The sequence below is a fragment of the Pseudomonas sp. ADPe genome, from assembly GCF_014843515.1.
GTDB lineage: Bacteria > Pseudomonadota > Gammaproteobacteria > Pseudomonadales > Pseudomonadaceae > Pseudomonas > Pseudomonas citronellolis.
Map to the genome: position 1 here is coordinate 339,858 of NZ_CP062122.1, position 110,468 is coordinate 450,325.

Here is a 110,468-nt window from a genome sequence, read left to right on the forward strand (position 1 = left end):
CATGCGCAGCAGGTTGCGCAGGGATTCTTCGAACGGATCGTGCATGCACAGCTCTCCTTCGTGTGCTGCCTTGACGCAGCCACACCCCCACAAGTCACATCAGAGCCAGCGCAGGCGGCGGAAGATCCACCACTGGGTCACGGCGATCACGGCCATCAGCAGGCAGGCCATGGCGAAGCCGTGCGGCGCGCTGGAGCCCGGAATCCCGCCTACGTTGATGCCCAGAAGCCCGGCCACGAAACTCATGGGCAGGAAAAAGCCGGTGATGATACCAAGAATGTACATGGTCTTGTTCATCCGCTCGGTGATCCGCCGGTGCTCGGCCTCCTGGATCAGCGAGATGCGCTCGCGCACCAGCTCCAGTTCCTCGAGGTTGCGCGTCAGGCGGTTGTACAGCTCGTTCCAGTAGTCGGCGTCGTCGCCCAGCGTCCAGGACAGCTTGATCCGCGTGAGCTGCGAGTAGATGTCGCGCTGCGGCGCCAGGTAGCGCCGCAGGCCCGCGGAGCGCCGGCGCAGGGCGCGCAGCTCGGCCTGGTCGGGCACGTTGCGCTCGTCTTCCTCGATGGCCTCCTCCATGGCGTCGAGTTCGTCGGCCAGGCCGCCGATCAGGGTGTCGATGCGGTCGGTGAGGTAGTGCGCCAGGCTCAGCACCAGCTCCGAGGCGTTCTTCGGGCCGCGCCCGGCGGCCAGGTCCTGGCGCAGGTCGGCCACCGCCTTGAGCGGGCGCAGGCGCAGGGAGATCACCCGCTGCTTCTCGGCGAACACCCGCAGCGAGACCATGTCCTCGGGCACCGCGCCGGGGTTGAGGTTGACGCCGCGCAGGAACAGCAGCAGGCGCTCGGCGCCCAGGTCCAGCAGGCGCGGGCGGGTCGCCTCCTCCAGCAGCAGGTCGCAGGTGAATTCGTTCAACCCGCTGGAGTCGCGCAGCCAGGACTGCGCCTCGGGGACGCCGCGGTCCCAGTGCACCCAGAGGCTTTCCTCGGGCTTGAGGTCCAGCAGCGGCAGTTCGCTGCGGGAAATCTGCCGGCCGCCGCCGTGGCCATCGAGGACGTAGCCGTAGATCAGCCCACGCTCGGTGCCGCTTTCGTATTGCTGCATCGCCTGTTCCATGAAGTGCCAGAGATGCCGGGCGCCGCCGGCAGGTGCGGTCATTGACCGGCGAAGGCGCCCGGCGTTCAGCTCACTCGGGCATTTTCAGGGCCTGGGGGGAGACGATGATGCCGTTGTTGTCGGCGTAGACGAACTCGCCCGGGCGGAAGGTGACGCCACCGAAGGTCACGGCCACGTTGAGGTCGCCGATGCCGCGCTTGTCGGTCTTCATCGGGTGGCTGGCCAGGGCCTGCACGCCCAGGTCGGTCTGCGCGATCACGTCGACGTCGCGGATGCAGCCGTAGACCACGATGCCTTCCCAGCCGTTCTTCGCCGCCTTCTCGGCCAGCATGTCGCCCAGCAGCGCGCGGCGCAGCGAGCCGCCGCCGTCGACCACCAGCACCTTGCCCTTGCCGTCCTTGTCTACCTGCTCCTTGACCAGCGAGTTGTCCTCGAAGCACTTGATGGTGACGATCTCGCCGCCGAAGGAGTCGCGACCGCCGAAGTTGCTGAACATGGGCTCGACGACCTGGACCAGGTCGGGATAGGCATCGCACAGATCAGGGGTGACGTATTGCATGGAGAGACTCCTTGGAGTGTCGGGATGAACCTGCGGCGGACCGGCGGAGCGGCGATGAAGCCCGGAATGACCGGACCCCGGCTTGGCGTCACAGTCTAGCGACTGTCACGTCATCCGCCTACGCCCACCGCCCTGCCCCGCGGCTTGGCGCCTTTCGCCGGGAGGCACGCGTAGGGCGCATAACGCCTACGGCGTTATCCGCCGCCTGGCCTTGATTGCCGGCGGCGCCAGGGTTGACCTGGGCGTTGGCCATGGCCTCGGTGCAGCGGCGGATAACCGCGAACGGTTATTCGCCCTACGCCGCCCCACTGCACCATTCCCCTGCGCGCGAAATCGCGGGCAGGGCCCGCTCCTACAGCTCGCCGGATGGCACGGTATTCCTCCCCCCGTAGGAGCGGACCTTGTCCGCGATAACCGGACGTCCCGCGCGAATCGCGGATAAGATCCGCTCCTACGCCGCCCCACCCGCGTCATTCCCCTGTAGGAGCGCGCCCTGCGCGCGAAATCGCGGGCAGGGCCCGCTACAGCTCGCCGGATGGCACGGTATCCTCCCCCCGTAGCGGACCTTGTCCGCGATAACCGGACGTCCCGGCGCGGATCGCGGATAAGATCCGCTACGCTGCCCCACCCGCGTCATTCCCCTGTAGGAGCGCGCCCTGCGCGCGAAATCGCGGGCAGGGCCCGCTCCTACGAAAAGCACCTCGGCGCAGCCTGTAATCCTACGGGTTGCCGGGAGGCAGGGCCTGGTGCTGCAGCCAGTGCAGGACCCGCGGCCAGACCTCGCGCTGGGCGCTCTTGCTCACCAGCATCTCGACGTGCCCGAAGTTTTCCGAAAAACCCTGCCGGCGCCCCAGGCAGAGGTACTCACGGACTTCCGAGCCGAACTGCTCGAACAGCTTGCGGCAGGCCCAGGGCGGGTCCTGGCGGTCGCCCTCGGCGCTGACCGCCAGCACCGGCGCCGTCACCTTGGCCAGGCCGCCCCACCAGTCGTTGTCGCGTTCGCCGAAGCGGCCGAACAGGCCATGCCAGCGCAAGGCCTCCAGGGCCAGGCCGATGGGCTCGTCCTCCGGGCCGCGGCGCAGGCGCGGGCCGGGGATCACGCCCATGCGCTTGAGCAGCAGGCGCCCGCTCCAGGCCACCGGCGGCAGCTTCAGCGCCCAGTAGTCGCGGCTGACCTGGCTGCCGAACAGGGCCACGCTGGCCAGCTGCTCCGGCGCCAGGTAGCCGCCGCCGAGGGTCGCCGCCAGGCTGATGCCGCCCAGGGAATGGCCGATCCAGTGCGGCGCCTGGCCGCTCTGCTCGACGACGAAGGCGGCGATGGCCGGCAGGTCGAAGCGCGCGTAGGCAGCGACGCTGTTGCGCGAATAGTCGAGGTTGCGCGGCGACAGGCCGTGGCCGCGCATCTCCGGTATCCATACATCGAAGCCGGCGCGCGCCAGGTACGGCCCCAGGCCGATGGCCTTGGGCGAGTACCAGAAGCGCCGGTTGGAGAAGCTGCCGTGCACCAGGATCACCGGCGCGCCGCGCTGCTCGCGGCCCGGCAGGCCCAGGCGGGTCAGCGCCAGTTCGACGCTGGGGTCGGGGCTGTTGTTGGGTTTCAGGCGGTAGACGTCCTCGGTGAGGTCGCCACGCAGTTCGGCGCTGACGAGCGCCACGGGAAAGAGTCGGCTACTGCTGTGCATGTCGTGGAATGGGTTGGCACGAAAAAAGGGCGGGTGCAAGCACCCGCCCTTCCTGAACCCGCAGGTTCGGTTGGCGTCAGGCCTGGCCTTCGGCCAGGAAGAACCAGGTGTCGAGCACCGAGTCGGGGTTCAGCGAGACGCTCTCGATGCCCTGCTCCATCAGCCACTTGGCCAGGTCCGGGTGGTCCGAGGGGCCCTGGCCGCAGATACCGATGTACTTGCCGGCCTTGTTGCACGCCTGGATAGCGTTGGCCAGCAGCTTCTTGACCGCTGGGTTACGCTCGTCGAACAGGTGCGCGACGATGCCCGAGTCGCGGTCCAGGCCGAGGGTCAGCTGGGTCAGGTCGTTGGAGCCGATGGAGAAGCCATCGAAGAACTCCAGGAACTCCTCGGCCAGCAGGGCGTTGGACGGCAGTTCGCACATCATGATGACTTTCAGGCCGTTCTCGCCGCGCTTCAGGCCGTTGGTGGCCAGTAGTTCGACCACCTGGGAAGCCTCGCCGAGGGTGCGCACGAAGGGCACCATCAGCTCGACGTTGGTCAGGCCCATCTCGTTGCGGACCTTCTTCATCGCCCGGCATTCCAGCTCGAAGCAGTCGCGGAAGGATTCGCTGATGTAGCGCGAGGCGCCGCGGAAGCCGAGCATCGGGTTCTCTTCTTCCGGCTCGTAGAGCTTGCCGCCGATCAGGTTGGCGTACTCGTTGGACTTGAAGTCCGACAGGCGCACGATGACCTTCTTCGGCCAGAAGGCCGCGGCCAGGGTGCTGACGCCCTCCACCAGCTTCTCGACGTAGAAGCCCACCGGGTCGTCGTAGCCGGCGATGCGCTTCTCGACGCTTTCCTTGATGTCGGCCGGCAGGCTGGCGAAGTTCAGCAGCGCCTTGGGGTGCACGCCGATCATGCGGTTGATGATGAATTCTAGGCGGGCCAGGCCCACGCCCTCGTTGGGCAGTTGGGCGAAGTCGAAGGCGCGGTCCGGGTTGCCGACGTTCATCATGATCTTGAACGGCAGCTCGGGCATGGCGTCCACCGAGTTCTGGCGCACGTCGAAGCCCAGCTGGCCTTCGTAGATCAGGCCGGTGTCGCCTTCGGCGCAGGACACGGTGACCTGCTGGCCGTCCTTCAGCACGGCGGTGGCGTTGCCGCAGCCGACCACGGCCGGGATGCCCAGCTCACGGGCGATGATCGCCGCGTGGCAGGTACGCCCGCCGCGGTTGGTGACGATGGCGCTGGCGCGCTTCATCACCGGCTCCCAGTCCGGGTCGGTCATGTCGGAGACCAGCACGTCGCCGGGCTGCACCTTGTCCATCTCGGAAACGTCGTGGATGACCTTCACCGGACCTGCGCCGATGCGCTGGCCGATGGCGCGGCCTTCCACCAGGACCTTGCCCTTCTCCTTGAGCAGGTAGCGCTCCATCACGGTGGCGCTGGAACGGCTCTTCACGGTTTCCGGGCGGGCCTGGACGATGTACAGCTTGCCGTCGTCGCCATCCTTCGCCCATTCGATGTCCATCGGGCGCTGGTAGTGCTTCTCGATGATCAGCGCCTGCTTGGCCAGTTCGGTGACCTCGGCGTCGGACAGGGCGAAGCGCGCGCGGTCGGCCTTCTCCACGTCGACCACCTTGACCGACTTGCCGGCCTTGGCTTCGTCGCCGTAGATCATCTTGATCGCCTTGCTGCCCAGGTTGCGGCGCAGGATCGCCGGGCGGCCGGCTTCCAGGGTGGGCTTGTGCACGTAGAACTCGTCGGGGTTCACCGCGCCCTGCACCACGGTCTCGCCGAGGCCGTAGGCGCCGGTGATGAACACCACGTCACGGAAGCCGGACTCGGTGTCCAGGGTGAACATCACCCCGGCGGTACCGGTTTCCGAGCGGACCATGCGCTGCACACCGGCGGACAGGGCGACCAGCTTGTGGTCGAAGCCCTGGTGCACGCGGTAGGCGATGGCACGGTCGTTGAACAGGGAGGCGAAGACTTCCTTGGCCGCGCGGATCACGTTGTCCACGCCGCGGATGTTCAGGAAGGTCTCCTGCTGGCCGGCGAAGGAGGCGTCCGGCAGGTCTTCGGCGGTGGCCGAGGAGCGCACGGCCACGGCCATGTTGTCGTTGCCGCCGGCCATCTCGGCGAAGGCCTTGCGGATGTCGGCGTCCAGCTGGGCGGGGAACTCGGCGTCCATCACCCACTGGCGAATCTGCGCGCCGGTCTTGGCCAGGGCGTTGACGTCGTCGACATCGAGGGCGTCCAGGGCGGCGTGAATGCGGTCGTTCAGGCCACTCTGCTCGAGGAAGTCACGGTAGGCCTGGGCGGTGGTGGCGAAACCACCGGGAACCGAAACCCCAGCACCGGCGAGGTTGCTGATCATTTCGCCCAGGGATGCGTTCTTGCCCCCCACACGTTCGACATCATGGACGCCGAGCTTATCGAGGGAAACTACGTACTCTACCAAGGTGATCTCTCCACTGAATGTTGGAAAAGCTCAAACGGGCCACCGCGACACCGCCCCTTTCTGGCCGCGGCCAGAAAAATAAGTGACAATGCCCCGGCAGGAGGCCTTGCAAAAGCGCGGCCTATCATACTCAGGATTCTTTCCTACATTAAGGCCCGCAGCGCAATGAAACGTACGGCTTTCTTCATTTCCGACGGAACCGGCATCACCGCCGAAACCCTCGGCCAGAGTCTTCTTGCGCAGTTCGAGAACATCCATTTCCACAAACTGACGCGACCGTACATCGACACCGAAGAAAAAGCGCGCGTCATGGTACAGCAAATCAACGCGGCTGCGCAGGCGGACGGCGCCCGCCCGATCATCTTCGACACCATCGTCAACCGTGAGATCCGGGCGGTCCTGGCCCAGTCGAACGGCTTCATGATCGACATCTTCTCGACCTTTTTGTCCCCTCTGGAGCAGGAATTATCCGCGGACTCGTCGTATTCCGTCGGAAAATCCCACAGCATCGGCCACAATCCGCACTACATGGAGCGGATCGACGCGGTCAACTTCGCCCTCGACAACGACGACGGCGCCCGCACCCACTACTACGACAAGGCCGACCTGATCCTGGTCGGCGTGTCGCGCTGCGGCAAGACGCCCACCTGCCTCTATATGGCAATGCAATATGGCATTCGTGCGGCGAACTATCCGCTGACCGAGGAGGACATGGAGCGCCTGCAGCTGCCCAACGCCCTCAAGCCCTACAAGGGCAAGCTGTTCGGCCTGACCATCGACCCCGACCGGCTCACCGCCATCCGCAACGAGCGCAAGCCCAACAGCCGCTACGCCAGCTTCGCCCAGTGCGAGTTCGAGGTGCGCGAGGTGGAGAACCTGTTCCGCCGCGAGAACATCGCCTACATCAACTCCACCCATTTCTCGGTGGAGGAGATCGCCGCCAAGATCATGGTGGAGAAAGGCGTCGAGCGCCGCCTGAAGTAGCCCCGCACGGCCCTGTGAACCGGCTCACGCTGCCGCCCGCCGGGGCCTGGCGGGTGTCGTCACACGGCACCTGCGTGCTAGAATCGCGCCCCGCATCCCTCCTGGGGGGCCCAGGCCCCGGCCAAGGATGACTCGCCCGCAGGCCGTGGCGTTTGCCGGATGTACCCGTTCACTGGCCTACGGCCCCCAGCGCTCAGGACTTATGAGACTCAAGCCCACAGCCCTGCTGCTCCTGATTTTCCTGGCGGCCTTCGGCGGCCCCGCCGGCGCCGCCGGCAAGACCGTCTACGGGCTCATCGAATACGCCCACATCGGCCAGCTCGACCAGGTACTGGCGGCCAAGCTCGACACCGGCGCCAAGACCGCCTCCCTGAGCGCCCGCGACATCAAGCGCTTCAAGCGCGACGGCGAAACCTGGGTGCGCTTCTACCTGGCCACCGACACCGCCGACAGCCAGCCGCTGGAGCGGCCGCTGGCGCGCATCAGCAAGATCAAGCGGCGCCACGGCGACTTCGACCCCGACGAGGGCAAGGCCTACACCGCGCGTCCGGTCATCGAGCTGGACGTCTGCCTGGGCAGGCTGCGCCGCACCATCGAAGTGAACCTTACCGACCGCAGCGCATTCCAATATCCCCTGCTGATCGGCTCCGACGCGCTCAAGCGCTTCGGCGCCCTGGTCGACCCCAGCCTGAAATACGCCGCCGGCCAGCCCGGCTGCCCCGTTGCGAAACCTGCCGAGTAAAGCCCATGCGCTCCATCAACCTGCACCTGAAGATCCTGATCGCCATCCTGGTGGTCCTGGGCGTTTCCATCACCGCCTACCAGATCTTCATCCTCGGCATCCCCATGACCGAGGCGGAAACCGACGACCTGTGGAACATCGACGCCAAGGTCGAGTTCCTCGCCACGCCGAAGACCCCGGTCAAGGTGCAGATGTTCGTGCCGCCGCTGACCCAGGGCTACGTCAGCCTCAACGAGAGCTTCGTCTCGAACAACTACGGGGTGAGCATCAACCGCGCCGACGGCAACCGCAAGGTGACCTGGTCCTCGCGCCGCGCCAACGGCAAGCAGACGCTCTACTACCGCCTGGTGCTGACCAAGCGCTTCAGCGGCGAGCAACCCAAGGAAAAAGGCCCGATCTTCCGTGACAGCCCGCCCCTGGAAGGCCCGGAGAAGATCGCCGCCGAAGCGCTGATCGCGCCCATCCGCCAGCACTCGGCGGACATCGAGACCTTCGTCAGCGAAACCATCAAGCGCGCCAACAACCTGGCCGACGACAACGTCAAGCTGCTGCTGGCCGGCGACACCAGCCTGGAGAAGCGCTCGTACATCGTCGAGACCCTGCTGGCCCAGGCCCACGTGCCCATGGAGCGCGTGCACACCCTGCGCCTGCTGGCCAACCAGGCGCAGAGCCCGGAACTGTGGCTGCGCAGCTACAACGGCAAGGACTGGCTGTACTTCAACCCGGAAACCGGCGAGCGCGGCCTGCCCGCCGACCGCCTGATCTGGTGGCTGGGCGACGAGCCGCTGCTGGCGGTGGAAGGCGGCAAGAAGGCGCTGATCAGCTTCAGCCTGAACAACAGCGAGATGAACGCCATCCGCCTGGCCAAGCTGACCAACGAGAACACCGACGCAAGCTTCCTCGACTACTCGCTGTACGGCCTGCCGCTGTCCACCCAGCAGACCTTCCAGATCATGATCATGATCCCCTTCGGCGTGCTGGTGATCCTGGTCCTGCGTAACCTGATCGGCATCCAGACCCTCGGCACCTTCACCCCGGTGCTGATCGCCCTCGCCTTCCGCGAGACCGGCCTGCAGTGGGGCATCGGCCTGTTCACCGTGATCACCGCCCTGGGCCTGTCGCTGCGCTCCTACCTCGAGCACCTGAAGCTGCAGATGCTGCCGCGGCTGTCGGTGGTGCTGACCTTCGTGGTGGTGATGATCGCCGCCATCAGCCTGCTCAGCCACCGCCTGGGCTTCGAGAGCGGCCTGTCGGTGGCGCTGTTCCCCATGGTGATCCTGACCATGAGCATCGAGCGCCTGTCGATCACCTGGGAAGAGCGCGGCGCCGCGCACGCCATGAAGGCGGCGGTGGGCACCCTGTTCGCCGCGGCCCTGGCGCACATCCTGATGCGCGTGCCGGAGCTGGTGTACTTCGTGTTCACCTTCCCGGCGGTGCTGCTGCTCCTGGTGGCCTTCATGCTGGCGATGGGTCGCTACCGCGGCTACCGCCTGACCGAGCTGTTCCGCTTCAAAGCCTTCCTGAAGGACTGAGCCATGTTCGGCCTGATCAAGCGGTGGAAAGCCCTGGAAGCCAAGGGCATCATGGGCATCAACCGGCGCAACGCGGACTTCGTGCTGAAGTACAACAAGCGCCACCTGTACCCGATCGTCGACGACAAGATCATCACCAAGGAACGCGCCATCGCCGCCGGCATCCACGTGCCGGAGATGTACGGGATCATCTCCACCGAGAAGGAGATCGAGAAGCTCGATTCCATCATCGGCGAGCGCAACGACTTCGTCATCAAGCCGGCGCAGGGCGCCGGCGGCGACGGCATCCTGGTGATCGCCGACCGTTTCGAGGGCAACTTCAAGACCGTCTCCGGGCGCATCATCAGCCGCGAGGAGATCGAGTACCAGCTCTCCAGCATCCTCACCGGCCTGTACTCCCTGGGCGGGCACCGCGACCGCGCGCTGATCGAGTACCGCGTCACCCCCGACCAGATCTTCCGCAGCATCAGCTACGAGGGCGTGCCGGACATCCGCATCATCGTCCTCATGGGCTACCCGGTGATGGCCATGCTGCGCCTGCCGACGCGCCAGTCCAACGGCAAGGCCAACCTGCACCAGGGCGCCATCGGCGTGGGCGTGGACCTGGCCACCGGCATCACCCTGCAAGGCACCTGGCTGAACCGCAAGATCGCCAAGCACCCGGACACCACCAACGCGGTGGACGGCGTGCAGCTGCCGCACTGGGACGGCTTCATGAAGCTGGCCGCCGGCTGCTACGAGCTGTGCGGCCTGGGCTACATCGGCGTGGACATGGTGCTGGACCAGGACAAGGGCCCGCTGATCCTCGAACTCAACGCCCGTCCCGGGCTGAACATCCAGATCGCCAACGACTGCGGCCTGACCGGCCGCGCCCAGGCGGTGGAGGCCCACCTGGTGGAGCTGCAGGCCAAGGGCGTGCAGGAGACACCGGAGGAGCGGGTGCGTTTCTCGCAGAAGCTGTTCGGGCATGTGCCGATGCGGGAGATCTGAGGCGGAGTCGGGGGCTTTTCGTAGGAGCGAGCTTGCTCGCGAACAGTGGTTACCGGTGAGCTAGCTGCTGGGTTCAAGAGCCCCTCTCCCCAACCCTCTCCCGCAAGCGGGAGAGGGGGCCGTTCGGAGTGGGCGGGGAGTTTGGAGTCATCCTGATACTCCTCACTCCCCCCGTCATTCCCGCGAACGCGGGACGCGGCTTCATCGCGAACAGCGCTTGCGCTGGCCCGAAGGGGAATAACCCAGCTGCCTTCGTGCTCGGTGTAGCGCGCCGCTCCGAGTTTGCCCGACCTTCTTGTTTCGCCCCCTCGGGCGAGTCCCTTTTGTCAAACGCCACAAAAGGAACCAAAAAGGCTTGCCCCGCATACGGGCCCGACACAGTCGGGCTACCCTCACGAACTCCCCCGCCACGGAGGCCCGCCCCGAGGGTACGTCCCTGTAGCCCGCGGGGCTCTCGCGACATCCATGTCGCATGACCTCCTGAGCGCCGGTTTCGCTCGGCCTTCTGAAGGGGCGTTTCGGTGCGCTCGGCTATTTCTCTGGAAGTTCGAATCGCGGACAAGGTCCGCTACACCACCCCACCCACACCATTCCCTGTAGGAGCGCGCCCTGCGCGCGAAATCGCGGGCACGGCCCGCTCCTACAATCCGCCGGGAGGCATGGTGTTTCCCCGTAGGAGCGGACCTTGTCCGCGATAGCCGGAACCTCCGGCGCGATTCGCGGATGAGATCCGCTCCTACACCACTCCACCCACACCATTCCCTGTAGGAGCGCGCCCTGCGCGCGATTTCGCGGGCAGGGCCCGCTCCTACAATCCGCCGGGAAGCATGGTGTTTCCCCGTAGGAGCGGACCTTGTCCGCGATAGCCGGAACCTCCGGCGCGATTCGCGGATGAGATCCGCCACGGTTCCAGGAAGCACGGCTTTTCGTAGGATGGTGTTGAGCGAAGCGATACCCATCACCACGGCAGCATGGGTATCGCAAGCTCAACCCATCCTACGGTTCAGGGAAGCACGGGCGTAGGAGCGGACTCCGTCCGCGATCGACCAACCGCCCGCAGCGGGCTATCCGGTGACGCTCAGCGCACCACCGCCAGCTCGAACCCACCCTGGTCGGCATGCTGGCGCACCTTCATGCCCTCCTCGTTCACCGCCAGGCTTTCCAGCGGGCGCTTGTAGGGTTTGTTGTCCAGCGTCTGCAGGGCGCGGTCCTCGTCGGTGGTCAGCAGCAGCACGTAGCGCTCGCCCTGGTTGGCGCGCACCGGCACCGTGCCTTCGATGAAGGCGTAGCGGTACCAGGTCTCCGGGTTGAGCTTGTAGACCGCGTCGCTGACCAGGCGCGTCGGGCGCTTGCGTTCGTCGAGGAACAGCAGCGAGGGGTAGACCACCTGGTGATTGGAGAAGCTGCGCACGCGCAGGCCGTAGACCTGCTGCGAGGCCGGCAGCTTCATGGCCACGTAGTAGCTCTTGCCCATGGGGAAGTCGAAGCTCGGCGAGAACTTGTTGAGCTCCTCGTAGCGCGGCTCGTCGGCGTTCAGCTCGGTGAACTCGCCCTCGGCGATCTGCTCGCAGCAGCGTCGCTGCAGGTCCTGGTAGAGGTCATCGAGGGTCTTGCCGCTGCCCTTGAGCAGGGCTTTCATGGCGTCGCTCTGCTCGCCGCTGCCGTCCAGCCCCGGCAGGGCCTGCGGGCGCTGCTTGAACTGCACCTCGCGGCCCTCGGTGAAGGCGATCTGGTTGCGGCGGATGCCGTCGGCGCGGTCCTGGGCGGTGATCGGCGAGTTGTGCATGCGGCCCTGCTCGTCGACCCAGGTGTAGTACGGGTTGCCGTTCTCGCTGCGGACGAAGCCCTTGTCCTCGTAGGCCTCGGCGTCGATGTACTCGGAGGAGTGGTCGCCGTTGGGCAGCACGTAGTCGCCGCGCCCGGCGGGCACCTGGTTGCCGGCGTAGAAACTGTTCTGCAGGTTGCCCTGGCCGTCCACCCAGGTGAAGTAGCGGCGCTTGCTCTCCCCCGCCGGCGCGCTGCCGGGCCAGAGGGTGCCGCCGTCGTCGCGCAGGCGGGCGCGGTCGCTCTGGTCGATGCGCCTGGCCGCCTGGCGCTGCTGCTGGCCGTAGCCGGCGTCGACGAAGGTGTTGTGCACCTGGCCGCTGTCGTCGATCCACGACAGGTAGCGCCCGGCGTCGGCCAGCACCGGCAGCGGCGCGGCCGCCGTGGCCAGCAGGCAGAGGAACAGGTGGCGGGAACGCTGCATCGGGCCGCTCCTCAGAAGGTGGTGTTGTAGGTCAGGGCGAAGATATAGGCCTTCACCGTGGTATGTACATCCATGCCGGCATAGGGGTTGTAGACCAGGTTGTCGATGCCGGTGCAGGTCAGGTTGCAGCTCTGCCCGGCCTTGATGCTCTGCTTGGAGACGAAGTAGTTGAAGCCCAGGTCGATGTTGGTGTCCTTGTCCCAGCGGTAGCCCAGGCCCAGGCCGTAGAGGTCGGCGTCGCCGATGGGCACCAGGGCGTCGGCCTTGCTCTTGGGGATCGCCGAGGGCCGGTACTCGTAGCCGGCGCGCAGCTGCAGGCGGTCGTTGACGTCGTACTGCACGCCCATGGCGTAGCTCCAGGTGTCGCGGTAGCCACGGTCGAGGATGATGCTGTGGTCGGTGGCGCCGTTGGGGGCGAAGTTCTTGGCGATGCGCAGCAGGTCCAGTTCCCTGTCGAACTCGATCTCCAGGTTGTTCCAGTCGCTGTAGCCGCTCCACTTGAGGTCGAAGTTGAACTGCCAGTCGTCGAACGGGCGCAGCTTGATGCCGGTGGAGAAGTTGTCCGGGTTGGTCATCTTCAGCGTCGCCACGCCGTGCTCCTCCTCGGCGTTGCCGTAGGGGAACAGCGGGCTGAGGAAGGCGCCGAACACCGAGTTCTGCAGGCCGGACCAGAAGCCCTGCCAGTCCTTGGTGTAGTCCACCCGGTACTTGCCCTTGAGCTTCATGCGCGACTCGCTCTGGTACACCGCGCCCCAGGCGAACCAGTCGGTGGGCTCCCAGAGCACGCCCAGGTTGTAGCTGGGCGAGAGGGTCTGCTGCATGTCCAGCTTGAGGTTGGCCAGGGTGTCGTAGGGCCCGATGCGCCCGCCGCAGACGTTGAACACCAGTTCGACGATCTCCTGCGCGCCGGGCACGCAGGTGGTGTCGTGGAGGGTCTGCAGCAGGCCGGTGAGCAGGCCGGGGTTGCGGAAGTCGGTGTCCAGGGCCATGGCCTGGTGCGAGAAGCCGATGGACAGGCCGAAGGACAGCGTGTCGTTCATCTGGTAGCCCACCGAGGGCGAGAAGTAGGTCAGCCGCTGCAGCGACACGCGGCGCCCGTCGTAGCGCCCCGGGTCGCCGTCCGAGTCGCGCGAGTAGCCCAGCGCCTGGGGCGTGTAGACGTTGGTGGCGAAGGTGAACTTGGAGCCCGGCGGGTTGATCGACAGGCCCGCCAGCGGCGCCACCAGCATGGGCACGTCGGTCATGCCGCCCAGGCCCGGCAGGTACATGGTCGGCGTCATGGTGCGGCTGTGGGAGTTGGCCACCGGGTCGTCGGACACGCCGAAGGTGCTCTCGCCGTAGTTCGGCGGCGCGTGGAAGCCGGCGCGGATGTCCATCACCCCGCTGACCAGCTTCACCGTGGTCTGCCGGCCCTTGAGCTTGGTCAGCGCCGCGGGGTTGTAGTGCACGGCGTCGATGCCGGTGGAATCGGCGGTGACCGCGTTGCCCAGGGCCATCGCCTTGGGGTTGCCGATGGTGATGTCGTTGGCCAGTTGGGCCTGGGCCGGCAGAATCCAGCCAAACCCCGCCCCTGCCATCGCCAGCAGAAGTGGCGAAATGCGCTTCGTCATGGGAACTCCGCTCGCCGTTTAGTCGGGCTTAAGGCCCTTGATATCCAGGGGCAGGGAAACCCCCAGCAAGATATCCGGTGAGTCTTCGGTCAGGCCGAAGCCGGCGTTCACGTTGACGATGTAGTCAGGCGAGGTGCGCAGGCCGAGCGAGAAGTTCATGACCGCGCTGGTCTGCTCGGGAGCCTCCACCGTGCGGGTGTCGAAGTGGTAGCGGCTCTTCATCTGGTAGGCCATCTGGTAGGAGGTGGCCAGGGACACGTCGTAGGACAGCGCGTAGGCCATGCCCATGGCGAAGTTCAGGGTGTCGCCCGGGGTGACCTTGTTCAGCTCCTCGCCGTACTGGTTCTGGTGGATGTTGTCGACCTTGAGGTTGTAGGTGTAGCCGAGCGAGCCGTAGAGCACGACCGGGTCGATCACGTAGGACATGTTCGCGCCCACGCCGAGGCTGTAGTAGCCGTTGCCGGTGGACACGTCCTTGTCCGGGTTCATGTCGAACGGGCTGTCGCCGGTGGGCAGGCCGAGGGTGGCGTAGAAGGTGGTGACCGGGCGGCCGCGCATCGCCGCCCAGGGCTGCCAGCGCAGGGTCGCGGAAATGTCGCCGAGGCTGTAGGCGTGGACGTCGCTCTCGGTGTCGTACTTGGCCACGAAGGGCAGGCGCAGGCTGAAGGTCAGGTTGTCCCAGATGCCGTAGTCGAAGGTGAAGGAGTTGGTGAAGGTGTGCTGCGCCTCGCTGGTCGCCAGCACGCTGTACACGCTGTCGCCGGTGCGCACCTGCTGGATGCGGGTGTCGCGCATCATCGAGTAGTCCAGGCCGTAGGTGAGGGTCCGCTCGCCCTTCTTCAGCAGGGTGTAACTCTTCTCCGCCGCCTGGAACACCTCTTCCAGAGCCTTGGCGCTGTCGGCGTCGTCGGCCTTCTTGGCCAGCGCGTCACGCGCCTGGTCGACCGAGCCTTCCTCGGCCGGCGCCGGGCCCGATGCCAGCAAGGCCAGTATGGCGGCGCACGCATACCCCCTGAATCTCATGATGCAATCCCCTGGTCTTGTTCTTATGGAAGGATGAAACGTCGATCACTTGCTGCGTATGAACTGCACGTCGCCTTTGGATGCGGCCTCGATCATCCGGTTGCTGGTGAACTTGCTCATCTCCGGGAACTCGCGGAAGGCCAGCAGGCTCACGGTACGGTCGTCCACCAGGCGCAGGTCCTGCTCCTTCAGGGCCAGGGCGTTCTTCGGCTCCTGGCCGCTCGGGTAGATGACGAAGAGCACGTTCTGGTCCCAGATCGCCTCGAAGCGGCTGCGGGTGAAACTGATGTTGCCCAGGGCAGGATCGGCAACGAAGACGTGGTCGTTGTAGACGTCGCGCACCACCACGAAATGCTTGAAGCCACCGTAGTGGATGGGCACCAGCGCCGGGTGCTCGAGCGAATCCAGGTCGGAGAATTCGGCGCGGAAGCCACCGCTCCTGTAGCCCAGCGCGGCCGCGTAGCGCTTCATGTCCAGCAGCGAGAAGCCGCGGCGCTGGACGATCTTGTCGGCCTCGCCGTACTTGAGCAGGCCTTCCATCACCTGGCGTTCCTGCAGGTCGCGGCCCAGGTAGTAGTCCAGCAGGGTGGTCAGCGCCGCCGAGCCGCAGCTGTAGTCGTAGGCCTGGCGGATGACGTTGCGGAACTGCACCTGGCTCATGGGTTCGAGTTGCACGGCCTCGCGGAAGGGGCCGTTGGGCGTGAGCTGCTGGGTGATGTTCACCGTGCCCCGGGGTTGCGGTTGGGTATCCACCGTCTGGGTGAAACCGAACAGGCCGAGCAGGCTTCCCAGCAGTATCTCGAACATCCCCTCTCCTCTCTCCTGGAAGAACCCTTGCCGGCACGGGCCGGCAAGGGGATACGCGTCACACGACCGATGGATCAGTGGCCCCAGATGCGAACCTGGGAACCGGCCATGTTCAGGTTGGAAACGGTCAGCGAACCGATGCTGGCGGCGCTGGTGTCGCCCACCTTGATGGCGCCCACCGAGACGTCGCCGGTCATGCCCGGCAGGCCCAGGGCCAGTTGCTGGGTGTCGGCGGTGCCGATCTTGGTGGTGACCACGTCGACGGTCAGCGGGTTGGCATCGTCGATCTTCAGGGCGGTGCCGCCCGGGCCGGTCAGGGTGATGTTCTCCAGGCGCAGGGAACCGGACTTGGTGTCGTCGATCTTGTCGGTGTAGACCACCGCCCCGATGCTCGCCTTGAAGTCACCGGCGATGCTGATGCCGTCCTGGCCGGTCACGCCGGCGAGCGCGCTGTCGTCCATGGATTTCAGATCGGCATGGGCCAGGAAGGGAGCGGCCAGAACAGCACTTGCAAGAACCAGTTGTTTGATTTTTTTCATTCTTGTTTCTCTCCAGTGTTCAGGTGGGTTGCCCCAGGGCACTGCAGGGGGCGTCCTGCCCCGCTGCAGGTTGGCCGGCCAAGCCGACCCTCCAGACCCGCGCCGTCTTCCCTAGGTGCCGCGGGCATGGATTCGTGAAGCACCAGGCTTCGCGTCCTGTTTCCCAAGCTACTGGGCAACCCCCCACCTGCCAGCCCATCCAAGGGATGGAGCCGGAAACGCCGTTCGCCTCAGGCTTCGCTGAGCAACCCCAGGCTCTTGCCCTTGAGTACCGCCTGGGTACGGCTGCGCACCCCCAGCTTGGCGAACAGGTTGTGCAGGTGCCACTTGATGGTGGCCTCCGACAGATGCACCGCCTGGGCGATGTCGCGGTTCGAAAGCCCGGCCGCCACCAGCCGCAGGATTTCCCGCTCGCGGTGGCTAACATCTTGATTTTCCTCGAAACCTGCTGGATCGACGGACAGCCTGCGGCACTGTTCGCGGAGCAGTTCCGCCACCCCCTGCCAGGCCGCCGCGCGCTTGGGTTCGGCCTCGCGCCAGGCGTCCCAGAACGGCAGCAGCCAGATGGCGTCGTCCTGGAACAGCCGGCGGTAGCCCTGGTTCCAGGCTTCCTCCAGGGTGGGCGCGAACAGGGCGAAGGCCTTTTCGCTGTTACCTTTCTGCCAATACGCCACAGAAAGTAACAAGGCCAGACGCAACCGCCGGTCGCGCTGATAGGGCGAAGCGTTCGCCGCCAGCGCCGATTCCAGACGCTGCTGGGCGCGCTCGGCGCGCCGCTCGGACAACGCCACCCGCGCCTCGGCCAGGGCCAGTGCGGCCTGGGCATCGGCATAGCGCTCGGCGGACAGGCCCGACAGGTGCCGGGCCAGTTGCAGGCAGACGCGCTCGGCCTCGTTCGGCCGGCGCAGCCACAGCAGCAGTTGCACCTTGCAGCCCATGGCCAGCGCGTAGACGCGCTCGTAGCCCGGCGACTGCAGGCCGGCCAGCCATTCGTCGAGCTGGGCCAGGCCCTGTTCGGCCTCGCCGGCGAAGAAGCGCGCCTTGGCCATCACCAGTTGGCCGCGGCTGATCAGCTCCATGGGCGTGGCCACGTCGCGCCAGGTGGTGGCCAACGGCAGTTCGGCGAGGATGGCCGCATGGCGGTCCTGCTCATAGAGGATGTCGGCGTAGGCCAGGGCCAGCGGCCCGCCCACCCGGCTGCGCCGGCCGAACACGCGCTCGACGCGGCTGCGCGCGCCCTCGGCGATGGTCCGGCCGCGCTCCAGCTCGCCGCTCTCCTTGCAGATCAGCGCCTCGATCATGCTCGCCACCACCTGCAGGTACTCGCTGTCGGCCATGCGCAGGCACTCGCGGGCCACGCCGATGGCGCCGGCGGCCTCGGCGTAGTCGCCCAGCAGCGCGTGGGCGGCGGCCAGGATGCAGGCCAGGCTGGCGCGGAACACCGGCTGGTTGGCCGGCACCAGCGCCAGCCACTGGCGCGACACCTTGAGGCTGGCCTCCAGCTTGTCCTGGTACAGCAGCACCAGGGCCTTGAGCACCTGGGCCACGGCCAGCAGCTCGGCCAGGCCGAAATTGCGCGCCTTGCCCTGGCCCATCAGCAGGCGGGCGCTGAGTTCCTCGATGAGCGCCTCGGCCTCGGCGAACTTCTGTTCGAAGGCCAACTGCCAGGCGTAGAAGATCTGGAACACCGGATGCTCGCGGATCACCTCGGCGGGAATGCCGCCGAGCATGCCGAGGATGCTGTACACCCGGTTGCCGGCGATCAGCCGCGCGCCCTGGCGCTCCAGCAGGTCGGCGGCGAAGGCGTAGTCGCGGGCGCGCAGGGCGTAGCGCACGGCGCGGTCGGCCATGTCGCGGCTTTCGCACCAGCGCGCGGCGGCGTTGAGCAGCGGCGTGGGGTCGGCGCTGCGGGCCAGGCGGCCCTGGAGGAAGTCGGCGAACAGGTGGTGGTAGCGGAACCACTCGCGCGTATCGTCCAGGGGAATGATGAACAGTTGCTCGTTCTGCAGGCGCATGAGCATGTCCAGGCCGTCGCGGCGCCCGGTCAGGGCGTTGCACAGCTCGGCGCAGAACTCGTCGAGCACCGAGGTCTGGTCGAGGAACTGCTGCAACGCCGGCGGCAGGCTGGCCAGCACGTCCTCGGCGAGGTAGTCGGCGATGTCCCGCTCGGTGCCCGACAGCCCGCGCAGGAAGCCCTCGCGGTCGCTGTGCCGGGCCAGCGCCAGGGCGGCCAGGTGCAGCGCGGTGATCCAGCCCTCGGTGCGCTTGTACAACAGGCCCAGCTCGGCGTCGTCCAGTTGCAGGCCCTTGAGCTCCAGCAGGTAGGTGTCGGCTTCCTCGCGGGTCAGGCGCAGGTCGGCGCCGTTGAGGCAGAAGGCCCAGGGCGCCAGCGCCGGCTCGTCCACCAGGAAGCGCGGGCGGTAGCGGGTGCTGGTGACCAGGCGCACGTTGTCCGGCAGGTGCTCGATGAGGTAGCGCGCCCCCGGCTGCAGGGCCGGGTGGCGGATCTGGTGGAAGTCGTCGAGGAACAGGTAGAGCGCCCCGTCGATGCGCTTGAGGTCGGCGAGGAAGGCATCCAGCAGCCCTTCCAGCGGCAGGGTCATGTCCGACTGCAGCAGGTTCGAGGTGTTGGCGCCGAAGCCGGGGGCGACGCTGCGGATGCTCTCCACCAGGTACTGCAGCAGGCGCTGCGGCTCGCTGTCGCCCTCGTCGCAGGACAGCCAGGCCACCAGCGCGCCGCTGGCCAGCAGGCGCTCGCGGAACAGGCTGAGCACGGTGCTCTTGCCGAAGCCGGCCGGCGCGCTGAGGATCAGCGCGCGCTGCTGGCGCGCCGCGAACAGGCGGTCGATGAGCGCCCGCCGCGGCAACAGCAGGGCGCCGTCGGTGCGCGGCGGGAACAGCTTGGTGCGCAGCAGCGGCAGGGGCGGCTGCTGGGAGTTGAGTGTGGTCATGTCAGAGCAGGCTCAGCTCGCGGGCGCGGCGAATCGCTTGGGTTCGATTGCGCACCTTGAGCTTCTCGTAGATGTTATGCAGGTGCCATTTGACGGTGCCCAGGGCCAGCGACAGCTGCTGGCCGATCTCCTCGTTGGAGAGTCCCTGGGCCGCCAGGCACACCACTTCCCGCTCGCGGTCGGTCAGCCCTTCCTCGAGCACGTCCTGTGCCTTGCGCGTTTCCTGGCCGGGCCACAGTCCCAGCAGGCTGCGGATGAACACCTGCAGCGCCGGCTGGCGCTCGGTGGCCTCCAGTTGCTGGAGCATCTGGCGGATGCCCTCGCCTTCCTCGATGAACAGGCTGCGCACGCCTTCGCGCTCGGCGCCCACCAGGCATTGCCCGAGCAGGCTGTTGGCGCGCTCCTGGTAGCCCAGGCGCTGGTAGCTGAGCGCCGCCAGCAGGTCCAGGCGCAGGCGCTGCAGGCCGTGCCAGTTGGCTTGCAGCAGGCCGCGCAGCTGGGTGATCTCGTGCAGCGCCTCGCTGAAATGGCCGCGCGCCTGCAACAGGCGCACGCGGCTCAGGCCGCGCACCCAGAGCACCGGGTTGAACGGGCCCTGGCGGTAGGAGGCGGCGAGCTTCTGCCAGTCGATGCCGTTGAGGCGCTGCTCGGCGCGCTTGCAGCGGTCGGCCGCCGGCTCCTGGAGGATCAGGTTGATCTCCTCGCCCACGGCCATGGCGAAGATGCGCCAGGAATGGTTGCGCGAGGCCAGGCTCTGCATCAGCCCGAGAGTCGCCAGGGCTTCCTTGCCGCGCCCCTGCAGGCGCTGCACCCGCGCCAGGCACTGCATGCCCTGGGCGTAGAGGTCGATGGGGTTGATCACGTCGACGCGCCCCAGCGCCCAGCGCAGGCGCTCTTCCAGGCCGTCGACGTCCATGCGGTAGTAGGCGGTCAGGCCCTCGGTGATGGCCGGCAGGGCCAGCGCCTGGGAACGCCGGTCGAACAGCGGCACGGCCTGCTGCTTGACGCGTTCCACCAGCAGTTGCGCCTGCTTCACCTGGCCCTGCTCCAGGGCCAGCATCACCTCGATGGTGGACAGCTGCATGTGCAGGTAGCGGCCATCGAGGAAATGGTTGCGCTGCTGCGCCAGGCCCATCAGGCGGCGCGCCTGCTCGGGCTGGCCGTGCATCACCTGGGCAAAGGCGGCGACCAGCAGGATGGCGCATTCGAGGAAGGCCGAGTTCTGCCCCAGTTGGCTCTCCACCCGGCGGGCCAGGGCGATGCACTGCTCCAGGTCGTCCTTCTGCAGCGCCAGCACGGCCTTGACCGCCAGCGCCGAGAGGTACTGGTCGCCCATCGGCGTCTGCGGCTTGCCGTCGCTCCAGCGCGCCAGCAGCTCGTCGAGCATGCGGTTGGCCTCGGCCAGGCTCAGTTCGCTGGCGCGGGTCCAGACGTCGCTGAGCACCAGAATCGGGTAGCGCGCGGCGATCTCGTCGGGCACCTGCCGGCGCCAGCGCGAGATCAGGTACAGCTGGCCGCGGTTGATCAGCTCCAGGCCGTAGCCGTCGACCAGGGCGGCGAGCATCTCCGGGTCCTCGGCCAGGCAGGCGTGCTCGATGGCCAGGGTCGGCATGTGGTGGTTGGTGAACCACAGGCTGGCGTTGAAGTGCAGTTGCTTGAAGCGTTCCGGCTCGCGTTCGCGCAGGTGCGCGCGGAGGAAGTCGGCGAACAGCTGGTGGAAGCGGTACCAGTGGCGCTCGCGGTCCAGCGGCATGAGGAACAGTTGCAGGCTGTCCAGGCGCTCCAGCAGGGCCTGGCCGTCCTGGCGGCCGGTCAGGGCGTTGGCCAGCTCGCCGTTGAAGCGGCTCGCCACGCTGAGCGTCAGCAGGCTGTCGCGGATGTCCCGGGGCAGGCACTCGAAGACGCTGCGCAGCAGGTAGTCGCCGACCTCGGCGGGGCCGCCGCCCAGCTCGGCCAGGTCGCGCTGGGCGCCGGCGGGCGGCTGGCGCAGCCACAGGCCGAACAGCTGCACGCCCATCACCCAGCCCTCGGTGCGGGCGTACACGGCCTTCAGGCAGGCCTCGTCGAGTTCCACGCCCTCGCCGCTGAGGTATTCGCGGGTCTGCTCCTGGGACAGGCGCAGCTCTTCCACTCCGACTTCCAGCAGCAGGCCCTTGGCCCGCCAGGTGGCTAGGCTCAGCGGCGGCTGCGAGCGGCTGCCGATGGCCAGGGTCAGGCCCGGCGGGGCGTACTGCACCAGGCGGTTGAGGCCGGCGAAGATGTCCGGCTGGGTGATCCGGTCCAGGTCGTCGAGCACCAGCAGCAGCGGCACGTCGACGCGCAACAGGTCGGAAAGCAGGCTCTCCATGACCGCCACGGCCGGCACCCGCAGGGTGTTGTGCAGGTAGGCCGCGGCGTCCCGGCCGACGTCCGGCAGGCTGGCGGCCAGGGCCTCGGTGAGCTTGCCGCAGAAGCGCCCCGGGTCGTCGTCGGAGCCTTCCAGGGAAAGCCACACCACCTTCTGCCCCTGCGCTTCGCGGCGCTCGGCGAGCATGGCCAGCGCGGCGCTCTTGCCGAAGCCGGCGGGGGCGCTGAAGAGCAGGACGCGATGATGGGCGGAACGCTCCAGGGCAGCCTGGAGCTGGGGGCGGTACTGGTATTCGGCAGGCACCCCGGGAGGTGTCGATCTGGTACGCAGAAGGCTGCCGGCTGCGGTTTTTAGCACTACGTCCACGGCCTCTATCCCTGTTTCATTATCGTTGTGGTACGGAGCATGGCTTCCGCGGGATAATCCAATTCTTATCAGAATGCTTACCTTGCGTAAACCGAAGAGAAGGGCTCTAGCATCGACTCTTCGGGCGTGCGCAGGAATGGCTCTCAGCCTAGCCCAGGGTTCCTGTTCCTACCTATGTCCCGCTATTGTGTACACCCGCTCCCCTACCGGGAAGATCCGACGGCGCGCTTCGCCCGCATCGCCCAGGCGCCCGGCGCCGTGCTGCTGGACGCCGGCAGGCCTGGCGCCGACCGTGGACGCTATGACCTTATGAGCGCCTGGCCATTGGCAGAACTGGCGCCAAGTGCCGACGAATCGGCCAAGGCGTTCTTCGCCCGCCTGCGCACGGCATTGCAGAGCCTCGGACAGGCCGACGCGGGGGAAATTCCGGACCTGCCATTCGTCGGCGGAATGATCGGTTATCTGAGCTACGACCTGGGACGGCGCATCGAACGCCTGCCGCAGCACAGCCGGGACGACCTCGGCCTGCCCGATGCGCGGGTCGGCCTGTACGCCTGGGCGCTGGTCACCGACCACCAGCGCGGCACCAGCCAGCTGGTGTTCCACCCGCGCCTGGAAGCCGCCGAGCGCCAGCGCCTGCTGGCGCTGTTCGAGGCCGACGCGGCGGCGCCGGCGCTGCCGCCCTTCCGCCTGCATGCCGGCTTCCGGCCGGACCTGAGCCGCGAGCAGTACCGCCAGGCCCTGGAGCGGGTGCAAGGCTACATCCTCGCCGGCGACTGCTACCAGGTGAACTACACCCAGCGTTTCCGCGCGCCCTGCAGCGGCTCGCCCTGGCTGGCCTACCTGGCCCTGCGCGAGGCCTGCCCGACGCCCTTCGCCGGCTACCTGGGCCTGGGCGACGGCGCCATCCTCAGCCTGTCGCCCGAGCGCTTCATCCGCATGCACCGGCGCCAGGTGGAGACGCGCCCGATCAAGGGCACCCGCCCGCGCGGCCGCACGCCCGCGGAGGACGCGGCCAACGCCGAGGAACTGCTGGCCAGCCCCAAGGACCGCGCCGAGAACCTGATGATCGTCGACCTGCTGCGCAACGACCTGGGGCGCAGCTGCACGCCCGGCACGGTGCGGGTGCCGGAGCTGTTCGCGCTGGAGAGCTACCCCAACGTGCACCATCTGGTCAGCAGCGTGACCGGCGAGCTGGCCGCCGACAAGGACGCCCTCGACCTGCTGCTGGGCAGCTTCCCCGGCGGCTCCATCACCGGCGCACCCAAGGTCCGCGCCATGCAGATCATCGACGAGCTGGAGCCGAGCCGCCGCGGCATCTACTGCGGCAGCCTGTTCTACCTGGACGTGCGCGGCGAGCTGGACAGCTCCATCACCATCCGCACCCTGCTGGTGAAGGACGGCCAGGCCAGTTGCTGGGGCGGCGGCGGGATAGTCGCCGATTCGGACTGGGAGGCGGAATACGCGGAGTCGCTGACCAAGGTGGACGTGCTGCTGCGCACCCTGGAACGCCTCGGCGACTGAACGGCGGGCGCAGCGCCGCGCAAGGCGCTACGCCGCAGCCCGCCTCGGCAGCATCACCCGCACCCGCAGCCCGCCCAGTTCGCTGCCCTCCAGCGCCAGGCTGCCGCCGCAGGCCGCGGCGATGTCGCGGGCGATGCCCAGGCCCAGGCCGTGGCCGGCCACCTGCTCGTCCAGGCGGGTGCCGCGCTCGAGCACGCTGTCGCGCAACTCCTCGGCGATGCCCGGGCCGTCGTCGTCCACCAGCAGGCGGTAGCCGTCCTCGCGCTTCTCCACTTGCAGGCGCACCTCGCCGGCCGCCCACTTGCAGGCGTTGTCCAGCAGGTTGCCGAGCAGTTCCAGCAGGTCCTCGCGGTCGAACGGCAGGCGCAGGCCGGGCTCGGCCTGGCAGGTGATGCGCAGGTGCTCGCCGTGGATCAGCTGGAGCATCTCGCGCAGGCTGGGCAGCTCGGCGTCGCAGTCGAAATGCGCGCCGGGCAGCGCCTCGCCCACCAGGCGCGCACGGCCCAGTTCGCGGGCCAGGCGCTGGTCGATCTGCTCCAGCTGCTCCTGCAGCACCCGCTTCAGCTCGGGGTGCTGCCGCAGCTCCTCGCGCTCGGCCAGGCTGATCAGCACCGCCAGCGGCGTCTTCAGCGCATGGCCGAGGTTGCCCAGGGCGTTGCGCGAGCGGCGCAGGGTTTCCTCGGTGTGCTGCAGCAGGTGGTTGACCTGTTCCACCAGCGGCTCCAGCTCTTGCGGCACCCGGGTGTCCAGCTGGCTGCGCTGGCCGTCCTGCAGCTGGGCGATCTGCTGGCGCACCTGCTCCAGCGGGCGCAGCGCGCGGCGCACCGTCAGGCGCTGGAAGAACAGGATCAGCAGCAGCGCCAGCGCCCCGGCGCCCAGGCCAATGTTGCGCAGGCGGTTGAAGCTCTTGAGGATCGGCGTGTAGTCCTGCGCCACGCTGATCCGCAGGCTGCGCCCGTAACGCTTGTAGTCGCCGCGGAAGACCAGCAGGCGCTGGCCTTCCGGGCCCTTGGCCAGGCCTTCGCGCAGGCCCGTGCGCTCCGGCACCTTCAGCTCGTGGTCCCACAGCGAGCGCGAGCGCCAGTCGGTCTGTTCGAAGTGGATCTGGAAGTAGCGCCCGGAGAACAGCCGCTCGTAGGCGCCGTCGACGCGCTGCGGGTCCAGCTGCAGGCCGGCCGGGCCGCGAATGATCGCCACCAGCAGGCTTTCCGCCTCGTCCTGCAGGCCGCTGGCCAGGTAGCGGCGCAGGCCCTGGTCGAACAGCCAGAGCCCGGCCTGGGCCAGCGCCAGGCCGATCACCAGCAGCACCGCGGCGAGGCCGAAGCCCAGGCGCCGCTGGATCGAGATCAAGCCGCGCCCCCGCTGCTGCCGGCGAAGCGGTAGCCCTGGCCGCGGCGGGTCTCGATGATCTCGCGGCCGAGCTTGCGGCGCAGGTGGTTGATGTGCACCTCGATGACGTTGGAGTCGCGCTCGGTCTCGCCGTCGTAGAGGTGCTCGGCCAGGTGCGACTTGGACAGCAGTTGGCCCGGGTGGAGCATGAAGTAGCGCAGCAGGCGGAACTCGGCGGAGGTCAGGTCGACCTCGCGGCCATCCTGCTGCACGCACTGGCGCGCCTCGTCCAGGCGCAGGCCGCCGGCCTCCAACTGGGCCTGGTTGGCCACGCCGTGGGCGCGGCGCAGCAGGGCCTGGATGCGCAGGAAGAGTTCTTCGGGGTGGAAGGGTTTGGTCAGGTAGTCGTCGGCGCCGGCCTTCAGCCCGTCGATGCGCTCGGCCCAGGAACCGCGCGCGGTGAGGATCAGCACCGGGGTGGCCAGGCCCAGGCCGCGCCATTCGCGCAGCACGTCCAGGCCGGGGCGGCCCGGCAGGCCGAGATCGAGGATGATCAGGTCGTAGGGCTCGCTGGCCCCCTGCACCGCGGCGTCGCGGCCGTCGGCCAGCCAGTCCACGGCGTAGCCCTGGCGGCTCAGCCCGGCCAGCAGTTCGTCGGCGAGGGGGACGTGGTCCTCCACCAGCAGCAGACGCATCAGTCGTCTTCCTTATCCTTGAGGATGCGCCCGTCACGGGCATCCAGTTCCAGTTCGCGGACCACGCCGCCGGCGGTGAGCAGCTCTATCTCGTAGATGTAGGCGTCGTGCTCCTTCTCCAGCTCCGCCTCGAGCAGGCGCGAGCCGGGGTAGCGCTGCAGCGCGGCCGGCAGTATCGACTCGAAGGGGCGGATCACCCCTTCGCGGGTGAGGCGCAGGGCCTCGTCCTGGCTGATGTCGTGGGCCGACGCCGCCCCGGCCAGGCAGACCGCGACGAGCAGCGCGTAACGCAGAGGATAGGTCATCAGTGGTCCTGGCGGTCCTTGAGCACTTCACCGCTCACCGCGTCCAGCTCGACATCCCACTTCACCCCCTGGGCGTCCTTGATGTCGACCTTGTACAGGTAGCGGCCGTGTTCCAGTTCGAGCTCGCTATCGTACACGGTTCCGCCGGCGTGCTTGGCCAGCGCGGCCTGGTTCAGGCGCTGGAAGTCCTGGATGGTGCCGGCGTCGCGCAGGCGCAGGGCCTCGTCGGGGCCGATGTCGTGGGCCAGCGCCAGGCTGGAGGCACCGAAAAGAGCGGTGGCGGCGATCAGACGGGTGAGGGTTTGCATGGGAAGGCTCCTGCGAATTGCCAATGCTCGCAGGCTATCGAAAGGCCATTAACTCAAGCTGAATGGATGCAGGACGGATCATTCACCGGATGAAGGATGCTGCCTAGGAAAATACAGCGTTTATAATCGGCGGCTCGCCAGAGAGTGCCCCCATGACCGCCATCCACATCAAGTCCCCCGCCCTCACCCTCAAGGCCGGCGCCCGCGCCCTGCGGCGCATCCGCGAGCGCGGCCTGAGCCCCGCCGACGTCGGCATCCTGCCCGGCGCCGCCGGCGGGCCGAAGGCGCTGGGCATCCAGGGGCTGGACCTGGCGCTGTTCGGCGAATGGCTGCCGCGCGCGCCGCGCGAGCGCTCGCTGATCGGCGCCTCGATCGGCTCCTGGCGCTTCGCCAGCGCCTGCCTGGCGGACGCCGCCGCCGGCATCCGCCGCCTGGGCGAGCTGTACACGCAGCAGCGCTTCTCGCGCAATGCGGACATAGCCGAGGTCTCGGCCAGTTGCACGCGGATGCTCGACGACCTGCTCGCCGGGCAGGACGCCAGCGTGCTGGCCAACCCGCACTACCGCCTCAACGTGGTGGTGGTGAAGAGCCACGGGCGCCTGGCCGACGACGGCAAGCGCACGCTCGGCCTGGGCCTGGGCGCGGTGATCCGCGACAACCTGCTCGGCCGCCGCCACCTGCACCGCCATTTCGAACGGGTGATCCTCCACGACGCGCGCCTGGCCCCGCCGCTGGCGCCGCTGCGGGACTTCCCCTCGCGATGCCTGCCGCTGGACGTCGGCAACCTGCGCCATGCGCTGCTCGCCTCCGGCTCCATCCCCATGGTCATGCAGGGCGTGCGCGACATCCCCGGCGCCGGCCCGGGCACCTACCGCGACGGCGGCCTGCTCGACTACCACCTGGACCTGCCCTACGAAACCGACGGCGTGGTGCTCTACCCGCACTTCACCGACAAGGTCATCCCCGGCTGGTTCGACAAGGGCCTGCCCTGGCGCCGCGGCGACGCCACCCGCCTGCAGGACGTGCTGCTGCTCGCCCCCTCCCCCGAGTACCTGGCACGCCTGCCGCACAACAAGCTGCCGGACCGCAAGGACTTCAAGCGCTACCTGGGCGACGACGCCGGCCGCGAGCGCTACTGGAACAAGGCGATGGACGAAAGCCGGCGGATGGGCGACGAGTTCCTCGAACTGGTCGACGGCGGGCGCCTGGGGGAAAGGTTGGTGCCGTTGTAGGGCGCATAACGCCTACGGCGTTATCCGCCGTTTGACCTTGGCCACAATCCCGCTCGCTGCCGGGCACGGAGCCGCTGTCAAAGCCACGCCAGGTTCAACCACGGAGTTGCCGGCAAGAAAGGTGAAGCGGCGGATAACCGCGAACGGTTATTCGCCCTACGCCCATGGTGAACTTGGCGTAGGGCGCATAACGCCTACGGCGTTATCCGCCGTTTGGTCTTGGCCATAATCCCGCTCGCTGCCAAGCACGGAGCCGCCGTCAAAGCCGCGCCAGGCTCAACCATGCAGGGGTTGGCGAGGAAGGTGTAGCGGCGGATAACCGCGAACGGTTATTCGCCCTACGTCCATGCTGGGCTTGGCGTAGGGCGCATAACACCTACGGCGTTATCCGCCGCTTGACCTTGGCCATAATCCCGCTCGTTGCCGAGCACGGAGCCGCCATCAAAGCCGCGCCAGGCTCAGCCATGCAGCGGCCGGCAAGGAAGGTGTAGCGGCGGATAACCGCGAACGGTTATTCGCCCTACGTCCATGCTGGGCTTGGCGTAGGGCGCATAACGCCTACGGCGTTATCCGCCGTTTGACCTTGGCATAATCCCGCTCGTTGCCGGGCACGGAGCCGCCGTCAAAGCCGCGCCAGGTTCAGCCATGCAGCGGCCGGCGAGGAAGGTGTAGCGGCGGATAACCGCGAACGGTTATTCGCCCTACGCCCATGGTGAACTTGGCGTAGGGCGCATAACGCCTACGGCGTTATCCGCCGCTTGACCTTGGCATAATCCCGCTCGTTGCCGGGCACGGAGCCGCCGTCAAAGCCGCGCCAGGCTCAACAGGGAAGCACATACGTAGGAGCGGACTCCGTCCGCGATGGGCCGAGCCCGCACACCACGCCCCACAGATGAATCCCCTACCCCGGCTGCCCGTCGATCCGGGCCTTCCACAACATCGGCCCGTAGTACCCGGCGAAGATCAGGAACGCCAGCGACCAGCACAGCGCCGCCAGCAGCAAGCCACCCAGCGGCAGCCACCACACCACCAGCACCCGCGCCACCACGCCCAGGTTGAGCAGAGCGAAGCCCCAGGCCATCGCCTTCGGCGGCTGCAGCGCGCGGCCGGTGTGGCCGAGGCTGACGCGGGCGATCATCGCCAGGATCAGCCCGCCGACGCCGCCCACGGTCAGCGCGTGCAACGGCAGGCTGGAGGGCAGCGCCGCGCCGGCCGCGGAAGCCGCCAGGCCGAACAGCGCCAGGGTCATCCAGGCATAGGCCAGGTGCAGCGACCACAGCAGCGGCACGCTCCACAGGTCACGGTCGTACCAGCGCACCAGACGCACCAGGTGGCCCAGGCCGAGCAGGCCGAAGAGCAGCGCCAGCACAGGCCCCGGTTGCAACGCCGGGCCGGTGGCGCTGAGCACCGCGAGCAGTGCGCCACCCAGCAGCAGCGCCCAGTCCAGCCACGGCCAGGCCGGCACCTGGGCGGTACGTCCCAGGCCGCGCTGGGTGAAGAAGGGAATCACCCGCCCGCCGATCAGGCTCATCAGCGCCACCACCAGCCACAGCGCAGCCAGAACGCCGCCACGCTGCCAGGCCTCGTTGCCCAGCGCCTGTCCAGCCATGACCAGGGCGTCGGCCAGGGTCAGCAGGACCAGCACCATCAGCACCGGGTAATTGCGCGTCTGCCGCACCTGGTAGAGGCTGCGGCCGACGAACCAGGCCAGCGCCGGCGGGAAGGCCAGCTCCAGCACCGCGGCCAGCCACCAGGGCGCGCCCAGCAGCCAGGCCAGTCGCGCCGCCAGCCAGAGCAGGGCCAGGTTGCGCAGCGGCGCACCGCTAAGACCGGGACGCCCGGTCCAGGTCTGCACCGCGGTGAGCAGGAAGCCGGCGATGATCGCCAGGGCGAAGCCGAACACCATCTCGTGGCGGTGCCAGCCCAGCCAGCCGCCCAGCGGCTGCCACGCGGGCAGCCAGCCGGCCAGCGCGGCGAGCCAGAGGAATATGGCGAGCGCCGCGAACAGCGCCCCGCCGAGGAAGAAAGGACGGAAACCCAGCCGCCACAGCGGCGGAATCGCCAATAGAACCTTGCGATCAACCAACAGCACAACAGACCTCCCAGCCCGGTTGGCGCATCTGCCGCTGGGCGATCAGGCGCAGCACGTAGCCCAGCTTGATGGCGGTCGGCCCGAGGACGGTCAGGGCGTGGGCGGCCACCAGTTGCGGCAGGTTGAGAAAGGCGTCGATGAAATAGGCGCCGAAGATGCCTCCCAGCAGCATAGCGGCCCCCGCGCTGAGCAGGGCGTTGGAATGGCTGAGATTGCGTTGCGGACAGGCGAAGAAGCCTTTCATCACACACCTCCGGTAGTTCGGGGTGGCCGGCCCGCATGGGCCGGCCGGTCTAGCCTCAGGCCTCCAGCGCGCTGGCGGGGCCGAAGAACTCGTAGTGGCACTGCTTTTCCGGCACGCCCAGCTCTCGCAGGAGGCGCTTCACCTGGGCCATGAACGGCTTGGGCCCGAGGAAGTAGGCGTCCAGGTCGCGCTGCTCCGGCAGCCAGTTGCTCAGCAGCTGCTGGCTGATGAAGCCCTCGGCATCGGCCTGGTCCTGCTCGCGCGGCTCGCTGTAGCAGAAGAAGTGCAGCAGCGTCGGGTGCTTGCGCGCCTGGTTCTCGATGAACTCGCGGAAGGCGTGCACGCCGCCGTGGCGCGCGCAGTGGATGAAGTGCACCACGCGGCCGGCGTCCAGCGCCTGCTGCAGCATGGCCAGCGACGGGGTGATGCCGACGCCCGCGGTGATCAGCGCCAGCGGCTTGTCGCTGTCGCCCAGGACGAAGTCCCCGGCCGGCGGGAACAGGTCGATCTCGTCGCCTTCCCGGACCTGGTCGTGCAGATAGTTGGAAACCCTGCCCTCGGGCTCGCGCTTGACGCTGATGCGGTACTCGCGGCCGTTGGCCGGGGCCGACAGCGAATAGTTGCGGCGCACTTCCTCGCCATCCAGGTCCAGGCGCAGGCCGATGTACTGGCCCGGCTCGAAGTCCAGCAGCGCGCCGCCGTCCACCGGTTGCAGGTAGAAGGAGGTGATTTCCTCGCTCTCGGCCACCTTGCGCGCCACGCGGAAGCGCCGCGCACCGCGCCAGCCACCCTCTTCGGCGGCATTGCGGGCGTATACCGATTCCTCGGCGCCGATCAGAATGTCGGCCAGTTGCTGGTAGGCGGCGGCCCAGGCGGCGATCACCTCGTCGGTGGCGATCTCCTCGCCCAGCACTTCGCGGATGGCGCGCAGCAGGCAGGCGCCGACGATGGGATAATGTTCCGGCAGAATCTGCAGCGACACGTGCTTGTTGACGATCTGCCCCACCAGCGGGCCGAGGCGCTCCAGCTCGTCGATGTGGCGGGCGTACATCAGCACGCCGTTGGCCAGGGCCCGTTGCTGGTCGCCGGAGGCCTGGTGGGCCTGGTTGAAGAGCGGACGCACCTGCGGGTACTCGGTCAGCATCAGCTGGTAGAAGTGCCGGGTCAGGGCTTCGCCACCGGTTTCCAGCAGCGGGACGGTCGCCTTGATCAGGGTGCGTTGTTCGTTGGACAGCATGCGGATCTCCTTGGAACGCAAGACAGGGTGGGAACTGCCTGTAATCCTTCAGAAAACGTGCCAAGGCCGGCGCCCAGTATTCGCGGGACTTCCGCGGCGTCAGAAGTCATAATGACCAGCAATCATTCGAGTCATACGGACTACATAGAGGTCAGAATGACCAGCAACCCCTTGCTTGCCACCCTGCTCCCCCTGGTCGACGACCTGTCCCGCGAACTGCCCGACGAAGAACGCTACCGCCGCCTGCTGGAAGCCCTGCGCGAACTGCTGCCCTGCGACGCCAGCGCCCTGCTGCGCCTGGAAGGCGAGCAACTGGTGCCCCTGGCGGTGGACGGGCTGAGCCCGGACACCCTCGGCCGCCGTTTCAAGATCGCCGAACACCCGCGCCTGCAGGCCCTGCTGGAACGCCCCGGCCCTACCCTGTTCGACGCCAACTGCGGCCTGCCCGACCCCTACGACGGCCTGGTGGAAGGCGTGCACCTGGAAGTGCACGACTGCATGGGCTGCCCGCTGTACCTCGACGAGCAGCCCTGGGGCCTGCTGACCCTCGACGCCCTCGAGCCCGGGCGCTTCTCCAGCGGCGACCTGGACAACCTGCAGGCCTTCGCCAGCCTGGCGGCGGCCACGGTGAAGGCCAGCCAGCGCATGCTCGACCTCACCCTGCGCGCCGAACACGAACAGCAGCGCGCCGACGCCTACCAGCGCGCCGCCGGCGAGGCCCCGCGCGAACTGGTCGGGCAGAGCCCGGCGCACCGCCAACTGGTGGACGAGATCAAGCTGGTGGCCGGCAGCGACCTCAGCGTGCTGGTCACCGGCGAGACCGGCGTGGGCAAGGAACTGGTGGCCCAGGCCATCCACCAGCGCTCGCTGCGCCACGCCCAGCCGATGATCAGCCTGAACTGCGCGGCGCTGCCGGAAACCCTGGTGGAGAGCGAACTCTTCGGCCACGTGCGCGGCGCCTTCTCCGGCGCCGTGGGCGAGCGCCGCGGCAAGTTCGAGCTGGCCGACGGCGGCACCCTGTTCCTCGACGAAGTGGGCGAGCTGCCCCTGGCGATCCAGGCCAAGCTGCTGCGCGTGCTGCAGAGCGGCCAACTGCAGCGCCTGGGCTCGGACCGCGAGCACCGCGTGGATGTGCGCCTGATCGCCGCCACCAACCGCGACCTGGCCGCGGAAGTGCGCGCCGGGCGCTTCCGCGCCGACCTCTACCACCGCCTGAGCGTCTACCCGCTGCGGGTGCCGCCGCTGCGCGAGCGCGGCAACGACATCCTGCTGCTAGCCGGCTACTTCCTCGAACAGAACCGCCCGCGCCTGGGCCTGCGCAGCCTGCGCCTGAGCGCCGAGGCCCAGGCCGCCCTGCTCGGCTACCCCTGGCCGGGCAACGTGCGCGAACTGGAACACCTGATCGGCCGCGCCTCGCTCAAGGCCCTGGCCTCAAGCCCCGAACGCCCGCGCATCCTCACCCTGGAGCTCGACGACCTCGGCCTCGAACAGGGCCTGCACCTGCCGGAAGCCGGCAAGACAGCACCCGCCCGCGAACTGCCCAAACCCGGCATCGAACTGCGCACCGCGCTGGACGACTTCCAGCGCCAGCTGATCGCCGCCAGCCTGCAGCGCCACGCCGGCAACTGGGCGGCCGTGGCCCGCGAACTGGGGGTGGACCGGGCCAACCTGAACCGCCTGGCCAGGCGCCTGGACCTCAAGTGAGCCGGGCCTGGGCTATCTTTGCAGACGCATAGCCCATGCCCCGGAGAAGCCTTCATGCGCCACCTGTTCGTCGCCCTGCTCGGCCTCGCCCTGGCCGGCTGCATCTCGCCCAACCAGGGCCGGCCGCTGAACTTCGGCGAGTTCCCCAGCGCCGAGTACCAGGCGCTGGCGGTCCACGGCAACGGCAGGATCGACGGCCGCGCCTTCCTCAAGACCCGCGCCGGCACCCTGAAGCCGGCGGCCGGCAAGGACGTGGCGCTGATCCCGGCGACGCGCTACATGGCGCCGCTGTACAAGGCCTACCAGGAGCGGCGGCCGCTAGGCGAGCCCGACGCCCGGGCGAAGATCTACACCCGCACGGTGCGCGCCGACGCCGAGGGCCGTTTCAGCTTCGCCCAGGTGCCGGCGGGGCGCTATTACCTGAGCTGCGAAGTGACCTGGGAAACCACCGGCACCAACGGCCCGACCACGGTGGGCGCCACCGTCATGGCGCCGCTGACGCTGCGCGAGGGCGAGGAAGTCCAGGTCGAGCTGACGCGCTGAGCCGCCGACGGGGTGTGCCCGGGCGGCGGGCAAAGTGGGTACAATGGGCGGTTGCAATTGCCCACTGATGATCTGAAGGCCACCTCTTGGAACTGTTCAAGGGTTCCACTTTTCCTTCCCGCCAAAAACCGGCGAGCACCACGAAACCAGCAAAAGCGCTTCTTCAGCCGGATTCGCAGTGTCACCGAGTGTCACGAAGAACCTTCCCAGCCCACTCCATTTAGTACATCCTCCAGTACACCCAACTGAACCGGACTGGAGAATGTACTAGTGGCGCTCACGGACACCGCCGTGCGGCAGGCCAAGCCAAAGGAAAAGGCTTACACGCTTGCCGACTCTCTCGGGCTCACTCTCTATGTCGCCGCCAGCGGCGTGAAAAGCTGGCACTTCCGCTTCACCTGGCTAGGCAAGCAGGCTCGCATATCGCTGGGGACATACCCCGAGATCGGATTGAAGGAGGCACGAACGCGTCGGGACGAGGCCCGCGAGGAGGTCGCAAACGGAATTGATCCGCGCGAATCAAGGAAGGAAAAGAAAACGGAGAGACTTGAGGCCAGCGGCCAGACCTTCAAGAAGGTCTATGAGGAATGGTTCAAGTTCAGGGAGGGAGATATTGCGGAGGGAACAAGGAAGGGAATTCGGATTGCGATGGACAATGACGTTCTGCCGGCCTTCGGTAAGCGCCAAATCAAGTCCATCAGTCGAGCCGAGATCATCGCGCTGATCAGAAAGATCGAGGACAGGGGCGCCATCACCTCGGCAGTTAAGACACGACAGTGGATTGGCCAGGTGTTCAAGTACGCCATCGCCACCGGCGTGGCTGAATCCAACCCGACAGCAGAGATGCATACCGTCACTGAGAAGATAGACGTCTATAAGCACCGGCCATTCGTCGACTTCGACGAGATGCCGAGGATCATGAAGGCCATCCGTGAATGCGAAACTGGCCACATGTACATCACGGCCACGCTACTGATGATCTACACCGCCTGTAGGCCTGGAGAGGTGCGCTATGCCGAGTGGGCCGAGATCGACCTTGAATCGGCAACCTGGACTATCCCGGCCACCAGGATGAAGGCGCGTCGCGACCACGCCATCCCGCTGTCGCACCAGGCTATCCAACTTCTGGAATCCATGCTGCCCTTCTCCAAGGGACTCCAGTATGTCTTCCCGAACCGGAACGACATCAGCCGGCCGATGGGCGTGAACTACGCCACCGAGACCATGAATGCCTGCGGCTACCGCGGCCAGCAGTCACCGCACGGCTTCCGGCACATGTTCTCGACGGAAATGAACCACCGCGGCTACAACCGCGACTGGATCGAAAAGCAACTGGCCCACACCGATCCCAGCATCATCCGTGAGACCTACAACCACGCGACCTACCTGGAGCAGCGGCGCGGCATGATGCAGGAGTGGGCTGACAGCATCACGCCGTGGGATTGAGCCTCCGTTCCGGGCGCCCTATTCCCCCAAGATTCGCTTCACATACCCCTGACACGCCGTCAGTTGCCGGATGGCATCGTCCCCTCGGTTGGCGATGGCGACAATTCGATCAGCAGATCCCGGGTCAAGGTCGGCTCGACCGGCTGCATGATCCACGCCTCCGGTGCCGGCGGCGGTGGACACTTCGGCGGCGGGACTGCAACCACTGACCTTGACTGACAGCCGGCGCTGAGCAGTGAGCAGGTCAGCACGAAGCTGAGCGTTCTGATGCTGGGCATCGGTGTACTCCTGGTATCGGGTAGCGGAATCCTGCTGGACAGCCTTGGCAAGCGCCTGACGCTGTTCGTTTGCTTCCTGCTGGGCCTTTGCCGTGGCGAGGTTGATCGTACTCAGATCAGCCTGGAAAGCGGCCTGCTGCTGCTCGATCTGCTGGCCCAGCCTCCATCCGTTTGAAAGCCAGCCAGAAGCGAAGGCGCAGAGCAGGGCCGCTACCAGGGCGAGTGGCTTCCAGTAGCTGAGCCAGGTCATGCCGCAGCCCCCAGGAACATCACCCGCTCAGCCGCGCGGCGCTTCACGAGCCCCTGAAGAACCTGTCCACCGGCCCTGTTCCAGCGCGGGAACTGATCGGCCGCGCCCGCATAGTCCTTCTGGTTCAGCAGCCTCAGCAGCGTCGACGACTCCAGGTTCGCCGCGCCCAGGTTGTAGACGAAGCTCATGAGGGCATCCCACTGGCTCTGGTTCAGCGGCACTTTCACCAGCCTGTCGAGATCTGGCTCGAAACGCTGTACGTCGTTCACCAGCATTCGCTCAGCCTGGTCCTTGGTGATGGCCATCCCCGCCTTCACGCCGCGAGTGGTGCCATAGCCGATGGTCCAGACGCCGACGGCATCCTGATAGGCCTGCAGCCGCAGGCCCTCGAACGACTTGATGAGGCTCAGGCCCCGTTCGGATGTACGCATTGGTCAGGCTCCAGAAACGAAAACGCCGGCTCTGGGGCCGGCGCTGGGATGCTAGGGACTATTTCACGATGAAGAGTTCTCTTCTGCCGCTGTCTGAACAGCATTTTTTCTAGATTGGATGGACTTGATGATTTTACGCCCTAGGGCTTGCCCAGGTTTCTCAATCAGTGAATATCCTATCCAGGCCACGCTGTACGCCACGATCAGGCTAATCAATAGCGTTGCCGAAAATATGCCTAGTTTCGACCAATTACCTCCGAAACGCTCAATCAGAGATGCTGATACTGGGTGAATCACGAGTAGATGGACGAGATAGACGCCATAGGAAAGCTCGCCCAGCCAAAAGAATGGCTTGGCTCCGAGGATGCGTGATGATCGTCCGATCACTATGACAGACTGGAAATGGATCAATGCAAAGAAAATCAATGTCAGCACAGCCCGTGCGGATATGTGCATGGCATCAGCAATACCGCCCACGGGAACCATTGCCAGTGCAAGGGCGACTAGGAGGTGCCCGAACCTATGCAACTGTGCCTCCGAACGCGCCGCAGCGATCAACATTCCTGCGGAAAACATATGCAGCTTGAGTGGTAGGAAGGTCGGCATCGGGAAGTAAATTCCATGCGAAGTCAATATGCGTTCCACTACAAAAGCTACTGCTGCAGCGGCAATCGCAAAGACTATCCATCCGATACGGCGGGCGATCAGTATGAGAAATGGAAATGCAAGGTAGAACTGCATCTCCAAAGCAATGCTCCAATCCGGAAGTGGTGTTCGAAAGGCGTAATCGGGCAAGAAACCGAATAGATAGCTGAAGTGCAATGCAAAATTCAGTGCACTGGGATCAAGATAACGCTCCGGTCTCTGTGGTGGATTCCCCACAAACAGGTCAATGATGACGCGATCCTGATAGATCATTGCGCCAATGCTCAGTCCAACTATGAGTACGACATAGTAGAGGGGTGATAGCCGAAAGAGTCGGCGTAGCCAGAATGCCCGCCACGTTACTGGTCGACGCCAGTCCTCATGTCCACACCTCAGCTGATACTGATAGACCATCAGGAAGCCGGAGAGCAGGATGAAAAGATCCACGCCCAGGTCTGCGTTCACGATGATCGGCAACGCAAAGCCAGTCAGGATCATCGTGTGCCCTACGAGCACCCAAAGCGCTGCAATTCCTCTAATACCATCCAGGCAATAGATCCGATCCTTCATTACTCACCCTCTTGTGCCCAGCGTAGTCTAACCTTCAATCAGGATCTGCCGAACGGTTCGCATCCAGCAGCTAATTTGGCATGTATCTTACATGGGTATCTCAGGCCACTCCGGATCTTTCTTCGTTAGATCGACCAACTGCAAGGCCCGTGCATAAGCGCACCATGCCTGAGCTGATGTCTTCTCCTCTGCCGTGGCATTCCCCAACTGAAGCGAAAGCAGCAATGGGGTCATGGCAGTAGCCGCATTACTATTCAGCGCCTCCTTGATAGCCGTATTCGCCGCAATAATGTCTTCTGGAGAGAGTGGTTCTACGGGAGGCGGAGAAAATGCACCCTTTATGTAACTCCAACCGATACCGGCATCCTCCGTTTCAACAACTTCATATCCGTCCGGAACCATCCAGTCCTCCTGGCCATTCCATACGACGGTGTTTTCGACGATACCCGTCTCGACATTGATGACTGCGTAATTGGTCATTATGCGTACTCGTAGATGATGAGGACTCCTGGCTGACCAGCTGCGCCAACCTGAGCGGATGAGCTTGGATTTGCAGAGGCTCCGCTAGCGCCAATCCCGTAACCATTGGACGGCCGACCAGGCGCAGTTCCTATTCCCAAAGACGCCGCGGCGGATCCGAACGGGCTTGTCTGTGGAATGCCGTTCTGGACAACCGTGGAAGACAGCACATAACCTGAAGTAGACAAGGCGCCGAGACAACCGATGATGTTCGCACCGACAATGACCCCAGTATTTAAAGTACCGGAGGCGCTGCCGGTGGGATTGGTATTTGTTACCGCCGTTCCGGCAGCGCCGCCGGCTCCGCCGGGCAAGCTGAATATTGAACCAAGGCTAGTGGTTCCACCAGCGCCACCTGCTGCACCAGCGCCACCTGCTGCTCCCCCTGCGCCAATCGTTACCACCAGCCCACTAAAGCCATTAGTAAAGCGCCCTCTGCCATAGGCACCATTTCCACCAGATGCGCCGGCGGCAGATTGGCTAGCATTGGTCGCAGCAGTGCCACCAGATGCACCGCCGCCGCCGGTGCCTTCGACAATGATAGATTTTGTGCCAGGCGTCGGCGTGTAGGTTCCGCTGGAGATGAAGACCTTGATTCCGAGAAGACGCCCAGCCGAGAAATCTTGCCAGTCGCCTCCCCCACTATCCGGGTTTGAGCTGTTGTTATCAGCAGTGCAAAGCCAGGTTCCGGAGCCGTCAGCCTTCTGCAGAGTGGCGCCTTTCGGATATCCGCCGATGGCTGCAGCGAACCCTGCATCGAAGGTGAATTGTCCGCCCGCGGATTGCCATTTCTGGATAGCGGTTATGGCATTGAGGATACCGTTCATATCCGTGCCGAACGGCGGAACACCGCCCGCTACAATCGGGGTTCGAGTGAGTGGAGGGAATCCATCTGTATAGGAAGCCCGGCCATCCGCAACCCCGACCTGGGAGGCGACAGGGATGCTCTGCTTATCACCGTTATCGGCGAACGGCTTCTGGATCTTGCTGGGTGCATTGCTAGCTTGCATAGATGATTCCGCCTTCTCCGAGGAAAACGCCTTGATCGAATGGTTGCCCACCGGCTTCAGCGAAGCCGAAGGTGGTGGAGGGATCTAATTGAAGAATGATGCTCAGTGACACGCCGGCTGGCCGGGCAACGGCTCCGGAGCGCAGGATGATGGCGGCATCGACTGCCGAGAGATCGAACTCGAACACGAAGCGCATGCCCATGCCGCCCGTGTCCTGGACGTAGCACCGTCCTTTGCTGCCGAAGATGAAGCGGAGTGCCCGGTTCATTGAAGAAGCAGTGCAGTCTGAGATGTTCGACATGGCCTTCAGCAGGATCAACTGCCGATAGGCCTCATCTGAGAGCGCGTAGGTCTGCGTGGGTAGCGGGCCGTCATAGAACGGTGCCTGGTCAAACGGCTGAACACCGGTTGATGCCGTTGACTCGGTGGAAGCCTCATCGAAACCGAAATAGGTGACGGCCTGATCGACTTGGAGCAGACGCGAGACATTGACGATCTTCCCCCAGATGTCGAGGCCGAAACCCTGCGCTGTGGCCACGTTCCACACGACGTCGTAGAACGCATCGATATCTGCCGATGGATCGATGCTCTCGTTGAAGTATTCGAGCAGGCCAGTGATCGTCGGACTGTTCGCATACTGCGCCAGGAAGGTATCCCGATAGTTGTTCATACCAGGAGCACCTGAATGTTGGAGCTATCGAGCGTCGGGCGCTGGTCAATCCCGAAAGCCAGGGAAACGGCTGCAGCAGCAGACGTAAAGCCCATGGTGATCGATTCGATGTTGACGTTGGCATTCACCGCGGCGACGCCTGCGTAATAGCGCCCGGCATAGATGGTCGATCCGATCCGCGCCCTACTTCCGCCATCCGCACCGTTGAACGAGTTCACAACCGCAGTACGCACCAGGTCGACGATGTTGGCTGGAAGCAACGGATCGGTGGCGATCTGGATTTTGAAGAAGGCTGGAGTCGCGTCAGGTGTTTTCCATGTGACGGTGTACTGCGGATAAGGCTTCTCGTAGCCCTCTGAATCCTCGATGACGTAACTGGTATCGCCGTTGTAGTTGCATCCGAGGGACTTCTTCCTCCAGATCGCCGCAGCGACATCAGCAGCTGCTCCACCGACCACGGCGACATAGACGGAATGGGCAGCAAGCGGGTAACTCGTGGCGCCATAGTTCACAATCGAGCCCGATGGGTTATCGACCACGAAGGCATCGAGGACATCGGTCACAGCCAGTACACGGCCCAGAATCGACTGAGTGGAGTTCATGCCATTCGCGGCGACCGACAGCTTGCGGCGGTATTCGAAATCGGCGCGCGACTCGACATCAGTGCCCAGCGTGCCGGCGGCGAGATTCTCAACTCGATCCCATCCAGGAACTGCAGAGTAGATCTTCGCCAGGTTGCCGATCGGGCAAGCGATGGGGCCTGCGGCGGAGTTCTGGAAGTCGACATCCACAGAACCACTGGCCGGGATCGTGGCATCGGCCAGGCTGAAATAGATGTAGCCGTTGGTGTCCTGAGCGGCAGAGCCTGCGGGAATCACAGTACCTACAAGACCAGTGCAGGTGCCAGTCACCACAGTTCCCGAGGCAGCAATGCGCTCAAGGAAGTAGATGCGGCCGATCGCATCCTGCCAACGCCCATCAGCCTTGTCTGGGTCGACGTTGTTGACGACCTCGGCAATCTGGTCGTTCTTGTCGCCGATAATGGCGGTCGTGGTCTGAGCAATCTGCCCTTGAGGGGTGGTCAAGCCCGGGTTTACGCCGCCACCGAAGGCCTGGTTGATGTCGGCCTGAACACCGGTGAGGATGTCCGTTTCCTGCGGCAACGTGATGCCGTTGGCATCGATTACCACGCTGGGGACGTTGCTGGTCATTAGAACGAGACTCCCGCTTCCTGTCCGTCGGTATCGATGATCTGAATTTGGCCCGTCAGTCCGCGCTCAGTGAACGAAACGGCGATCGTCTTGACCTCGGCCACCTTGGGTACGGTCAGTGCGGCCATCTCGATCTTTTTCTTGATGAGGGAAACCGGTGGATACTTGCCGAGGATCTGCTGCCAGTACGGAAGACCTTGAGTGGTGTCGTACCAGCACTCCCCGAGGAATGTTCGAACAGCGCTGGCGACGTCCTGAGCGATGGCATAGGGTTCAGTGGCCAGCGCCACGTTACCTTCCCCGTCCAACACCAAATCCCACGCGCTGCGGTCGAGTAGCAGTGTGCTTGCCATGTGAGGTTCCGATTGAATCTTCCAGTTGAGATGCCCGACCTTCCCGACCTCTCCCAGCGCTATGCACTGGTCATTGCGTTCCAGTCGTCGCGCGCAGCCGATTACCCCATCGCACTGTCATTGGCGCGGCGGGCGAGCTACTTCGTGGAGACGACTAAAGGCAGCGTCGACTACCACGTGGCTGCGTTTGAGGCCACGCCAGCGGATATCTCTCGGGCGGTGTCGATCGCCGACATGCTGGCCAGAGTGAAGGGCACGTTCTTTTCAGTCAGAGGCAGGCTGTTCAAGGACGACGGAAACGTGCTGCAGGTGCTGCATTGCCTGAACGAGTCATTCCGGGTGAAGGACTACCGGTCGCATTGTCACGTGATCTTCCCCACCCAGTTCCCGCAGGGCATTCCGCAAGTGCACGTCAAAATCCCCCACCTGGGAAAGAAGGACATGCTGGTGATCCCATGCGCCTTCGCAGCCAAGTACACCGGCTGGGCGCTGACCAAGAACCATCCTGGAACACTGCAGGATCAGTTCCGCGACGTCTGTGTGACGCATGGCTGCGACTGGTGTCTGAGATGTAATCCTGACGACCTTCAACCGCCTCAGGTGCTAGGTGGTCCCGATGTACCGCTGCCGGCCGTGACACCGGTGTGACGGTGTGTCTTGTCGATCGAAACGCCATCGTTCTTCACTGTGCCGCCGTTCACTTCCAGGTTGCCGTTGATGGTGGTGTTGGCGTCGATCACCGCGGTGGGAGCCTGAATGTGCACCTGCATCGGCGATACCACTTCGATGCCGCTCTCACTGAAGCGAACATACTGCGCCGGTGCCGCGGCGATGATGCTGCCCAAGTAGACCGCATCGGCCGGATCGCTCTGCCGGCTTGAGCCTGGAGGCGCCTCGCCCTTCGAGGACTTCACGGCGCTGATGTCGCGGTCGCAAAATACGGCGATGCCGATGTCTCCCGCCTTGGGATCAAGGATCACAGCATTCGCTCCACCTTGAATGCGCATGTAGGGAGCGTTGTAGATCGTCGCATGAGGCGTTACATCGCCCTCGCCATCGATCTGCTGCACGAGCGGGAGCAGGCTCACGTAGCCGATCGGCGAAACCCCTCCTGCATTCGTAACCGTGAGTACCTTCACCGGCCTAGCTGTCCACCGCCCGCTGAAGAACGCACGAATCATGGCCTCAAGCGCGTTGACGTCGCCGTGCTTGTCGGACGTGCCCAGGAGAGGCTGATAGCTACCATTTGGAGACATTCAGCACCAATCCTTCTTTCGCGAGTCGCATCGTGGTAAACCAGGGGCCTTGCGGGTAGACCGTGCTCAGTTCATGCCGCATGGAGTGAATCACCCACTCCCCCCGTGCCTTCTCGACCGAACTGTCCAGGTGCACTCGGCGTCCTAGAGAGGCCTCCGGGTTGAACTCGGTGACGATCTGGATGCCGGTATTGGTGAATACGGGATAACCGACGAGGCCGGTGGCGGGTGATATCTGGAGAAAGTCTTCTCCAAATGCCGCGCCGTTCGGCCAGATTGAGATAATCCCGTTCTCGATCTTGCAGAGCACCCGGGCAGCGTTGCACACCGACTTCAGCTGTTGGATCAATGTTCCGGGAAGATTCGGATTGCTCAGCTGAACGGATACTCCATGGTTCTCGAACCCATACCCCATCTGCTTGGCCAGGGCCTCGATGATCGTTGCAACATCGGTGCTGCCTTCGTAGCTGTTCGCTGCCGCCGGAGCCACTTGGAACAGGTAGCCCGGCCTGGCGTTCAGGTCGAACGCTACGTCAGGAGCCCCGGAGTAGTTCACCACCCCGGCGATCATGGTGCCGTCGAAGATTTTCTTGATGCCCTTGATGGGATCGCCTGCGCTGACGCTGATGTCCGCGCCACGCACCGCCAGGGCATGCAACTGGTTGGTACTGAACTTGTTCATGTCGGTCATCTTCATGCCGAACACGCGCAGCTGCAGTTCGCCCAGCGTCAGGATCCCACCGGACTGGGCGAGGATCAGTTCTACCCTGTGCCCGCGGAGCGAAACCTTGTCCTGCCCTTGATCGTTCAGAGCTCCGTCAGGGAGGCGAAATGTCAGTTCGATTTCCCTTGTGACGAAGCTCATGGGCGTTCCTATTTGACCAGGTATTCAGTGGGTGAGCGCAGACAGAGTTCGTAGTAAGCGGCTGCGGCGTCGTGGGGCGTCGTCAGGAACGTCCTGTCATCGGCGAAGACGTGATCGGTGACGCGATCAGCCCAGACGCGATGTGGCATGTCGTAGAGACCGGCATCGGCCAACTGCCTGCCCATACCTGCCTTGGTCTGCTCCAGAGTCCAGCCTTCTTGTCGCGCCGAGACGATCCAGGCATAACCATTGGACTGCCGCACACAGCCGAGCGTGATGCGATCTGCCATTGCTGTCGGTGCCATCAGGGCGACCGCCAATATCCATGCCTTCATGTCCATCTCCACTGAATGCCTGGATCAAGCATATCTGCGTTCAGAGGGCCTATGCAGTCACCGATATGGTTTGAGCGGAGGTCGCAGTACGGCCGAGGTTGTCCTTTGCCTTCAGCGTGAACGAGACAATGGTCAGGCCTGCGGTTGGCGTTCCGCTTACCACACCGCTCCGGGAGTCCAATGAAAGACCGGCAGGAAGAGAACCAACCACGCTCCAGGAGATCGCCGAACTGTCCATCTGACCTTGCAGAGTAATTGAGGACGAATACGGAACACCTTGGACTCCGTTGTCCAATGCGCCAGTCAGCACCAGCGGATGCGCGGAAGCCCATGCGTTGGCGGCGTTGATCCTTGTCTGGAAGTCGATGGAGGTCGAGGTAGTTTTCTCTACCAGGTCTTCTGGCGATAGGTACATCAGTACCCATCGGCTACCTAGTCCAGAGTAAACCGGATCATCCGTGCCTTCGGTATCCATGAAGGCCAGGTCGCCGATGAATCCCAGATAGGCCTGACGTACACAGCGAACGCGGTCCCGGCACAGAACCCCGGCCAGGATGGTCTCGCCCTCCAGAATCACGTCCAAATACATGCCGGTCGATTGCTGGTAGACGTTCAGCACGCAATTCTGCTGGGCGAGCACAACCTTGAGCGTCTGCGAGGCGACGGCAGCGAGCGGAATGATCTGCATGGAGTTCTCTAGGCGATTGCGCTGGCGTCGAAGGACGCCTCCTGTTGGGTGTTCGGCGTGACGGGCTGGACGGCACCGATGCTGGTCACCGGTTGGCCCTGGGGCTCTGCCGTGGCTGAGTAGATGGCTACTGCCGTCTGCCGGACCTCTTCGAGCTGGGCATCAACGGTCAACAGGGTTACGCCCTGGGTCGACGTGCGCCTGCAGTCGAAGCGCACCAGGTTGACGTTCTGGTACGTGAAGTCTGGAGTTGCCAAGTCGTAGAGCTCGGTCGTTTCCTTCAGCATTTCGAGCTGCTGGAGGAACTGATCCCTGGTCATCGCCCCTTGGCCGCCGCAGGTCATCAGCAGGCGGATGTCGTAGGGCAGCGCGACCTTGTTGTAGGACGAGAACGAACCCATTTCGACCGGGTATTTGGAGATCCTTTGTTCCCCTCGGTAGTAGAAGGCGATCACCGAATCGGGCAGGATGATCTGGGCGCCGTTCTTGTCGTACAGCCCCCATTCAGGACCAAGCACCCCATCGAGGAAGCCGAAGAAATCGGCCCCCAGAACCGTTCCAAGAACTCCGGTGACCGCGCCAATCCCCACCGCGCTCCGGCGCACATCAGGCACGCCGGGCGCAATGGGAACGTCCGGGAAGTCGATCAAGGACATCAGTTCATCCCCGTGGCGGAAGAGTTGATCAGTTGGTTCTGGCGGATGGCCTCGCTCATGTCGCGTGCAATCCCCGGAGCGTCGGTGGCCTGTGTCTGGACGGTGATCTGTCCGATGCTGACCTCGTTGTTGGTGGTCGATACCTGAGACGGGGACAGGTTCGCACCGGCACCGATGCGCATCTCGCCAGGACTAACGCCCATCTGATCGCGCTGAAGGGCTAGGCGCTCTTCTGCGGTCATCTGGAACTGGTCGCCGGCGGTGTTGCCGTAGATCGACTGCGCCAGCATTCCTCTTCGGCTAGCCTCTGCATCAGCGCGCGCGGGGCGCTCATACTGACGGGAGACGATTCCCCCGGCCTCGTAGGCAGAGCGCGCCTTGCGCAGCGCATCCCCCGCGGATTTCTCCTGGCCTTGAGTGAGCTCGTAGTGGATGAACGCCAGTTGCTCGTCCAGGGTTGAGGCGCGGATGTCCTTGCCAGCAAACGCATGGAACTGGCGCTGACGGTCTGGATGCCACTGCGCAACGCCGTAGGCCTTCCCGCCGTCCCCTACTGCGGATGGGTTGAAGCCGCTCTCGACGCTCAGATTCGAAGCAATGCCCACGGCCTGCTCACGGCTCCAGCCCTTCGACTGGAAGTAGTTCGCCACGTAGTCGGCCATGGGCCGACCACCGTTGACCTTCCCATTCGCCGCATCCATGGTGTTGACCGAATCCTGGGCGCTCTCCACGCCCAGGGCAGCAGCGCCGCGGTTCAGCCATTCGCCGATGAAGTCGCCAACGGCCGTCCCGCTGATGAAGTTGTCGTTGAGATAGGTGCCGGCCTGATAGCCTGCGTATCCAGCCACCCCTATTGCGCCCAGGCGCGACGCCATGGCCAGGGCACTCCCACCCATTCCCAGGAACATGCCGAGTCCTTTGGAGGCCACGGCAAAGGCCGCGCCGAGGGCCAGAATCTTGGTAGTCGCCCCTCCAGTGTCCTGGTCAAGGTCGCGGAGCATCTGCACCAAGTCTTTCCCGCCCTCCACCAGGTCGGTGAAGAACTTCTGAATCTCAGTGCGGTGCTCGTTCACCCAGCCGCCAAAATCCCGGAGGTTCTTGGTCAGTTCGACCAACGCAGGCCCCATGGCCTCGAAGATGGCCTGCCCCACTCCATTGGCCTGGGCGGTGAACTCGCCCCATACCAGCTGCGCCTCCTGGGCGCGCTTGACGCTCTCTTCCGTGACGCCGGACGACTTGTACATCTCACCGTACAGATCCTGCACGGCCTGCCGGCCCTGGCTGAGTGGCTCGTTGAACTGGCGCGCCGCACCGTAAAGCACAGGCTCAGCGCCTGACCTACCCCACTCCATGCCATTGCGCCACTACGGCGCGAGGACGAAGTCATGCTCGACAAATCAGCCTTCCAGCGCTCAACCGAAGCGCTGGTTGTAGATCCGCACGCCCATTACATGGCCCAGGCCGAGCAGGCGCAGTTCCGCACAGAAGCGCTTGACCTGATTCGCCGGCTGAAGAAGTACGCAGACCGAGCCGCATCTCCAATCGGACACGAACTCTGCGCCGAAGCCTGCGAGTTCATCGCCAAGTACACGAGGACGAAACCATGAGCAAGGAACAAGATAAGAGCGACGCATGCGACTGGCTGGAGAACCTGGAAGGGGATGCTTGGGCAGATGCGTGCGAAGAGATTGCCGCAGCCGTGAACCAGCAGAAGACCGAGCAGGCAGAAGGCGCGCAGGGGGAGCAGACCTCCCTGCGCCGCGCGCTTGAGCAGGCCTACATGGCGCTGATCGGCTACCTGCCCGCGCACCGCAATGCGATAACTGACGCAGCCATTGAGGCCGCCCGCGCGGCCCTGGCGCAGCCCTCTCCGATGCCGGAGCTGCAGGGCGGCCTTGACGTGGCAGATGATCGCCCGGAGTTTGAGCGGCAGTTCAATATGACTGGCTGGCATATCGACGAGTCATATCGGAGCGGCAGTTCCTACAAATACCAAGAGCAGCGCATGGCGTTTGACGCATGGAAGATCGCCCGCGCCGCCCTGGCGCAACCCTCCCAGATACGCTGCCAGTGCTGCGGCTATCTCGTGACGGATAGCGAGCACCGCAGTTGCCTGCGTGCCGCACAGCAACCTTCCCCGGCGCCGGAGCTGGCCGTGCTCGAACGCTGGGGAAGCTCCTACGAAGCGTTCTCGCCTGACTTGGTTCGCCAGGATACTGGGCGCTATGTGAAGTTCGTCGACGCCGAGCGCATCGTCGGGGCGCTGCGGGAGAAGATTGACGGGGCTGAATCGCAGGCTGAATACCAAACCCGAAGGGCCGAACACTTCGCAAAAGAACGCGACGCCGTTCTGTCTCGCCTGGCCGAGCTGGAGAAGCAAGCGCCAGTGACAGCAGTCTCGGAAGAGACGTTCAGCGCTGACGGCACGAGCGACATCATCACTCGCAACCTGCCCATCGGAACGATGCTCTACGCCGCCCCGGTTGCCCAGGCTGGGCAGGTGCCGGAGGGCTACATGCTGATTACCCAGGACCAGGTAGAGCGCCATGCGACGACTGCTTGGGAATGCCCTCCGCAGAGCCGCGTTGTCCTGGTCAGCACCCTGAAGCGACTGCACGAGAAGAACAGCGCTGTGCCTCAGCCGGCAGGAGGTGCGGATCATGAGTGAGGTGAAGCGTTTGAATTTCACCGTGTCCCAGTTCGATAACGTAGTGCCGTATGCGTCCGAACACGGCCGGTACGTGCGCTATGCAGACTACGCCAAGCTTGAAGCCGAGGCCCAGGCGCTCAGGGATCAGGTCAAAGCCTTGCAGTCCGACGCCAGCAGCTACCAGTCCGGCTATGACGAAGGGCGCCGGATGGGCACCAAACACCGGCAGAGCGAGGTAGAGCAGCTGACGCGCGAGGTTGAGGCCCTGCGCGCAAGGGTGGTTGTTGTGCCGGATGTGACTGGATATTGGGATGGGCTGTACCCGGCTCAGCTGCGCGCACCACATGGCGGCCCGGTAGGCTTCTACACGATTCCGATGGTGCGCACCGACGAACTGGCGCGCATCAACGGCAAGGTGGTGAGCGAGGGGCTGTTGCGCCGGATCACGGCAGATCCAGTCGGTGGCGCCGTGTACGACGCAATCGCAGAGCTGCGTGACCTGCTCGGCGAGGGGAAGGAGCATGACTGATCCAACTCGTTACTGCTCGTTCTTCACGAGCCAACCGGAGAACTGGCAGCCATGCTCCAGAGAGCATCACGACATGGTCAAGGCTCATCCTCACGAGTGGACTGGCTATGAGGTGCGAGCGCTGACGGCCATCCCCGCCGATCAGGTGCTGGTTAAGCGCGAATCATTGTCGATTATTCTCGACTACATCAAAGGCGATTGCGGTCATTCGCAGGAAGACATCTTCCACGCCGCATTGAGCCTTCAGATTTCTCTACGCGCCAAAGCCTAACCATCCTCCACCCATTTTCCCCTTAACCGCACACCCATATGGGAGGCAGACCTGTGCCCGACATTCAAGCGACCTACATCGAAGTGAGCGCCGAAGTGCGCTATTGGGAAGACGCCAAGATCAACGGACAGGAGGACAGCGAAGGTGATCTGGTGCCGTTTCGTCGTGGCGACCTCTGGTGTCCAGTGATCCGCCTGGAAGACGGCCTGGTGATGGATTGGCCGGCTGGAATGATCGCCGACATTCACTACAAGGTCTGCGATGCCGGCGAGTACTGGCTGCTCGATGATATCCGCCAGCGCGTTGCCAAGTGGGCTGGCTACTACGTTCCAGACGACATCCTCTGCCCGACAGAGAACGGCTACGGCGACTACATCATCTTCAAGGTCAATGCCCATGGCCTGATCAACGGATGGCGCAATCCCGAGATCGAATGGGGTGGCCGCGAGGATGATCAGAAGGGCTGGAAGCGCCTTGGAGAGCAGCCATGACCGACCTCACCAAGCTGAAGGAACTGTCGGAGCGGTACATCGCCAATCCGTCCGGAACCGGCGGCGAAGACTCGGCATTCAGAGCCGCTGCCAACCCTCAAGCCATCCTAGGGCTGATTGCCCAGATCGAAGGACTGGAGCGCCTTATCAATGGAAGATGGCGCGAGATCGAGGAAGACCGTGACCGGCTCAAGGCGGAGAACGAGGCGCTGCGCAAGGCATTCGACGAAGCCAACGAGATGCTGGCCCGCATCGGCGACTTCGCCCACGACAAGAGCGCCGGGCCGGCTGTGCCGGATGCCTTGTGGGAAATCCGCAGCATGGCCTATAGCGCAGTTCGGATTGGTTTCGACATAGCCCTGGAAGGAGGCGGGAAATGAGCGAGCCACCCTGCCCTCCAGGCCGCCACGTCTGGACCTTCACGACACCCCTGCACATCCGCTGCAGCAAGTGCGGCGCCATCGGCCAGCGCTGGCCTTCTCGGGCCGAGCGCGCCGAGTTCATCCGCGGTCGCTGGTTCTACCTGCAGCCGAAGTTCTGATCACCATTTCACCATCGCCGCACCAGCGGCGCGATGAGGTATTGCCATGAGCGCAGCAGAGAAGATCGATCGCTTCATGCGCATCGAAGAAGTACTCCACACCACCGGCCTGGGTAAGAACACCCTGTATCGTCGGATTCGCGAAGGCTCGTTCCCGAAACAGGTTAGAATAGGGCCCAACTCGGTCGCCTGGCGCCAGTCTGATGTCGAAGACTGGATGCGGCGAATCAGCCCCAGCAACGACCAATCAGTACATCAATCAGTACACCAGCTGCGCGAAATCCTCTGAGGTCAGCGCACCATCTGCATCACAGGAAATTTCGTGGAACTGTTCAAGGAATTCACTTTCGAGTCCGCCCACCGCCTGCCCCACGTCCCGGAGGGCCACAAGTGCGGCCGCTTGCACGGCCACTCCTTCCGCGTGGCGCTGTACATCGAGGGCGAGGTCGACCCGCATACCGGCTGGATCCGCGACTTCTCCGAGATCAAGCAGATCTTCAAACCGATCTACGAACAGCTCGACCACAACTACCTGAACGACATCCCCGGCCTGGAAAACCCCACCAGCGAGAACCTCTCGCGCTGGATCTGGCAGCAGGTCAAGCCGCTGCTGCCGGAATTGTCGCGGGTGCGGGTGCATGAGACTTGCACCAGTGGGTGTGAGTATCGCGGGGATTGATGCTGCGTAGCGCGCAGCTCCTCGTAAGAGCGAGCTTGCTCGCGAAGGGTGCTTCCCGGTGACGCAGATGTTGGGGGTAAGAGCGCCCTCTCCCCAGCCCTCGGCTGCGCGCCCCGCCCTGAAGGGAGAGGGGGCTGTTCTGAGCGACGTGTCGGTCAGGCGCCACCCTCCCACCTTCGTCATTCCCGCGAACGCGGGACGCGGCTCCATCGCGAACAGCGCTTGCGCTGGCCCGAAGGGGAATAACCCAGTTGCCTCGGCTTGGGTGTTTCTGCGCCGCACCGAATCTGCCCGACCTTCTTGTTTCGCCCCCTCGGGCGAGTCCCTTTTGTCAATCGCCACAAAAGGAACCAAAAAGGCTTGCCCCGACATACGGGCCCGATGGAGCCGGGCTACCCTCGCGAATTCCCCCGCCACGGAGGCCCGCCCCGAGGGTACGTCCCTGTAGCCCATCGGGGCTCTCGCGACATCCATGTCGCATGACCTCCTGAGCGCCGGTTTCGCTCGGCCTTCTGAAGGGGCGTTCCGGTGCGCTCGGGTATTTCTCTGGAAGTCCAAAAGCCAGAGCCAATGCGCTTTGGCTTTTCGTAGGAGCGAGCTTGCTCGCGAACCCAGGGTTCGCGTTCTCGGGAATGACGAGAGGAGGTAGGCGTTCCGGGATGACTCCGAACTCCCCGCACGCTCCGAACAGCCCCCTCTCCCTTTGGGAGAGGGCTGGGGTGAGGGAGCGAAGCCAGGCTGGCGCACCTTCGCTGAACCACCACCTATCGCTTAAGTGAACAGCATTACGGCACTCAGGCGGGGCTTTTCATTAGCCTAAACCTCAACGCGCCGCAGTACGCCCGCCCTTCTTCTTGCCACCAAGCAGATGCGAGAACACCGCATGCAGGTCGCCCGAGGCGCTGTCGCCTTCCAGGTTCAGCTTGTCGTCGATGTGCGCCATGTGGTGCATCATCAGGGTCACGGCCTTTTCCTTCTCGCCCTTCTCGATGGCGTCGAGGATTTCGTTGTGCTCGTCGAACGAGCAGTGCGAGCGGCCGCCCGCCTCGTACTGGGCGATGATCAGCGAGGTCTGCGACACCAGGCTGCGCTGGAAGCTGACCAGCGGGGCGTTCCTGGCCATTTCCGCCAGCTTCAGATGGAACTCGCCGGACAGGCGGATGCCCGCGCCGCGGTCGCCGCGGGCGAAGCTGGCCTGTTCCTGCACCACCATCTCGCGCAGCTCGGCCAGGGCCTCGGCGCTGGCGTTGTCCACCGCCAGCTCGGTGATGGCGCGCTCGACGGTGCGCCGGGCGAAGAGGATCTGCCGGGCCTCGTCGATGCTCGGGCTGGCCACCACCGCGCCGCGGTTGGGGCGCAGCAGCACCACCTGCTCGTGAGCCAGGCGCGACAGGGCGCGGCGGATGATGGTGCGGCTGACGCCGAAGATTTCGCCCAGGGCCTCCTCGCTCAGCTTGGTGCCCGGCGCCAGGCGCTGTTCGAGGATGGCGTCGAAGATGTGCGCGTAGACGATCTCGTCCTGCGTGCCGGTACGGCTCTTGCCGTTGCGCGCCGGCTTCTTGATCTGTTGCAGCGGGTCGGTCATGGATCCTCAACCTTGTTGGGCGGACCGGCGGCCTGGGCAATCCGCTACCAGGTACGCGGGCGCGACGAAATGATGGCCACCAGTGTACACAAAATGCCCAGCACCGCGCACCCGGCGCATCCCCCCTGCCATGCGGCATTCAGCCGTCCCCTCTGTACAAATTCCGCGCAATGCCTGAACGAATCTTCCGATGAATTGTTTGGAAGAAGGCGGGAGATAGGTACGAAACATTATTTGATTTTTTTGTATACAACCTCATAATCGCCGGCGTGACTTCCTGACTCGCAAGTCAAGAACACGCCCTCAAGCCTTCCGCCGAGCCAGGGACGCAGGTGAACCAGCCGACGGCAAGGACCAACAACAAGAGCGTTGAGGAGTACCCGCTGTGGAAAGCACCAAACAAGAACAACAAACCGCTGTCGCCTCCAGCCCACCCGCCACCGGCCTGCTCGAACGCCTGTTCAAGCTCAGCCAGCACGGCACCACGGTGAAGACCGAACTGGCCGCCGGCCTGACCACCTTCATCACCATGGCCTACATCATCTTCGTCAACCCCAACATCATGGCCGACGCCGGGGTCAACCACGGGGCGGCCTTCGTCGCCACCTGCCTGGCCGCCGCCCTGGGTTGCTTCCTGATGGGCCTGTACGCCAACTGGCCGGTGGGCCTGGCGCCGGGCATGGGCCTCAACGCCTTCTTCACCTACACCGTGGTCAAGACCATGAACTACAGCTGGGAGATCGCCCTGGGCGCGGTGTTCATCTCCGGCGTGCTGTTCATGGTGCTGACCTTCTCGCGCATCCGCGAATGGCTGCTCAACAGCATCCCGCCGAGCCTGCGCTTCGCCATGGGCGCGGGGGTCGGACTGTTCCTCGGGCTGATCGGCCTGAAGACCGCCGGCATCGTGGTCGCCAGCCCCGCCACCCTGGTGCACCTGGGCGACCTGACCAAGCCCAGCCCGCTGCTGGCGGCGATCTGCTTCCTGATGATCGCCGTGCTGGAATACCGCCGGGTGTTCGGCGGCATCCTCATCAGCATCCTCACCGTCACCGCGGCCGGCATCGCCCTGGGCCTGGTGCAGTTCGGCGGAGTGTTCTCGATGCCGCCGAGCCTGGCGCCGACCTTCCTGGCCATGGACATCGCCGGCGCCTTCAACGTGACCATGATCAGCGTGATCCTGGCCTTCCTCTTCGTGCACATGTTCGACACCGCCGGCACCCTGATGGGCGTGGCCCAGCGCGCCCATCTGGTGCGCGAGGACGGCCGCATCGAGAACCTGTCCAAGGCGATGAAGGCCGACAGCACCTCCAGCGTGGTCGGCGCCGTGCTCGGCGTGCCGCCGGTGACCAGCTACGTGGAAAGCGCCGCGGGCGTGGCCGCCGGCGGCCGCACCGGGCTGACCGCGGTGACCGTCGGCGCGCTGTTCGTCGCCGCCATGTTCTTCGCCCCGCTGGCCGGCATGATCCCCGCCTACGCCACCGCCGGCGCGCTGATCTACGTGGCCATGCTGATGATGGGCGGCCTGGCGCACATCGACTGGCAGGAACACACCGAGACCATCCCGGCCATCGTCACCGTGATCATGATGCCGCTGACCTTCTCGGTGGCGGACGGCATCGCCATGGGCTTCGTGACCTACGTGGCGATGAAGGTCTTCACCGGCCGCCACAAGGACGTGACCGTAAGTCTGTATGCACTCTGTGCAATATTTGTAGCCAAATTCATCTTCCTGTAATCTGGAGCTGCCCCGCCACGGCCCCGACGCATGCCTGCGTCGGGGCCTTTGCATTCGAGAGCCCGCGATGAACCTGGAAACCTGGCTGCTCTACAGCAGCGCCGCCCTGATCGTGATCCTGATTCCCGGCCCGTTGTCGCTGCTGATGGTCAGCAACAGCCTCAACTATGGCCTGCGCCGTTCGCTGCCGGCCTTCCTCGGCGGGGTCAGCGCCTCCATCTGCCTGCTCAGCGCCTCGGCCCTGGGCCTGGGCGCGCTGCTGCTGGCCTCGGAGAAGCTGTTCAGCGTGCTCAAGGTGCTGGGCGCGCTCTACCTGTTCTACCTGGCCTGGCAGAGCTGGCAGGAATCGCGCATCGCCGGCCAGCCGCGCGCCGCCGAGGAGATGCCGGTCAACCCGGGCTTCCGCAGCCTGTACTGGAAGGCCTTCGGCCTGGGCGCCAGCAACCCGAAGGACATCCTGTTCTTCGCCGCCTTCCTGCCGCAGTTCCTCAAGGCCGACCACCCGCTGTGGCAGCAGCTGCTGGTGATGATCCTCACCTGGGCAGTGCTCGACTTCGCCTGCAAGCTGTTCTACGGCCTCAGCGCCCGCGGCGCGGCGCGCTTCCTGCGCTCGGGCAAGGGCCAGGCCTGGTTCAACCGCGGCAGCGCCGCGCTCTTCGCCACCGCTGGCGGGGCTTCGTTGTTGAGCCGCTGAGGTCCATAGGAGCGAGCTTGCTCGCGAACGGTGTTTACCGGCAGCAATCGTGTTCAGGGCTGACTCCGCCCCTCTCCCCAACCCTCGACTGCGCGCCCCGCCCTGAAGGGAGAGGGAGCTGTCCTGCGCGAACGAGAGGTTCGGCATCAACCTGTAGGAGCGGGCCCTGCCCGCGATTTCGCGCGCAGGGCGCGCTCCTACATGGGAACGCGGTGGAGGTGAAGTGGAGCGATACCCATCCTACGAAAGCACCTCGGCGCAAAAGCACACAGGCAAAAAAAGACCCGCCAGAGGCGGGCCGATGGGACTCCACGAAGAGTCGGGTGGGAAGTCGGTGGCGGCCTAGCTGCCGCGGTAGGTCGAGTAGCTGTACGGCGAGATCAGCAGTGGCACGTGGTAGTGGTCGCTTTCCGAGGCGATGCCGAAGCGCAGCACCACCTGGTCGAGAAAGGCCGGCTGCGGCAGTTGCACGCCGCGGGCGCGGTAGTAGTCGCCGGCGTTGAACTGCAGCTGGTAGACCCCGGCGCGGAAGTCCTCGCCCTGCAGCAGCGGCTCGTCGCAGCGGCCGTCGTCGTTGGTCACGCGGGTGGCGACCAGTTCCAGCTGCTGGCCTTCCACGCGGTAGAGCTCGACCTTGATGCCATGGCCGGGGCAGCCGTGGGCGGAATCCAGTACGTGCGTCGTCAAACGTCCCATGGGCTCTGGGCATCCCCGGCGCGGCCGGCGGACGCCGTCCTCCTTCTCGGTGTGGTGTGGGTTGCACCCCGCAGGCGGCGGCCGGCCGGGTGGGTTGGATGGGACGAAAATACGCCATCGCCCAAACATTGTATACAAAAAATTTGCTCCAGCGCCCCGAAACGGCACCCACGCACCAGCACGCGGCATTTCGATCCGCAGCCGGAGCCAGGAAGGCCACAGCCCGCCGGGCTGACCGTTCGGGCAGGTAGTTTGCTTGCTTTACCGACGGATGCGGATGACGACGGATGGCGAAATCGGCACGCGGGATTGTATTTACATACGGCCACACAACTTGTATACAATGTCTCGCAACACGGTGACGCACGCCCTACCGCCCGCGCCACCCCCAACAAGAAGGAACACTGCAGTGAGCGCTGACTACCCACGCGACCTGATCGGTTACGCCGACAACCCTCCCCACCCGCACTGGCCGGGCGACGCCCGCATCGCGCTGTCCTTCGTGCTCAACTACGAGGAAGGCGGCGAGCGCTGCATCCTCCATGGCGACAAGGAATCCGAGGCCTTCCTCTCCGAGATGGTCGCCGCCCAGCCGCTGCAGGGCGCGCGCAACATGAGCATGGAATCCCTCTACGAATACGGCAGCCGCGCCGGCGTCTGGCGCCTGCTCAAGCTGTTCAGGAAATACGACCTGCCGCTGACCATCTTCGCCGTGGCCATGGCCGCCCAGCGCCACCCGGACGTGATCAGGGCGATGGTCGCCGCCGGCCACGAGATCTGTAGCCACGGCTACCGCTGGATCGACTACCAGTACATGGACGAGGCCCAGGAGCGCGAGCACCTGCTGGAAGCCATCCGCATCCTCACCGAGCTGACCGGCGAGCGCCCGCTGGGCTGGTACACCGGCCGCACCGGCCCGAACACCCGGCGCCTGGTGCGCGAGGAAGGCGGCTTCCTCTACGACTCCGACACCTACGACGACGACCTGCCCTACTGGGACCCGCAGAGCACCGCCGAGAAGCCGCACCTGGTGATCCCCTACACCCTGGACACCAACGACATGCGCTTCACCCAGGTGCAGGGCTTCAACAAGGGCGACGACTTCTTCGAATACCTCAAGGACGCCTTCGACGTGCTCTACGCCGAAGGCGCCGAGGGCGCGCCGAAGATGCTCTCCATCGGCATGCACTGCCGCCTGCTCGGCCGCCCGGCGCGCCTGGCCGCGCTGGAGCGCTTCATCCAGTACGTGAAAGGCCACGAGAAGGTGTGGATCGCCCGCCGCGTCGACATCGCCCGCCACTGGCACGAAAAGCACCCGTTCAAGGAGAGCCAGGCATGAGCCGCTTCCAGACCCTCACCCCGGCCAGCCTCGACCGCGCGGCCTTCGTCGCCGCCTTCGCCGACATCTACGAGCACTCCCCCTGGGTGGCCGAGAAGGCCTACGACCTGGGCGTGGACGAAAGCCTCAACGACATCGAGAGCCTGCAGCAGCGCATGGCCGACATCCTCCTGTCGGCCAGCCATGAAGCCCAGCTGGCACTGATCAATGCTCACCCGGACCTCGCCGGCAAGGCCGCGGTGCGCGGCGAGCTGACCGCCTCCAGCACCTCCGAGCAGGCCGGCGCCGGCATCCACGAATGCACTGCCGAGGAATTCGCCCGCTTCAACGAACTCAACGATGCGTACAAGGCGAAATTCGGCTTCCCCTTCATCAAGGCGGTGAAGGGCAGCAACCGCCACCAGATCCTCGCGGCCTTCGAGGAGCGCATCCACAACACGCCGGAGCAGGAATTCCAGACCGCCCTGGCCGAGATCAACAAGATCGCGATGTTCCGCCTGCAGCAGCTCTGAGCCGCGCAACCGGAAATTCACGTCACCAAGGAGAACAAGATGAGAACCTACAACGCTCCCTTCGAGAAATTCGTCAACCTGGCCGACGAGCGCCTGGGGAGCAAGGTGATCAGCGTCACCGACGAATGGTTCGCCGCTGCCAGCCGCATGCTGCAGCCCACCCCCGCGGTGTGGAAGGAAGGCGTATTCGACGACAACGGCAAGTGGATGGACGGCTGGGAATCCCGCCGCAAGCGCTTCGAAGGCTATGACCACGCGGTGATCCGCCTGGGCGTGCCGGGCTCGATCAAGGGCGTGGACATCGACACCAGCTTCTTCACCGGCAACTTCCCGCCGTCGGCCTCCCTCGACGGCTGCTTCGTGGCCGAGGGCGAGCCGAACGACGACACCCAGTGGACCGAAGTGCTGTCCTCCGTCGAACTGCAAGGCAACAGCCACCACTACCACGAGATCAGCGACGAGCGCCCCTACACCCACCTGCGCCTGAACATCTACCCGGACGGCGGCGTGGCGCGCCTGCGCGTGTACGGCATCCCGTTCCGCGACTGGGCCAAGCAGAACCCCGACGAGCAGGTCGACCTGGCCGCGGCACTGAACGGCGGCCGCGCCCTCGCCTGCTCCGACGAACACTTCGGCCGCATGAGCAACATCCTCAACCCCGGCCGCGGCGTGAACATGGGCGACGGCTGGGAAACCGGCCGCCGCCGCACCCCGGGCAACGACTGGGTGATTGTCGCGCTGGGCCACGCCGGCATCGTCGAGAAGATCGTCGTCGACACCCTGCACTTCAAGGGCAACTACCCGGAGAGCTGCAACATCCAGGCGGCCTTCGTGAAGGGCGGCACCGACAGCCAGATCGCCACCCAGAGCCTGTACTGGCGCGAGCTGCTGCCCAGCCAGAAGCTGCAGATGCACAACGAGCACACCTTCATCGAACAGATCAGAGAACTGGGCCCGATCACCCACGTGCGCCTGAACATCTTCCCCGACGGTGGCGTCAGCCGTCTGCGCCTGTTCGGCAAGGTGGCCAAGTAAGCGAAACACTGCCGTCGTCCCCGCTGGCGCGGGGGGCCAGAGACACTGGGCTCCCGCGTTCGCGGGAGTGACGGAAAAAGCGGTTCCCGGGCCCCGCCCGGGTTCAGTACAACAAATACAAGTGACCAGCCATGCGTACCCTGAAGATCGAACCGTTGACCAAGGAAGCCTTCGCCCCGTTCGGTGATGTCATCGAGACCGAGGGCAGCGCCCACTTCATGATCAACAACGGTTCCACCCGCCGCTATCACAAGCTCGCCACGGTCGAGACCGCGCAGCCCGAGGATAAGGCGATCATCAGCATCTTCAGCGCCGAAGCACTGGAGATGCCCTTGCGCATCCGCATGCTGGAGCGTCATCCGCTGGGCAGCCAGGCCTTCGTCCCGCTGCTCGGCAACCCCTTTCTGGTCGTGGTCGCGCCACTTGGCGACGTACCTGTACCGGGCCTTGTCCGCGCCTTCCTGACCAACGGAAGGCAGGGCATCAATTACCACCGCGGCGTCTGGCACCACCCGGTGCTGACGATCGAAAAGCGGGATGACTTCCTGGTGGTCGATCGCAGCGGTTCCGGCAACAACTGCGACGAGCATTTCTTCACCGAGGACGAGCAACTGCTCCTCGACCCCCAACTAAACTAATAAGAGAGGCCCGTCCGCCGCGACGCCGGCGCCCGGGCAAGAGGTAATGACTGTGGAAGCACATCTCATCGAATGGGCGAACCTGCTGGTTCGCTGGATTCACATGATCGTCGGCATCGCCTGGATCGGTGCCTCGTTCTACTTCGTCTGGCTGGAAAACAACCTCAACCGCGTCAACCCGCGCGAGGGGCTCTCGGGTGACCTCTGGGCGATCCACGGTGGCGGCATCTACCACCTGGAGAAATACAAGCTGGCGCCGCCGAAGATGCCGGACAACCTCCACTGGTTCAAATGGGAGGCCTACTCCACCTGGCTCTCGGGCGTGTGCCTGCTGACCATCGTCTTCTACCTGAACCCCAGCCTGTACCTGGTGGCCCCGGGCAGCGACCTGGCGCCCGCCGCGGCCATCGCCATCGGCATCGGCTCGCTGATCGCCGGCTGGTTCATCTACTCCGGCCTGTGCGACTCGCCGCTGGGCAAGACCCCCGCCCTGCTCGGCGCCATCCTGTTCGCCCTGCTGGTGCTCGCCGCCTACCTGCTCAGCCAGGTGTTCAGCGGCCGCGGCGCCTACCTGCACGTCGGCGCGATCATCGGCACCATCATGGTCGGCAACGTGTTCCGGGTGATCATGCCGGCCCAGCGCGCGCTGGTTAAGGCCATCGAGGAAGGCCGCGAGCCCGACCCGGTGCTGCCGGCCAAGGGCCTGCTGCGTTCGCGCCACAACAACTACTTCACCCTGCCGGTGCTGTTCATCATGATCAGCAACCACTTCCCGAGCACCTACGGCAGCCACTACAACTGGCTGATCCTGGCGTGCATCGCGGCGCTGGCGGTGATAGTGCGGCACTACTTCAACACCCGCCACAACGGCAACGGCATGGCCTGGGCCCTGCCCGCCGGCGCCGTGGGCATGATCGCCCTGGCCTTCGTCACCGGCCCGACGCTGCAGAGCGCCGCCCCCGCCGGCAACGCCGCGCAGGTGCAGTACCAGCCGCTGCCGGAAACCGCCATCGGCGGCAAGACCGCCGCCGAACGCGCCAAGGAAGAGGCCGACAAGCCCGCCGCCGCGCAGGCCCAGGCGCAAGCCTCGGCGCCCGCTGGCGTGGATTTCGACAAGGTTCATCACGTGATCCAGGAGCGCTGCGTGGCCTGCCACTCGGCCAAGCCGACCAGCCCGCTGTTCAGCGCGGCCCCGGCCGGCGTGATGTTCGACACCCCGCAGCAGATCCAGGCCCAGGCCGCGAAGATCCAGGCCCTGGCCGTGGCCTCGCAGGTGATGCCGCTGGGCAACATCACCCAGATGACCCAGGACGAGCGCAACCTGCTCGGCAACTGGATCGCCAAGGGCGCCCAGACCAACTGAGCCACCGCGGTTCGCCGGAACCAGAAAGACCGCACCTTCGGGTGCGGTTTTTTTATGCCCGCGGGGCTCACGGCGAGCTGGCGAGTTGTAGGAGCAACTGTCTTACCGACTGCGTCAGGGGCGCTCTTCGTAGGATGGGTTGAGCTTGCGAAACCCATGTTGCCGTGGCGATGGGTATCGCTTCGCTCAACCCATCCTACGAGGCTTTGAACCCACCTGCAGGAACATCGAACCCATGAAATAAAAATGTAGTCCCACCCGACCTACGGCTACCTCCCGCCAAGACCACGGAACACGCGGCCTAGAGCGACCCGAAACCCATCATTCACAAGCCGACCGGAGAGTTGTATACAAAAACATATTGAAGCGAATACACATCGACGCTATAAAGTCCCGCACCGCTTCACCCGCACGGCCCCGGGGGTGTGGCGAGCCAGTACTACCCGGCCGCCGAGCCTGATCGGCGTCCACCAGTGACACAACAATAAAAATCGAGGTGTTGCATGTCCGAGGTAACTGAGCGCCACGCGGCCGGCTCGTCCGCCGACCAGCGTCTGCCGTTGCTGCAACTGCTGCTGGTGGGATTCCAGCACGTGCTCCTGATGTACGGCGGCGCCGTGGCCGTCCCGCTGATCGTCGGCCAGGCCGCCGGCCTGTCCCGCGAGGAAATCGCCTTCCTGATCAACGCCGACCTGCTGGTCGCCGGCATCGCCACCGTGGTGCAGTCGCTGGGCATCGGCCCGGTCGGCATCCGCATGCCGGTGATGATGGGCGCCAGCTTCGCCGCCGTCGGCAGCATGGTGGCCATGGCCGGGATGCCCGGCGTGGGCATCAACGGCATCTTCGGCGCGACCATCGCCGCCGGCCTGTTCGGCATGCTCGTCGCGCCCTTCATGAGCCGCATCGTGCGCTTCTTCCCGCCGCTGGTGACCGGCACCGTGATCACCTCCATCGGCATGTGCCTGTTCCCGGTGGCCATCAACTGGGCCGGCGGCGGCAAGGGCGCGGCCAACTTCGGCGCCCTGGAATATCTGTTCCTGTCCAGCCTGGTGCTGGCCGCCATCCTGCTGGTCAACCGCTTCCTCAAGGGCTTCTGGACCAACGTCTCGGTGCTCATCGGCATGCTGCTGGGCTATATCGTCGCCAGCGCCATGGGCATGGTCGACCTGTCCGGCATCGGCGCCCGCCCGGCCTTCGAGGTGGTCACCCCGCTGCACTTCGGCGCGCCCAGCTTCCACCTGGCGCCGGTGCTGTCGATGTGCCTGGTGGTGCTGATCATCTTCGTCGAGTCCACCGGCATGTTCCTCGCCCTGGGCAAGATCACCGGCGACGAGATCTGCCCCAAGCGCCTGCGCCGCGGCCTGCTGTGCGATGCCACGGCGTCGTTCTTCGCCGGCTTCATGAACACCTTCACCCACTCGTCGTTCGCCCAGAACATCGGCCTGGTGCAGATGACCGGGGTGCGCAGCCGCTTCGTCACCGTGGCCGCCGGCGGCTTCCTGATCCTCCTCAGCCTGATGCCCAAGGCCGCCTACGTGGTCGCCTCGATCCCGCCGGCGGTGCTCGGCGGCGCCGGCATCGCCATGTTCGGCATGGTCGCCGCCAGCGGCATCCGCATCCTCCACGAGGTGGACATCGTCGACCGCCGCAACCAGCTGCTGGTGGCGGTGAGCATCGGCATGGGCATGGTCCCGGTGGTGCGCCCGGACTTCTTCGCCGCCCTGCCCGCCTGGATGGAACCGATCACCCACAGCGGCATCGCCATGACCGCGATCTGGGCGGTGCTGCTCAACCTGCTGTTCAACATCCTCGGCGAACGTGGCCGCGACGCCCTCTGCGGGCACCACTGAAGCCGACGCTTACGGCGGGCCCCTCCCGACGCCCGCCGCTTCCAGCCGCGCCTCACTCCTGCGCGGCTTTTTTCATTCGCGCGGTAGTGACTGGAGCATCTGCCGGCGCAGTGCCGTAGGGGTCAAGAGCGCCTACACCGCCGGGAAGCTCCATTCGCGAGCAAGCTCGCTCCCACGAACCGGGAGAACCGCCGAACCGGATCAGAACACCAGCTTGTAGCCAATGCTGAACAACATCACCGCCAGGCACGGCCGCAGGACGTTGTCCGAGATGCGCCCGGACAGATGGCTGCCCAGGTAGATCCCCGGCAGCGAACCGCACAGCAGGTACCCCAGCAACTGCCAATCCATGTTGCCCATGCTGGCATGGCCCAGGCCGGCCACCAGGGTCAGGGGCACCGCGTGGGCGATCTCGGTGCCCACCAGGCGGCGGGTGGCGAGGAAGGGATAGAGCACGAACAGCGCCACCGTGCCCAGCGCGCCGGCGCCGATGGAGGTCAGCGCGACCATGGCGCCAAGCACCACGCCGGTGAGAATGGTGAGGCCGTTGAGGCTGGCGCCGCCCAGGTGGTAATGGTCGCCGGCGTGCTTGTGGGCGAAGGCCAGCAGCTTCTGCTTGAACAGGATGGCCAGGGCGGTGAGCAGCAGGACCACGCCCAGGGCGTGCTTGATCACCGTGTTCAGCGCCTGGGTGTCGGCGCCCAGGCTGTGCAGGAACAGCAGGGTCAGGCCCGCCGCCGGCACGCTGCCGAGGGTCAGCCAGCCGGTGATGCGCCAGTCGACGTTCTTGTGCCGGGTGTGCACCAGCACGCCGCCGGACTTGGTGATGGCCGCGTACAGCAAGTCGGTGCCCACGGCGGCCGCCGGGTTGATGCCGAACCAGAGCAGGATGGGCGTCATCAGCGAACCGCCGCCGACGCCGGTCATGCCCACGATGAACCCGACCAGCAAGCCTGCGACAACGAAACCAAGGACGCCGAATTCCATCAACCCTTCCTGAAAGCCGTGAACGGCTTGCGAAAACCGGCGGGCAGGATAGCGGCTTTCCTTATAAGCGCTTATATCAATATCGACTTAATTTATAACCAAATCTTAAAGCGCCGCCCACGAAAAAGGGGCCCGCAGGCCCCTTCTCCGTCACGCGCCGGTCAGTCGCTGTCCGGCTTGCTGTCCACCACGCCGGTGGTGTTGTTCAGCAGGCTCTTGGTCGCGGTCTGGATGAAGGATTCCAGGCGCTTCTTCAGCTCGGCCTCGTCCGGCACACCCTGCACGCGCTCGGCCTTGGGATGGGCGCCGACCTGGTAGTCGTACACGCGGATGTCGCCTTCCTTGGGCTTGATCAGGATGCGGTTGCCGGAAAGGATGGCCACCACCTGTTCGCTGCCCGAGGGCTTGATCACGCCGAAGCCCTTGTCGCCGGCCGGCAGGTTCAGCAGGTCGCGGCCCCAGCACTGGTGGCGCACCTCGCCGCCCAGGCGGCCCATGATGGTCGGCACTATGTCGATCTGGGTGCCGACGGTGTCGCGGCTGGCGCCGTACTTCTCCTGGATGCCCGGGGCGATGATCAGCAGCGGCACGTTGAAGCGGAACAGGTCCATCTCGGTCAGCTGTTCCGGCGCGCCGAAGCCGTGGTCGCCCACCACCACGAACAGGGTGTCCTTGTAGTACGGCGACTTCTTCGCCTTCTCGAAGAACTGGCCCAGCGCCCAGTCGGAGTAGCGCATGGCGGTCAGGTGCTCGTCGAGGCTGCCGTTGCCGGTCACGCGTTCCACCGGCAGGTCCTTGGGCAGTGCGTAGGGCACGTGGTTGGAGAGCGTCTGCAGCAGGGCGTAGAACGGCTTGCCGCTGGCCGCCAGGCGGTCCAGTTCCTCGTTGCCGCGGGAGAACATGTCCTGGTCGGACACGCCCCAGGTCGGGTCGGAGAACACCGGGTTCACGAAGTCGTTGCGGCCGACGAAGGTGGTCATGCCCTGGTTGGCGAAGAAGCCGGACTGGTTGTCCCAGGCGAAGTCGCCGTTGTAGACGTAGACGTCGTCGAACTGGCGCGCGCTGAGCAGCTGCGGCAGGCCGGAGAACTTGTGGCCGCCCTCGGGCGTCTGCATCAGGTACTCGAAGCCCGGCAGGTTGGGGAAGCAGGCCATGGTGGCGAACATGCCCTGGTGGGTGTGGGTGCCGTTGGAGAAGAACTGGGTGAACAGCAGGCCTTCCTTCGACAGCTTGTCGAAGTACGGGGTGATGTTGCCCGGCGCGCCCAGGGCGCCGACGAAGTGGCCGGCGAAACTTTCCATGAGGATCACCACCACGTTCTTCACGCCCGGCAGCGTGCCTTCGGCCGGCGGGGTGAAGTCGCGGCGGATGGCCGCGTCGTCGGCGTCCACCAGCTTGTCGTTGGGCGTCAGCAGCATCTGCCGCACGGTGTCGCGGGCCTGGTCGTCGGGCAGGGTGGCCTTCCAGATGTTCGCGCGGTCCTCGCCGAAGCGGTCCTCGGCGGCCTTGAGCAGGGTCATGGAGCCGTTCAGGCCCAGGTGGTTGGCGAACATCGAGTCGGTGGTGAAGGCATCGCCCCAACGCAGCGGCGGGCCCTGGCGCAGGGTGCCGCGGTAGGCGACGCCGGCCACCAGCACCACAACCAGCAGGGCGGCGACGCGCAGGTACCAGGCGGCGGCCGAGGCGCCCACGGCGCTGGGCCGGGTGGCGCGGTCGACGCCGCGGAACAGCATGAACAGCAGCCAGGTGGCCACGGCCCAGGCCAGCAGGTAGCGGACCACCGGGTAGCCGTACCAGATCATGCTCATGACCGTCTTCGGGTCTTCGGACATGTACTGGAACACCAGGCTGTTCAGGCGCTGGTGGAATTCGCGGTAGAAGTCCAGCTCCAGCACGCCGAGGAACAGCGTCAGGCTGGCCAGGGCGGTCAGCCACAGGCGCCAGAACATGCGCCAGCGCATGGCGGTGACGCTGGCCAGGGCGAAGATCATCGGCGCGACTATCAAGATCACCGCGCGGATGTCGAAGCGCAGCCCGGTGACGAAGGCCTCGACGAAGGCGCTGGCCGGGGTATCGCCGATCAGCTCGCGGTTGTAGATCAGCAGCGCCAGGCGCAGCAGGGAGAACATCAGCATCAGCGCCAGGCTGCCGAGCAGGATGAACCCCAGGTGGCTGGACACCGTGGCGCGCGCCAGGTTGGCGGCGCGCTGGCGGGTATTCAGGACTTCCGATTGGCCCATGTTTCAGGTTCCGTTCTGTGCAACGTTCGGTTCGGGCGCCCTCCCCTGCGGGGAGGTGCGGAGGCTCCAAGCCCGGGAGCGGGACGTGGAGCGGGCGGCGCATTCTAGTCGGTGAAAATTAGCCAGACCTTAAGAAAATGCCGTCAAGGTGTCGGATTATGCCCAACGCAGGTGAAAAAAGAGTCGCCGCCGCCGGATGGTTCCGACAACGGCGCTTGCGGATCAGTCGTTGTGCGGCTTGCCGATGGCCTGCAGCACGTACTGCGGCAGGGCGAAGGCGCCCTGGTGGATTTCCGGGTTGTAGTAGCGGGTGGCGATGCCGCTGGCGGCGAAGCGCTGGCGCAGGGTTTCCAGCGGCACGCGGCGCAGGGCGGGCTCAAGGGCGCCCCAGGCGAAGGTCATGGCGCCGCCGATGTAGGTGGGCACCGCCGCCTGGTAGAAGTGCCAGTCGGCGAACAGGCCGTTCATCCGACCGGCGGTGTTGCGCACGGTGTCCAGTTGCATGAACGGGGTGCCGTTCTGGGTCACCAGCACGCCGCCCGGGTTCAGGCAGCGGTGGCAGGCCTGGTAGAAGTTCTCGGAGAACAGCACCTCGCCCGGGCCGATGGGGTCGGTGGAGTCGGAGATGATCACGTCGAATTTGCGCTCGGTGGTGGCGACGAAGCGCATGCCGTCGTCGATCACCAGGTCCAGGCGCGCATCGTCGAAGGCGCCGTTGGAGTGGCGCGGCAGGAACTGCTTGCACATGTCGACCACGGTGCCGTCGATCTCGACCATGGTGATGTGCTCGACGCTGGCGTGCTTGCACACCTCGCGCAACATGCCGCCGTCGCCGCCGCCGATGATCAGCACGCGCTTGGCCGCGCCGTGGGCGAGGATGGGCACGTGGGTGAGCATCTCGTGGTAGATGAACTCGTCGGCCTCGGTGGTCTGGATCACCCCATCCAGGGCCATCACCCGGCCCATGCGGGCGTTCTCGAAGATCACCAGGTGCTGGTGCTCGGTGCGCACCTCGTGGAGCAGCTGGTCGACGCTGAAACGCTGGCCGTAGCCTTCGTAGAGGGTTTCCTGGTAATCGCGCATGGGCGGTCTCCCGGTTCGACGGTGAATGAAGCGGGCCGAGGGCCGGCCGTGAAAGGCGCGCATTCTACTGTGCGAGGCATGACAGGTCGAACCCGCGCACTTCGCCCATTCACCTTGCCCACTCAGTTTGCCCGCTCACTTTGCCCATTCACTTTGAAAGCCAGCTGCGGGACGACAGCGCGGCGGCGGCGGGTTATGGTCAGCGCCATGAACGCACCCATCACGCCCCTCGTCCTGCACCTGCCCTACCAGCCGCCCTGGGACTGGGCACAGTTCCACGCCCATTTCGCCCTGCGCCGCCTGGCCGGGGTGGAAACCCTGGGCGAGGCGCATTACCGACGCAGCCTGCGCCTGGATGGCGTGCCCGGCTGGATGGACATCCGCCCGCTGGCCGACGAGCCGGCGCTGCGCCTGGAGCTGCACCTGGACGGCGCCGGCGCCGACAGCGCCCCGCTGGCCGCGCGGGTGCGCAAGATGTTCGATCTGGACAGCGACCCGCGGGCGGTGGCCGCGCACCTGGGCGCCGACCCGCTGCTGCGCCCGCTCGTCGAAGCCTGGCCAGGGCTGCGCCTGCCCTGCGCCTTCGATCCGTTCGAGCAGGCGGTGCGCGCCATCGTCGGCCAGCAGGTCACGGTAAAGGCCGCGGTGACCATCACCGGCCGCCTGGTGCAGCGCCTCGGCCAGCCCCTGGGCAACGCCGTGGCCGACGGCCCGCAGTACCTCTTCCCTACCCCGCGGGCCCTGGCCGAGGCGAACCTCGACGGCATCGGCATGCCCGGCAAGCGCGTGGCCAGCCTGCAGCGCTTCGCCGCCGCAGTGGCCGAAGGCGCCCTGGAACTGCATGTGGAGGATGGCGCGCAAGCGCTGGTGAAGCGCCTCTGCGAACTGCCCGGCATCGGCCCCTGGACCGCCGAATACGTGGCCCTGCGCGCCTTCGGCGAGGCCGACGCCTTTCCCACCGCCGACCTGGGCCTGCTCAAGTCGCCGGTCTGGGGCGAGGCCGGCACCACCGCCCGCGACCTGCAGCGCCGCGCCGAGGCCTGGCGCCCCTGGCGCGCCTACGCCGCCGTCTATCTCTGGCAAGCCTACTCGCAAGGCAGCCGCATCGGAGGATGAAGCCATGCATTACCGCTACTACGACAGTCCCCTCTGCCGCCTGCTGCTGGCCGGCGACGAACAGGGCCTGCGCATGCTCTACATGACCCCCTTCGAAGGCCACGAGCCGGGCCCGGACTGGCGCGAGGCCAGCAGCCAGCTGGATTCCGTGATGAAGCAGCTGGACGAATACTTCGCCGGCAAGCGCAAGGTCTTCGAGGTACGCCTGGCGCCCCAGGGCACCGAGTTCCAGCGCCAGGTCTGGCACGCGCTGACGCAGATTCCCTACGGCCACACCACCTGGTACGCCGACCTGGCCGAACGCATCGGCCGGCCGAAGGCGGTGCGCGCGGTGGGCGCGGCCAACGGCGCCAATCCGATCAGCATCATCATCCCCTGCCACCGGGTGATCGGCCGCGACGGCAGCCTGACCGGCTACGGCGGCGGCCTGCCGCGCAAGGAGGCGCTGCTGCGGCTGGAAGGGGTGATGGTGGGGGAATCGCGAGAGTTGGAGCTGATCTGACGGTTTCGCGGCCCAATCGCTCCTACAGCATGAGCGAGCATGGCTTTTTGTAGGATGGTGTTGAGCGAAGCGATACCCATCACCACAACCGCATGGGTTTCGCAGGCTCAACCCATCCTACGATCATGCCTCCCGGGAGCTGTAGGAGCGGACTCCGTCCGCGATTGGATTCACCGGCCGCGCCGGATCGTCCACCGATACGACCAGCCGAGGTCAAACCCGCACGTTGCCCTTCGGCCCGGCGATCGCCCAGATCACCAGCCCGAGCAGCGGCAGGATGAGGATCACCAACACCCAGATGATCTTGATGGGCACGTCCGCGCTGCTCTTGAGCACGCTGATGATCGCCCAGACGTCGAGGGCGAAGATGATCAGGCCGATCAGGCCGTTGAAGGTCGAACCCATGGCGCCGCTCCCGCTGCTGGAGGTGTGCCCTCCAGCATAGACGGCGACGGCCTCAGCAGCGGGCCGGGTCGATCAGGGCAAAGCTGGCCTGCGTCTCGTGGCCTTCCAGGGCGCCGCCTTCGCGGGCCAGGCCGATGGTTGCCAGGCCGGCTTCGCGGGCGGCGTCCAGCTCCTGCACCACGTCGGAGAGGAACAGCACCTGCTCCGCCGGCAGGCCGATGGCCTGGACGATGCGCGCATAGGAGGCGGCCTCGCGCTTGGGCCCGCTGGTGGTGTCGAAGTAGCCGGAGAACAGCGGCGCCAGGTCGCCGGCCTCGGAGCAGCCGAAGATCAGCTTCTGCGCCTGGATCGAGCCGGAGGAGTAGACGTACAGGTCATAGCCCTCGGCCTTCCAGCGGCGCAGCGCCTCCACCGCGTCCGGGTAGACGTGGCCCTTGAGCTGGCCGGCGCGGTAGCCCTGCTCCCAAACCATGCCCTGCAGCGCTTTCAGCGGCGTGGCCTTGCGGTCTTCGGCGATCCATTGCAGGAGGATGGCGATGCAGCGCTCGACGTCGGCGCCGGCTTCGCCGCTCTCGGCGCGCACCGCGTCCAGCTGCGCGGCCACTTCCGCCTCGCCGGCGTGCTCGCGGACGAAATCCGGCAGGTGCGCGGCGGCATAGGGGAAGAGCACGTCGAAGACGAAGCTGACGGCGCTGGTGGTGCCTTCGATGTCGGTGAGGATGGCTTTGATCGGCATGGTAACTCCGGTGTAACGCTATCCGTAGGAGCGGACCTTGTCCGCGATGGCCGGAGGTTCCGGCGCGATTCGCGGATGAGATCCACTCCTACGAAAGAAATAGAACGGGGGGTCAGTCTTCCAGCAGCGGGAAGCGCCTGGCGATCTCGTCGCCGGTGAACTTCGCCACCCAGCCCTCGGGATTGTTGAACAGGCGGATGGCCACGAAGTGCGGGCGCTCGCCCATGTCGAACCAGTGGCGGGTGCCGGCCGGCACCGAGATCAGGTCGTTCTTCTCGCAGAGCACGGCGTAGACGTGGTCCTCGACGTGCAGGGTGAACAGGCCGCGGCCGGCGACGAAGAAGCGCACTTCGTCCTCGCCGTGGCGGTGTTCGTCGAGGAACTTGGCGCGCAGCTCGTCCTTCTGCGGGTGGTCGGCGCTGAGGCTGACCACGTCGACGGTGACGTAGCCCTGCTCGTCCTTCAGGCGCTGGATCTCCGGCGCGTAGGCGGCGAGCACCTCGTCGGGGCTGGCGCCGGGGGCGATGGGCGCGCTGGCCTGCCAGCGCTCGAAGCGCACGCCGAGCTCGGCCAGGGTGGCGGCGATGTCCTCGGCGTGGGTGAGCAGCTTCAGCGGCTGCTCGGGGGCGGATTCGTGGTAGACGGTCAGGCTGCTCATGCTCGGGTCCTCGGGTACTGCCGGATTCGCTCAGCGCGTGCCGCCGCGAAGGCTGATCACTTTAAGTTCGCATTCGAAGAGGAATTCGAAGGCTTCCACCTGGCGCAGGGCGTCTTCCATGCGCGGCCCCCAAGTGTACAGGCCGTGGCCGCGGATCAGGTAGCCGGGGCAGTCCGGGTGGGCGTCCAGCCAGGGCTGGACCTTGGCCGCCAGGCGGGCGATGTCCTGGTCGTTGTCGAAGATCGGCACCGTCACCCGGCCCTCGTGGGTGGTGACGCCGGCAAAGGCCTTCTGCAGCTCGTAGTCTTCCAGCTCCAGGCGGTCGGCGGGGGTCAGGCGCGAGAGCACGGTGGCGTTCACCGAGTGGGTGTGCAGCACCGCGCCTATCTCGGCGCGCCAGGCGTACAGCTGGGTGTGCAGCAGCGTCTCGGCCGAGGGTTTCTTTCCCGCCTCGAGGCTGTTGCCGGCAAGATCGGTCTCCAGCACGTCGTCGACGCCCAACTGGCCCTTGTGCTTGCCCGAGACGGTGAGCAGCGCGCGGTCGGCGGCCAGGCGCGCGGAATAGTTGCTGCTGGTGGCCGGCGACCAGCCGCGGCCATACAGGAAGCGCCCGGCCTCGATGATCTGGCGGGTCAGGTGTTCACGGTTGTTGCTCATGGCCGCTCCTCTTTCAGACGGGTACGGATGATAACGGCTGCGGCCAGCGCCGCCAGGCTGGCGATGGCGAAAGTCCAGGCCGGGCCCAGGCTGGCCCAACTGTAGCCGGAGTAAAGCGCGCCCAGGGCGCCGCCGGTGCCGGCCAGGGCGGCATAGAGCGCCTGCCCTTGCCCCTGCTGGCGCGCCTGGAAGCTGCGCTGGACGAAATGGATGGCGGCGGCGTGGAAGGCGCCGAAGGTGGCCGCGTGCAGCAGCTGGGCGAACAATAGCAGGCCCAGGTGGTCGGCCAGGCTGCCCAGCAGCAGCCAGCGCAGCGCCGCCAGCAGGAAGCTCGCCGCCAGCACCTGGCGCAGGCTGAAGCGCCCCAGCAGGCGCGGCATCACCAGGAACAGCAGCACCTCGGCCACCACGCCCAGGGCCCACAGCCAGCCGATCAGCCCGCGGCTGTAGCCGAGGGCCTCCAGGTGCAGGGTGAGGAAGGTGTAGTACGGCCCGTGGGACAGCTGCATCAGGCACACGCACAGGTAGAAGGCGATCACCCCCGGCTGGCGCAGCTGGGCCAGGAAGCCGCTGGCCGGCGCGTCGCCGTGGCGCCAGGCCGGCTGGGCGTTGGGCACCCACCAGCTGGCGGCGACGATGCCCAGCATGATCGCCAGCAGCGCCCAGGGGTAGTAGTCCAGGCTGGTGGCCTCGAACAGCCGGCCCAGGCCGACCACGGTGCAGATGAAGCCGATCGAGCCCCACAGGCGGATGCGGCTGTAGCTGGCGGTGCGCTCGCCCAGGTGGGCCAGGGTGATGACTTCGAACTGCGGCAGCACCGCGTGCCAGAAGAACGCGTGCCCGGCCATCACCAGCGCCAGCCAGGCGTAGCTGTGATCGAGGAAGATCAGCGCGAAGCACGCCGCCGTGCACAGCGCGCCGAAGCGCACGATGCGCAGGCGCTGGCCGGAACGGTCGCCCAGCCAGCCCCACAGGTTCGGCGCCACGCAGCGCATCAGCATGGGAATGGCCACCAGCTCGCCGATGCGCGCGGCGGAAAAGCCCAGGTGGTGGAAGTACAGGGCGAGGAAAGGCGCGGTCCCGCCCAGCAGGCAGAAATAGAAGAAGTAGAAGCTGGACAGGCGCCAGTAGGGGAAAGAAGCAGCCATGGGCTGGAAGCTCGAAGCTGGAAGTGGCGGCTCTGGGCTTCAGGCTTCCAGCTTCTGGCTCAGAGCTGCCCCAGCACCGGCGTATTGACGCGCACGTCGGCATTCTGCGCGCGTTGGCGCAGCAGGTGGTCCATCAGCACGATGGCCATCATCGCCTCGGCGATGGGGGTGGCGCGGATGCCCACGCAGGGGTCGTGGCGGCCCTTGGTGACCACGTCCACCGGGTTGCCGTTCACGTCGATGGAGCGGCCGGGGGTGGTGATGCTGGAGGTGGGCTTGAGCGCCAGGTGCGCGACTATCGGCTGGCCGCTGGAGATGCCGCCGAGGATGCCGCCGGCATTGTTCGACAGGAAGCCCTCGGGGCGCAGCTCGTCGCGATGCTCGGTGCCGCGCTGGGCGACGCTGGCGAAACCGGCGCCGATCTCCACGCCCTTGACCGCGTTGATGCTCATCAGCGCGTGGGCCAGTTCCGCGTCGAGGCGGTCGAAGATCGGCTCGCCCAGGCCCGGCGGCACGCCTTCGGCGACCACGGTGATCTTCGCGCCCACCGAATCCTGGTCGCGGCGCAGCTGGTCCATGTAGGCCTCCAGCTCCGCCACCTTGTCCGGGTCGGGGCTGAAGAAGGCGTTCTGCTCGACGCTGTCCCAGGTCTTGAAGGGGATTTCGATCGGGCCCAGTTGGCTCATGTAGCCGCGCACCCGGATGCCCAGGCTCGCCAGGTACTTCTTGGCGATGGCCCCGGCGGCCACGCGCATGGCGGTCTCGCGGGCCGAGGAACGGCCGCCGCCGCGGTAGTCGCGCACGCCGTACTTGTGGTGGTAGCTGTAGTCGGCGTGGGCCGGGCGGAACAGGTCCTTGATCGCCGAGTAGTCCTTGGACTTCTGGTCGGTGTTGCGGATCAAGAGGCCGATCGGGGTGCCGGTGGTCTTGCCCTCGAACACGCCGGAGAGGATTTCCACCTCGTCGGCTTCCTGGCGCTGGGTGGTGTGCCGGCTGGTGCCGGGCTTGCGCCGGTCGAGGTCGCGCTGCAGGTCTTCCAGGGAGAGTTCAAGGCCGGGCGGGCAGCCGTCGACGATGGCGACCAGCGCCGGGCCGTGGCTTTCGCCAGCGGTGGTGACGGTGAACAGCTTGCCGTAGGTGTTGCCGGACATGCGAGGCTCCGCGGAAGACTTGGGTGAACGAAAAGGCCCAGCAGTATACCTGCGACATACCGCCCTGCGAACCTTCCGCGGCGCGCGCCGTCAAACCGCTATCATGCAGTCCATGAAGCCTTCCATGCCGCGCCTTATCGCCCTTCTTTCCTGCTGGTTGTTCGCCGCAATGACCTACGCCGCCTCCCCCACCATCCTGCAACGCCCCTACGACCTGGACACCGACCACGGCGTGCTGCGCGGCACCCTGCTGCTGCCGCAGACCGCCAGCCCGCCGCCGCTGGCCCTGCTGGTGGCCGGCTCCGGCCCCACCGACCGCGACGGCAACAACCCCGAGGGCGGCAACAACGCCTACCTGCGGCGCCTGGCCGAGGCCCTGGCCAGCAACGGCATCGCCAGCCTGCGCTACGACAAGCGCGGCATCGCCCGCAGCCGCGACGCCGCGCCGGACGAACGGCAGCTGAGCGTCGACGGCTACGTCGACGACCTGGTGGCCTGGAGCGACCGGCTGGCCGCGGACCCGCGCTTCGGCCCGCAGGTACTGGTGGGCCACAGCGAGGGCGCGCTGATCGCCAGCCTGGCCGCGCCACGCAGCAAGGCCGCGGCCCTGGTGCTGATCGCCGGCAGCGGCCGGCCGATCGACAAGGTGCTGCGCGAGCAGCTTTCGGTGCGCCTGCCGCCGCCCCTGCTGGCGAAGGCCGATGCCATCCTCGACCGGTTGCGCGGCGGCCACCAGGTGCCCGAGGTGCCGGCGCAGCTGAACGCGCTGTTCCGCCCCAGCGTGCAGCCCTACCTGATCTCGCTGTTCCGCCACGATCCGGCACGGGCGCTGGCCCGGGTGCGCCAGCCGACGCTGATCCTGCAGGGCACCAGCGACATCCAGGTCGACGTGGCCGACGCCCAGGCGCTGCAGCGCGCCAGGCCGGACGCCGAGCTGCAGTTGATCTCCGGCATGAACCACATCCTGCGCATCGTCCCGGCCGACGTGAAGAAGCAGCTGGCGTCCTACAACGACCCCGGGCTGCCTCTGGCCCGCGACCTGGTCCAGCGACTGGTCGGCTTCATCCTGCGAACCCGCCCGCAGACCCCATCGGCCGAAGGCATGAGCTGAAACGGGCGTCTCAAGAAATCACTGTCGGCGTCGATAATCGCTTAGCCCCTGTATGAAAGTCGTTACTTACACGCTTCCTACAGAAGTTGAGTTGATCCCTGGCCGTCGGCCAGGCCCGAGGAATCCGATGACCGACGCCGACCCGCGCAGCGACGCCGCCGCCCCCGCCGAAACACCGGCCCCGCCCCATCCCTGGGCGGAGCTGGCGCCGGAGCATTTCCGCCTGCTGCGCCTGGCGCCCCTGCCCACCGACCGCAGCACCGGCGCCCGCGCCCTGCGCTTCGTCCAGCTCGGCCGGGTGGAGCGCCACGCCCCGGAGCAGAGCCTGCTGCGCCTGAGCATCCAGCTGCCCGGCCAGGCCCTGCGCAAGGAGCAGAACCTGTTCGAGGTGTGGGCCGACCACCGCAACAAGGAAGTGCGCTTCGGCGCCGACAGCGGCTTCGCCCTGGAGCCGATCAACCGCGGCCTGGGCCGCTTCCTGCTGGCCCAGGGCATCGCCTGGGCGCGGCAGAAGTGGGCGCACTACAAGGTCGAGGGCGGCGTGCTGGGGGTGAAGGACGCGCCCAACGAGGACATCCGCCTGCGCCGCGACCACTTCCTGCGCGCCCAGGGCTTCGACGTGGAGTACGAGGACTCGCGCCTGCTCAAGGCCCGCTACGGCGCCGGGCGGGTGAGCGAGCTGTACGACGACTGGAACAAGGACAAGGTGCAACTGCTGCCGCTGCTGGACGCCGCGGCCATGCTGGAACAGGCCGACCAGAACCTGGCCAGCCAGGACAACGAAATCCGCAAGCTGCAGCAGCGCATCGAGACCTTCCGCCGCGACGACACCAGCCTGCGCTTCATCATCGCCTGCCTGACGGTGTTCGCGGTGTTCCAGGCCGGGCTGCTGATCTGGATGGCAACGCACTGAGGGCCGGCGCGGACGGACGGGCACGGCTCGCTCCTACGAAAAGCACGGACGCGGGAGACTTTTGTAGGATGGGTTGAGCGAAGCGATACCCATCGCCACGGCCGCATGGGTTTCGCAGGAGCCCCCGGTATCGCCCCCTGTAGGAGCGCGCCCTGCGCGCGAAATCGCGGGCAGGGCCCGCGGCGCCTCAGTTCACCCGCGAACGGAACAGCGCCCGGTGTTCGCGGCACTGCGCCGCCGACAGCAGGAACACCCCGTGCCCGCCGTGGCGGAATTCCAGCCAGGTGAAGTCCACCTCCGGGTACAGCGCCTCGACGTGCACCTGGCTGTTGCCCACTTCGACGATCAGGGTGCCCTGCTCGGTCAGGTGGTCGGCGGCCTCGGCGAGCATGCGCCGCACCAGGTCCAGGCCGTCGTGACCGCAGGCCAGGCCCAGTTCCGGCTCGTGCTGGTACTCGGCCGGCATGTCGGCGAAGTCCTCGGCGTCGACGTAGGGCGGGTTGGAGACGATCAGGTCGAAGCGCTGCCCCGGCAGGCCGGCGAAGCCGTCGCCCTGCACGGTGTAGACGCGCTCGCCCAGCTCGTGGCGCTCGATGTTGACGTTGGCCACTTCCAGGGCATCGAAGGACAGATCGGCCAGCACCACTTCCGCCTGGAGGAATTCGTAGGCGCAGGCGATGCCGATGCAGCCCGAGCCGGTGCACAGGTCGAGGATGCGCGCCGGCTCCGCCGCCAGCCAGGGCTCGAAGCGCTGCTGGATCAGCTCGGCGATGGGCGAACGCGGCACCAGCACGCGCTCGTCGACCACGAACGGCAGGCCGCAGAACCAGGCCTCGCCCAGCAGGTAGGCGGTGGGCACACGCTCCTCGATGCGCCGGCGCAGCAGTTCGCGCAGGTGTTCGCGCTCGTCGTCCTCGAGGCGGCAATCCAGGTACGCATCGGCCATTTCCCACGGCAGGTGCAGCGCGCCGAGCACCAGCAGGCGGGCATCGTCCCAGGCGTTGTCGGTGCCATGTCCGAAGTACAGCCCCTCGGCATGGAAGCGGCTGACCGCCCAGCGGATATGGTCTCGAAGGGTCAGCAAACGGGATTCGGTCACGGCGCAGGGTCCTCGCGGCGGGCAAAAAGGCCGGCATTCTAGCCCAAGGCGGCCTGCCGCGGGCGCACACCGGCGTCGAGGGGGTCAATACCACTTTGCGCGGGTTTCGCATAGATTCACAGCGCCCGCGGAACAGACCACAATGGTGGCATACGCATCATAGGAGTTCGTCATGTCTCAACCGCTCAGCATGCTGAAGATCAGCGGACGCGGCTATCCGCCCGCCACCCTCCGCCAGAGCACGCTGCTGATCATCGACGCCCAGGAAGAGTACCGCAGCGGCGTCCTCGCCCTGCCCGGCCTGGAACCGGCGGTCGCGCAGATCCGCCAACTGCTGGATGCCGCGCGCAGCCAGGGCACCCCGATCGTCCACGTGCGCCACCTGGGCATCCACGGCGGCCTGCTCGACCCGCAGGGTCCGCGTGGGCAGTTCCTGCCCGAACTGGCGCCGCTGCCCGGCGAGGTGGTGGTGGAGAAGCGCCTGCCCAACGCCTTCTCCGGCACCGAACTGCACGACCGCCTGCAGCACAACGGCCGGCTGGACATCATCGTCTGCGGCTTCATGACCCATTCGAGCATCAGCACCACCGTGCGCGCGGCCAAGGACTACGGCTACCGCTGCACCCTGGTCACCGCCGCCTGCGCCACCCGCGACATCCCCACCCCGGATGGCGGCGTGCTCTCGGCGCGCGACCTGCACCACGCGGAAATGGCCGCCCTGGGCGACAACTTCGCCGCCGTGGTCGGCGAGGCCCAGGCGCTGATCTGAGCGCCGTCCGTCCCGCTGCGGCGGCAAGCTGCCGCCGCAGCTATTAGGCTGTAAGGCGACACATCCAGCGGGCACGCGCCGGACGGGCGGGCCAGGCATTCCCTGCGGGGGCGGAACCCCCTCCCGCCGACACCGGTCATAGCCTCGTTCAGCAGATGAGGAAGCCGGGATGAAGATGTCCGACAGTTTCGATCCACGCACGCTACGCCCGAAGCGACCGGGCCGCTGGCGCTGGCGCTTCGTGGCCGCCGTGGCCGCGCTGATCGCCGCGTTCGGCGTGCTCGGCGCCCTGGCCGGCGGCGCGGCCTTGCTGCGCCGGCAACCGGCGGCGGGGGTCATGCACATCGAACCGGCGGCCGGCGCGGTATTGCTGGTGATCGGCCTGCTCGCCCTGTGGCTGGGCGTGCTCTTCTGGCGCCTGGCGCGGCGCCGCGCGCGGCGTGGCGACGGCCTCAGCCTGTCGCCGCGGCTGATGAAGAAGCGCGGCTGAGCGGCTTGCCGCAAAGCGCCCGCGATCCGCTAGAATGCCGCCTCTTCGCGGAGGCTCCATGCAAGACGACGATTTTTCCCTGTTCGCCAACGAGATGCGCGGCGTCAAGCGCATCCAGGTGGACCAGGCCGACACCGGCAAGCCCAAGGCCGACCGCCAGCAGGTCAAGCTGCGCCAGCAGAACGCCACGACGAAGGTGGAAAACCAGCGCGTCGACGGGCTGTCCGACCTGTTCGTCATCGACGTCGGCGCCGAGGACGAGCTGTACTGGGCCCGCGACGGCGTACAGGAAGGCCAGATGCGCAAGCTCAAGGCCGGCCAGATCGGCTTCGAGGGCAGCCTCGACCTGCACGGCATGAACATCGAGAAGGCCCGCGAGCTGCTCTGGGACTTCCTCGCCGAGGCCAGCCGCCTGGAAGTGCGCTGCGTGCGCGTCACCCACGGCAAGGCGGCGCGCACCGACGGTCGCCGGCCGCTGCTCAAGAGCCACGTCAACACCTGGCTGCGCCAGCACCCGCAGGTCCTGGGCTTCACCTCGGCCCTGCCGCGCCACGGCGGCACCGGTTCGCTCTACGTGATGCTGCGCCGCACCATGCTGGAGGGGCGCGACGAATAATCCGTCGCTCCCCTGGTGCACCGCGCCCTTGCCAGCACGCCACGCGCGCCCTACCCTGCGCCTCTGCGCTTCAACGAGTCCCAACAGGTAGAACATGTCCCTGGAACAAAACTACTCGCAGATCCTCAGCCAGCTCGGCGAGGACGTCACCCGCGAAGGCCTGCTCGACACGCCCAAGCGCGCCGCCAAGGCCATGCAGTACCTCTGCCGCGGCTACCAGCAGACGCTGGAAGAGATCGTCAACGGCGCGCTGTTCAGCTCCGACAACAGCGAAATGGTGCTGGTCAAGGACATCGAGCTGTACTCGCTGTGCGAGCACCACCTGCTGCCCTTCATCGGCAAGGCCCACGTGGCCTACATCCCCAACGGTAAGGTGCTGGGCCTGTCCAAGGTGGCGCGCATCGTCGACATGTACGCCCGCCGCCTGCAGATCCAGGAGAACATGTCGCGGCAGATCGCCGAGGCCGTGCAGCAGGTCACCGGCGCCCTGGGCGTGGCGGTGGTCATCGAGGCCAAGCACATGTGCATGATGATGCGCGGCGTGGAGAAGCAGAATTCCTCCATGGTCACCTCGGTGATGCTCGGCGAGTTCCGCGAGAACGCCGCTACCCGCAGCGAGTTTCTCAGTCTGATTCGCTGAGGTCGCTTGCAGGGATGGAAAACCGGCCTGTGGGGCCGGTTTTTTCTTGCCTGTAAGACGGAGTCCGCTCCTACGGGGGAATACCACCGTGCCTCATGTGGATTGTAGGAGCGAGCTTGCTCGCGAACGGTGGTTACCGGTGACGTAGGTGTTGGGTGTAAGAGCGCCCTCTCCCCAACCCTCTCCCTGAAGGGAGAGGGGGCTGTCCTGAGCTGCTTGTCAGTCAGGCGCCATCCTCCTACCCCCCGTCATTCCCGCGAACGCGGGCACCCAGAGACTTCCTGCTTGGGTGTGACGCGCCGCACCGAGTGTTCGGAGGTTTCTGGTTTCGCCCCCTCGGGCGAGTCCCTTTTGTCAATCGCCACAAAAGGAACCAAAAAGGCTTGCCCCGCATACGGGCCCGACAGAGTCGGGCTACCCTCGCGAATTCCCCCGCCACGGAGGCCCGCCCCGAGGGTACGTCCCTGTAGCCCATCGGGGCTCTCGCGACATCCATGTCGCATGACCTCCTGAGCGCCGGTTTCGCTCGGCCTTCTGAAGGGGCACTCCGGTGCGCTCGGATATTCCTCTGGAGATCCTGCTCTTCGTAGGAGCGAGCTTGCTCGCGAACCGCCAGTCACTGGATTCCCGCGTTCGCGGAAATGACGGGGATGGTTGGGCGTTTCAGGATGACTCAGGATTCCCCCTCACTCAGGACAAGCCCCCTCTCCCGCTTGCGGGAGAGGGTTGGGGGAGAGGGCGCTCTTGAACCCAACACCACAGCCCCCAGCAAACCCCGTTCGCGAGCTTGCTCGCTCCTACGAACAGCCCTCAGGGCTTTTCAGCCCCCCGCCGTGTAGTACCCCACCGCCACCAGGTAATGCCCGCTCTTGCGCAGCAGGGCGTGCTTGTTCTCCACCTTGCCGGTCACCGGGTTGCGCCACTGGTAGTCGAACTGCCCTTCGCCCTTGCTCTTGGCCAGCGCCAGCATGGCCTGGCCGATGGCGTTGCCGGCCGGGTCCTTGAGGCTGGCGAAGTCGGTGCCGACCATCCGCGTGTTGTAGCCGTGGGCGACGAACTTGCCGGTGTCCATGTCGACCACGAAGGCGTAGAGGTCATCCTCGATGAAGGCCTTGTCGAGGTCGTTGATGCGCTTGAAGGTCGCTTCCGGCGCGCCTTCCACCGCCTTCGCCGTCTTCTCCAGCATGGCCTCGGCCTGGCGGGCGTCGGCGCGCGGGATGTAGTAGCCCACCGCCAGGAAGCGGTCGCCTATGCGCTGGTAGTAGGTGTGCTTGCGCTCGACGCGGCCGTCGGCCCAGTTCTTCCAGCGGTACTCGGTTTCCTGCACCTTGCCGTTCTCCGGGGCCTTGAGGGCCTTGGCGAACTGCTTGCGCATGTTCGGGTCGAGCAGTTGCGAGACGTCGCGGCCGATCAGCACCACCGAGGGGCCGCCGCTGGCCAGCATCACGCCCTTGCTGTCGACGACGTAGACGTACAGCTCGTTGTCGATGAACTCGCCCTGGCGGCTGAACGCGGCGAAGGCCTTGTCGCCTTCCTGGCGGTAGTAGGCCACGGCCTTCTCCAGCAGTTGCCGGGCCCGCTGGGCCTGGGCGGCGTCGGCCGCGGTGCTGGTGGCGGCCGGCAGGTGCAGCGGGGCCAGGCAGGCGAGGCAGAACAGCAGCGCACTGAACAGGCGTTTCATGCAGGGTCCTCCATGTCGTCCCTTCTTGTTCTGGACTGAGCATAGATGGCCGCCGCGGTTTCGCCCGCCGGCGTCAGCCGAAGAAGCGCTTCATCGAGCGCGACAGCCAGCCGCCGTGGCTCTGGTCGTGGGTCAGCTCGTGCATGCTGGCCTTGACCGACTCCACGTAGTTGGCGTCGTCGTTGCGAATGTGGGTGAACAGCCAGCGCCCGAGCAGCCCCTTGAGTTCCTCGGCGACGTCCTCGCCGGCGGCGAAGCGCAGGCGGTAGTCGGATACGCGCTTGATGAAGAGTTCGTGGACCTTCTTGTGGGCGCGGGTGAACTGGTAGCCGGAGTCTTCCAGCAGGGTTTCCTCGAAGGCGAAGTGCGACTGGGTGTAGTCCACCAGTTCCTCGATCACCTCGCCGACCCGCGCCTTGTCCAGGGTGCCCTGGGCCTCGTGCAGCTGGTTGATCATCTCGACGATTCGCTTGTGCTGGTTGTCGATCACCTGGATGCCGGTGTTCAGGTCATCCTGCCAGACCAGATAGGCCATTTTTCCCTCCCCCACCGGTCGCCGGCATTCCTGCCGCCGCGGCCCGGCTACTGCTCTATTGTTGGCTGGGTCCAGGGTAGGGAGGCGAAACGGCGCGCGCCATGATGCCCGTCAATGGGGAGGCCCTTAAACTGCGAGCCAGAGCGCACGAATACGAAAAAGCCCGCGCGATGGCGGGCTTCTTCTGACACTTCAGGCCCCTCAGTCGAGCATGCCGACGTGCCGCGGGTGCGCCGCGACGCGCGCCATCCAGGCGTTGATCGCCGGGTAGCCGGAGAGGTCGAAACCGCCCTGGTGCGCCACGTGGGTGTAGGCGTACAGGGTGATGTCGGCGATGGAGTAGCTGTCGCCCACCAGGTAGGGCGTGCGCGCCAGCTGCTGCTCCATCACGTCCAGGGCCTTGTAGCCGCCCTTCAGGCAGTCCTCGTACTCGGCGCGGCGCTCGTCCGGCATCTTCAGGTAGAACTGGATGAAACGCGCCACCGCCACGTAGGGCTCGTGGCTGTACTGCTCGAAGAACTGCCACTGCAGCACCTGGGTGCGCAGGCGCGGCTCCTTCGGCAGCAGCTCGCTGCCGTCGGCGAGGAAGTTGAGGATGGCGTTGGATTCCCACAGGCAGCTGCCGTCCTCCAGTTCCAGCACCGGCACCTTGCCGTTGGGGTTCTTGGCCAGGAATCCGGGGGTCTGCGTCTCGCCCTTGAGGATGTCGACGTCCTGCCACTGGTACGGCAGGCCCAGCAGGTGCAGGACCAGCTTGACCTTGTAGCAGTTGCCGGACAACCGGTCGCCGTAGACGGTGTACATGGCGCCTCCTCAGGCAGATTGGGCCGCTTGCGCTTCGCGGATCACCGTGGCCAGGCGGCGCAGGCCCTCGCCCAGGCGCTCCGGCGCCACGTGGCTGAAGTTCAGGCGCAGGTGGCCGGGGTTGGCGTCGGGGTCGGTGAAGAAGGGTTCGCCGGGCATGAAGGCCACGTTCTGCTGCAGGGCCTTGTCCAGCAGGCCGCGGGTGTCCAGCGGCTGCTTCAGGGTCAGCCAGAAGAACAGCCCGCCCTGGGGCACGTTCCACTCGGCCAGGTCGGCGAAGTGTTCTTCCAGTTGGGCCTGCATGGCGTCGCGGCGGATGCGATAGAAGTCGCGCAGCTCGGCCAGGTGGCCACGGTAGGCCTCGGTGCCGAACCACTGCAGGGCCTGCCACTGGCCGATGCGGTTGGTGTGCAGGTCGGCCGACTGCTTCAGGCGCAGCAGGTGCGGGAACAGGTCCGGGGTGGCGATCAGGAAGCCCACGCGCAGGCCCGGCAGCAGGGTCTTGGAGACGGTGCCGGTGTAGATCCAGCTGGCCTTCTTCAGGCGGCTGACCAGCGGGGTGGCGCTGCCGGCGTCGAACACCAGCTCGCGGTAGGGTTCGTCTTCGATCAGGGTCACGCCGAACTCGTCGAGCAGCGCCGCCACTTCGTCGCGGCGTTCTTCGCTGTAGCGCACGCCGGACGGATTCTGGAAGGTCGGGATGAGGTAGGCGAAGGCCGGCTTGTGCTGCTCCAGGCGCTGGCGCAGGGCGGCCACGTCCGGGCCCTCGGCGCCCAGCGGCACGGTCACGCAGTCGGCGCCGAACAGCTGGAAGGCCTGCAGCGCGGCCAGGTAGGTCGGCGCTTCGAGCAGCACCTCGGTGCCCGGATCGATGAACAGCTTGCTGGCGAGGTCGAGGGTCTGCTGCGAGCCGCTGACGATCAGCACCTGGCTGGCCTCGCAGGGCACGCCCAGGGCCCGCGCCTCGGCGGCGATGGCTTCGCGCAGGGCCGGCTCGCCCTCGCTCATGCCGTACTGGCCCATGCTGGCCGGCATGTCCGCCCACTCCACCTTGGGCAGCATGGGCTCGGCTGGCAGGCCGCCGGCGAAGGACATCACCTCCGGACGTTGCGCCGCGGCGAGGATTTCACGGATCAGGGAGCTTTTCAGGCGGGCGATGCGTTCGGAGAAGGCCATGGGGTCACCGGTAGCGGAGGCAGGAGCAAATGGGTCAAACTGGTTGACCGAAGCTACGACGGCCGAACGGATACGTCAATATGCCTGACCTTCTGCCCTCCGATACCTGGTCGGAAGCCATGCAAGCCTTTTACTTCAGCTACCGGGCGTTCACCGCCAAGCCGGACGAAATCCTCGCCCGCCGCGGCCTGGGCCGGGTGCACCACCGCATCCTGTTCTTCGTCGCGCGCCAGAGCGGGTTGAGCGTGAAGGAACTGCTGGCCACCCTGGGCGTGAGCAAGCAGGCGCTGAACATGCCGCTGCGGCAATTGCAGGAGATGCAGCTGATCCGCAGCGAAGCCTCGCCGGCCGACAAGCGCAAGCGCCTGCTCAGCCTCACCGCCGAGGGCGCCAAGCTGGAACGGGCCCTGCGCAACGAGCAGGCGCGCCTGCTGCAGCGCGCCTTCGCCCAGGCCGGCGAAGAGGCGGTGCACGGCTGGCTGGCGGTCAACCAGGCCCTGGCGCAGCCGCTTCAGGAAACCTGAGCGCCGCCCTCCAGCTCCCGCGCGCCGCGCAGGAACATCAGCGCCAGCGGCAGCAACGCCGCGGCGGCCAGGACGGTGCCGGGGATGAACAGCAGGATGCTGGCCATGCACACGCCCGAGAGCACGTCGAGCCAGCCCAGCACCTTCACCGAGGGGTACGGCAGGCCGATCTTCAGCACCCGCACGCCATACCACAGGCCCACCAGGCCGCTGGGCAGGAACAGCACCATGAAGCCGGCCAGGGCGGCGTTGGGCGTGCCGTCGAGCTGGGCGTCGAAGATCACCGCGTAGGCCTGGATCACCAGCGCCAGGCCGATGGACAGCCACAGCGGCCAGGCCATGCCGCGGGCGCCGAAGCGCTCGACCAGGAACTGCGTGGCGCGCCAGCTGAGGTAGCAGCCGAGCAGCGTGCAGAGCACGCCCAGCCACAAGCTGTAGCTGTCCAGGGCGTCGCCGCGCCCGCTGCCGCCGAGGAACGACAGGCCGAACAGCACGCTCTGCGCCAGCAGCAGCGCCAGGCTCAGCCAGGCCAGCAGGCGCAGGTGGCCGGGGCTCCAGCGGCCGCCGGCGAGGCTGGCCGGGGTGCGCGCCTCGATCAGCTCGACCTTGGGCGCGGCATAGGGGTTGTGGTCCATGGCGGGACTCCACGACTGCGACCTGCCCACCATATCCACAGCACGCCGGGCGCGCCACTGTACGGCCCGATCCGCCCCTGGCTGTTACGCGACAGCCCGCAGGCCGGGGGTTAGGCTGCGGAAAAACCACAAGACGCGTGCCGCCATGCCCCTCGAACTCCTGGCCGCCTTCATCGGCTTCGCCTTCGTCACCTCCATCACGCCCGGGCCGAACAACATGATGCTGCTGGCCTCCGGGGTGAATTTCGGCGTGCGCCGCACCGTCCCGCACATGCTCGGCATCAGCATCGGCTTCCTGCTGCTGGTGGTCGCCGTGGGCCTGGGGCTGGACCAGCTGTTCCACGCCTTCCCCTTCACCTACCAGGCGCTGCGCTACCTGGGCGCGGCCTACCTGCTGTACCTGGCCTGGGGCATCGCCCGCGCCGGCGCGCCGCAGGCCAACGGGCGCGGCAGCGGCAAGCCGTTCAGCTTCCTGCAGGCGGCGGCCTTCCAGTGGGTCAACCCCAAGGCCTGGATCATGGCCATCGGCGCCATCACCACCTATACCCCGCAGCAGGGCTTCGCCGGCAACGTGCTGCTGATCGCGGTGCTGTTCGCCGTGGTCAACCTGCCCAGCGTCGGCGTCTGGACGGTGCTCGGCAGCTGCCTGCGGCACTGGCTGGAACAGCCGGCGCGGCGCCGCGTGTTCAATATCGGCATGGCCCTGCTGCTGGTAGCCTCCCTCTACCCCCTGTTCGTGGACATCACCCCCGCATGACCGATTCGACCAGCGCGCGCCTGCGCCCCTTCGCCGACTCCTCCCCCGCCGCCGTGGTGGCCGGCTTCGTCGCCATGCTCACCGGCTACACCAGCTCGCTGGTGCTGATGTTCCAGGCCGGCCAGGCCGCCGGGCTGAGCAACGCGCAGATTTCCTCGTGGATCTGGGCGCTGTCCATCGGCATGGCGCTGACCACCATCGGCCTGACCCTGCGCTACCGCACGCCCATCGTCATCGCCTGGTCCACTCCCGGCGCCGCGCTGCTGATCAGCAGCCTGCCGGGCGTGCCCTACTCGGAGGCCATCGGCGCCTTCATCGTCTGTGCCGCGCTGATCACCCTGTGCGGCATCACCGGCAGCTTCGACCGCCTGATGCGCCAGGTGCCCGGCTCGCTGGCCTCGGCGCTGCTGGCCGGGGTGCTGTTCCGCATCTGCATCGAGATCTGCCGCGCGGCCGAGCAGCAGACGCTGCTGGTGGCGGCGATGTTCCTCAGCTACCTGCTGGCCAAGCGCCTGTCGCCGCGCTACGCGGTGTTCGTCGCGCTGCTGGTGGGCGTGGCCCTGGCCGGCGCCCTGGGGCTGTTGAATTTCAGCCACTTCCAGCTGGAGCTGGCGAAACCGGTGTGGACCACGCCGAGCTTCTCCCTGGCCGCCACCATCAGCATCGGCATCCCGCTGTTCATCGTCGCCATGGCTTCGCAGAACATGCCGGGCCTGGCCGTGCTGCGCGCCGACGGCTACCAGGTGCCGGCCTCGCCGCTGATCTCCAGCACCGGCATCGCCTCGCTGCTGCTGGCGCCGTTCGGCTCCCACGGCATCAACCTGGCGGCCATCAGCGCGGCCATCTGCACCGGTCCGGAGGCCCACGAGAACCCGCACAAGCGCTACACCGCGGCGCTCTGGTGCGGGGTCTTCTACGGCGTGGCGGGCATCTTCGGCGCCACCCTGGCGGCGCTGTTCGCCGCCCTGCCCAAGGCGCTGGTGCTGTCCATCGCCGCCCTGGCGCTGCTCGGCTCCATCACCAACGGCCTGAGCAACGCCATGGCCGAGGCCCGCCAGCGTGAAGCAGCGATGGTTACCTTCCTGGTGACTGCTTCGGGTTTCACGCTGTTTTCCGTGGGCTCGGCTTTCTGGGGGCTGGTGGCGGGGTTGATGACGCAGTTGGTGTTGAATTGGCGTCGGGCAATTTGATGCGGAAGGTTCAGGGGTTGAGCAAGAGCCCCTCTCCCCAGCCCTCTTCCTGAAGGGAGAGGGGGCTTGTCCGTGCCGAGAGGAGGAATGGTTTCAGCCGGAAACCTTCGGTGTTGCCGGCTAACTCCAGAACACCCAACCCTGTCCAACGGTCCCCTCTCCCTTCAGGGCGGGGCGCGCAGCCGAGGGTTAGGGAGAGGGAACGGAGCCAACCCCAGACGCCGAAGTCCCTGCCGGCCAAAACAGGCTGCTGCTGTAACAGAATGCAAAACACTGGGCGGACGCCGGTCGCCTGCGCTGTTCCAGGTCAAGCCCGGCGGACGCCCGCCTGTCCATGCTGTAGCTCATCCCTGCCCCATCCGACAGGAGCCTTGCATGAGCCGACGCCGCGTTTCCCACTCCGACGCCAGCGCCACGCCCTGGCACAGCCTCGCCGGCGACGAGGTCCAGGCCCGCCTGCGCAGCGGCCCCGGCGGCCTCGACGAGGCCGAGGTGCAAAGCCGCCGCCAGCAATACGGCGAGAACCGCCTGGCGCCGCCGCGCCGGCGCGGCCCGCTGCTGCGCCTGCTGCTGCAGTTCCACAACATCCTGCTCTACGTGATGCTCGCCGCCGCGCTCGTCACCGCGCTGCTCGGCCACTGGGTGGACACCGCGGTGCTGCTGGGCGCGGTGCTGATCAACGCGGTGATCGGCTTCATCCAGGAAGGCAAGGCCGAATCGGCGCTGGACGCCATCCGCGGCATGCTCTCCTCCACCGCCACCGTGGTGCGCCAGGGCAAGCGCCAGCAGATCGACGCCGCCGCCCTGGTCCCCGGCGACCTGGTGCTGCTGGCCTCCGGCGACCGCGTGCCGGCCGACCTGCGCCTGCTCGGCGGCAAGGAACTGCGCGTCGACGAGGCGGCCTTGACCGGCGAATCCCTGCCGGTGGAGAAGAACGCCCAGGCGGTGGCCGCCGACGCGCCCCTGGGCGACCGCTACGGCATGGCCTACTCCGGCACCCTGGTGGTCTACGGCCAGGCCCGCGGCCTGGTGGTGGGCACCGGGGCGGACACCGAGCTGGGGCGCATCAACCAGATGCTCAGCAGCGTGGAGAACCTGACCACCCCGCTGCTGCGGCAGATCGACCGTTTCGGCCGCATCCTGGCCATGGTCATCCTCGGCATCGGCGCCCTGGTGTTCCTGCTCGGCACCCTGTGGCTGGGCGAGACGCCGGAGCAGATGTTCATGATGGTGGTGGCCCTGGTGGCCTCGGCCATCCCCGAGGGGCTGCCGGCGATCATGACCGTGACCCTCGCCCTGGGCGTGCAGCGCATGGCCCGCCAGCGCGCCATCGTGCGGCGCCTGCCGGCGGTGGAGACGCTGGGCTCGGTGACGGTGATCTGCTCGGACAAGACCGGCACCCTGACCTGCAACGAGATGACCGTGCAGCGCCTGGTCTGCGCCGAGCGGGTGTATGAGGTGGAAGGCGTCGGCTACGTCCCCGAGGGCGGCTTCAGCGTCGACGGCCGCGCCGTGCAGCCGGACGCGCAACCGGCGCTGCAGCAGGCGATCCGCGCCGGGGTGCTGTGCAACGACGCCCAACTGCGCGAGGACGGCGGCCAGTGGAGCATCGAGGGCGACCCCACCGAAGGCGCGCTGCTGGTGCTCGGCGCCAAGGCCGGGCTGCCCCAGGAAACCTGCGCCCGGGACTGGCCGCGGCTGGACAGCATTCCCTTCGAGTCGCAGCACCGTTTCATGGCCAGCAGCCACCAGGACGCCGAAGGCCGCCCATGGATACTGGTCAAGGGCGCGCCGGAGCGCATCCTCGAAATGTGCTCGACGCAGCTCACCGATGCCGGCACGGCGCCGCTGGACCCGGACTACTGGCGGCGCATGGCCACCGACACCGCCGCCCGCGGCCTGCGCCTGCTGGCCCTGGCCGCGCGGCAGGCGGCGCCGCAGGGCGCGCAACTGGGTTTCGACGACGTCGCCGAGGGCTTCACCCTGCTGGCCCTGGTGGGCCTGATCGACCCGCCGCGGGCCGAGGCCATCGCCGCCGTGGCGCACTGCCAGCAGGCCGGCATCCGCGTCAAGATGATCACCGGCGACCATGCCGAGACCGCCCGCGCCATCGGCGCGCGGCTGGGCATCGGCGTCGGCCGCCCGGCGGTGACCGGCGCCGAGGTGGCGCTGATGGACGACGCCGAGCTGCGCCGCGTGGCCCTGGAGGTGGACGTGTTCGCCCGCGCCAGCCCCGAGCACAAGCTGCGCCTGGTGCAGGCCCTGCAGGAAGACGGCCAGGTGGTGGCGATGACCGGCGACGGCGTCAACGACGCCCCGGCGCTCAAGCGCGCCGAGGTCGGCGTGGCCATGGGCCGCAAGGGCACCGAGGCGGCGCGCGAGGCCGCCGACGTGGTGCTGGCCGACGACAACTTCGCCAGCATCGCCAGCGCCGTGCGCGAGGGCCGCGCGGTCTACGACAACCTGAAGAAATTCATCCTGTTCATGCTGCCGACCAACGGCGGCGAAGCGCTGGTGGTGATTGCCGCGCTGTTCCTCGGCCTGGGCCTGCCGCTGACGCCGGCGCAAGTGCTGTGGATCAACATGGTCACCTCCAGCACCCTGGGCCTGGCCCTGGCCTTCGAGCCGGCCGAGCGCGACATCATGCGCCGCAGCCCGCGGCCGCCGGGCAACGCCCTGCTTTCCGGGTTCTTCGTCTGGCGCGTGCTGATGGTGGCGCTGCTGATGATGCTCGGCGCCTTCGGCCTGTTCCTCTGGGAGCTGCAGCGCGGCACCGGCATCGAGTCGGCGCGGACCATGGCGGTCAATGCGGTGGTGATCGGGGAGATGTTCTACCTGATCAACAGCCGCTCGATCTTCGGCTCGGTGCTCAACCGCGAGGGCCTGTTCGGCAACCGCTGGGTGCTGCTGGCCATCGCCGCGTGCATCCCGCTGCAGCTGGCCTTCACCTACGCGCCCTGGATGCAGGACATCTTCGGCTCCAGGGGCCTGAGCCCGGCCGAATGGCTACGGGCGCTGGGCGCCGGGCTGCTGGTGTTCCTCGGCGCCGAGCTGGAGAAGTGGGTGATCCGCCGCAGCGGCCTGGCGCAGCGCCTGGCCAGGCACTGAGCCTCAGAGCGCGGTGTGCCCGCCATCCACCGGCAGCGCGATGCCGGTGGTGAAGCCGGCGTTATCGCTGCACAGGTAGAGCACCGCCGCGGCGATCTCCTCGACCTGGCCGACGCGGCCCACCGGGTGCATGGCGGCGGCGAACTCGGCCTTCTTCGGGTCGGCCTCGTAGGCGCGGCGGAACATGTCGGTATCGATCACCGCCGGGCACACGGCGTTGATGCGCACCTTCTTCTTCGCGTATTCCACCGCCGCCGACTTGGTCAGGCCGATCACCGCGTGCTTGGAGGCGGCGTAGATGCTCATCTTCGGCGCCGCGCCCAGGCCGGCCACCGAGGCGGTGTTGACGATGGCGCCGCCGCCCTGGGCGAGCATCACCGGGATCTGGTGCTTCATGCACAGCCAGACGCCCTTGACGTTCACCCCCATGATGGCGTCGAACTCGCTTTCCTTGCCCTCGGCCAGCCGGCCCTGCTCGATCTCGATGCCGGCGTTGTTGAAGGCGTAGTCCAGGCGGCCGTAGGCCTCCACCGTGGCGGCGACCAGCGCCTGGACCTCGGCGTCGCGGGTCACGTCGCAGCGGATGAAGCGCGCATCGCCGCCGGCGGCGCGGATCAGCTCGACAGTGGCTTCGCCGCCAGCTGCGTCGACGTCGGAAACCACCACCTTGATGCCCTCGCGGGCGAAGGCCTGGGCGGTGGCGCGGCCGATGCCGGCGGCGGAGCCGGTGACCAGGGCGACCTGGCCGGAAAGCAGCTGACTCATGGACTGTCCTCGAACGGATGGAGAATCGTCCGAGTCTAGCCGGCGCCCGCCGCGGGCAAAGCATTATCAGGCCGCTGTAGCTCGTACTATCCGTGCGAGTGATGAATACCTCGCGCCTGGATCATTTACATGGATAACCGGGCATTCTCGTGGTCGGCGGCAGCTTGCCGACGCCGCCGCCGCGGACTATCCCTAGGTTTTCCCCTCCCCGAGGCCACTGCCATGACCGCCCCGCTCAACCGCCAGTTCGTGCTCGCCCAGCGCCCCCAGGGCGCCATCGACCAGGACACCTTCCGCTACCAGGAAACCCCGCTCGGCGAGCCCGGCCCGGGCCAGGTGCTGGTGCGCAACCTGTACCTGTCGCTGGACCCGGCCATGCGCGGCTGGCTCAACGACGCCAAGTCCTACATTCCGCCGGTGGGCATAGGCGAGGTGATGCGCGCCCTCGGCGTGGGCCAGGTGGTGGCCTCGAACAACCCGGCCTTCGTCGTCGGCGACCACGTCAACGGCGCCCTCGGCGTGCAGGACTACTTCCTCGGCGAGCCCAGGGGCTTCTACAAGGTCGACGCGAACCGCGCGCCGCTGCCGCTGTACCTCTCGGCCCTGGGCATGACCGGCATGACCGCCTACTTCGGCCTGCTCGACGTCGGCCTGCCCAAGGCCGGCGAGACCGTGGTGGTTTCCGCCGCGGCCGGCGCGGTGGGCAGCGTGGTCGGGCAGATCGCCAAGATCAAGGGCTGCAACGTGATCGGCATCGCCGGCGGCGAGGACAAGTGCCGCTACCTGGTGCAGGAACTGGGCTTCGACGGCGCCGTCGACTACAAGAACGAAGACCTCGCCCTGGGCCTGAAACGCTGCTGCCCCAACGGCATCGACGTGTTCTTCGATAACGTCGGCGGCGACATCCTCGACGCCTGCCTGGCGCGCCTGGCGCCCAAGGCGCGCATCGTGATCTGCGGCGCCATCAGCCAGTACAACAACAGGCAGGCGGTGAAGGGCCCGGCCAACTACCTGTCGCTGCTGGTCAACCGCGCGCGCATGGAAGGCATGGTGGTGATGGACTACGCCAGCCGCTTCCCCGAGGCCATGCGCGAGATGGCCGGCTGGCTGGCCGAGGGCAAGCTGAAATCGAAGGAAGACATAGTCGAAGGCCTGCAGACCTTCCCGCAGACGGTACTCAAGCTGTTCAGCGGGGAGAACTTCGGCAAGCTCATCCTCAAGCTCTGAAGGCTTTGCGACACCCTGCAGGAGCGCCCCCTGGGCGCGAATCGCGGGCAGGGCCCGCTCCTACAGGTGCAGGAGAGCCGCTGACGTAGGATGGGTTGAGCTTGCGATACCCATCGCCGTGACCGCATGGGTTTCGCAAGCTCAACCCATCCTACGAAGAGCATCCCGGCGCAGCCCTTCTAGCGTCCTCTCGAAATCCTTCGTCTTCCTACGCCTGTAACTGACGCCGGGCAAGCCGCGGCCCTACACTGTGGCTAAGCTTCAGCCCGACGTTTCACGGAAGACACCCCATGCCCCTCACCCGCTGGCTGCCCGGCCTGGACAACCTGCTGCACTACCGCTCCGCCTGGCTGCGCCCGGACGTCGTCGCCGGCCTGTCGGTGGCGGCCATCCAGATTCCCACCGCCATCGCCTATGCCCAGATCATCGGCTTCCCGGCCCAGGTCGGGCTCTACGCCTGCATCCTGCCGATGCTGATCTACGCCCTGGTCGGCAGCTCGAAACAGCTGATGGTCGGCCCCGACGCCGCCACCGCGGCCATGGTCGCGGCGGCCATCACCCCGCTGGCGGCGGGCGACCCGCAGCGCCTGTTGCAACTGTCGATGATTGTCGCGGTGATGGTCGGCCTGCTGTCCATCGTCGGCGGCCTGGTGCGCGCCGGCTTCATCGCCAGTTTCCTGTCGCGGCCGACCCTGGTGGGCTACCTCAACGGCATCGGCCTGAGCCTGATCGCCGGCCAGTTGGGCAAGCTGCTGGGCTACCACACCGAGACCAGCGGTTTCCTCGCCGGCCTGCTGGCCTTGCTGCGCAACCTCGGCAGCACGCACTGGCCGACCCTCGCCCTGGGCATGGCCACCCTGCTGCTGATGATCCTGCTGCCGCGGCGCTACCCGAAGATTCCCGGCGCCCTGGTCGGCGTGCTGTTCGCCACCCTGGCCAGCGTGGCGCTGGGCCTGGACCGCTACGGCGTCGCCCTGCTCGGCGCCGTGCCCCAGGGCCTGCCGGAGCTGAGCTGGCCGCGCACCAGCGTGCAGGAGATGGGCAACCTGTTCCGCGACGCACTGGGCATCACCATCGTCAGCTTCTGCAGCGCCATGCTCACCGCCCGCAGCTTCGCCGCGCGCCACGGCTACAGCATCGACGCCAGCCGCGAGATGGTCGCCCTGGGCGTGGCCAACATCGGCGCCGGGGTATCCCAGGGCTTCGTCATCAGCGGCGCCGACTCGCGCACCGCGGTCAACGACATGGTCGGCGGCCAGACGCAGATGGTCGGCATAGTCGCAGCCCTGGTCATCGGCCTGGCGCTGGTGCTGTTCAGTGCGCCGCTGGGCTGGATTCCCATGCCGGCCCTGGGCGCGGTGCTGCTGATGGCCGGCTGGGGGCTGATCGACTTCAGCGCGCTCAAGGGTTTCTGGCGCCTGTCGCGCTTCGAGTTCGGCCTGTGCCTGCTGACCACCGTCGGGGTACTCAGCGTCGGCGTGCTGCCGGGCATCTTCGTGGCCATCGTCATCGCCCTGCTGCGCCTGCTGTACCTGACCTACAAGCCGAGCGACGCGGTGCTCGGCTGGGTCCACGGCATCGACGGCCAGGTCGAGCTGAGCCGCTACCCGCAGGCGCACACCCTGCCGGGCCTGGTGATCTACCGCTTCGACGCGCCGTTGCTGTTCTTCAACGCCGACTACTTCAAGCAGCGCCTGCTGCAGGTGGTGGCGCAGACCAAGGCGCCGCGCGCCGTGCTGCTCAACGCCGAGGGCGTGCTGAACCTGGACGTCAGCGGCCTGACGGTGCTGCGCGAGGTGCAGCAGACCCTGGCGGCGCAGGACGTGCACCTGTCCCTGGCGCGGGTGCCGCGGGAAACCCTGGCGATGCTGGAGCGCTCCGGCCAGTTGGGCGAGCTGAAGCCGCCGCTGGTGTTCAGCTCGGTGCGCGCGGGGGTGAACGCCTACCGGCGCTGGTACAAGCGCCAGCAGGAGGCCGCCGCAAGCGCAACTGTTCTTGCCCTGGGCAGGCCTGCGGCCCCCTCACCCTAACCCTCTCCCGGAGGGAGAGGGGACCGTTCGGAGTACATGGGTGTTTCGGCGTTAGCCGGCTAGCACAGGGACTGCCGGCTGAAACCGGGCCGTCTCTCGGCACGGACTAGCCCCCTCTCCCTCCGGGAGAGGGCTGGGGTGAGGGAAAAGCCCGAGCGCAGATGTCATTCCCCTGCGCGCGAATCGCGAACAGAGTCTCCTACAGGGGCTCGGTGCTGCCTACAGGCGGAACTGCCCCACCATACCCTGCAGGTCGCGGCTGAGCTGGGCCAGTTCGACGCTGGAGGAGGCCGTGGACTCCATGGCCTGGGCCGATTCGTCGGCGATGCCGCGGATGCTGGTGACGCTGCGGTTGATCTCCTCGGCCACCGCGCTCTGCTGTTCGGAGGCCGCGGCGATCTGCTGGTTCATCTGGTGGATCACCGCCACCGCCGCGGCGATCTCGCCCAGCGCGGTCTCGGTCTGCTCGGCGTCGCCGACGCTCTTCTCCACCAACTGGTGGCTGTGCTGCATGTGCTGCACCGAGGCCTGGGCGCCGTTCTGCAGCGCGCCGATCAGCTTTTCGATCTCCGCCGTCGACTGCTGGGTGCGCCGTGCCAGGGCGCGCACCTCGTCGGCCACCACGGCGAAGCCCCTGCCCTGCTCGCCGGCCCGGGCCGCCTCGATGGCGGCGTTGAGCGCCAGCAGGTTGGTCTGCTCGGCCACCGCCTTGATCACGTCGAGCACGCTGCCGATGTTCTGGCTCTCGCGGCCCAGGTCGTGGATGCTGGCGGAGGCCTCGCGCACCGCCTCGGCCAGCTCGGAAATACGCCCGAGGGTGCGCCGCACCACCTGCTGGCCGCTGGCCACGGTGCCGTCGGCCTGCTCGGCGGAGTGCGCCGCGGCCTCGGCGTTGCGCGCCACCTCGTGGACGGTGGCGGCCATCTGGTTCATCGCCGTGGCCACCTGGTCGGTCTCGGCCTTCTGGCTGTTGACGCCGCTCTGGGTGCGCTCGGTGACGCCGGACAGCGCCTGCGCCGAGGAGGTGATGCGGCCGACGCCTTCATGAAGACGGCTGACGATGCCGCGCAGGCTCTGCGCCATGGCGTCCACCGCGGCCATCAGTTGGCCCACCTCGTCCTTGCGCTCGACGCGGATGGTCTGGCTCAGGTCGCCCTCGGCGATGCGGCTGGCCATGCCGATCACCTGGCGCAGCGGGCGCACGATCAGCAGGCCGATCAGCAGCGCGGCCAGGGTGCCGACCAGCAGCGCCAGCGCCGCCGAACCGAGCATGGCGCCCACGCTGCTGTGCAGCACGCCGACCATGGCCGCCTGCTGCGTGGCGTAGGAGGCGTCCACCTGCTGCATCATCTCTTCGGCGCGCTGCGACATCTCGCGGTGCGCCTGCTGTTCCTTGGCCAGGCCGGCGGAGTAGTCGCCGAGGTTGTTGCCGAAGCCGTCGATGTTGGTGGCCACGTCCTTGATCACCGAGACGTAGGCCGGGTCGGTGATTGCCGTCTGCAGTTGCTTCGACAGCTCCAGGGCCTCGTCGGCGGACTTGATGCGCGCATCGCCCGCGGCCTCGCCGTCCTTCTGCTCCAGGCGCGCGCGGGCCTCGTTCAGGCCCTGCAGCACCAGGCGGTAGAGCTGGCCGACCTGGGCCGCCTGCTTGAGCAGTTCCTCGCCGTTCTGGCCCTGGCTCTGCTTGAGTTCGTAGGCGCCGTCGTCGGCCAGGCTGGATTGCAGGATGTCCAGGCTGTTGGAGGCGCTGGACACCGACCAGTTGGCGGCCTCCAGGGCCAGGTGGCGGCTCTTGCTGGCCTGCTCGAAGCGGTCGAAGGAGGCCAGGTAGCCGGCCATGGCCTGGGCCACGCGCTCCATGGCCTCGGCCTGGTCGGGGTGCGCCTTGAGCTGCTCGACGTGCCCAGCGAGGAGCTTGGCGCGCTGGCGCAATTGCTCGGCGGCCTTGGGGCTGGCGCCCTGGACGAAGTCCTTCTCGCTCTGGCGCATCTCCAGGACTTCGCGGTTGACCGCGCTCATGGCGTCCAGCAGGGCGAAGCGCTGCTCGATGGAGCGCAGCGCCCCGACGCCGATCCCGGCCACCAGCGCCGTCAGCAGCAATACCAGGCCGAAACCCAGCGCCAGTTTCTTCGCCGTGCCCAGATTGGCCAACCGCCGTTGCACGAACGCGACCATGCCACCCCTCCCCTTGCCGAATGCCTTGCGGGAGAGTCTTCGACCGAAGCTCTCCCGTTCTTTGTCGTTGCTTTGGGACGGAACATTAGGAGCCGGCCGACCGGCGGAACAAGGGGCGGCGTCGATGATGGCAATTCGATGTTGCGCACGGGCATGCGCAGGTCGCATCCAGGACAGTCGCGCGCCAAGGTCCCGGCGCGCGGCGGCCTGCGCCCCTATTTGGGGCGGATCATGCTGAAGGTGTCGCGGGTGAAGCTGTACTGGGTGCCGCCCAGGCGGCCGACCAGGTCGAGTTTCGCCGGGTCGACGTGGCGCTCGTCGCGCAGCACGGCGTCGTCGATGTGCGCCAGCAGCACGCGGGCGAAGATCAGGTAGCAGCTGGGCTTGTCCGCCGGGTAAGGCTGGATCTGCGCCAGCTCGCACTCGAAGGCCACGGCCGCGCCGGCCACCCGCGGCGGCGCCACGCGCACGCTGGGCAGGGTGGCGATGCCGGCCTGCTCGATCTCGCTGACGCCATGGGGCAGCGTGGCGGCGGTGGCGTTCATGGTCTCGGCCTGGGCAGCGCTGACCAGGTGGATCACCAGTTGGCCGGTCTCGCGGACGTTGCGCAGGGTGTCCTTGACGCTGCCGTCGTCGCGGATGCTGGTGTTGACCATCAGCGTCGGCGGCTCGTCGCTGATGACCTGGAAGAAGCTGAACGGCGCCAGGTTGCCCTGGCCCTGCGCGGACAGGGTGGAGACCCAGGCGATGGGCCGCGGGGTGACGGTGGAGGCCAGCCAACGGTAAGCGTCGGCGGGCGCGAGAGTGCTGAAGTCGAGTTGCATGGGAGAGGGTTCCTGACTGCCGGGCGGGCCGGAGCGCCCGTCCGCCCGGCGATTATGCCCGCCTTGCCCGCGCCCGGTCAGCGGCCCGCGCGTGATTCCTTGATGTAGAAGCGCGCCTTGCTGGCCTTGTCCAGACAGCCGCCGTAGGACTCGACCTGCTGCTCGGTCTTGGCCGCGCTGATCAGCGCCAGCGCCTTGGAATAGCTGACGGTGCCGGCGAAGCCCTCGGCCTTGGCCAGGTCCAGCTCGTGCCAGGCGGCGTTCAGTTCGCTGGCGCAGCTGTCGCGGTTGACCGTCTTGCCGGAGCAGCCGGCCAGCACCAGGCTGGCGGCGAGAACTGCGAAAAGTGCCTTCATGACGACCTCCTTGGTGGTTCGGGCGACTTCCAGCTTAGACCGCCGCGGCCCAAGGTTACAGGTGGGTTTGGCGTCGGGCGCATAACGCCTACGGCGTTATGCGCCCGACGTGACGGCCTGCCTTTCCTAAGAGCGGTCTACCGGGAGGCTCGGGAACGCAGGTACTCCACCACCTCGTCGTGGTTGCCGCGGAACTCGATGCGCGAGGCTTTGCTTTCCAACTGGTAGGCGTACATGGGGTCGTAGTATTCGCCCAGCAGCCCCTCGATCCAGCCGCGGTGCAGGTCCACGTCCAGGCCTCGTCCATGATCGCCGCCAGGCCTCCGGCGCGCCCTTCACCTCGACGAACTCGGCGCACAGGTCGATCACGTAGTCCTTGAGGATGCGTTCCACCCGGCCCTCGAAGCTGTCCTCCAGCCACACCAGCGGGTAGCCCTGCATGCCCTGGTACAGCTCCAGCGGCAGCGAGCAGCTGCCGACGATGCGCCCCTCGTCCTCCAGCACGAACTGGCTCAGGCCGGCGTGGCGCTTCTTCAGGATGTCGATGGCCAGGCGGTTCTCGAAGTCGATCTGCGCCGGCTGCGGCGTGGCCCGGCGGCCGAAGCTGGAGCCGCGGTGGTTGGCGTGGCCTTCCAGGTCCAGGGCGTTGTCCAGCTGCGCCACCACCTCGGTCTTGCCGGTGCCGGTGAGGCCGCCGATCAGCACGAAGGAACATTCCTCGGTGGCCGCGCGGGTGGTGTCGAAGAGGAAGCCGCGCAGCGCCTTGTAGCCGCCGACCACGCGCGGGTATTCGATGCCGGCGTCCTTCATCCACTGCTGGACGATCTGCGAGCGCAGGCCGCCGCGGAAGCAGTACAGGTAGCCGTCCGGGTGGCGCCGGGCGAAGTCCAGCCAGGCTTCGATGCGCTCGGCCTTGAGCGGGCCGCAGACCAGCTCGTGGCCCAGGGCGATGGCCGCCTGCTGGCCATGCTGCTTGTAGCAGGTGCCCACCTTCTGCCGCTCGACGTCATTCATCAGCGGCAGGTTCTCGGTGTGGGGGAAGGCGCCCTTGGTGTATTCCACCGGGGCGCGCACGTCCATCAGCGGGACGTCATTGAGGAAGAGTTCGCGGTAGTGCCGGGTGTTGTCGCGCATCAGGCCACCTCTACCGCGTGACTCTGTCGCTCGACCAGCTCGCCGATGGGCGCCAGTCGCAGGCCCAGTTCGGCGGCAGTGGCGAGGAATTCCGCCTCGCCCTCGGGGGCCACCGCCACCAACAGGCCGCCGCTGGTCTGCGGGTCGCACAGCAGCAGCTTGTGCAGTTCCGGCAGCGGCGCGATGCGCTCGCCGTAGCTGTCGAAGTTGCGCAGGGTGCCGCCGGGCACGCAGCCCTGCTCCAGGTAGTACTGCACGTGCTCCAGGCGCGGCACCGCGTCGAAGCGGATGCGTGCGGTCAGGCCGGCGCCATCGGCCATCTCCACCAGGTGGCCGAGCAGGCCGAAGCCGGTGACGTCGGTCATGGCCGTCACCCCGGCGAGCTTGCCGAAGCGGCTGCCGGGCTTGTTCAGGGTGCACATCCAGTCGCGGGCCAGGCCCACGTCCTCGGCGCGCAGCCTGGACTTCTTCTCGGCGGTGGTGAGGATGCCGATGCCCAGCGGCTTGGTCAGGTACAGGCGGCAGCCGGCGGTGGCAGTGTCGTTGCGCTTCATGAAGCGCTTTTCCACCAGGCCGGTGACGGCCAGGCCGAAGATCGGCTCGGGGGCGTCGATGGAGTGGCCGCCCGCCAGCGGGATGCCCGCCTCGTCGCAGACCTTGCGGCCGCCGGCGATCACCTCGCGGGCGATCTCCGGGGCCAGCACGTTGACCGGCCAGCCGAGGATGGCGATGGCCATCAGCGGGTCGCCGCCCATGGCGTAGATGTCGCTGATGGCGTTGGTGGCGGCGATGCGGCCGAAGTCGAAGGGATCGTCGACGATGGGCATGAAAAAGTCGGTGGTGGACACCACGCCGCGCTCGCCGTCGATAGCATAGACCGCAGCGTCGTCGCGCGAGGCGTTGCCGACCCACAGGTTCGGGTCCAGGTTCTGCGCGCCGCTGCCGGCCAGGATCACTTCCAGCACCTTGGGGGAAATCTTGCAGCCGCAGCCGGCACCGTGGCTGTACTGGGTCAGGCGGATGGGTTCGCTCATGTTGGCTCCGGGGCGGGAAGTCGATCGGCCGATTCTAGCAAACACCCTTGGCGCCCCGCCCTACCCGGGCGTATCGTCAGTGACATCCGGCGCCGGCCCAGGCCGCCCGCCGCGCCTTGCAATGCGTTGTTTTCAGAGGAATAACCGTCCATGTCGAAACAAGTGGCGCTGGTGCTCGGCTCCGGCGGAGCCCGGGGTTATGCGCATATCGGCGTGATCGAGGAACTGGAGCGGCGCGGCTACGAGATCGCCTGCATCGCCGGCTGCTCCATGGGCTCGGTGATCGGCGGCATCTACGCCGCCGGCAAGCTGGGGGAATACCGCGACTGGGTGGAAAGCCTGGACTACCTGGACGTGCTGCGCCTGCTGGACGTCAGCTTCCGCCTCGGCGCCATCCGCGGCGAGCGGGTGTTCGGCAAGATCCACGAGATCATCGGCGACATCAACATCGAGGACCTGCCCATCCCCTACACGGCGGTGGCCACCGACCTCACCAACCAGCAGGAAATCTGGTTCCAGGAAGGCGATCTGCACCAGGCCATGCGCGCCTCGGCGGCCATTCCCAGCCTGTTCACCCCGGTGATGCAGGGCCCGCGCATGCTGGTCGATGGTGGCCTGCTCAACCCCCTGCCGATCGTGCCGGTGGTGTCCAGCCACGCCGACCTGATCATCGCGGTGAACCTCAACGCCACCAACCAGCGCCAGTACCAGTTGCCGGTGATCGAGCGGCCGGCGGCGCTCAAGGGCCGCTTCGACAGCCTGATCGGCAGCCTCGGCGACAAGCTCAGCCGGTTCCGCCGCCACGGCCCGGAGCTGGAACCGCCGGAACTGCGCGCCGAAGCCCTGCTGGAGCCGGTGCCCGACAGCGAGGAACCGGCCGAGCCGGAGATGCAGCAGCCGGCCGCGGCGCCCCTGGGCAAGGGCTCGCCGAAGTCCGCCAGCGGCAGCCAGGTGATCGACAGCAGCAGCCCGGCCTCGTTGCTGGAGCTGGTCAACCAGAGCTTCGAGGTGATGCAGACCTCCCTGGCGCAGTACAAGATCGCCGGCTACCCGCCGGACGTGCTGATCAACGTGCCCAAGCGCGTGTGCCGCTTCTTCGAGTTCTACAAGGCGCCGGAGCTGGTGGCCCTGGGAAGGCAGATCGCCAGCGATACGCTGGACCGGTACGAGGCGGAGAATCCGTAGGACGCATAACGCCAACGGCGTTATCCGCCGATTGGCCTGGATCGGTACGAGGTGGAGAATCCGCGTCCACAGGATTGCACCGACCTTTCCACCCGCGCCGAACAGCCCCCTCTCCCGCTTGCGGGAGAGGGCTGGGGGGAGGGTGCTCTTGCTGTAGGTCCAGTGCGCGGAGTCTCCTACGTTGTTTTCTGGGTTCCCGCGTTCGCGGGACGCGGCTCCATCGCGAACAGCGCTTGCGCTGGCCCGAAGGGGAATAACCCAATAGACAGCTACTCCTACAAGGTGCAGGAAAAACACCACCGTAGGATGGGTTGAGCGAAGCGATACCCATCACCATGGCCTGATGGGTTTCGCAAGCTCAACCCATCCTACGAAGAGCGCCTCGGCGCAGTCGGTAACGTAGGAGCGAGCTTGCTCGCGAACCGCATTGCACCGTGCTACCGGCGAGTTCTGTTCGCGAGCAAGCTCGCTCCTACGAAAAGCCAAAAGCGGGACTCAGCGGGGATCAGGCATCGCGCAGGCGATAGCCGACGCCGGCCTCGGTGACGATGAAGCGCGGGTTGGCCGGGTCGTCCGCCAGTTTCTGCCGCAGGTGGCCGACCACCACGCGCAGGTAATGGGTGTCCTCGACGTGGGTCGGGCCCCAGATGTCCTTGAGCAGTTGCTGCTGGGTGACCACCCGGCCCAGGTGCCGGGCCAGGGTGGCCAGCACCGCGTATTCCTTGCGGGTGAGCGCCACCTCGGCGCCGTCGAGGCTCACCCGGCGGTAGGCGAAATCGACCAGTAGCGGCCCCACCGCCACTTGCGCTTCCTGGTTCTCGCCCTGGTGGCCCTGGCGCAGCAGCGCGCGGATGCGGGCGAGGAATTCCTGGATGCCGAAGGGCTTGGTCACGTAGTCGTTGGCGCCGCCGTCCAGGGCCAGCACCTTCTCGCTCTCGGCGGCGCGCACCGAGAGCACCAGCACCGGCACCTGCGACCATTCGCGCAACTCGCGCAGCACCTCCTGGCCGTCCTTGTCCGGCAGGCCGAGGTCGAGCACCACCAGGTCCGGGCGGTTCAGCGCCGCCTGAGCCAGGCCCTCCTCGCCGCTGCCGGCCTCCACCACCCGGTAGCCGCCGGCGTTGAGGCTGATGCGCAGGAACTTGCGGATTTGCGGTTCGTCGTCGATGACCAGGATGCAGGCGGCGTTGGCGTTGCTCATCGGGCTCGGCTGGCTGGGGGCGGTGGCGCCTAGCTTGGGCCTTTCAACTACCGGCATCAAGCTGCTCCAGGTCCGGCTGGCGCTGCAGCGGCAGGTGCAGGGTCAGGGTGGTGCCGCGGCCGTCCAGGCCATCGCCGACGCTGATGCGCCCGCCATGGGCGCCGACCATGCCCTGACAGATCGCCAGGCCCAGGCCGGTGCTCGGCCCGCCGCGGTCGCCCCTGGCGGCGCTGTAGAACATGTCGAAAATCTTCTCGCGCTCGACCTCGGGAATCCCCGGGCCTTCGTCGCTGACGCTGAACTGCAGCTCGTCGCCGACCTGCGCGGCCTGCACCCGCAGGCGCCCACCCGGCGGCGAGAAGCGCGCGGCGTTCTCCAGCACGTTGACCAGCGCCTGCTCGATCAGCGCCGCGTGCACGTACAGCAGCGGCAGTTCGGCCGGCACGCGGGTTTCCACGCGATAGGGCGCGAGCAGCGCGCGCAGGCGGTGCACGGCGCTGCCGACGATGTCCTCCGGGGCCACCCAGTCGCGCGCCAGCTTCAGCCCGCCCTGGCCCAGGCGGGTCATGTCCAGCAGGTTCTGGATGTAGCGGTCCAGGCGCTCGGCCTCGTCGCGGGTGCTTTCCAGCAGTTCCTTGCGGTCGGCCGGGGGAATCGCCTCGCCCAGCGCCAGCAGGCTGTCGATGGCGCCGCGCATGGTGGTCAGCGGGGTGCGCAGGTCGTGGCTGACCGAAGCCAGCAGAGCGCTGCGCAGTTGCTCGGTCTCGCCGTGCAGGCGCGCGGCTTCCAGGTCGTCGGCCAGGCGCGCGCGGGCCAGGGCCTGGGCCAGCGGCTGGCCGAGGGCGGCGAGCAGGCGGCGGCGCTGGCCGGGCAGCGGCTCGCCGTCCTTGGGCCGCACGCCTAGCAGCGCCAGCGGCCCCTCCTCCGCCGACAGCGGCCACCACCACCAGCGCCCCGCCGGCAATGTGCCGGTGCCCAGGCCGGCCGGCTGGTCGTGCTGCCAGGCCCAGTCGGCGGCGGCGCGCTCCTGCTCGTCGAAGCCGCGGGCGTGGCCGCTTTCCACCTTCCAGTCGTCGTGCTGGCGGGCCAGCACGCAGATGTCCAGGTCATTCCACAGGGCGAACTGCTGGGCGGCGGCGGCCAGCACCGCCTGGCGGTCGGTGGCGGCGGTGAGCTTGCGCGAGAGTTCCAGCAGCGCGCCGGTCTCCTCCTGGGTGTCGCGCAGCACTTGCAGCTGGCGGCGCTGGCGCGCGGCGAGGTTGCCGGTGAGCGCGGCCATGAGCAGGAAGAACAGCAGGGTCAGCACGTCCTGCTCGCGCTGGATGGAAAGGGAGAAGTACGGCGGGATGAACAGGAAGTCATAGGCCAGGAACGACAGCACCGCGCACACCAGCGCCGGCCACAGGCTGCTGCGCACCGCCACCAGCAGCACCGCGGCGAGGAACACCAGGGAGATGTTCGGCAGCTCCAGCAGACGCGACACGCCCCAGGCCAGGGCGCTGGCCCCGGCGGCGGCCAGGGCCGCCAGCAGGTAGTCGCGCCAGTGGCCGCGCTCGCCGCGGCGCGGGGTGGCCGGGGCCAGGTCGGCCTCGCTGTCCAGCACGCTGATTTCCAGGCCTTCGCCCAGGCGCAGCAGGCGCGCCGCCAGGCCGCCGCCGAACAGCCGGCGATACCAGCGCTGCCGCGAACGGCCGACCAGGATCAGGCTGGCGCGGCGCTCGCGGGCGTGCTCGACCAGGGTGCGCGCCACTTCCCCGCCGCGCAGCTGCACCACCTCGCCGCCCAGGCGCTCGGCCAGTTGCTGGGCGTTCTGCAGGTACAGGCGCGACTGCTCGTCGCGGGCGTCGCCGGTGTCGACGTGGACCAGGCTCCAGGGCAGGTGGCGGCGCTCGGCCACCCGCGAGGCATGGCGCACCAGGCGCTCGGCGTTGCGCTCGCCGTCCACGCCCAGCAGCAGGCGGCCGCGCAGCGCCGGGGCCTCGCCGCCCTGCTGGCGGTAGCGGTGCGCCAGGTCCGCATCCACCCGCGCGGCGGCGGTCTGCATGGCCAGTTCGCGCAGGGCGGTGAGATTGGTCTGGCTGAAGAAGGCGTCGATGGCCGCCCTCGCCTGCTCCGGCACGTAGACCTTGCCTTCGCGCAGGCGCTCCAGCAACTCGCGCGGCGGCAGGTCCACCAGCAGCAGTTCGTCGGCCTCCTGCAGCACCCAGTCGGGCACCGTTTCGCGCACCTGCACGCCGGTGATGTCGCGCACCTGGTCGTTGAGGCTTTCCAGGTGCTGGACGTTGACCGTGGTGTAGACGTCGATGCCGGCGGCGAGCAGCTCCTGGATGTCCTGCCAGCGCTTGGCGTGGCGGCTGCCGGGGGCGTTGCTGTGGGCCAGCTCGTCGACCAGGGCGAGCTGCGGCGGCTCGCGCAGCAGGCCGTCGAGGTCCATCTCGGCGAGGTGGATGCCGCGGTATTCCGAGCGCAGCAGCGGCTGCTGCGGCAGGCCGGCGAGCAGCGCCTCGGTCTCGGCGCGGCCGTGGGTCTCGACGATGCCCACGCGCAGGTTCACGCCCTGGCGCAGCTGGCCCTGGGCGGCCAGCAGCATGGCGTAGGTCTTGCCCACGCCGGGGGCGGCGCCGAGGAACACCTTGAGGCGTCCGCGGCCGTTGCGCTCCAGGTCCGCGAGCAGGGCGTCGGCGCGCTTGGGATCGGTCATGCTGGCCTCCAGAGGGTTGCGCGCAAGTCTAGCGAGGCAGTTGCTCGAGGGCCATGTTCAGGGCCAGCACGTTGACCACCGCCGGGCCCACCAGCGGCCGCCGGGTGTGCGCCTCGACCAGGTTGTGCACGGCCTGCTCCGGCAGGCTGCGGGCCTGGGCGATGCGCGGCACCTGGTAGAGCGCGGCGTCCGGCGGCAGCTGCGGGTCCAGGCCGCTGCCGGAGGTGGTGACCAGCGCCAGCGGCACCGGGCGCCCGGCCACCGCCTCGGCGGCGGCGTCCTTGGCGATGCGCTCGGCCAGCGCCGGGTTGCCCGGTGCCAGGTTGGAGGCGCTGCTGGAGACGGTGGCGTAGTCGCCGGCCGAGGGCCGTTCGTGGAACCACTGCGGGCCCTCGAACTTCTGCGCCAGCAGCGCCGAGCCGCGGACTTCGCCCTTGGCGTCGCGCACCAGGCTGCCATTGGCCTGTGCGGGGAAAGCCACCTGGGCGACGCCGGTGACCAGCAGCGGATAGGCCACGCCAGTGACCAGCGAAAGCAGGGCCAGGGAGGCGATGGCGGGGCGGATGTGATTGAGCATTTCCAGTTTCCTCGATGCGAGCTCTTCGTAGGAGCGAGCTTGCTCGCGAAGCTTTCGAACCAGGGCGGTTCGCGAGCAAGCTCGCTCCTACAGTTCGGGTAGCCCGTAGGATGGGTTGAGCGAAGCGATACCCATCGCCAAGGCCGGCAGTCCCGTTCAGACCAGGCCCAGGGCCACCAGCAACAGGTCGATGGCCTTGATGCCGATGAAGGGCGCGATGATCCCGCCCACCCCGTAGATCAGCAGGTTGCGCCGCAGCAGGTGCATGGCGTCGCTGGCCGCCACGCGCACGCCGCGCAGGGCCAGGGGGATCAGCGCGACGATGATCAGCGCGTTGAACACGATGGCCGAGAGGATGGCGCTCTGCGGGCTGGCCAGGTGCATGACGTTGAGCACCTGCAGCTGCGGGTAGATGCCGGCGAACAGCGCGGGCAGGATGGCGAAGTACTTGGCCACGTCGTTGGCCACCGAGAAGGTGGTCAGCGCGCCGCGGGTCACCAGCAGTTCCTTGCCCACCTGGACCACGTCGAGCAGCTTGGTCGGGTCGCTGTCCAGGTCCACCAGGTTCGCCGCCTCGCGGGCCGCCTGGGTGCCGTCGTTCATGGCCATGCCGACGTCCGCCTGGGCCAGCGCCGGCGCATCGTTGGCGCCATCGCCGCACATGGCGACCATGCGTCCTTCGCCCTGCTCCTGGCGGATGCGCGCCAGTTTCTTCTCCGGCGTGGCCTCGGCGATCACGTCGTCCACCCCGGCCTCGGCGGCGATGGCCGCGGCGGTCAGCGGGTTGTCGCCGGTCACCATCACGGTGCGGATGCCCATGCGGCGCAGTTCGGCGAAGCGCTCGCGGATGCCCGGCTTGACCACGTCCTTGAGGTGGATGGCGCCGAGCAGCCTGCCGTCGGCCACCACCAGCAGCGGGGTGCCGCCGCTCTGGGCGATGCGCTCGACTTCCTTGGCCAGGCTTTCCGGCATGTCGTCGCGGGCGCGGCCGATGAAGGCCAGCGCGGCGTCCACCGCGCCCTTGCGGTACACGCGGCCGTCGAGGTCAACGCCGGACAGGCGCGTCTCGGCGCTGAAGGCGATGGGCGTCAGCTGCTCGCGCGGCGGCTCCGGCAGGATGATCTGCGCGCGGAGGAACTCGACGATGGACTTGCCCTCCGGGGTGTCGTCGGCCAGCGAGGCGAGGAAGGCGCCCTCGGCCAGTTCCGGCGCGCTCACCCCGGGCGCGGCGTGCAGCGCGGCGCAGCGGCGGTTGCCGAAGGTGATGGTGCCGGTCTTGTCGAGCATCAGCACGTGCACGTCGCCGGCGGCCTCCACCGCGCGGCCGGACTTGGCGATCACGTTCAGCCGCACCAGGCGGTCCATGCCGGCGATGCCGATGGCCGAGAGCAGGCCGCCGATGGTGGTGGGGATCAGCGTCACCAGCAACGCCACCAGGAACACCAGCGGCAGGCTGCCGCCGGCGAACAGGGCGAAAGGCTTGAGCGTCACCACCACCAGCAGGAAGATCAGCGTCAGGCCGATCAGCAGGATGTCCAGGGCCACCTCGTTGGGCGTCTTCTGCCGCTTGGCGCCCTCCACCAGGGCGATCATGCGGTCGAGGGTCGACTCGCCGGGGTTGACGCTGATACGCACCAGCAGCCAGTCGGAGACCAGCCGGGTATTGCCGGTCACGGCCGAGCGGTCGCCGCCGGATTCGCGGATCACCGGCGCCGATTCGCCGGTGATGGCGGCCTCGTTGACCGCCGCCACGCCCTCGATCACCTCGCCGTCGCCGGGGATCAGCTCGCCGGCTACCACGCGCACCACGTCGCCCTTGCGCAGGCTGGTGGCCGGCACGCTTTCGTAGGCGCCGTCGACGTTCAGGCGCTGCGCCATCAGGCCCTGGGTGCCGGCCTTGAGGCTGTCGGCGCGGGCCTTGCCGCGGCCCTCGGCGAGGGCCTCGGCGAAGTTGGCGAAGAGCACGGTGAACCACAGCCAGGCGGCGATCTGCGCGGCCACTGACAGCGGCACAGCATCGCCGCCGGTGAAGCACAGCACTGTGGTGAGGATGGCGGTCAGTTCCACCACCAGCATCACCGGCGAGCGCTGCAGCTGGCGCGGGTCGAGCTTGACGAAGGCCTGCAGCAGCGCCGGCCTCCACAGCGCGGCGAAGCTCAGGCTGTGGCGTTTCTCGGGGGCGGACGTGGCGCTCTTGAGCGGCATGTCCTGGGTCTTGGCGTTCATCTATCGGCTCCTCAGAAGCCCAGGGTCAGGTGATCGGCCACCGGGCCGAGAACCAGGGTCGGCAGGAAGTTCAGGCCGCCGACCAGGAGGATGGTCGCCGCCAGCAGGCCGACGAACAGCAGGCCGTGCGTGGGGAAGCTGTTCGGCCCCACCGGCACGCGCTTCTTCGCCGCCAGGCTGCCGGCGATGGCCAGCACCGGGACGATGTAGCCGAAGCGGCCGATGAGCATGGCCAGGGCGATCATCAGGTTGTGGAACGGGGTGTTGGCGCCGAAGCCGGCGAACGCCGAACCGTTGTTCGCGGTGCCCGAGGTGTAGGCATAGAGCAACTGGCTGAAGCCGTGGGCGCCGGGGTTGCTCACCGCGCTCGCCGGGCCCGGCAGGCTGGCGGCGATGGCGCCGAGCACCAGCACGCCGACCGGCATCACCAGCAGGGTGGCGACCAGCAGGCGGACTTCACGGGCCTCCAGCTTCTTGCCCAGGTATTCCGGGGTGCGGCCGATCATCAGGCCGGCCAGGAACACCGCGACCAGGACGAACAGCAGCATGCCGTAGAGGCCGGCGCCGACGCCGCCGAAGACCACCTCGCCGAGCATCATGTTGAACATCGCCACCAGGCCGCTGAGCGGGTTGAGGCTGTCGTGCATGGCGTTCACCGAGCCGTTGGAGGCGGCCGTGGTGGTCACCGCCCAGAGTACGCTGGCGGTGGTGCCGAAGCGGCTCTCCTTGCCTTCCAGGGGCGCGCCCTGGGTGATCGGCAGGTGCGCCAGCGCCGGGTTGGGCTGGTACTCGGCCCACAGGGCGACGCCCAGGCCGACGACGAACAGCAGCAGCATGCAGCCGAGGATGGCGCGGCTCTGGCGCAGGTCCTTGACGTAGTGGCCGAAGGTGAACACCAGCGCCGCCGGGATCAGGATGATCGACGCCAGCTCGAACAGGTTGGCCCAGGCCGTGGGGTTCTCGAACGGGTGCGCCGAGTTCACGCCGAAGAAGCCGCCGCCGTTGGTGCCCAGTTGCTTGATGGCGATCTGGCTGGCCGCCGGGCCCAGCGGGATGGACTGCTCGGCGCCCTGCAGGGTGGTGGCGTGGACGTAGTCGAGGAAGGTCTGCGGCACGCCCTGCCAGACCAGCAGCAGCGCCAGGACCAGGCACAGCGGCAGCAGGCCGTAGAGGGTCGCGCGGGTCAGGTCGACCCAGAAGTTGCCGAGGTGCTGCGTGGACTTGCGGGCGATGCCGCGGGCCAGCACCACCAGCACCGCCAGGCCTACCGCCGGGCTGACGAAGTTCTGCACGGTCAGGCCGAGCATCTGGCTCAGGTAGCTCAGCGCCGCCTCGCCGCTGTAGGCCTGCCAGTTGGTGTTGGTGACGAAGCTCACCGCGGTGTTGAAGGCCAGGGTCCATTCCAGGCCCGGCAGGTGCTGCGGGTTGAGCGGCAGCGCGCCCTGGCCGACGAGGATGGCGAACAGCAGCGCAAGGCCGGCCAGGTTGAAGGCGAGCATGGCCAGGGTGTAGGTCTTCCAGTCCTGCTCGGCCCGCGGGTCGATGCCGCAGATGCGGTAGACCAGGCGCTCCACCGGCGCCAGCACCGGGCTGAGGAAGGTGCGCTCGCCCTCCATCACCTTGTAGTAGAAGCGCCCGAGCAGCGGCGCGGGCAGCAGCACCAGGGCGAAGAAGGCGGCGATCAGCAGCACGTCATGGCTGTTCATGCAGCCCCCTAGGAACGGTCGGCGCGCAGCAGCGCCACCAGCAGGTAGATGAAAAGTCCCGTGGCCAGGACCAGGGACACCCCGTCGAGCACGCTCATGTCTGTCTCTCCTTACGCAGGCGAATCCTCGCGATGGGAAAAGTCTCCGCAAAGCGGGCGTAAAGAAGCGATTGGCGGGGCTTCCGGCGGGCATAAAGAAAGCGTAAAGAAGCGCTATGGCACGGCTTTGTAAGTGCACTGATACATTGACGACACTCTGTCGATATCCGTTGCCGTCAACCTTGCCTACCGTGGCCCCCTCGTGCGACGGCGGGTTAGCATTGACCCCGCGCCCCGGGCGCTCCCAGCGACAGGTACTGCATGTTTCCCTCCAGCCCCACCTCCAGCCAAGACAGCCAGCGCCGCTGGACCATCCGCGCCCTGCTGGTGGACGACGACGAGCCGATCCGCGAACTGCTCTGCGGCTACCTGGCGCGCTTCAACATCGAGGCGCGCGGCGTGGCCGACGGCGCGGGCATGCGCCAGGCGCTGGCCGAGGAGAACTTCGACGTAGTGGTGCTGGACCTGATGCTGCCCGGCGAGGACGGCCTGTCGCTGTGCCGCTACCTGCGCAGCGAGTCGGACATCCCGATCCTCATGCTCACCGCGCGCTGCGAGCCGGCCGACCGCATCATCGGCCTGGAACTGGGCGCCGACGACTACATGGCCAAGCCCTTCGAGCCGCGCGAGCTGGTGGCGCGCATCCAGACCATCCTGCGCCGCGTGCGCGGCGACGAGGGGCGCAACGAGCCGCGCGCCCAGGTGCGTTTCGACCAGTGGCGGCTGGACAGCGTGCTGCGCCAGCTGCACTCACCGGACGGCCTGGTGGTGCCGCTATCCAACGCCGAGTTCCGCCTGCTCTGGGTGTTCCTCGAGCGCCCGCGCCGGGTGCTCAACCGCGAACTGCTGCTGGACGCCGCGCGCGGCCGCGCCATCGAGGCCTTCGACCGCAGCATCGACCTGCTGGTCTCGCGCCTGCGCCAGAAGCTCGGCGACGACCCGCGCTCGCCGCGGCTGATCAAGACCGTGCGCGGCGAAGGCTATCTGTTCGACGTCCGTGACATCGCCTGATGCCGGCCCGGCCAAGGAGGCCAGATGAAGAAGCGCTCGCTGCAGTTCGCCGACAGCCTGTTCGCCCGTCTGTTCGGGGTGTTCCTGCTGGCCATCGTGGTCGCGCACCTGCTGGCCTTCGTCTGGTTCAGCCACTTCCGCCATCCCGGCCCGCCGCCACCGCCGCCACCGCCCCATGAGCAGTTCGAGGGACACATGGTCGGCCCGCCGCCGCCCCCGCCGCCGCGGCTGCCGTTCTGGAGCATGCCCTTCCTGTTCCAGTTGCTCGCCCTGGTCGGCGCCGCCTGGTTCGGCGCGCGCCTGCTCGCCAGCCCGGTGGAGCGCCTGGGCAATGCCGCGCTGCAGCTGAGCGAGGACCTGGACAGCCCGCCGCTGCCGGAAACCGGGCCGCAGGAGGCGCAGCGCGCGGCACAGGCCTTCAACCGCATGCGCGAGCGCATCCGCGAGCAGGTGCAGCAGCGCGGCCGCATGCTGGTGGCGGTGTCCCACGACCTGCGCACGCCGCTGTCGCGCCTGAAGCTGCGTGTGGAGGAGATCGACAACCCGCAGCTGCGCGCGCGCTTCGCTCAGGACCTGGGCGAAATGATCGGCATGCTCGACTCCACCCTGCACTACCTGCACCAGGAGCGTACCAGCGAGGCGCTGCAGTGGTTCGACGTCAACGCCCTGGTCGAATCGCTGGCCGAGGACGCCTGTGAGCACGGCGCCCGCGTCAGCGTCGAAGGCCAGTGCGCGCCGCTGAAGGTGCAGCCGCTGGCCCTGCGCTCGTGCCTGTCGAACCTGCTGGACAACGCCCTGCGCTATGCCGGCGAGGTGCAACTGATACTGCGCGACAGCGGCCAGCAGGTGGAAATCCTCGTCCGCGACCACGGCCCGGGCATCCCCGCGCAGATGCGCGAGCAGGTATTCGAGCCCTACTTCCGCCTGGAAGGCTCGCGCAACCGCAACTCCGGCGGCGTCGGCCTGGGCCTGGCCATCGCCCGCGAGGCGGCGCGGCGCCACGGCGGCGACCTGCACTTCGAGGAAACCCCCGGCGGCGGCGCCACCGCGGTGCTGCGCCTGCCGCGCGCCTGAGGCTTTGTCGGCCGCCGCATACAAAGCGCACATACCGCCGACAAGGCACCCATCGAACCTGCCAGGACCGGAACTCCAGTTCCGGACCTATAACCTCATGGAGGCAGTCCGATGATCAGCGGAGTCAGCAGCTACAGCAGCTATTACAGCAGCGCCGCGCTCGCCAGCACCCAGCGCAGCGCCAGCAGCTCCAGCACTACAACCAGCACCAGCGGCAGCAGCGACAAGGCGCAGAAATTCGCCGCCGACCTGTTCAAGTCCCTCGACAGCGACGGTGACGGCAGCGTCAGCTCCAGCGAGCTGGACAGCGCGCTATCCGCCTCCGGCAGCGACAGCGACAGCGGCGACATCGACATCGACTCGCTGCTGGCCCAGCTGGACAGCGACGGCAGCGGCGGCATCAGCCAGGACGAACTGAGCAGCGCCCTGCAACAGGCCCAGGGCGACATGCCGCCGCCTCCGCCGCCGCCCTCCTCCGACCAGGCCGCCAGCGACCTGCTGTCGTCCCTGGACAGCGATGGCGACGGCAGCATCAGCAGCGACGAACTCAGCGCCGCCAGCGCCTCCGGCACCGACAGCAGCGAGCTGTTCAGCGCCCTGGACAGCGACGGCAACGGCAGCATCAGCCAGGACGAACTGAGCAGCGCCCTGCAGCAGGCCCAGGGCGACATGCCGCCGCCCCCGCCGCCCGCTTCCGGGGAAACCGACAGCAGCCTGGCCAGCAGCACCAGCAGCGACGCATCCAGCACCAACAGCGGCTCGGCCGGCGCCGAAGCCGTGCAGCAGATGCTCGCCATGCTGGCCAGGCACTACCAGGACAGCAGCGCCGCCAGCTACCAGAACACCAGCGGCAGCCTGCTCAATATCGCTGCCTGAGCCTCCTGCCGGCTGCGCCGGGATGCTCTTCGCAGGATGGGTTGAGCTTGCGATACCCATCGGGCAATGGCGATGGGTATCGCTTCGCTCAACACCATCCTACGGGTGCCGGGATGCTCCCGTAGGGCGCATAACGCCTACGGCGTTATCCGCCGTTCTCATCGGGCACCGGAAGGTTCGGCGTAACCCTGTAGGAGCAGCTGTCTTGCCAACTGCGCCGAGATGCTTTTCGTAGGATGGGTTGAGCTTGCGAAACCCATCGGACCATGGCGATGGGTATCGCTTCGCTCAACACCATCCTACGGGTGCCGGGATGCTCCCGTAGGGCGCATAACGCCTACGGCGTTATCCGCCGTTTTCATCGGGCGCCGGAGGTTCGGCGTAACCCTGTAGGGGCAGTTGTCTTGCCAACCGCGCCGAGATGCTTTTCGTAGGATGGGTTGAGCTTGCGATACCCATCGGACCATGGTGATGGGTATCGCTTCGCTCAACACCATCCTACGGGGTGTTGTGCTTGCCGGACTCCGTCCGCGATTTCGCGTGCAGTGCGCGCTCCGACAGGGGGACGATCCGCGCCTTGCCAGCCCCCCCACCGCT

At 67.0% G+C, this 110,468-nt stretch carries 106 protein-coding genes and 2 pseudogenes (1 of these 108 only partly in view); 45 read left to right on the forward strand and 63 right to left on the reverse strand.

The window, feature by feature from the left end:
• From IG194_RS01435 to ppsA, 5 genes are all read right to left on the reverse strand, one after another.
• On the reverse strand, positions 1-45 hold the beginning of the coding sequence (locus IG194_RS01435; protein WP_009618725.1) for a hypothetical protein. It extends 204 nt beyond the left edge of the window; 45 of the gene's 249 nt are visible here — the first part of the coding sequence; the start codon lies at positions 43-45; the stop codon falls past the left edge of the window.
• Positions 46-99: 54 nt separating this feature from the next.
• Positions 100-1,098, reverse strand: coding sequence for a zinc transporter ZntB (locus IG194_RS01440; protein ID WP_058490205.1), 999 nt, complete (start codon positions 1,096-1,098; stop codon positions 100-102).
• A gap of 82 nt (positions 1,099-1,180) precedes the next feature.
• On the reverse strand, positions 1,181-1,669 hold the full coding sequence (gene rraA / locus IG194_RS01445) for a ribonuclease E activity regulator RraA (RefSeq protein ID WP_009618721.1): 489 nt from the start codon (positions 1,667-1,669) through the stop codon (positions 1,181-1,183).
• Positions 1,670-2,388: 719 nt separating this feature from the next.
• A complete protein-coding gene (locus tag IG194_RS01450) occupies positions 2,389-3,351 on the reverse strand; it encodes an alpha/beta fold hydrolase (RefSeq protein WP_058490206.1) in 963 nt (320 codons plus the stop codon).
• 76 nt (positions 3,352-3,427) lie between these two features.
• Positions 3,428-5,797 (reverse strand): phosphoenolpyruvate synthase, encoded by a 2,370-nt coding sequence (gene ppsA / locus IG194_RS01455; RefSeq protein ID WP_009618717.1) that lies wholly within the window; start codon positions 5,795-5,797, stop codon positions 3,428-3,430.
• A 165-nt stretch (positions 5,798-5,962) separates the two neighbouring features.
• Between ppsA and IG194_RS01460 the strand changes: the two genes are divergently transcribed.
• The 4 genes from IG194_RS01460 to IG194_RS01475 all read left to right on the forward strand — a co-directional run bounded on the left by IG194_RS01460 (position 5,963) and on the right by IG194_RS01475 (position 10,045).
• A complete protein-coding gene (locus IG194_RS01460) occupies positions 5,963-6,781 on the forward strand; it encodes a pyruvate, water dikinase regulatory protein (RefSeq protein WP_009618715.1) in 819 nt (272 codons plus the stop codon).
• Between the two features lie 202 nt (positions 6,782-6,983).
• Entirely contained in the window at positions 6,984-7,523 is a 540-nt protein-coding gene (locus IG194_RS01465) for an ATP-dependent zinc protease (RefSeq protein ID WP_043272133.1), read from the forward strand.
• 5 nt (positions 7,524-7,528) lie between these two features.
• The gene (locus IG194_RS01470; RefSeq protein ID WP_058070251.1) at positions 7,529-9,055 is read left to right on the forward strand and encodes an inactive transglutaminase family protein; all 1,527 of its coding nucleotides are present in this window, start codon (positions 7,529-7,531) and stop codon (positions 9,053-9,055) included.
• A gap of 3 nt (positions 9,056-9,058) precedes the next feature.
• Positions 9,059-10,045, forward strand: coding sequence for an alpha-L-glutamate ligase-like protein (locus IG194_RS01475; protein ID WP_058490207.1), 987 nt, complete (start codon positions 9,059-9,061; stop codon positions 10,043-10,045).
• Positions 10,046-11,123: 1,078 nt separating this feature from the next.
• On the opposite strand, the gene IG194_RS01480 is transcribed toward IG194_RS01475, so the two are convergent.
• The 7 genes from IG194_RS01480 to IG194_RS01510 all read right to left on the reverse strand — a co-directional run bounded on the left by IG194_RS01480 (position 11,124) and on the right by IG194_RS01510 (position 21,756).
• Positions 11,124-12,293, reverse strand: coding sequence for a MalM family protein (locus IG194_RS01480; RefSeq protein WP_058490208.1), 1,170 nt, complete (start codon positions 12,291-12,293; stop codon positions 11,124-11,126).
• A gap of 11 nt (positions 12,294-12,304) precedes the next feature.
• On the reverse strand, positions 12,305-13,903 hold the full coding sequence (locus IG194_RS01485) for an outer membrane protein transport protein (protein WP_058490209.1): 1,599 nt from the start codon (positions 13,901-13,903) through the stop codon (positions 12,305-12,307).
• An 18-nt stretch (positions 13,904-13,921) separates the two neighbouring features.
• Positions 13,922-14,926, reverse strand: a complete 1,005-nt coding sequence (locus IG194_RS01490; protein WP_009618707.1) for a transporter — start codon at positions 14,924-14,926, stop codon at positions 13,922-13,924.
• Positions 14,927-14,971: 45 nt separating this feature from the next.
• Positions 14,972-15,733, reverse strand: a complete 762-nt coding sequence (locus tag IG194_RS01495; RefSeq protein WP_009618706.1) for a C39 family peptidase — start codon at positions 15,731-15,733, stop codon at positions 14,972-14,974.
• A 74-nt stretch (positions 15,734-15,807) separates the two neighbouring features.
• Positions 15,808-16,272, reverse strand: coding sequence for a DUF6160 family protein (locus IG194_RS01500; RefSeq protein ID WP_009618705.1), 465 nt, complete (start codon positions 16,270-16,272; stop codon positions 15,808-15,810).
• Positions 16,273-16,502: 230 nt separating this feature from the next.
• The gene (locus IG194_RS01505) at positions 16,503-19,223 is read right to left on the reverse strand and encodes a helix-turn-helix transcriptional regulator (protein ID WP_058490210.1); all 2,721 of its coding nucleotides are present in this window, start codon (positions 19,221-19,223) and stop codon (positions 16,503-16,505) included.
• A 1-nt stretch (position 19,224) separates the two neighbouring features.
• The gene (locus IG194_RS01510) at positions 19,225-21,756 is read right to left on the reverse strand and encodes a LuxR C-terminal-related transcriptional regulator (protein ID WP_225617255.1); all 2,532 of its coding nucleotides are present in this window, start codon (positions 21,754-21,756) and stop codon (positions 19,225-19,227) included.
• A 354-nt stretch (positions 21,757-22,110) separates the two neighbouring features.
• Here IG194_RS01510 and pabB point away from each other — a divergent pair, with 354 nt between their 5' ends.
• Positions 22,111-23,460: an aminodeoxychorismate synthase component I gene (pabB, locus tag IG194_RS01515; protein WP_009618702.1), complete on the forward strand. Its 1,350-nt coding sequence runs from the start codon at positions 22,111-22,113 to the stop codon at positions 23,458-23,460.
• Positions 23,461-23,487: 27 nt separating this feature from the next.
• Here pabB and IG194_RS01520 read toward each other — a convergent pair whose 3' ends face one another.
• The 4 genes from IG194_RS01520 to IG194_RS01535 are packed head-to-tail and all read right to left on the reverse strand — an operon-like array spanning position 23,488 to position 26,097.
• Positions 23,488-24,810: a sensor histidine kinase gene (locus IG194_RS01520; protein WP_058490211.1), complete on the reverse strand. Its 1,323-nt coding sequence runs from the start codon at positions 24,808-24,810 to the stop codon at positions 23,488-23,490.
• Positions 24,807-25,484 carry a response regulator transcription factor gene (locus IG194_RS01525; RefSeq protein ID WP_009618700.1) on the reverse strand — a complete coding sequence of 226 codons (678 nt, stop codon included), beginning with the start codon at positions 25,482-25,484 and terminating at the stop codon, positions 24,807-24,809. Before IG194_RS01525 ends, IG194_RS01520 begins: the two co-directional genes overlap by 4 nt.
• Entirely contained in the window at positions 25,484-25,789 is a 306-nt protein-coding gene (locus IG194_RS01530) for a PepSY domain-containing protein (protein ID WP_009618699.1), read from the reverse strand. Before IG194_RS01530 ends, IG194_RS01525 begins: the two co-directional genes overlap by 1 nt.
• Positions 25,789-26,097 (reverse strand): PepSY domain-containing protein, encoded by a 309-nt coding sequence (locus tag IG194_RS01535; protein WP_009618698.1) that lies wholly within the window; start codon positions 26,095-26,097, stop codon positions 25,789-25,791. The genes IG194_RS01530 and IG194_RS01535 overlap by 1 nt, the downstream gene beginning before the upstream one ends.
• 152 nt (positions 26,098-26,249) lie before the next feature.
• Between IG194_RS01535 and IG194_RS01540 the strand changes: the two genes are divergently transcribed.
• Complete coding sequence (locus IG194_RS01540; protein ID WP_058490212.1) at positions 26,250-27,329, forward strand: patatin-like phospholipase family protein; 1,080 nt, start codon at positions 26,250-26,252, stop codon at positions 27,327-27,329.
• A gap of 901 nt (positions 27,330-28,230) precedes the next feature.
• Here IG194_RS01540 and IG194_RS01545 read toward each other — a convergent pair.
• From IG194_RS01545 to hmpA, 3 genes are read right to left on the reverse strand one after another with little or no spacing between them, the layout of a single operon-like run.
• Complete coding sequence (locus tag IG194_RS01545) at positions 28,231-29,421, reverse strand: NnrS family protein (protein WP_058490213.1); 1,191 nt, start codon at positions 29,419-29,421, stop codon at positions 28,231-28,233.
• Complete coding sequence (locus IG194_RS01550) at positions 29,408-29,665, reverse strand: hypothetical protein (protein WP_009618692.1); 258 nt, start codon at positions 29,663-29,665, stop codon at positions 29,408-29,410. The genes IG194_RS01545 and IG194_RS01550 overlap by 14 nt, the downstream gene beginning before the upstream one ends.
• A 55-nt stretch (positions 29,666-29,720) precedes the next feature.
• The gene (hmpA, locus tag IG194_RS01555; protein WP_058490214.1) at positions 29,721-30,902 is read right to left on the reverse strand and encodes an NO-inducible flavohemoprotein; all 1,182 of its coding nucleotides are present in this window, start codon (positions 30,900-30,902) and stop codon (positions 29,721-29,723) included.
• Between the two features lie 156 nt (positions 30,903-31,058).
• Between hmpA and norR the strand changes: the two genes are divergently transcribed.
• The 3 genes from norR (at position 31,059) to IG194_RS01570 (ending at position 34,595) form a co-directional block, all read left to right on the forward strand.
• Positions 31,059-32,606, forward strand: a complete 1,548-nt coding sequence (norR, locus tag IG194_RS01560; protein ID WP_058490215.1) for a nitric oxide reductase transcriptional regulator NorR — start codon at positions 31,059-31,061, stop codon at positions 32,604-32,606.
• A 54-nt stretch (positions 32,607-32,660) separates the two neighbouring features.
• Entirely contained in the window at positions 32,661-33,149 is a 489-nt protein-coding gene (locus tag IG194_RS01565; RefSeq protein WP_058490216.1) for a carboxypeptidase-like regulatory domain-containing protein, read from the forward strand.
• 270 nt (positions 33,150-33,419) lie between these two features.
• Entirely contained in the window at positions 33,420-34,595 is a 1,176-nt protein-coding gene (locus IG194_RS01570; protein ID WP_058490217.1) for a tyrosine-type recombinase/integrase, read from the forward strand.
• 18 nt (positions 34,596-34,613) lie between these two features.
• On the opposite strand, the gene IG194_RS01575 is transcribed toward IG194_RS01570, so the two are convergent.
• From IG194_RS01575 to IG194_RS01610, 8 genes are all read right to left on the reverse strand, one after another.
• Positions 34,614-35,123 (reverse strand): lysis system i-spanin subunit Rz, encoded by a 510-nt coding sequence (locus IG194_RS01575; protein WP_058490218.1) that lies wholly within the window; start codon positions 35,121-35,123, stop codon positions 34,614-34,616.
• Positions 35,120-35,554, reverse strand: coding sequence for a lysozyme (locus tag IG194_RS01580; RefSeq protein ID WP_058490219.1), 435 nt, complete (start codon positions 35,552-35,554; stop codon positions 35,120-35,122). The genes IG194_RS01575 and IG194_RS01580 overlap by 4 nt, the downstream gene beginning before the upstream one ends.
• A 63-nt stretch (positions 35,555-35,617) precedes the next feature.
• Entirely contained in the window at positions 35,618-36,769 is a 1,152-nt protein-coding gene (locus IG194_RS01585) for an acyltransferase family protein (RefSeq protein ID WP_058490220.1), read from the reverse strand.
• An 87-nt stretch (positions 36,770-36,856) separates the two neighbouring features.
• Complete coding sequence (locus IG194_RS01590; protein WP_064987574.1) at positions 36,857-37,249, reverse strand: tail fiber assembly protein; 393 nt, start codon at positions 37,247-37,249, stop codon at positions 36,857-36,859.
• A complete protein-coding gene (locus IG194_RS32995; protein ID WP_160329419.1) occupies positions 37,249-38,349 on the reverse strand; it encodes a hypothetical protein in 1,101 nt (366 codons plus the stop codon). The genes IG194_RS01590 and IG194_RS32995 overlap by 1 nt, the downstream gene beginning before the upstream one ends.
• Positions 38,288-38,968, reverse strand: coding sequence for a DUF2612 domain-containing protein (locus IG194_RS01600; RefSeq protein WP_058490221.1), 681 nt, complete (start codon positions 38,966-38,968; stop codon positions 38,288-38,290). The genes IG194_RS32995 and IG194_RS01600 overlap by 62 nt, the downstream gene beginning before the upstream one ends.
• The gene (locus IG194_RS01605; RefSeq protein ID WP_058490222.1) at positions 38,965-40,179 is read right to left on the reverse strand and encodes a baseplate J/gp47 family protein; all 1,215 of its coding nucleotides are present in this window, start codon (positions 40,177-40,179) and stop codon (positions 38,965-38,967) included. The genes IG194_RS01600 and IG194_RS01605 overlap by 4 nt, the downstream gene beginning before the upstream one ends.
• Positions 40,179-40,532, reverse strand: a complete 354-nt coding sequence (locus tag IG194_RS01610; RefSeq protein WP_058490223.1) for a hypothetical protein — start codon at positions 40,530-40,532, stop codon at positions 40,179-40,181. The genes IG194_RS01605 and IG194_RS01610 overlap by 1 nt, the downstream gene beginning before the upstream one ends.
• A gap of 30 nt (positions 40,533-40,562) precedes the next feature.
• Here IG194_RS01610 and IG194_RS01615 point away from each other — a divergent pair, with 30 nt between their 5' ends.
• Complete coding sequence (locus IG194_RS01615) at positions 40,563-41,180, forward strand: hypothetical protein (RefSeq protein WP_058490224.1); 618 nt, start codon at positions 40,563-40,565, stop codon at positions 41,178-41,180.
• On the opposite strand, the gene IG194_RS01620 is transcribed toward IG194_RS01615, so the two are convergent.
• Genes IG194_RS01620 through IG194_RS01645 form a run of 6 tightly spaced genes read right to left on the reverse strand, consistent with a single transcriptional unit; the run spans position 41,129 to position 45,576 of the window.
• Positions 41,129-41,788, reverse strand: a complete 660-nt coding sequence (locus IG194_RS01620; protein ID WP_058490225.1) for a hypothetical protein — start codon at positions 41,786-41,788, stop codon at positions 41,129-41,131. The genes IG194_RS01615 and IG194_RS01620 overlap by 52 nt on opposite strands.
• Complete coding sequence (locus IG194_RS01625) at positions 41,772-42,653, reverse strand: baseplate hub protein (RefSeq protein ID WP_058490226.1); 882 nt, start codon at positions 42,651-42,653, stop codon at positions 41,772-41,774. The genes IG194_RS01620 and IG194_RS01625 overlap by 17 nt, the downstream gene beginning before the upstream one ends.
• A gap of 8 nt (positions 42,654-42,661) precedes the next feature.
• The gene (locus tag IG194_RS01630; protein WP_058490227.1) at positions 42,662-42,988 is read right to left on the reverse strand and encodes a hypothetical protein; all 327 of its coding nucleotides are present in this window, start codon (positions 42,986-42,988) and stop codon (positions 42,662-42,664) included.
• A 49-nt stretch (positions 42,989-43,037) separates the two neighbouring features.
• Positions 43,038-43,676 carry an Ig domain-containing protein gene (locus IG194_RS01635; protein WP_064987573.1) on the reverse strand — a complete coding sequence of 213 codons (639 nt, stop codon included), beginning with the start codon at positions 43,674-43,676 and terminating at the stop codon, positions 43,038-43,040.
• A gap of 8 nt (positions 43,677-43,684) precedes the next feature.
• A complete protein-coding gene (locus IG194_RS01640; RefSeq protein ID WP_058490228.1) occupies positions 43,685-44,332 on the reverse strand; it encodes a phage baseplate protein in 648 nt (215 codons plus the stop codon).
• Entirely contained in the window at positions 44,332-45,576 is a 1,245-nt protein-coding gene (locus tag IG194_RS01645; protein WP_141679745.1) for a phage tail tip lysozyme, read from the reverse strand. The genes IG194_RS01640 and IG194_RS01645 overlap by 1 nt, the downstream gene beginning before the upstream one ends.
• Before the next feature lie 141 nt (positions 45,577-45,717).
• On the opposite strand from IG194_RS01645, the gene IG194_RS01650 reads away from it, so the two are divergent.
• The 9 genes from IG194_RS01650 to queD are packed head-to-tail and all read left to right on the forward strand — an operon-like array spanning position 45,718 to position 49,493.
• Complete coding sequence (locus IG194_RS01650) at positions 45,718-45,939, forward strand: hypothetical protein (RefSeq protein WP_058490230.1); 222 nt, start codon at positions 45,718-45,720, stop codon at positions 45,937-45,939.
• On the forward strand, positions 45,936-47,000 hold the full coding sequence (locus tag IG194_RS01655; RefSeq protein ID WP_064987572.1) for a hypothetical protein: 1,065 nt from the start codon (positions 45,936-45,938) through the stop codon (positions 46,998-47,000). Before IG194_RS01650 ends, IG194_RS01655 begins: the two co-directional genes overlap by 4 nt.
• Complete coding sequence (locus IG194_RS01660; protein ID WP_058490231.1) at positions 46,993-47,511, forward strand: hypothetical protein; 519 nt, start codon at positions 46,993-46,995, stop codon at positions 47,509-47,511. The genes IG194_RS01655 and IG194_RS01660 overlap by 8 nt, the downstream gene beginning before the upstream one ends.
• A complete protein-coding gene (locus tag IG194_RS01665; protein ID WP_141679744.1) occupies positions 47,504-47,782 on the forward strand; it encodes a hypothetical protein in 279 nt (92 codons plus the stop codon). The genes IG194_RS01660 and IG194_RS01665 overlap by 8 nt, the downstream gene beginning before the upstream one ends.
• Before the next feature lie 53 nt (positions 47,783-47,835).
• Positions 47,836-48,273 carry a hypothetical protein gene (locus IG194_RS01670; RefSeq protein WP_197674145.1) on the forward strand — a complete coding sequence of 146 codons (438 nt, stop codon included), beginning with the start codon at positions 47,836-47,838 and terminating at the stop codon, positions 48,271-48,273.
• Positions 48,270-48,653 carry a hypothetical protein gene (locus IG194_RS01675; protein ID WP_058490234.1) on the forward strand — a complete coding sequence of 128 codons (384 nt, stop codon included), beginning with the start codon at positions 48,270-48,272 and terminating at the stop codon, positions 48,651-48,653. The genes IG194_RS01670 and IG194_RS01675 overlap by 4 nt, the downstream gene beginning before the upstream one ends.
• Positions 48,650-48,814: a hypothetical protein gene (locus tag IG194_RS01680; RefSeq protein WP_158546407.1), complete on the forward strand. Its 165-nt coding sequence runs from the start codon at positions 48,650-48,652 to the stop codon at positions 48,812-48,814. The genes IG194_RS01675 and IG194_RS01680 overlap by 4 nt, the downstream gene beginning before the upstream one ends.
• Before the next feature lie 46 nt (positions 48,815-48,860).
• On the forward strand, positions 48,861-49,103 hold the full coding sequence (locus IG194_RS01685) for a helix-turn-helix transcriptional regulator (RefSeq protein WP_082033743.1): 243 nt from the start codon (positions 48,861-48,863) through the stop codon (positions 49,101-49,103).
• 33 nt (positions 49,104-49,136) lie between these two features.
• A complete protein-coding gene (gene queD, locus IG194_RS01690; protein WP_009618684.1) occupies positions 49,137-49,493 on the forward strand; it encodes a 6-carboxytetrahydropterin synthase QueD in 357 nt (118 codons plus the stop codon).
• A gap of 823 nt (positions 49,494-50,316) precedes the next feature.
• On the opposite strand, the gene IG194_RS01695 is transcribed toward queD, so the two are convergent.
• On the reverse strand, positions 50,317-51,078 hold the full coding sequence (locus tag IG194_RS01695; protein ID WP_043272143.1) for a GntR family transcriptional regulator: 762 nt from the start codon (positions 51,076-51,078) through the stop codon (positions 50,317-50,319).
• A gap of 385 nt (positions 51,079-51,463) precedes the next feature.
• Between IG194_RS01695 and IG194_RS01700 the strand changes: the two genes are divergently transcribed.
• Both IG194_RS01700 and IG194_RS01705 read left to right on the forward strand, forming a co-directional pair.
• A complete protein-coding gene (locus IG194_RS01700) occupies positions 51,464-52,813 on the forward strand; it encodes an NCS2 family permease (RefSeq protein ID WP_058490235.1) in 1,350 nt (449 codons plus the stop codon).
• A gap of 67 nt (positions 52,814-52,880) precedes the next feature.
• Entirely contained in the window at positions 52,881-53,507 is a 627-nt protein-coding gene (locus IG194_RS01705; protein WP_058490236.1) for a LysE family translocator, read from the forward strand.
• Positions 53,508-53,849: 342 nt separating this feature from the next.
• On the opposite strand, the gene uraH is transcribed toward IG194_RS01705, so the two are convergent.
• The gene (gene uraH, locus IG194_RS01710) at positions 53,850-54,203 is read right to left on the reverse strand and encodes a hydroxyisourate hydrolase (RefSeq protein ID WP_009618677.1); all 354 of its coding nucleotides are present in this window, start codon (positions 54,201-54,203) and stop codon (positions 53,850-53,852) included.
• A 409-nt stretch (positions 54,204-54,612) separates the two neighbouring features.
• Here uraH and puuE point away from each other — a divergent pair, with 409 nt between their 5' ends.
• The 6 genes from puuE (at position 54,613) to IG194_RS01740 (ending at position 60,940) form a co-directional block, all read left to right on the forward strand.
• Complete coding sequence (gene puuE / locus IG194_RS01715) at positions 54,613-55,542, forward strand: allantoinase PuuE (protein ID WP_043272146.1); 930 nt, start codon at positions 54,613-54,615, stop codon at positions 55,540-55,542.
• Positions 55,539-56,054 (forward strand): 2-oxo-4-hydroxy-4-carboxy-5-ureidoimidazoline decarboxylase, encoded by a 516-nt coding sequence (gene uraD, locus IG194_RS01720; protein WP_009618673.1) that lies wholly within the window; start codon positions 55,539-55,541, stop codon positions 56,052-56,054. The genes puuE and uraD overlap by 4 nt, the downstream gene beginning before the upstream one ends.
• Before the next feature lie 39 nt (positions 56,055-56,093).
• Entirely contained in the window at positions 56,094-57,089 is a 996-nt protein-coding gene (gene alc / locus IG194_RS01725; RefSeq protein ID WP_058490237.1) for an allantoicase, read from the forward strand.
• 131 nt (positions 57,090-57,220) lie between these two features.
• Positions 57,221-57,727, forward strand: a complete 507-nt coding sequence (locus IG194_RS01730; RefSeq protein ID WP_009618668.1) for an ureidoglycolate lyase — start codon at positions 57,221-57,223, stop codon at positions 57,725-57,727.
• Positions 57,728-57,779: 52 nt separating this feature from the next.
• Complete coding sequence (locus tag IG194_RS01735; protein ID WP_043272257.1) at positions 57,780-59,090, forward strand: urate hydroxylase PuuD; 1,311 nt, start codon at positions 57,780-57,782, stop codon at positions 59,088-59,090.
• A gap of 503 nt (positions 59,091-59,593) precedes the next feature.
• A complete protein-coding gene (locus IG194_RS01740) occupies positions 59,594-60,940 on the forward strand; it encodes a nucleobase:cation symporter-2 family protein (protein ID WP_058490238.1) in 1,347 nt (448 codons plus the stop codon).
• A 201-nt stretch (positions 60,941-61,141) separates the two neighbouring features.
• Here IG194_RS01740 and IG194_RS01745 read toward each other — a convergent pair whose 3' ends face one another.
• The 3 genes from IG194_RS01745 to speE all read right to left on the reverse strand — a co-directional run bounded on the left by IG194_RS01745 (position 61,142) and on the right by speE (position 65,250).
• A complete protein-coding gene (locus tag IG194_RS01745; protein WP_009618662.1) occupies positions 61,142-61,927 on the reverse strand; it encodes a sulfite exporter TauE/SafE family protein in 786 nt (261 codons plus the stop codon).
• Between the two features lie 161 nt (positions 61,928-62,088).
• A complete protein-coding gene (locus tag IG194_RS01750; RefSeq protein WP_043272151.1) occupies positions 62,089-64,167 on the reverse strand; it encodes an LTA synthase family protein in 2,079 nt (692 codons plus the stop codon).
• A 222-nt stretch (positions 64,168-64,389) separates the two neighbouring features.
• Positions 64,390-65,250, reverse strand: a complete 861-nt coding sequence (gene speE / locus IG194_RS01755; RefSeq protein WP_058490239.1) for a polyamine aminopropyltransferase — start codon at positions 65,248-65,250, stop codon at positions 64,390-64,392.
• A 207-nt stretch (positions 65,251-65,457) separates the two neighbouring features.
• Here speE and IG194_RS01760 point away from each other — a divergent pair, with 207 nt between their 5' ends.
• The gene (locus IG194_RS01760; RefSeq protein ID WP_058491035.1) at positions 65,458-66,366 is read left to right on the forward strand and encodes a DNA-3-methyladenine glycosylase family protein; all 909 of its coding nucleotides are present in this window, start codon (positions 65,458-65,460) and stop codon (positions 66,364-66,366) included.
• Between the two features lie 4 nt (positions 66,367-66,370).
• A complete protein-coding gene (locus IG194_RS01765) occupies positions 66,371-66,868 on the forward strand; it encodes a methylated-DNA--[protein]-cysteine S-methyltransferase (protein ID WP_058070238.1) in 498 nt (165 codons plus the stop codon).
• A gap of 213 nt (positions 66,869-67,081) precedes the next feature.
• Here the strand turns inward: IG194_RS01765 and IG194_RS01770 are convergent, their stop codons facing one another.
• The 6 genes from IG194_RS01770 to aroC all read right to left on the reverse strand — a co-directional run bounded on the left by IG194_RS01770 (position 67,082) and on the right by aroC (position 71,623).
• Positions 67,082-67,273, reverse strand: coding sequence for a PLDc N-terminal domain-containing protein (locus IG194_RS01770; RefSeq protein ID WP_043272153.1), 192 nt, complete (start codon positions 67,271-67,273; stop codon positions 67,082-67,084).
• 52 nt (positions 67,274-67,325) lie between these two features.
• Positions 67,326-68,009: an acireductone synthase gene (gene mtnC / locus IG194_RS01775; RefSeq protein WP_058490240.1), complete on the reverse strand. Its 684-nt coding sequence runs from the start codon at positions 68,007-68,009 to the stop codon at positions 67,326-67,328.
• 112 nt (positions 68,010-68,121) lie between these two features.
• Entirely contained in the window at positions 68,122-68,667 is a 546-nt protein-coding gene (locus tag IG194_RS01780; RefSeq protein ID WP_009618648.1) for a 1,2-dihydroxy-3-keto-5-methylthiopentene dioxygenase, read from the reverse strand.
• 30 nt (positions 68,668-68,697) lie between these two features.
• Entirely contained in the window at positions 68,698-69,324 is a 627-nt protein-coding gene (locus tag IG194_RS01785) for a methylthioribulose 1-phosphate dehydratase (RefSeq protein WP_043314289.1), read from the reverse strand.
• The gene (locus IG194_RS01790) at positions 69,321-70,472 is read right to left on the reverse strand and encodes an MFS transporter (RefSeq protein WP_058490241.1); all 1,152 of its coding nucleotides are present in this window, start codon (positions 70,470-70,472) and stop codon (positions 69,321-69,323) included. The genes IG194_RS01785 and IG194_RS01790 overlap by 4 nt, the downstream gene beginning before the upstream one ends.
• Positions 70,473-70,531: 59 nt before the next feature.
• The gene (gene aroC, locus IG194_RS01795) at positions 70,532-71,623 is read right to left on the reverse strand and encodes a chorismate synthase (protein ID WP_058490242.1); all 1,092 of its coding nucleotides are present in this window, start codon (positions 71,621-71,623) and stop codon (positions 70,532-70,534) included.
• A gap of 112 nt (positions 71,624-71,735) precedes the next feature.
• Between aroC and IG194_RS01800 the strand changes: the two genes are divergently transcribed.
• Entirely contained in the window at positions 71,736-72,734 is a 999-nt protein-coding gene (locus IG194_RS01800; RefSeq protein WP_082996250.1) for an alpha/beta hydrolase, read from the forward strand.
• Positions 72,735-72,861: 127 nt separating this feature from the next.
• A complete protein-coding gene (locus IG194_RS01805) occupies positions 72,862-73,647 on the forward strand; it encodes a hypothetical protein (RefSeq protein WP_058490244.1) in 786 nt (261 codons plus the stop codon).
• Between the two features lie 187 nt (positions 73,648-73,834).
• On the opposite strand, the gene prmB is transcribed toward IG194_RS01805, so the two are convergent.
• Positions 73,835-74,746 (reverse strand): 50S ribosomal protein L3 N(5)-glutamine methyltransferase, encoded by a 912-nt coding sequence (gene prmB, locus IG194_RS01810; protein ID WP_058490245.1) that lies wholly within the window; start codon positions 74,744-74,746, stop codon positions 73,835-73,837.
• A gap of 172 nt (positions 74,747-74,918) precedes the next feature.
• Between prmB and IG194_RS01815 the strand changes: the two genes are divergently transcribed.
• The 4 genes from IG194_RS01815 to folE all read left to right on the forward strand — a co-directional run bounded on the left by IG194_RS01815 (position 74,919) and on the right by folE (position 77,261).
• Complete coding sequence (locus IG194_RS01815) at positions 74,919-75,515, forward strand: cysteine hydrolase family protein (RefSeq protein ID WP_009618632.1); 597 nt, start codon at positions 74,919-74,921, stop codon at positions 75,513-75,515.
• A gap of 169 nt (positions 75,516-75,684) precedes the next feature.
• A complete protein-coding gene (locus IG194_RS01820) occupies positions 75,685-76,005 on the forward strand; it encodes a hypothetical protein (protein ID WP_009618630.1) in 321 nt (106 codons plus the stop codon).
• Between the two features lie 58 nt (positions 76,006-76,063).
• Positions 76,064-76,621: a Smr/MutS family protein gene (locus IG194_RS01825; protein WP_009618628.1), complete on the forward strand. Its 558-nt coding sequence runs from the start codon at positions 76,064-76,066 to the stop codon at positions 76,619-76,621.
• Positions 76,622-76,715: 94 nt separating this feature from the next.
• Positions 76,716-77,261, forward strand: a complete 546-nt coding sequence (gene folE / locus IG194_RS01830; RefSeq protein ID WP_043314280.1) for a GTP cyclohydrolase I FolE — start codon at positions 76,716-76,718, stop codon at positions 77,259-77,261.
• Positions 77,262-78,081: 820 nt separating this feature from the next.
• Here folE and IG194_RS01835 read toward each other — a convergent pair.
• The 4 genes from IG194_RS01835 to IG194_RS01850 all read right to left on the reverse strand — a co-directional run bounded on the left by IG194_RS01835 (position 78,082) and on the right by IG194_RS01850 (position 81,457).
• Positions 78,082-78,942, reverse strand: coding sequence for a cache domain-containing protein (locus IG194_RS01835; RefSeq protein ID WP_043272161.1), 861 nt, complete (start codon positions 78,940-78,942; stop codon positions 78,082-78,084).
• 73 nt (positions 78,943-79,015) lie between these two features.
• A complete protein-coding gene (locus IG194_RS01840) occupies positions 79,016-79,477 on the reverse strand; it encodes a bacteriohemerythrin (protein ID WP_009618618.1) in 462 nt (153 codons plus the stop codon).
• Between the two features lie 201 nt (positions 79,478-79,678).
• Entirely contained in the window at positions 79,679-80,281 is a 603-nt protein-coding gene (locus IG194_RS01845) for a glutathione S-transferase family protein (protein ID WP_009618616.1), read from the reverse strand.
• A gap of 9 nt (positions 80,282-80,290) precedes the next feature.
• A complete protein-coding gene (locus IG194_RS01850) occupies positions 80,291-81,457 on the reverse strand; it encodes a PLP-dependent aminotransferase family protein (protein ID WP_058490246.1) in 1,167 nt (388 codons plus the stop codon).
• A gap of 80 nt (positions 81,458-81,537) precedes the next feature.
• On the opposite strand from IG194_RS01850, the gene IG194_RS01855 reads away from it, so the two are divergent.
• Positions 81,538-81,981 (forward strand): MarR family winged helix-turn-helix transcriptional regulator, encoded by a 444-nt coding sequence (locus IG194_RS01855; protein WP_058490247.1) that lies wholly within the window; start codon positions 81,538-81,540, stop codon positions 81,979-81,981.
• Here IG194_RS01855 and IG194_RS01860 read toward each other — a convergent pair.
• The gene (locus IG194_RS01860; protein WP_058490248.1) at positions 81,969-82,616 is read right to left on the reverse strand and encodes a hypothetical protein; all 648 of its coding nucleotides are present in this window, start codon (positions 82,614-82,616) and stop codon (positions 81,969-81,971) included. The two genes, IG194_RS01855 and IG194_RS01860, sit on opposite strands and share 13 nt — an antisense overlap.
• 145 nt (positions 82,617-82,761) lie before the next feature.
• On the opposite strand from IG194_RS01860, the gene IG194_RS01865 reads away from it, so the two are divergent.
• From IG194_RS01865 to IG194_RS01875, 3 genes are all read left to right on the forward strand, one after another.
• Positions 82,762-83,373: a LysE family translocator gene (locus tag IG194_RS01865; RefSeq protein ID WP_009618608.1), complete on the forward strand. Its 612-nt coding sequence runs from the start codon at positions 82,762-82,764 to the stop codon at positions 83,371-83,373.
• Positions 83,370-84,563 carry a benzoate/H(+) symporter BenE family transporter gene (locus tag IG194_RS01870; RefSeq protein ID WP_058490249.1) on the forward strand — a complete coding sequence of 398 codons (1,194 nt, stop codon included), beginning with the start codon at positions 83,370-83,372 and terminating at the stop codon, positions 84,561-84,563. The genes IG194_RS01865 and IG194_RS01870 overlap by 4 nt, the downstream gene beginning before the upstream one ends.
• A gap of 375 nt (positions 84,564-84,938) precedes the next feature.
• A complete protein-coding gene (locus IG194_RS01875; protein ID WP_058490250.1) occupies positions 84,939-87,671 on the forward strand; it encodes a cation-transporting P-type ATPase in 2,733 nt (910 codons plus the stop codon).
• A 3-nt stretch (positions 87,672-87,674) separates the two neighbouring features.
• Here IG194_RS01875 and IG194_RS01880 read toward each other — a convergent pair whose 3' ends face one another.
• Positions 87,675-88,436 (reverse strand): SDR family oxidoreductase, encoded by a 762-nt coding sequence (locus tag IG194_RS01880; protein WP_058490251.1) that lies wholly within the window; start codon positions 88,434-88,436, stop codon positions 87,675-87,677.
• 222 nt (positions 88,437-88,658) lie between these two features.
• Between IG194_RS01880 and IG194_RS01885 the strand changes: the two genes are divergently transcribed.
• Together IG194_RS01885 and IG194_RS01890 are read left to right on the forward strand one after the other, a co-directional pair.
• Complete coding sequence (locus IG194_RS01885; RefSeq protein WP_043272167.1) at positions 88,659-89,663, forward strand: NADP-dependent oxidoreductase; 1,005 nt, start codon at positions 88,659-88,661, stop codon at positions 89,661-89,663.
• 290 nt (positions 89,664-89,953) lie between these two features.
• Positions 89,954-91,693, forward strand: coding sequence for a SulP family inorganic anion transporter (locus IG194_RS01890; RefSeq protein ID WP_058490252.1), 1,740 nt, complete (start codon positions 89,954-89,956; stop codon positions 91,691-91,693).
• 219 nt (positions 91,694-91,912) lie between these two features.
• Here the strand turns inward: IG194_RS01890 and IG194_RS33230 are convergent, their stop codons facing one another.
• The 6 genes and pseudogenes from IG194_RS33230 to selD form a co-directional block, all read right to left on the reverse strand.
• Positions 91,913-92,794, reverse strand: a complete 882-nt coding sequence (locus tag IG194_RS33230; RefSeq protein WP_371263881.1) for a methyl-accepting chemotaxis protein — start codon at positions 92,792-92,794, stop codon at positions 91,913-91,915.
• Positions 92,771-94,036: pseudogene (locus IG194_RS33235) on the reverse strand (HAMP domain-containing protein); the annotation flags it as partial. The gene IG194_RS33230 and the pseudogene IG194_RS33235, both read right to left, overlap by 24 nt.
• 47 nt (positions 94,037-94,083) lie before the next feature.
• Positions 94,084-94,692, reverse strand: a complete 609-nt coding sequence (locus IG194_RS01900) for a flavin reductase family protein (protein ID WP_058072307.1) — start codon at positions 94,690-94,692, stop codon at positions 94,084-94,086.
• A gap of 77 nt (positions 94,693-94,769) precedes the next feature.
• The gene (locus tag IG194_RS01905; RefSeq protein ID WP_009618591.1) at positions 94,770-95,048 is read right to left on the reverse strand and encodes a hypothetical protein; all 279 of its coding nucleotides are present in this window, start codon (positions 95,046-95,048) and stop codon (positions 94,770-94,772) included.
• Between the two features lie 137 nt (positions 95,049-95,185).
• A pseudogene (gene mnmH, locus IG194_RS01910) lies at positions 95,186-96,182 on the reverse strand (tRNA 2-selenouridine(34) synthase MnmH).
• Positions 96,182-97,216: a selenide, water dikinase SelD gene (selD, locus tag IG194_RS01915; RefSeq protein WP_043314268.1), complete on the reverse strand. Its 1,035-nt coding sequence runs from the start codon at positions 97,214-97,216 to the stop codon at positions 96,182-96,184. Before selD ends, mnmH begins: the two are co-directional and overlap by 1 nt.
• A 150-nt stretch (positions 97,217-97,366) precedes the next feature.
• On the opposite strand from selD, the gene IG194_RS01920 reads away from it, so the two are divergent.
• Positions 97,367-98,401, forward strand: a complete 1,035-nt coding sequence (locus IG194_RS01920) for a patatin-like phospholipase family protein (protein ID WP_009618585.1) — start codon at positions 97,367-97,369, stop codon at positions 98,399-98,401.
• 505 nt (positions 98,402-98,906) lie between these two features.
• Here the strand turns inward: IG194_RS01920 and IG194_RS01925 are convergent.
• From IG194_RS01925 to kdpF, 6 genes are all read right to left on the reverse strand, one after another.
• The gene (locus tag IG194_RS01925; RefSeq protein ID WP_058072315.1) at positions 98,907-99,602 is read right to left on the reverse strand and encodes a response regulator; all 696 of its coding nucleotides are present in this window, start codon (positions 99,600-99,602) and stop codon (positions 98,907-98,909) included.
• Between the two features lie 43 nt (positions 99,603-99,645).
• Positions 99,646-102,303 (reverse strand): sensor histidine kinase, encoded by a 2,658-nt coding sequence (locus IG194_RS01930; protein WP_058490255.1) that lies wholly within the window; start codon positions 102,301-102,303, stop codon positions 99,646-99,648.
• Between the two features lie 28 nt (positions 102,304-102,331).
• A complete protein-coding gene (gene kdpC / locus IG194_RS01935) occupies positions 102,332-102,880 on the reverse strand; it encodes a potassium-transporting ATPase subunit KdpC (protein ID WP_009618579.1) in 549 nt (182 codons plus the stop codon).
• Between the two features lie 156 nt (positions 102,881-103,036).
• Complete coding sequence (gene kdpB / locus IG194_RS01940; protein ID WP_058490256.1) at positions 103,037-105,106, reverse strand: potassium-transporting ATPase subunit KdpB; 2,070 nt, start codon at positions 105,104-105,106, stop codon at positions 103,037-103,039.
• Between the two features lie 11 nt (positions 105,107-105,117).
• The gene (gene kdpA, locus IG194_RS01945; RefSeq protein WP_058490257.1) at positions 105,118-106,812 is read right to left on the reverse strand and encodes a potassium-transporting ATPase subunit KdpA; all 1,695 of its coding nucleotides are present in this window, start codon (positions 106,810-106,812) and stop codon (positions 105,118-105,120) included.
• A gap of 8 nt (positions 106,813-106,820) precedes the next feature.
• Positions 106,821-106,910, reverse strand: coding sequence for a K(+)-transporting ATPase subunit F (gene kdpF / locus IG194_RS01950; RefSeq protein ID WP_009618573.1), 90 nt, complete (start codon positions 106,908-106,910; stop codon positions 106,821-106,823).
• A gap of 261 nt (positions 106,911-107,171) precedes the next feature.
• Between kdpF and IG194_RS01955 the strand changes: the two genes are divergently transcribed.
• From IG194_RS01955 to xopAW, 3 genes are all read left to right on the forward strand, one after another.
• Positions 107,172-107,921, forward strand: a complete 750-nt coding sequence (locus IG194_RS01955; protein ID WP_043272178.1) for a response regulator — start codon at positions 107,172-107,174, stop codon at positions 107,919-107,921.
• Between the two features lie 24 nt (positions 107,922-107,945).
• The gene (locus IG194_RS01960; protein WP_043272179.1) at positions 107,946-108,995 is read left to right on the forward strand and encodes a sensor histidine kinase; all 1,050 of its coding nucleotides are present in this window, start codon (positions 107,946-107,948) and stop codon (positions 108,993-108,995) included.
• Between the two features lie 111 nt (positions 108,996-109,106).
• Entirely contained in the window at positions 109,107-109,871 is a 765-nt protein-coding gene (xopAW, locus tag IG194_RS01965; RefSeq protein WP_058490258.1) for an EF-hand domain-containing protein, read from the forward strand.
• Positions 109,872-110,468: the final 597 nt, after the last annotated feature.

Excerpts from the sequence above, each read along its gene's own strand:
- IG194_RS01650 (WP_058490230.1), top strand. The coding sequence starts at position 45,718 with ATGCTCGACAAATCAGCCTTCCAGCGCTCAACCGAAGCGCTGGTTGTA.
- IG194_RS01550 (WP_009618692.1), bottom strand. The coding sequence starts at position 29,665 with ATGAAAGGCTTCTTCGCCTGTCCGCAACGCAATCTCAGCCATTCCAAC.
- IG194_RS01580 (WP_058490219.1), bottom strand. The coding sequence starts at position 35,554 with ATGCGTACATCCGAACGGGGCCTGAGCCTCATCAAGTCGTTCGAGGGC.
- IG194_RS01620 (WP_058490225.1), bottom strand. The coding sequence starts at position 41,788 with ATGTCTCCAAATGGTAGCTATCAGCCTCTCCTGGGCACGTCCGACAAG.
- IG194_RS01590 (WP_064987574.1), bottom strand. The coding sequence starts at position 37,249 with ATGACCAATTACGCAGTCATCAATGTCGAGACGGGTATCGTCGAAAAC.
- IG194_RS01615 (WP_058490224.1), top strand. The coding sequence starts at position 40,563 with ATGCCCGACCTTCCCGACCTCTCCCAGCGCTATGCACTGGTCATTGCG.
- IG194_RS01680 (WP_158546407.1), top strand. The coding sequence starts at position 48,650 with ATGAGCGAGCCACCCTGCCCTCCAGGCCGCCACGTCTGGACCTTCACG.
- IG194_RS01805 (WP_058490244.1), top strand. The coding sequence starts at position 72,862 with ATGACCGACGCCGACCCGCGCAGCGACGCCGCCGCCCCCGCCGAAACA.
- IG194_RS01960 (WP_043272179.1), top strand. The coding sequence starts at position 107,946 with ATGAAGAAGCGCTCGCTGCAGTTCGCCGACAGCCTGTTCGCCCGTCTG.
- IG194_RS01875 (WP_058490250.1), top strand. The coding sequence starts at position 84,939 with ATGAGCCGACGCCGCGTTTCCCACTCCGACGCCAGCGCCACGCCCTGG.
- IG194_RS01495 (WP_009618706.1), bottom strand. The coding sequence starts at position 15,733 with ATGTTCGAGATACTGCTGGGAAGCCTGCTCGGCCTGTTCGGTTTCACC.
- IG194_RS01930 (WP_058490255.1), bottom strand. The coding sequence starts at position 102,303 with ATGACCGATCCCAAGCGCGCCGACGCCCTGCTCGCGGACCTGGAGCGC.
- IG194_RS01470 (WP_058070251.1), top strand. The coding sequence starts at position 7,529 with ATGCGCTCCATCAACCTGCACCTGAAGATCCTGATCGCCATCCTGGTG.
- hmpA (WP_058490214.1), bottom strand. The coding sequence starts at position 30,902 with ATGCTGTCCAACGAACAACGCACCCTGATCAAGGCGACCGTCCCGCTG.
- IG194_RS01925 (WP_058072315.1), bottom strand. The coding sequence starts at position 99,602 with ATGAGCAACGCCAACGCCGCCTGCATCCTGGTCATCGACGACGAACCG.
- IG194_RS01505 (WP_058490210.1), bottom strand. The coding sequence starts at position 19,223 with ATGACCACACTCAACTCCCAGCAGCCGCCCCTGCCGCTGCTGCGCACC.
- IG194_RS01530 (WP_009618699.1), bottom strand. The coding sequence starts at position 25,789 with ATGACCTATCCTCTGCGTTACGCGCTGCTCGTCGCGGTCTGCCTGGCC.
- IG194_RS01510 (WP_225617255.1), bottom strand. The coding sequence starts at position 21,756 with ATGCTCGCCGAGCGCCGCGAAGCGCAGGGGCAGAAGGTGGTGTGGCTT.
- IG194_RS01625 (WP_058490226.1), bottom strand. The coding sequence starts at position 42,653 with ATGAGCTTCGTCACAAGGGAAATCGAACTGACATTTCGCCTCCCTGAC.
- IG194_RS01825 (WP_009618628.1), top strand. The coding sequence starts at position 76,064 with ATGCAAGACGACGATTTTTCCCTGTTCGCCAACGAGATGCGCGGCGTC.
- IG194_RS01780 (WP_009618648.1), bottom strand. The coding sequence starts at position 68,667 with ATGAGCAGCCTGACCGTCTACCACGAATCCGCCCCCGAGCAGCCGCTG.
- IG194_RS01600 (WP_058490221.1), bottom strand. The coding sequence starts at position 38,968 with ATGAACAACTATCGGGATACCTTCCTGGCGCAGTATGCGAACAGTCCG.
- IG194_RS01535 (WP_009618698.1), bottom strand. The coding sequence starts at position 26,097 with ATGCAAACCCTCACCCGTCTGATCGCCGCCACCGCTCTTTTCGGTGCC.
- IG194_RS01465 (WP_043272133.1), top strand. The coding sequence starts at position 6,984 with ATGAGACTCAAGCCCACAGCCCTGCTGCTCCTGATTTTCCTGGCGGCC.
- IG194_RS01890 (WP_058490252.1), top strand. The coding sequence starts at position 89,954 with ATGCCCCTCACCCGCTGGCTGCCCGGCCTGGACAACCTGCTGCACTAC.
- IG194_RS01765 (WP_058070238.1), top strand. The coding sequence starts at position 66,371 with ATGCATTACCGCTACTACGACAGTCCCCTCTGCCGCCTGCTGCTGGCC.
- xopAW (WP_058490258.1), top strand. The coding sequence starts at position 109,107 with ATGATCAGCGGAGTCAGCAGCTACAGCAGCTATTACAGCAGCGCCGCG.
- IG194_RS01480 (WP_058490208.1), bottom strand. The coding sequence starts at position 12,293 with ATGCAGCGTTCCCGCCACCTGTTCCTCTGCCTGCTGGCCACGGCGGCC.
- pabB (WP_009618702.1), top strand. The coding sequence starts at position 22,111 with ATGTCCCGCTATTGTGTACACCCGCTCCCCTACCGGGAAGATCCGACG.
- IG194_RS01740 (WP_058490238.1), top strand. The coding sequence starts at position 59,594 with ATGTCCGAGGTAACTGAGCGCCACGCGGCCGGCTCGTCCGCCGACCAG.
- IG194_RS01585 (WP_058490220.1), bottom strand. The coding sequence starts at position 36,769 with ATGAAGGATCGGATCTATTGCCTGGATGGTATTAGAGGAATTGCAGCG.
- alc (WP_058490237.1), top strand. The coding sequence starts at position 56,094 with ATGAGAACCTACAACGCTCCCTTCGAGAAATTCGTCAACCTGGCCGAC.
- IG194_RS01605 (WP_058490222.1), bottom strand. The coding sequence starts at position 40,179 with ATGACCAGCAACGTCCCCAGCGTGGTAATCGATGCCAACGGCATCACG.
- IG194_RS01815 (WP_009618632.1), top strand. The coding sequence starts at position 74,919 with ATGTCTCAACCGCTCAGCATGCTGAAGATCAGCGGACGCGGCTATCCG.
- IG194_RS01645 (WP_141679745.1), bottom strand. The coding sequence starts at position 45,576 with ATGTACAAGTCGTCCGGCGTCACGGAAGAGAGCGTCAAGCGCGCCCAG.
- IG194_RS01575 (WP_058490218.1), bottom strand. The coding sequence starts at position 35,123 with ATGACCTGGCTCAGCTACTGGAAGCCACTCGCCCTGGTAGCGGCCCTG.
- IG194_RS01835 (WP_043272161.1), bottom strand. The coding sequence starts at position 78,942 with ATGAAACGCCTGTTCAGTGCGCTGCTGTTCTGCCTCGCCTGCCTGGCC.
- uraH (WP_009618677.1), bottom strand. The coding sequence starts at position 54,203 with ATGGGACGTTTGACGACGCACGTACTGGATTCCGCCCACGGCTGCCCC.
- IG194_RS01920 (WP_009618585.1), top strand. The coding sequence starts at position 97,367 with ATGTCGAAACAAGTGGCGCTGGTGCTCGGCTCCGGCGGAGCCCGGGGT.
- norR (WP_058490215.1), top strand. The coding sequence starts at position 31,059 with ATGACCAGCAACCCCTTGCTTGCCACCCTGCTCCCCCTGGTCGACGAC.
- IG194_RS01800 (WP_082996250.1), top strand. The coding sequence starts at position 71,736 with ATGAAGCCTTCCATGCCGCGCCTTATCGCCCTTCTTTCCTGCTGGTTG.
- IG194_RS01655 (WP_064987572.1), top strand. The coding sequence starts at position 45,936 with ATGAGCAAGGAACAAGATAAGAGCGACGCATGCGACTGGCTGGAGAAC.
- IG194_RS01885 (WP_043272167.1), top strand. The coding sequence starts at position 88,659 with ATGACCGCCCCGCTCAACCGCCAGTTCGTGCTCGCCCAGCGCCCCCAG.
- IG194_RS01630 (WP_058490227.1), bottom strand. The coding sequence starts at position 42,988 with ATGAAGGCATGGATATTGGCGGTCGCCCTGATGGCACCGACAGCAATG.
- IG194_RS01790 (WP_058490241.1), bottom strand. The coding sequence starts at position 70,472 with ATGGCTGCTTCTTTCCCCTACTGGCGCCTGTCCAGCTTCTACTTCTTC.
- IG194_RS01865 (WP_009618608.1), top strand. The coding sequence starts at position 82,762 with ATGCCCCTCGAACTCCTGGCCGCCTTCATCGGCTTCGCCTTCGTCACC.
- IG194_RS01870 (WP_058490249.1), top strand. The coding sequence starts at position 83,370 with ATGACCGATTCGACCAGCGCGCGCCTGCGCCCCTTCGCCGACTCCTCC.
- IG194_RS01860 (WP_058490248.1), bottom strand. The coding sequence starts at position 82,616 with ATGGACCACAACCCCTATGCCGCGCCCAAGGTCGAGCTGATCGAGGCG.
- mtnC (WP_058490240.1), bottom strand. The coding sequence starts at position 68,009 with ATGCCGATCAAAGCCATCCTCACCGACATCGAAGGCACCACCAGCGCC.
- IG194_RS01490 (WP_009618707.1), bottom strand. The coding sequence starts at position 14,926 with ATGAGATTCAGGGGGTATGCGTGCGCCGCCATACTGGCCTTGCTGGCA.
- IG194_RS01675 (WP_058490234.1), top strand. The coding sequence starts at position 48,270 with ATGACCGACCTCACCAAGCTGAAGGAACTGTCGGAGCGGTACATCGCC.
- IG194_RS01760 (WP_058491035.1), top strand. The coding sequence starts at position 65,458 with ATGAACGCACCCATCACGCCCCTCGTCCTGCACCTGCCCTACCAGCCG.
- IG194_RS01785 (WP_043314289.1), bottom strand. The coding sequence starts at position 69,324 with ATGAGCAACAACCGTGAACACCTGACCCGCCAGATCATCGAGGCCGGG.
- IG194_RS01635 (WP_064987573.1), bottom strand. The coding sequence starts at position 43,676 with ATGCAGATCATTCCGCTCGCTGCCGTCGCCTCGCAGACGCTCAAGGTT.
- IG194_RS01845 (WP_009618616.1), bottom strand. The coding sequence starts at position 80,281 with ATGTACACCGTCTACGGCGACCGGTTGTCCGGCAACTGCTACAAGGTC.
- IG194_RS01840 (WP_009618618.1), bottom strand. The coding sequence starts at position 79,477 with ATGGCCTATCTGGTCTGGCAGGATGACCTGAACACCGGCATCCAGGTG.
- IG194_RS01460 (WP_009618715.1), top strand. The coding sequence starts at position 5,963 with ATGAAACGTACGGCTTTCTTCATTTCCGACGGAACCGGCATCACCGCC.
- IG194_RS01745 (WP_009618662.1), bottom strand. The coding sequence starts at position 61,927 with ATGGAATTCGGCGTCCTTGGTTTCGTTGTCGCAGGCTTGCTGGTCGGG.
- IG194_RS01500 (WP_009618705.1), bottom strand. The coding sequence starts at position 16,272 with ATGAAAAAAATCAAACAACTGGTTCTTGCAAGTGCTGTTCTGGCCGCT.
- IG194_RS01475 (WP_058490207.1), top strand. The coding sequence starts at position 9,059 with ATGTTCGGCCTGATCAAGCGGTGGAAAGCCCTGGAAGCCAAGGGCATC.
- IG194_RS01695 (WP_043272143.1), bottom strand. The coding sequence starts at position 51,078 with ATGACCGACCCGCTGCAACAGATCAAGAAGCCGGCGCGCAACGGCAAG.
- rraA (WP_009618721.1), bottom strand. The coding sequence starts at position 1,669 with ATGCAATACGTCACCCCTGATCTGTGCGATGCCTATCCCGACCTGGTC.
- IG194_RS01440 (WP_058490205.1), bottom strand. The coding sequence starts at position 1,098 with ATGCAGCAATACGAAAGCGGCACCGAGCGTGGGCTGATCTACGGCTAC.
- aroC (WP_058490242.1), bottom strand. The coding sequence starts at position 71,623 with ATGTCCGGCAACACCTACGGCAAGCTGTTCACCGTCACCACCGCTGGC.
- IG194_RS01905 (WP_009618591.1), bottom strand. The coding sequence starts at position 95,048 with ATGAAGGCACTTTTCGCAGTTCTCGCCGCCAGCCTGGTGCTGGCCGGC.
- kdpF (WP_009618573.1), bottom strand. The coding sequence starts at position 106,910 with ATGAGCGTGCTCGACGGGGTGTCCCTGGTCCTGGCCACGGGACTTTTC.
- IG194_RS01750 (WP_043272151.1), bottom strand. The coding sequence starts at position 64,167 with ATGGGCCAATCGGAAGTCCTGAATACCCGCCAGCGCGCCGCCAACCTG.
- kdpB (WP_058490256.1), bottom strand. The coding sequence starts at position 105,106 with ATGAACGCCAAGACCCAGGACATGCCGCTCAAGAGCGCCACGTCCGCC.
- IG194_RS01955 (WP_043272178.1), top strand. The coding sequence starts at position 107,172 with ATGTTTCCCTCCAGCCCCACCTCCAGCCAAGACAGCCAGCGCCGCTGG.
- kdpC (WP_009618579.1), bottom strand. The coding sequence starts at position 102,880 with ATGCTCAATCACATCCGCCCCGCCATCGCCTCCCTGGCCCTGCTTTCG.
- folE (WP_043314280.1), top strand. The coding sequence starts at position 76,716 with ATGTCCCTGGAACAAAACTACTCGCAGATCCTCAGCCAGCTCGGCGAG.
- IG194_RS01705 (WP_058490236.1), top strand. The coding sequence starts at position 52,881 with ATGAACCTGGAAACCTGGCTGCTCTACAGCAGCGCCGCCCTGATCGTG.
- IG194_RS01450 (WP_058490206.1), bottom strand. The coding sequence starts at position 3,351 with ATGCACAGCAGTAGCCGACTCTTTCCCGTGGCGCTCGTCAGCGCCGAA.
- kdpA (WP_058490257.1), bottom strand. The coding sequence starts at position 106,812 with ATGAACAGCCATGACGTGCTGCTGATCGCCGCCTTCTTCGCCCTGGTG.
- uraD (WP_009618673.1), top strand. The coding sequence starts at position 55,539 with ATGAGCCGCTTCCAGACCCTCACCCCGGCCAGCCTCGACCGCGCGGCC.
- IG194_RS01900 (WP_058072307.1), bottom strand. The coding sequence starts at position 94,692 with ATGCAACTCGACTTCAGCACTCTCGCGCCCGCCGACGCTTACCGTTGG.
- IG194_RS01685 (WP_082033743.1), top strand. The coding sequence starts at position 48,861 with ATGAGCGCAGCAGAGAAGATCGATCGCTTCATGCGCATCGAAGAAGTA.
- IG194_RS01820 (WP_009618630.1), top strand. The coding sequence starts at position 75,685 with ATGAAGATGTCCGACAGTTTCGATCCACGCACGCTACGCCCGAAGCGA.
- IG194_RS01485 (WP_058490209.1), bottom strand. The coding sequence starts at position 13,903 with ATGACGAAGCGCATTTCGCCACTTCTGCTGGCGATGGCAGGGGCGGGG.
- selD (WP_043314268.1), bottom strand. The coding sequence starts at position 97,216 with ATGAGCGAACCCATCCGCCTGACCCAGTACAGCCACGGTGCCGGCTGC.
- IG194_RS01855 (WP_058490247.1), top strand. The coding sequence starts at position 81,538 with ATGCCTGACCTTCTGCCCTCCGATACCTGGTCGGAAGCCATGCAAGCC.
- IG194_RS01850 (WP_058490246.1), bottom strand. The coding sequence starts at position 81,457 with ATGGCCTTCTCCGAACGCATCGCCCGCCTGAAAAGCTCCCTGATCCGT.
- IG194_RS01660 (WP_058490231.1), top strand. The coding sequence starts at position 46,993 with ATGAGTGAGGTGAAGCGTTTGAATTTCACCGTGTCCCAGTTCGATAAC.
- IG194_RS01665 (WP_141679744.1), top strand. The coding sequence starts at position 47,504 with ATGACTGATCCAACTCGTTACTGCTCGTTCTTCACGAGCCAACCGGAG.
- IG194_RS01770 (WP_043272153.1), bottom strand. The coding sequence starts at position 67,273 with ATGGGTTCGACCTTCAACGGCCTGATCGGCCTGATCATCTTCGCCCTC.
- IG194_RS01640 (WP_058490228.1), bottom strand. The coding sequence starts at position 44,332 with ATGTCCTTGATCGACTTCCCGGACGTTCCCATTGCGCCCGGCGTGCCT.
- IG194_RS33230 (WP_371263881.1), bottom strand. The coding sequence starts at position 92,794 with ATGGCCGCGGTGGACGCCATGGCGCAGAGCCTGCGCGGCATCGTCAGC.
- IG194_RS01880 (WP_058490251.1), bottom strand. The coding sequence starts at position 88,436 with ATGAGTCAGCTGCTTTCCGGCCAGGTCGCCCTGGTCACCGGCTCCGCC.
- IG194_RS01540 (WP_058490212.1), top strand. The coding sequence starts at position 26,250 with ATGACCGCCATCCACATCAAGTCCCCCGCCCTCACCCTCAAGGCCGGC.
- IG194_RS01730 (WP_009618668.1), top strand. The coding sequence starts at position 57,221 with ATGCGTACCCTGAAGATCGAACCGTTGACCAAGGAAGCCTTCGCCCCG.
- IG194_RS01610 (WP_058490223.1), bottom strand. The coding sequence starts at position 40,532 with ATGGCAAGCACACTGCTACTCGACCGCAGCGCGTGGGATTTGGTGTTG.
- IG194_RS01525 (WP_009618700.1), bottom strand. The coding sequence starts at position 25,484 with ATGCGTCTGCTGCTGGTGGAGGACCACGTCCCCCTCGCCGACGAACTG.
- IG194_RS01565 (WP_058490216.1), top strand. The coding sequence starts at position 32,661 with ATGCGCCACCTGTTCGTCGCCCTGCTCGGCCTCGCCCTGGCCGGCTGC.
- speE (WP_058490239.1), bottom strand. The coding sequence starts at position 65,250 with ATGCGCGATTACCAGGAAACCCTCTACGAAGGCTACGGCCAGCGTTTC.